The sequence below is a fragment of the Bradyrhizobium vignae genome (genome assembly GCF_900324035.1).
In the GTDB taxonomy this organism is placed as follows: Bacteria; Pseudomonadota; Alphaproteobacteria; order Rhizobiales; family Xanthobacteraceae; genus Bradyrhizobium; species Bradyrhizobium vignae.
In genome coordinates this window covers 5,305,091-5,420,433 of sequence record NZ_LS398110.1, presented here as the reverse complement: position 1 = coordinate 5,420,433, position 115,343 = coordinate 5,305,091, and the positions used below count along the sequence as shown (strand labels likewise).

At 64.5% G+C, this 115,343-nt stretch carries 97 protein-coding genes and 1 pseudogene (2 of these 98 running past the window's edge); 59 read left to right on the top strand and 39 right to left on the bottom strand.

Annotation, left to right across the window (positions count from 1 at the left end; all coding sequences use genetic code 11):
* The 5 genes in view from BRAD3257_RS26355 to BRAD3257_RS26335 are tightly spaced (at most 57 nt apart) and all read right to left on the bottom strand, a layout consistent with a single transcriptional unit that may run on beyond the window.
* Positions 1-487: the beginning of a bifunctional alpha/beta hydrolase/OsmC family protein gene (locus tag BRAD3257_RS26355; RefSeq protein WP_122404295.1), read on the bottom strand. Its footprint begins 737 nt before the window's first position; 487 of the gene's 1,224 nt are visible here — the first part of the coding sequence; its start codon is at positions 485-487; its stop codon lies beyond the left edge, outside the window.
* A 25-nt stretch (positions 488-512) separates the two neighbouring features.
* A complete protein-coding gene (locus BRAD3257_RS26350) occupies positions 513-1,172 on the bottom strand; it encodes a sulfite oxidase-like oxidoreductase (protein ID WP_122404294.1) in 660 nt (219 codons plus the stop codon).
* A 3-nt stretch (positions 1,173-1,175) separates the two neighbouring features.
* Positions 1,176-2,498 carry an MFS transporter gene (locus BRAD3257_RS26345; RefSeq protein ID WP_122404293.1) on the bottom strand — a complete coding sequence of 441 codons (1,323 nt, stop codon included), beginning with the start codon at positions 2,496-2,498 and terminating at the stop codon, positions 1,176-1,178.
* 32 nt (positions 2,499-2,530) lie between these two features.
* On the bottom strand, positions 2,531-3,754 hold the full coding sequence (locus BRAD3257_RS26340; protein WP_122404292.1) for a cytochrome P450: 1,224 nt from the start codon (positions 3,752-3,754) through the stop codon (positions 2,531-2,533).
* Positions 3,755-3,811: 57 nt separating this feature from the next.
* Positions 3,812-4,021: a ferredoxin gene (locus BRAD3257_RS26335; RefSeq protein ID WP_122404291.1), complete on the bottom strand. Its 210-nt coding sequence runs from the start codon at positions 4,019-4,021 to the stop codon at positions 3,812-3,814.
* 193 nt (positions 4,022-4,214) lie between these two features.
* On the opposite strand from BRAD3257_RS26335, the gene BRAD3257_RS26330 reads away from it, so the two are divergent.
* Positions 4,215-4,436 carry a DUF2958 domain-containing protein gene (locus tag BRAD3257_RS26330; RefSeq protein ID WP_160118843.1) on the top strand — a complete coding sequence of 74 codons (222 nt, stop codon included), beginning with the start codon at positions 4,215-4,217 and terminating at the stop codon, positions 4,434-4,436.
* 134 nt (positions 4,437-4,570) lie between these two features.
* Here BRAD3257_RS26330 and BRAD3257_RS26325 read toward each other — a convergent pair whose 3' ends face one another.
* The 3 genes and pseudogenes from BRAD3257_RS26325 to hglS all read right to left on the bottom strand — a co-directional run bounded on the left by BRAD3257_RS26325 (position 4,571) and on the right by hglS (position 8,120).
* Positions 4,571-5,101 (bottom strand): hypothetical protein, encoded by a 531-nt coding sequence (locus BRAD3257_RS26325; protein WP_145987025.1) that lies wholly within the window; start codon positions 5,099-5,101, stop codon positions 4,571-4,573.
* Between the two features lie 11 nt (positions 5,102-5,112).
* Complete coding sequence (amaB, locus tag BRAD3257_RS26320) at positions 5,113-6,675, bottom strand: L-piperidine-6-carboxylate dehydrogenase (protein ID WP_122404288.1); 1,563 nt, start codon at positions 6,673-6,675, stop codon at positions 5,113-5,115.
* A 36-nt stretch (positions 6,676-6,711) separates the two neighbouring features.
* Positions 6,712-8,120 (bottom strand): annotated as a pseudogene (gene hglS / locus BRAD3257_RS26315) (2-oxoadipate dioxygenase/decarboxylase HglS).
* Between the two features lie 384 nt (positions 8,121-8,504).
* On the opposite strand from hglS, the gene BRAD3257_RS26310 reads away from it, so the two are divergent.
* Entirely contained in the window at positions 8,505-10,274 is a 1,770-nt protein-coding gene (locus BRAD3257_RS26310; protein WP_160118842.1) for a tannase/feruloyl esterase family alpha/beta hydrolase, read from the top strand.
* An 863-nt stretch (positions 10,275-11,137) separates the two neighbouring features.
* Complete coding sequence (locus BRAD3257_RS26305; RefSeq protein WP_122404286.1) at positions 11,138-11,785, top strand: TetR/AcrR family transcriptional regulator; 648 nt, start codon at positions 11,138-11,140, stop codon at positions 11,783-11,785.
* Here BRAD3257_RS26305 and BRAD3257_RS26300 read toward each other — a convergent pair.
* The 4 genes from BRAD3257_RS26300 to BRAD3257_RS26285 all read right to left on the bottom strand — a co-directional run bounded on the left by BRAD3257_RS26300 (position 11,782) and on the right by BRAD3257_RS26285 (position 15,822).
* Positions 11,782-12,432, bottom strand: a complete 651-nt coding sequence (locus BRAD3257_RS26300) for an aspartate/glutamate racemase family protein (protein WP_122404285.1) — start codon at positions 12,430-12,432, stop codon at positions 11,782-11,784. The two genes, BRAD3257_RS26305 and BRAD3257_RS26300, sit on opposite strands and share 4 nt — an antisense overlap.
* Positions 12,433-12,573: 141 nt before the next feature.
* A complete protein-coding gene (locus BRAD3257_RS26295; protein ID WP_122404284.1) occupies positions 12,574-13,584 on the bottom strand; it encodes an amino acid ABC transporter substrate-binding protein in 1,011 nt (336 codons plus the stop codon).
* A gap of 12 nt (positions 13,585-13,596) precedes the next feature.
* Positions 13,597-14,946 carry an aspartate aminotransferase family protein gene (locus BRAD3257_RS26290; protein ID WP_122404283.1) on the bottom strand — a complete coding sequence of 450 codons (1,350 nt, stop codon included), beginning with the start codon at positions 14,944-14,946 and terminating at the stop codon, positions 13,597-13,599.
* A 3-nt stretch (positions 14,947-14,949) separates the two neighbouring features.
* Positions 14,950-15,822: a MurR/RpiR family transcriptional regulator gene (locus BRAD3257_RS26285; protein ID WP_122404282.1), complete on the bottom strand. Its 873-nt coding sequence runs from the start codon at positions 15,820-15,822 to the stop codon at positions 14,950-14,952.
* 88 nt (positions 15,823-15,910) lie between these two features.
* Here BRAD3257_RS26285 and BRAD3257_RS26280 point away from each other — a divergent pair, with 88 nt between their 5' ends.
* Together BRAD3257_RS26280 and BRAD3257_RS26275 are read left to right on the top strand one after the other, a co-directional pair.
* The gene (locus tag BRAD3257_RS26280; RefSeq protein ID WP_122406762.1) at positions 15,911-17,095 is read left to right on the top strand and encodes an amino acid ABC transporter permease; all 1,185 of its coding nucleotides are present in this window, start codon (positions 15,911-15,913) and stop codon (positions 17,093-17,095) included.
* Between the two features lie 2 nt (positions 17,096-17,097).
* On the top strand, positions 17,098-18,204 hold the full coding sequence (locus BRAD3257_RS26275) for an amino acid ABC transporter permease (RefSeq protein ID WP_122404281.1): 1,107 nt from the start codon (positions 17,098-17,100) through the stop codon (positions 18,202-18,204).
* 165 nt (positions 18,205-18,369) lie between these two features.
* Here BRAD3257_RS26275 and BRAD3257_RS26270 read toward each other — a convergent pair whose 3' ends face one another.
* The gene (locus BRAD3257_RS26270) at positions 18,370-19,788 is read right to left on the bottom strand and encodes an amidase (protein WP_122404280.1); all 1,419 of its coding nucleotides are present in this window, start codon (positions 19,786-19,788) and stop codon (positions 18,370-18,372) included.
* 149 nt (positions 19,789-19,937) lie between these two features.
* Positions 19,938-20,714, bottom strand: a complete 777-nt coding sequence (locus BRAD3257_RS26265) for an SDR family oxidoreductase (RefSeq protein WP_122404279.1) — start codon at positions 20,712-20,714, stop codon at positions 19,938-19,940.
* Between the two features lie 154 nt (positions 20,715-20,868).
* Here BRAD3257_RS26265 and BRAD3257_RS26260 point away from each other — a divergent pair, with 154 nt between their 5' ends.
* On the top strand, positions 20,869-21,942 hold the full coding sequence (locus tag BRAD3257_RS26260) for a tartrate dehydrogenase (RefSeq protein WP_122404278.1): 1,074 nt from the start codon (positions 20,869-20,871) through the stop codon (positions 21,940-21,942).
* A gap of 56 nt (positions 21,943-21,998) precedes the next feature.
* Here the strand turns inward: BRAD3257_RS26260 and BRAD3257_RS26255 are convergent, their stop codons facing one another.
* From BRAD3257_RS26255 to BRAD3257_RS26240, 4 genes are all read right to left on the bottom strand, one after another.
* Entirely contained in the window at positions 21,999-23,072 is a 1,074-nt protein-coding gene (locus BRAD3257_RS26255) for a malate/lactate/ureidoglycolate dehydrogenase (protein WP_122404277.1), read from the bottom strand.
* Positions 23,073-23,083: 11 nt separating this feature from the next.
* Entirely contained in the window at positions 23,084-23,995 is a 912-nt protein-coding gene (locus tag BRAD3257_RS26250; RefSeq protein WP_122404276.1) for an NAD(P)-dependent oxidoreductase, read from the bottom strand.
* A gap of 12 nt (positions 23,996-24,007) precedes the next feature.
* Positions 24,008-25,258 (bottom strand): Zn-dependent hydrolase, encoded by a 1,251-nt coding sequence (locus tag BRAD3257_RS26245; protein ID WP_122404275.1) that lies wholly within the window; start codon positions 25,256-25,258, stop codon positions 24,008-24,010.
* Positions 25,259-25,382: 124 nt separating this feature from the next.
* Positions 25,383-26,300 carry a LysR family transcriptional regulator gene (locus BRAD3257_RS26240; protein WP_122404274.1) on the bottom strand — a complete coding sequence of 306 codons (918 nt, stop codon included), beginning with the start codon at positions 26,298-26,300 and terminating at the stop codon, positions 25,383-25,385.
* Positions 26,301-26,420: 120 nt separating this feature from the next.
* Here BRAD3257_RS26240 and BRAD3257_RS26235 point away from each other — a divergent pair, with 120 nt between their 5' ends.
* From BRAD3257_RS26235 to BRAD3257_RS26210, 6 genes are all read left to right on the top strand, one after another.
* On the top strand, positions 26,421-27,236 hold the full coding sequence (locus BRAD3257_RS26235) for a putative hydro-lyase (protein WP_122404273.1): 816 nt from the start codon (positions 26,421-26,423) through the stop codon (positions 27,234-27,236).
* Positions 27,237-27,325: 89 nt separating this feature from the next.
* A complete protein-coding gene (locus tag BRAD3257_RS26230) occupies positions 27,326-28,570 on the top strand; it encodes an ABC transporter substrate-binding protein (RefSeq protein ID WP_162500370.1) in 1,245 nt (414 codons plus the stop codon).
* 186 nt (positions 28,571-28,756) lie between these two features.
* Positions 28,757-29,635 (top strand): branched-chain amino acid ABC transporter permease, encoded by an 879-nt coding sequence (locus BRAD3257_RS26225; RefSeq protein WP_122404271.1) that lies wholly within the window; start codon positions 28,757-28,759, stop codon positions 29,633-29,635.
* A complete protein-coding gene (locus BRAD3257_RS26220) occupies positions 29,635-30,618 on the top strand; it encodes a branched-chain amino acid ABC transporter permease (RefSeq protein WP_122404270.1) in 984 nt (327 codons plus the stop codon). Before BRAD3257_RS26225 ends, BRAD3257_RS26220 begins: the two co-directional genes overlap by 1 nt.
* A complete protein-coding gene (locus BRAD3257_RS26215) occupies positions 30,615-31,346 on the top strand; it encodes an ABC transporter ATP-binding protein (protein WP_122404269.1) in 732 nt (243 codons plus the stop codon). Before BRAD3257_RS26220 ends, BRAD3257_RS26215 begins: the two co-directional genes overlap by 4 nt.
* A complete protein-coding gene (locus BRAD3257_RS26210) occupies positions 31,330-32,034 on the top strand; it encodes an ABC transporter ATP-binding protein (RefSeq protein ID WP_122404268.1) in 705 nt (234 codons plus the stop codon). Before BRAD3257_RS26215 ends, BRAD3257_RS26210 begins: the two co-directional genes overlap by 17 nt.
* A gap of 234 nt (positions 32,035-32,268) precedes the next feature.
* Here the strand turns inward: BRAD3257_RS26210 and otnC are convergent, their stop codons facing one another.
* Entirely contained in the window at positions 32,269-32,943 is a 675-nt protein-coding gene (gene otnC / locus BRAD3257_RS26205; RefSeq protein WP_162500369.1) for a 3-oxo-tetronate 4-phosphate decarboxylase, read from the bottom strand.
* Between the two features lie 102 nt (positions 32,944-33,045).
* Between otnC and ltnD the strand changes: the two genes are divergently transcribed.
* From ltnD to BRAD3257_RS26170, 6 genes are all read left to right on the top strand, one after another.
* The gene (ltnD, locus tag BRAD3257_RS26200; protein ID WP_122404266.1) at positions 33,046-33,963 is read left to right on the top strand and encodes an L-threonate dehydrogenase; all 918 of its coding nucleotides are present in this window, start codon (positions 33,046-33,048) and stop codon (positions 33,961-33,963) included.
* A 15-nt stretch (positions 33,964-33,978) separates the two neighbouring features.
* A complete protein-coding gene (gene otnI, locus BRAD3257_RS26195) occupies positions 33,979-34,761 on the top strand; it encodes a 2-oxo-tetronate isomerase (protein WP_122404265.1) in 783 nt (260 codons plus the stop codon).
* The gene (otnK, locus tag BRAD3257_RS26190; RefSeq protein ID WP_122404264.1) at positions 34,758-36,032 is read left to right on the top strand and encodes a 3-oxo-tetronate kinase; all 1,275 of its coding nucleotides are present in this window, start codon (positions 34,758-34,760) and stop codon (positions 36,030-36,032) included. The genes otnI and otnK overlap by 4 nt, the downstream gene beginning before the upstream one ends.
* A 168-nt stretch (positions 36,033-36,200) precedes the next feature.
* Positions 36,201-37,892: a methyl-accepting chemotaxis protein gene (locus BRAD3257_RS26185; protein ID WP_122404263.1), complete on the top strand. Its 1,692-nt coding sequence runs from the start codon at positions 36,201-36,203 to the stop codon at positions 37,890-37,892.
* Between the two features lie 169 nt (positions 37,893-38,061).
* Positions 38,062-41,241 carry an efflux RND transporter permease subunit gene (locus tag BRAD3257_RS26175; RefSeq protein ID WP_122404262.1) on the top strand — a complete coding sequence of 1,060 codons (3,180 nt, stop codon included), beginning with the start codon at positions 38,062-38,064 and terminating at the stop codon, positions 41,239-41,241.
* Positions 41,228-42,430: an efflux RND transporter periplasmic adaptor subunit gene (locus BRAD3257_RS26170; RefSeq protein ID WP_122404261.1), complete on the top strand. Its 1,203-nt coding sequence runs from the start codon at positions 41,228-41,230 to the stop codon at positions 42,428-42,430. The genes BRAD3257_RS26175 and BRAD3257_RS26170 overlap by 14 nt, the downstream gene beginning before the upstream one ends.
* Positions 42,431-42,629: 199 nt before the next feature.
* Here the strand turns inward: BRAD3257_RS26170 and BRAD3257_RS26165 are convergent, their stop codons facing one another.
* Both BRAD3257_RS26165 and BRAD3257_RS26160 read right to left on the bottom strand, forming a co-directional pair.
* Positions 42,630-44,147 carry an acetyl-CoA acetyltransferase gene (locus tag BRAD3257_RS26165; protein ID WP_122404260.1) on the bottom strand — a complete coding sequence of 506 codons (1,518 nt, stop codon included), beginning with the start codon at positions 44,145-44,147 and terminating at the stop codon, positions 42,630-42,632.
* A 153-nt stretch (positions 44,148-44,300) separates the two neighbouring features.
* Positions 44,301-45,434 carry a nitronate monooxygenase gene (locus tag BRAD3257_RS26160; protein ID WP_122406761.1) on the bottom strand — a complete coding sequence of 378 codons (1,134 nt, stop codon included), beginning with the start codon at positions 45,432-45,434 and terminating at the stop codon, positions 44,301-44,303.
* A 255-nt stretch (positions 45,435-45,689) separates the two neighbouring features.
* On the opposite strand from BRAD3257_RS26160, the gene BRAD3257_RS26155 reads away from it, so the two are divergent.
* Together BRAD3257_RS26155 and yghU are read left to right on the top strand one after the other, a co-directional pair.
* On the top strand, positions 45,690-47,345 hold the full coding sequence (locus tag BRAD3257_RS26155; protein ID WP_122404259.1) for a flavin-containing monooxygenase: 1,656 nt from the start codon (positions 45,690-45,692) through the stop codon (positions 47,343-47,345).
* Positions 47,346-47,514: 169 nt separating this feature from the next.
* Positions 47,515-48,387: a glutathione-dependent disulfide-bond oxidoreductase gene (gene yghU / locus BRAD3257_RS26150; RefSeq protein WP_122404258.1), complete on the top strand. Its 873-nt coding sequence runs from the start codon at positions 47,515-47,517 to the stop codon at positions 48,385-48,387.
* A 114-nt stretch (positions 48,388-48,501) separates the two neighbouring features.
* Here the strand turns inward: yghU and BRAD3257_RS26145 are convergent, their stop codons facing one another.
* The 3 genes from BRAD3257_RS26145 to BRAD3257_RS26135 all read right to left on the bottom strand — a co-directional run bounded on the left by BRAD3257_RS26145 (position 48,502) and on the right by BRAD3257_RS26135 (position 51,345).
* Positions 48,502-49,779 (bottom strand): acyl-CoA dehydrogenase family protein, encoded by a 1,278-nt coding sequence (locus BRAD3257_RS26145; RefSeq protein ID WP_162500368.1) that lies wholly within the window; start codon positions 49,777-49,779, stop codon positions 48,502-48,504.
* Positions 49,780-50,074: 295 nt separating this feature from the next.
* Positions 50,075-50,455 (bottom strand): VOC family protein, encoded by a 381-nt coding sequence (locus BRAD3257_RS26140; protein WP_122404256.1) that lies wholly within the window; start codon positions 50,453-50,455, stop codon positions 50,075-50,077.
* A 110-nt stretch (positions 50,456-50,565) separates the two neighbouring features.
* On the bottom strand, positions 50,566-51,345 hold the full coding sequence (locus BRAD3257_RS26135) for an SDR family NAD(P)-dependent oxidoreductase (RefSeq protein ID WP_122404255.1): 780 nt from the start codon (positions 51,343-51,345) through the stop codon (positions 50,566-50,568).
* A 165-nt stretch (positions 51,346-51,510) separates the two neighbouring features.
* Here BRAD3257_RS26135 and BRAD3257_RS26130 point away from each other — a divergent pair, with 165 nt between their 5' ends.
* The 3 genes from BRAD3257_RS26130 to BRAD3257_RS26120 are packed head-to-tail and all read left to right on the top strand — an operon-like array spanning position 51,511 to position 53,663.
* The gene (locus BRAD3257_RS26130; protein WP_100230120.1) at positions 51,511-52,299 is read left to right on the top strand and encodes an enoyl-CoA hydratase/isomerase; all 789 of its coding nucleotides are present in this window, start codon (positions 51,511-51,513) and stop codon (positions 52,297-52,299) included.
* Positions 52,296-53,282 carry a phosphotransferase family protein gene (locus tag BRAD3257_RS26125; protein WP_122404254.1) on the top strand — a complete coding sequence of 329 codons (987 nt, stop codon included), beginning with the start codon at positions 52,296-52,298 and terminating at the stop codon, positions 53,280-53,282. The genes BRAD3257_RS26130 and BRAD3257_RS26125 overlap by 4 nt, the downstream gene beginning before the upstream one ends.
* Before the next feature lie 3 nt (positions 53,283-53,285).
* A complete protein-coding gene (locus tag BRAD3257_RS26120) occupies positions 53,286-53,663 on the top strand; it encodes a DUF6285 domain-containing protein (protein ID WP_122404253.1) in 378 nt (125 codons plus the stop codon).
* Positions 53,664-53,824: 161 nt separating this feature from the next.
* Here BRAD3257_RS26120 and BRAD3257_RS26115 read toward each other — a convergent pair whose 3' ends face one another.
* Positions 53,825-54,604, bottom strand: a complete 780-nt coding sequence (locus BRAD3257_RS26115; protein WP_122404252.1) for an enoyl-CoA hydratase-related protein — start codon at positions 54,602-54,604, stop codon at positions 53,825-53,827.
* 211 nt (positions 54,605-54,815) lie between these two features.
* Here BRAD3257_RS26115 and BRAD3257_RS26110 point away from each other — a divergent pair, with 211 nt between their 5' ends.
* Positions 54,816-56,090, top strand: a complete 1,275-nt coding sequence (locus BRAD3257_RS26110; protein WP_122404251.1) for an acyl-CoA dehydrogenase family protein — start codon at positions 54,816-54,818, stop codon at positions 56,088-56,090.
* Positions 56,091-56,165: 75 nt separating this feature from the next.
* Here the strand turns inward: BRAD3257_RS26110 and BRAD3257_RS26105 are convergent, their stop codons facing one another.
* Together BRAD3257_RS26105 and BRAD3257_RS26100 are read right to left on the bottom strand one after the other, a co-directional pair.
* Complete coding sequence (locus BRAD3257_RS26105; protein ID WP_122404250.1) at positions 56,166-57,743, bottom strand: fatty acid--CoA ligase; 1,578 nt, start codon at positions 57,741-57,743, stop codon at positions 56,166-56,168.
* A 277-nt stretch (positions 57,744-58,020) separates the two neighbouring features.
* Positions 58,021-58,893 (bottom strand): SDR family oxidoreductase, encoded by an 873-nt coding sequence (locus tag BRAD3257_RS26100; RefSeq protein ID WP_122404249.1) that lies wholly within the window; start codon positions 58,891-58,893, stop codon positions 58,021-58,023.
* Positions 58,894-58,997: 104 nt separating this feature from the next.
* On the opposite strand from BRAD3257_RS26100, the gene BRAD3257_RS26095 reads away from it, so the two are divergent.
* From BRAD3257_RS26095 to ppc, 8 genes are all read left to right on the top strand, one after another.
* A complete protein-coding gene (locus tag BRAD3257_RS26095) occupies positions 58,998-59,807 on the top strand; it encodes a crotonase/enoyl-CoA hydratase family protein (protein ID WP_122404248.1) in 810 nt (269 codons plus the stop codon).
* A gap of 115 nt (positions 59,808-59,922) precedes the next feature.
* Entirely contained in the window at positions 59,923-61,467 is a 1,545-nt protein-coding gene (locus tag BRAD3257_RS26090) for an acyl-CoA synthetase (protein ID WP_122404247.1), read from the top strand.
* Between the two features lie 230 nt (positions 61,468-61,697).
* Positions 61,698-62,102 (top strand): YccF domain-containing protein, encoded by a 405-nt coding sequence (locus tag BRAD3257_RS26085; RefSeq protein WP_122404246.1) that lies wholly within the window; start codon positions 61,698-61,700, stop codon positions 62,100-62,102.
* A gap of 310 nt (positions 62,103-62,412) precedes the next feature.
* Complete coding sequence (locus tag BRAD3257_RS40550) at positions 62,413-62,601, top strand: hypothetical protein (RefSeq protein WP_181956124.1); 189 nt, start codon at positions 62,413-62,415, stop codon at positions 62,599-62,601.
* A gap of 416 nt (positions 62,602-63,017) precedes the next feature.
* Entirely contained in the window at positions 63,018-63,236 is a 219-nt protein-coding gene (locus tag BRAD3257_RS39350) for a hypothetical protein (protein ID WP_129143533.1), read from the top strand.
* A gap of 220 nt (positions 63,237-63,456) precedes the next feature.
* Entirely contained in the window at positions 63,457-63,876 is a 420-nt protein-coding gene (locus BRAD3257_RS40545) for a hypothetical protein (protein ID WP_181956123.1), read from the top strand.
* A gap of 323 nt (positions 63,877-64,199) precedes the next feature.
* A complete protein-coding gene (locus tag BRAD3257_RS39790; protein WP_122404244.1) occupies positions 64,200-64,679 on the top strand; it encodes a hypothetical protein in 480 nt (159 codons plus the stop codon).
* A 567-nt stretch (positions 64,680-65,246) separates the two neighbouring features.
* On the top strand, positions 65,247-68,045 hold the full coding sequence (gene ppc / locus BRAD3257_RS26060) for a phosphoenolpyruvate carboxylase (protein ID WP_122404243.1): 2,799 nt from the start codon (positions 65,247-65,249) through the stop codon (positions 68,043-68,045).
* A gap of 131 nt (positions 68,046-68,176) precedes the next feature.
* Here ppc and BRAD3257_RS26055 read toward each other — a convergent pair whose 3' ends face one another.
* The 4 genes from BRAD3257_RS26055 to BRAD3257_RS26040 form a co-directional block, all read right to left on the bottom strand.
* Positions 68,177-69,289 carry an SMP-30/gluconolactonase/LRE family protein gene (locus BRAD3257_RS26055; protein ID WP_122404242.1) on the bottom strand — a complete coding sequence of 371 codons (1,113 nt, stop codon included), beginning with the start codon at positions 69,287-69,289 and terminating at the stop codon, positions 68,177-68,179.
* A gap of 116 nt (positions 69,290-69,405) precedes the next feature.
* Positions 69,406-70,320, bottom strand: coding sequence for an SDR family NAD(P)-dependent oxidoreductase (locus BRAD3257_RS26050; RefSeq protein ID WP_122404241.1), 915 nt, complete (start codon positions 70,318-70,320; stop codon positions 69,406-69,408).
* A 139-nt stretch (positions 70,321-70,459) separates the two neighbouring features.
* Positions 70,460-71,599, bottom strand: coding sequence for a thiolase C-terminal domain-containing protein (locus BRAD3257_RS26045; RefSeq protein ID WP_122404240.1), 1,140 nt, complete (start codon positions 71,597-71,599; stop codon positions 70,460-70,462).
* Positions 71,600-71,602: 3 nt separating this feature from the next.
* The gene (locus BRAD3257_RS26040; protein WP_122404239.1) at positions 71,603-72,016 is read right to left on the bottom strand and encodes a Zn-ribbon domain-containing OB-fold protein; all 414 of its coding nucleotides are present in this window, start codon (positions 72,014-72,016) and stop codon (positions 71,603-71,605) included.
* 175 nt (positions 72,017-72,191) lie between these two features.
* Between BRAD3257_RS26040 and BRAD3257_RS26035 the strand changes: the two genes are divergently transcribed.
* The 4 genes from BRAD3257_RS26035 (at position 72,192) to alkB (ending at position 75,782) form a co-directional block, all read left to right on the top strand.
* Positions 72,192-73,541 carry an amidase gene (locus BRAD3257_RS26035; RefSeq protein ID WP_122404238.1) on the top strand — a complete coding sequence of 450 codons (1,350 nt, stop codon included), beginning with the start codon at positions 72,192-72,194 and terminating at the stop codon, positions 73,539-73,541.
* Positions 73,534-74,220, top strand: coding sequence for a DUF2848 domain-containing protein (locus tag BRAD3257_RS26030; protein WP_122404237.1), 687 nt, complete (start codon positions 73,534-73,536; stop codon positions 74,218-74,220). The genes BRAD3257_RS26035 and BRAD3257_RS26030 overlap by 8 nt, the downstream gene beginning before the upstream one ends.
* Before the next feature lie 152 nt (positions 74,221-74,372).
* Complete coding sequence (locus tag BRAD3257_RS26025; RefSeq protein ID WP_122404236.1) at positions 74,373-75,119, top strand: 2OG-Fe(II) oxygenase; 747 nt, start codon at positions 74,373-74,375, stop codon at positions 75,117-75,119.
* 9 nt (positions 75,120-75,128) lie between these two features.
* A complete protein-coding gene (gene alkB / locus BRAD3257_RS26020; protein WP_122404235.1) occupies positions 75,129-75,782 on the top strand; it encodes a DNA oxidative demethylase AlkB in 654 nt (217 codons plus the stop codon).
* A 63-nt stretch (positions 75,783-75,845) separates the two neighbouring features.
* On the opposite strand, the gene BRAD3257_RS26015 is transcribed toward alkB, so the two are convergent.
* The 6 genes from BRAD3257_RS26015 to hpaH form a co-directional block, all read right to left on the bottom strand.
* Positions 75,846-77,474: a thiamine pyrophosphate-dependent enzyme gene (locus BRAD3257_RS26015; RefSeq protein WP_122404234.1), complete on the bottom strand. Its 1,629-nt coding sequence runs from the start codon at positions 77,472-77,474 to the stop codon at positions 75,846-75,848.
* Positions 77,475-77,499: 25 nt separating this feature from the next.
* On the bottom strand, positions 77,500-78,369 hold the full coding sequence (locus BRAD3257_RS26010; RefSeq protein ID WP_122404233.1) for a fumarylacetoacetate hydrolase family protein: 870 nt from the start codon (positions 78,367-78,369) through the stop codon (positions 77,500-77,502).
* Positions 78,369-79,352 carry a 3,4-dihydroxyphenylacetate 2,3-dioxygenase gene (gene hpaD / locus BRAD3257_RS26005; RefSeq protein WP_122404232.1) on the bottom strand — a complete coding sequence of 328 codons (984 nt, stop codon included), beginning with the start codon at positions 79,350-79,352 and terminating at the stop codon, positions 78,369-78,371. The genes BRAD3257_RS26010 and hpaD overlap by 1 nt, the downstream gene beginning before the upstream one ends.
* Before the next feature lie 140 nt (positions 79,353-79,492).
* On the bottom strand, positions 79,493-81,019 hold the full coding sequence (hpaE, locus tag BRAD3257_RS25995) for a 5-carboxymethyl-2-hydroxymuconate semialdehyde dehydrogenase (RefSeq protein WP_122404231.1): 1,527 nt from the start codon (positions 81,017-81,019) through the stop codon (positions 79,493-79,495).
* Complete coding sequence (locus BRAD3257_RS25990) at positions 81,012-81,410, bottom strand: 5-carboxymethyl-2-hydroxymuconate Delta-isomerase (protein ID WP_122404230.1); 399 nt, start codon at positions 81,408-81,410, stop codon at positions 81,012-81,014. Before BRAD3257_RS25990 ends, hpaE begins: the two co-directional genes overlap by 8 nt.
* A 31-nt stretch (positions 81,411-81,441) precedes the next feature.
* Positions 81,442-82,248, bottom strand: coding sequence for a 2-oxo-hept-4-ene-1,7-dioate hydratase (gene hpaH / locus BRAD3257_RS25985; RefSeq protein ID WP_122404229.1), 807 nt, complete (start codon positions 82,246-82,248; stop codon positions 81,442-81,444).
* Positions 82,249-82,359: 111 nt separating this feature from the next.
* Here hpaH and hpaR point away from each other — a divergent pair, with 111 nt between their 5' ends.
* The 14 genes from hpaR to BRAD3257_RS25910 all read left to right on the top strand — a co-directional run bounded on the left by hpaR (position 82,360) and on the right by BRAD3257_RS25910 (position 101,464).
* Positions 82,360-82,878 (top strand): homoprotocatechuate degradation operon regulator HpaR, encoded by a 519-nt coding sequence (hpaR, locus tag BRAD3257_RS25980; protein WP_122404228.1) that lies wholly within the window; start codon positions 82,360-82,362, stop codon positions 82,876-82,878.
* Between the two features lie 115 nt (positions 82,879-82,993).
* A complete protein-coding gene (locus tag BRAD3257_RS25975) occupies positions 82,994-83,770 on the top strand; it encodes an HpcH/HpaI aldolase family protein (protein WP_122404227.1) in 777 nt (258 codons plus the stop codon).
* Positions 83,771-83,936: 166 nt separating this feature from the next.
* Positions 83,937-85,460 carry a UxaA family hydrolase gene (locus BRAD3257_RS25970; RefSeq protein WP_122404226.1) on the top strand — a complete coding sequence of 508 codons (1,524 nt, stop codon included), beginning with the start codon at positions 83,937-83,939 and terminating at the stop codon, positions 85,458-85,460.
* A 165-nt stretch (positions 85,461-85,625) separates the two neighbouring features.
* On the top strand, positions 85,626-88,895 hold the full coding sequence (locus BRAD3257_RS25965) for a transglutaminase family protein (protein WP_122404225.1): 3,270 nt from the start codon (positions 85,626-85,628) through the stop codon (positions 88,893-88,895).
* Between the two features lie 27 nt (positions 88,896-88,922).
* Complete coding sequence (locus BRAD3257_RS25960; RefSeq protein ID WP_122404224.1) at positions 88,923-91,436, top strand: circularly permuted type 2 ATP-grasp protein; 2,514 nt, start codon at positions 88,923-88,925, stop codon at positions 91,434-91,436.
* Complete coding sequence (locus BRAD3257_RS25955; RefSeq protein WP_122404223.1) at positions 91,433-92,311, top strand: transglutaminase family protein; 879 nt, start codon at positions 91,433-91,435, stop codon at positions 92,309-92,311. The genes BRAD3257_RS25960 and BRAD3257_RS25955 overlap by 4 nt, the downstream gene beginning before the upstream one ends.
* A 215-nt stretch (positions 92,312-92,526) precedes the next feature.
* Complete coding sequence (locus tag BRAD3257_RS25945; protein WP_122404222.1) at positions 92,527-93,354, top strand: HD domain-containing protein; 828 nt, start codon at positions 92,527-92,529, stop codon at positions 93,352-93,354.
* Positions 93,355-93,374: 20 nt separating this feature from the next.
* Entirely contained in the window at positions 93,375-93,527 is a 153-nt protein-coding gene (locus BRAD3257_RS25940; RefSeq protein WP_244607687.1) for an ATP-binding protein, read from the top strand.
* Positions 93,528-93,753: 226 nt separating this feature from the next.
* Positions 93,754-94,380 carry a GTP cyclohydrolase I FolE gene (gene folE, locus BRAD3257_RS25935; RefSeq protein WP_122404221.1) on the top strand — a complete coding sequence of 209 codons (627 nt, stop codon included), beginning with the start codon at positions 93,754-93,756 and terminating at the stop codon, positions 94,378-94,380.
* Positions 94,381-94,407: 27 nt separating this feature from the next.
* Positions 94,408-95,931 (top strand): FAD-dependent oxidoreductase, encoded by a 1,524-nt coding sequence (locus BRAD3257_RS25930; RefSeq protein WP_122404220.1) that lies wholly within the window; start codon positions 94,408-94,410, stop codon positions 95,929-95,931.
* Between the two features lie 120 nt (positions 95,932-96,051).
* Positions 96,052-96,627, top strand: coding sequence for an HdeD family acid-resistance protein (locus BRAD3257_RS25925; RefSeq protein ID WP_122404219.1), 576 nt, complete (start codon positions 96,052-96,054; stop codon positions 96,625-96,627).
* Positions 96,628-96,816: 189 nt separating this feature from the next.
* Complete coding sequence (locus BRAD3257_RS25920) at positions 96,817-98,028, top strand: ABC transporter substrate-binding protein (protein ID WP_122404218.1); 1,212 nt, start codon at positions 96,817-96,819, stop codon at positions 98,026-98,028.
* Between the two features lie 160 nt (positions 98,029-98,188).
* The gene (locus BRAD3257_RS25915) at positions 98,189-99,418 is read left to right on the top strand and encodes an acyl-CoA dehydrogenase family protein (RefSeq protein WP_122404217.1); all 1,230 of its coding nucleotides are present in this window, start codon (positions 98,189-98,191) and stop codon (positions 99,416-99,418) included.
* Between the two features lie 354 nt (positions 99,419-99,772).
* Entirely contained in the window at positions 99,773-101,464 is a 1,692-nt protein-coding gene (locus tag BRAD3257_RS25910; RefSeq protein WP_122404216.1) for a methyl-accepting chemotaxis protein, read from the top strand.
* 384 nt (positions 101,465-101,848) lie between these two features.
* On the opposite strand, the gene BRAD3257_RS25905 is transcribed toward BRAD3257_RS25910, so the two are convergent.
* Entirely contained in the window at positions 101,849-103,588 is a 1,740-nt protein-coding gene (locus tag BRAD3257_RS25905) for a methyl-accepting chemotaxis protein (RefSeq protein WP_122404215.1), read from the bottom strand.
* Positions 103,589-103,811: 223 nt separating this feature from the next.
* Here BRAD3257_RS25905 and BRAD3257_RS25900 point away from each other — a divergent pair, with 223 nt between their 5' ends.
* The 4 genes from BRAD3257_RS25900 (at position 103,812) to BRAD3257_RS25885 (ending at position 110,300) form a co-directional block, all read left to right on the top strand.
* Positions 103,812-105,194: an ethanolamine ammonia-lyase subunit EutB gene (locus BRAD3257_RS25900; protein ID WP_122404214.1), complete on the top strand. Its 1,383-nt coding sequence runs from the start codon at positions 103,812-103,814 to the stop codon at positions 105,192-105,194.
* 158 nt (positions 105,195-105,352) lie between these two features.
* Positions 105,353-106,939: a B12-binding domain-containing radical SAM protein gene (locus BRAD3257_RS25895; protein ID WP_122404213.1), complete on the top strand. Its 1,587-nt coding sequence runs from the start codon at positions 105,353-105,355 to the stop codon at positions 106,937-106,939.
* A gap of 6 nt (positions 106,940-106,945) precedes the next feature.
* Complete coding sequence (gene eutC, locus BRAD3257_RS25890) at positions 106,946-107,758, top strand: ethanolamine ammonia-lyase subunit EutC (RefSeq protein WP_122404212.1); 813 nt, start codon at positions 106,946-106,948, stop codon at positions 107,756-107,758.
* Positions 107,759-107,933: 175 nt separating this feature from the next.
* Entirely contained in the window at positions 107,934-110,300 is a 2,367-nt protein-coding gene (locus tag BRAD3257_RS25885; RefSeq protein WP_122404211.1) for an efflux RND transporter permease subunit, read from the top strand.
* A 119-nt stretch (positions 110,301-110,419) separates the two neighbouring features.
* Here BRAD3257_RS25885 and BRAD3257_RS25880 read toward each other — a convergent pair whose 3' ends face one another.
* Positions 110,420-110,917, bottom strand: a complete 498-nt coding sequence (locus BRAD3257_RS25880; RefSeq protein WP_122404210.1) for a hypothetical protein — start codon at positions 110,915-110,917, stop codon at positions 110,420-110,422.
* 460 nt (positions 110,918-111,377) lie between these two features.
* On the opposite strand from BRAD3257_RS25880, the gene BRAD3257_RS25870 reads away from it, so the two are divergent.
* The 5 genes from BRAD3257_RS25870 to shc all read left to right on the top strand — a co-directional run.
* Positions 111,378-111,611 (top strand): hypothetical protein, encoded by a 234-nt coding sequence (locus BRAD3257_RS25870; RefSeq protein WP_122404209.1) that lies wholly within the window; start codon positions 111,378-111,380, stop codon positions 111,609-111,611.
* Between the two features lie 194 nt (positions 111,612-111,805).
* A complete protein-coding gene (hpnC, locus tag BRAD3257_RS25865; RefSeq protein ID WP_122404208.1) occupies positions 111,806-112,690 on the top strand; it encodes a squalene synthase HpnC in 885 nt (294 codons plus the stop codon).
* Positions 112,680-113,519 (top strand): presqualene diphosphate synthase HpnD, encoded by an 840-nt coding sequence (hpnD, locus tag BRAD3257_RS25860; protein WP_122404207.1) that lies wholly within the window; start codon positions 112,680-112,682, stop codon positions 113,517-113,519. The genes hpnC and hpnD overlap by 11 nt, the downstream gene beginning before the upstream one ends.
* Positions 113,519-114,775, top strand: a complete 1,257-nt coding sequence (gene hpnE / locus BRAD3257_RS25855) for a hydroxysqualene dehydroxylase HpnE (protein WP_122404206.1) — start codon at positions 113,519-113,521, stop codon at positions 114,773-114,775. The genes hpnD and hpnE overlap by 1 nt, the downstream gene beginning before the upstream one ends.
* Before the next feature lie 51 nt (positions 114,776-114,826).
* Positions 114,827-115,343: the 5' end (the start) of a squalene--hopene cyclase gene (shc, locus tag BRAD3257_RS25850; protein ID WP_122404205.1), read on the top strand. The gene runs 1,436 nt beyond the window's last position; 517 of the gene's 1,953 nt are visible here — the first part of the coding sequence; it begins with the start codon at positions 114,827-114,829; its stop codon lies off the right edge, out of view.

The following is a 115,343-nucleotide window of genomic DNA, read 5'->3' as shown; positions in this document are numbered from 1 at the left end:
GGCCCGCAAGCGACACTTCGATCTCGCCCTGCGTGCGGATGTTGTCGATATGCTCTTTGAACAGATTGGTGACGTGGGCGGGATCGGAGGGCGCCGCAATGGTCGCGACCGCCTTGGCTTCGGGAATTCGTCCTGCAGCCGCGAGGATCGCTGCGCCGCCGAGGCTGTGGCCGATCAGGATAGACGGCGCCCTGCGGGCACTGCGCAGATGATCGGCGGCCCGGACGAGATCGGCGACATTGGAGGAAAAGGTCGAATTGGCGAAATCGCCTTCGCTGGAGCCGAGACCGGTGAAGTCGAAGCGCAGCACCGCGATGCCCCTGGCCGCCAGTGCCACAGAAATCCGCTTGGCCGCCAGCGTGTCCTTGCCGCATGTGAAGCAGTGCGCGAACAGCGCGAAAGCTGCGGGCTCGCCGTCGGGCAGCTCCAGCGCGGCCGCGAGCTGATGGCCGCCTTCGCCGGTGAATTGAAAGCGCTCCGTCGGCATGGGCTTTCCCCGTTCTTGCTTGAACCTAATCCCCCGAGTAGCGCTGCTCGGCCCAGGGATCGCCGCGGTTATGATAGCCGCGGACTTCCCAGAAGCCCGGCGCATCCTCGGTCAGGAATTCGATGGCCTGCAGCCATTTCGCGCTCTTCCAGAAATACAGATGCGGCACGACCAGCCGCACGGGGCCGCCATGCTCCTCCGTGAGCGGCTGGCCCGACCAGCTGTGGGCGAGCAGCGCGTCCTCGGCGGCAAAGTCCTCCAGCGCGAGATTGGTGGTGTAACCGTCATAGGAATGCAGCACGACGAAGCGCGCATCCTCGCGCGGCTGGCAGGCCGCGAGCAGCTCACGCGTCGCGAGCCCCTCCCACTCATTGTCGTAGCGCGACCAGGTCGTCACGCAGTGGATATCGGAGGTGAAGCGGGCCTGTTTCTGCGCGGTGAATTCGTCGAAGGCCCAAAACACGGGACGCTCGACCGCGCCGTAGACGTCCAGCCGCCAACGTTCGCGCGACACCGGCGGCACGACGCCGAGATCAAGCACCGGCCAGTCTTTGGTCAGATGCTGGCCGGGCGGCAGCCGCTGATCGTCCGGGCGCGTAATCTTGCCGGTGAGGAACCGGCCCTCGCGCGCCCATCTCTCCTTGGTGCGCGTCAGCTTGCTGTCGGATGGCGTCTCGTCGGTCATGGCCTACTCGTGGCGATGCATTGCGGAGGCGTGTTTCGTGTCGCGCATGGTGGAATAGATGATCAGCGACAGGCAGATGATGCCGGCAAGATAGAAATAGAACCAGTCCTCGTGCCCGATGCTCTTGAAGTAGAGCGCGATCGCCGGCGCCGTGCCGCCGAAGATCGAGACCGTGATCGCATAGGGCAGGCCGACGCCGAGCGCGCGGACATTGGTGGGAAACAGCTCGGCCTTCACCACCGCGTTGATCGAGGTGTAGCCGGCGACGAACAGCCAGGCGCAGCAGATCAGGATGAAGGCCATGAAGGGCGACTTGGTCTCCTTCAGGGTCATCAGCAGCGGAACGGTCGCGAGCGTGCCGGCGATACCGAAGAAGATCAGCAGCGGCTTGCGGCCGATCTTGTCGGAGATCGCGCCGTAGATCGGCTGCAGGATGGTCGCGAAGATCAGCGAGCCGAAGATCACGAACGTGGTCTGATCCTCGGTCAGCCCGACCGAGAGCTTGACGAAGGTCTGCATGTAGGTGGTGAAGGTGTAGAACGCCGCGGTGCCGCCGGCGGTGAGGCCGACGACCAGCAAGAGCTCGCGCGGATAGCGCAGCAGATTGGTGATCGAGCCGGTCGGCTTCACCACCTTCTTGGCCTCCTCGAACGCCTCGGTCTCGTGCAGGCCGCGCCGCATCACCGCGGCGAAGATCGCGAGCCCCGCGCCGATCGCGAACGGGATGCGCCAACCCCAGGCCTTCAGCTCCTCCGGCGTCAGGAAGACCTTTTGCAGGAGCAGCAGCACGATAATCGCGGTGAGCTGGCCGCCGATCAGGGTGACGTACTGGAAGCTGGAATAGAAGCCGCGATGCTTGGGGTCGGCGACCTCGCTGAGATACGTGGCGCTGGCGCCGTATTCGCCGCCGAGGCTCAAGCCCTCGATGACACGGGCGAGGGCCAGGATGACAGGCGCGGCAAAGCCGATCGTGGCATAGGTCGGCGTCAGCGCGATGATCAGCGAGCCGAAGCACATGAAGACGACGGACAGCGTCAGGGAGATGCGCCGGCCGAAATGGTCGGCGAGATAGCCGAAGAACCAGCCGCCGAGGGGACGCATCAGGAAGGTCGCCGCGAACACCACGGCGGCGTTCAATTGCTGCACGACAGGATCGTTACCGGGGAAGAAGGCAGGGGCGAAGTAGAGCGCAAACGCCGTATAGGCGTAGAAATCGTACCATTCGACGAGGTTGCCGACGGAGCCGATGAAGATCGCCTTGATCCGCCGCTCGGCGTCGGCGACGTCAAAATGCTCAGAGGCCGGCTTGGTTGCTTGCACTGTCACGTCCGGCCTCTCCGTATCTCTGCTGGAGGGGCCTACATCGCCTTTCCGAGCAGAAATGGCAACTGGCGGGGGCCTCTCACCGTGCCCTGTGACCAGGTCACGGTGCCTGCCGGATCCAGCCGGAAGTCCGGAATCCGCTTCAGCCATTCCTCCAGCGCAACCTGCATTTCCATGCGCGCCAGGTTGGAACCAACACAACGGTGAATGCCGAGGCCGAAGGCTGCGTGGCGGTTCTCGCGGCGGTCGATCACGACTTTGTCAGCGTCCGGAAACATTTTGGGGTCGCGGTTCGCGGCCGGGAAGGACAGCAGCACCATGTTGCCCGGCTTGACCGGACAGCCTGAAATCGTCGTCTCCTTGACCACCTCGCGCGCCATCGTCACCGGGGAATAGGCGCGCAGCAGCTCCTCCACCGCGGTCGGGATCAGCCCGGGCTCGGCGATCAGCCGCTCGCGATCGGCGGGCGTTTTCGCAAGATGCCAGAGCGAGGAGCCGATCGCGCTCCAGGTGGTGTCGATGCCGGCGATCAGCAGCAGGCGCAACGACCCCAGCACGTGAGTGTCCTCGAGCGGATTGCCGTCCTTGTCCCTGGCATTCATCAGGTAGGAGATCAGGTCGTCGGTGGGCTTGTTCTTGCGCGCTTCGATGTGGCCGCTGAAATAGGCGCTCATTTCCTGCACGGCCTGGAGCAGCTTACTCTCATCCGTGATGCCGAGCTCCAGGATCATGTGGATCCAGTTGATGAAGAGCTCGCTGTCGCTCTCGGGAATGCCGAGCATGTGCGCGATCGCGCGCACCGGAATGTGCTTCGTGTAGCGCGCCGCAGCGTCCACGCTCTTCTCGGCAATGAAGTCGTCGATCAGCTCGTTGCAGATGGCGCGGACCCGCGGCTCGAGCTTCTTCATCGCGTCCGGCGTGAACGGCGGCAGCAGCAATTGCTTGGCCGGCTTGTGCACGGGCGGATCGGAGGTGATGGGCGGAGCGGCGTTCTTGCTGGTGATTTCCGGCCGCACGTCACGGACGATGATGCGGCGGGAGGAGAAATGCTCGGTATCGTTGGCGATCTCGCGCACCGCCTCATAGGTCGTCGGCAGGTAGCAGCCGAGGAAGCGTTGCGTGTGCACGACCGGACTCGCGGCGCGCAGCTCGTCCCAGATCGGGAACGGGTTCTCCGTCCATTGTGGATCGGTGTGGTCGAAATCATGGACCCAGTCGGTCACGGGCGCATGGGCGGCGGGCTGGTTGACGTCGGACATGGCAGGCAATCCCTTGGCTCGTGTTCGCTGAAAGCACGCGGGGCGGCCGCGGCCGCGCTACTCCTCGATCACATCAATCGCGATTTCCGGGCAGTTGGATTTCGCCAGCCAGGCCTTGTCCTCGAGCCCCGGCGGCACGGTGCCGTCGCCGGTTTCGTGCGCGTTGCCATATTCGTCCAGCTCGAAAAGTTCCGGCGCGAGTGCATTGCAGCGGGCATGGCCCTGGCATTTATCGGGATCGACGTGGACCTTCAATCGCTCTGCCATTGCGGCTCCCTTGGTCGTGCGCGCAGAGCCCGAAGGCGGCGCGTTTCCTCACCTGAATTCTATTTAAGTTATATCCTATTACATTCGCGATGGACTTCCCCTGTCAAGCGCAAACTTATAGCGGACAGTCTCGCAAATCGTGCGAAAACGTCACCAAATGTCGCGAAAGTTTCCAAACCCCGACGAGATCGACTTGGAACCTGTCGTCAAGCTGTTCAAGTCCTCGGTGCCGCCACCTGGTTGCTCACCGAGATTGATCCCGGACGATCACACCGTTGCCTGGGCCCTTCGCGATCTTGGCATAGGCTTCCCCGAGTTTGGCACCGTCAGCCTGACGGAGCTCGCAGCCTTTCGCGGGCAATCAGAGTCGGGATCGAACGCGATCTTCACGGGCACGCGGGCCGATCTCGGCTGATGTTCAAACCGCCAGTAAAGCGTTGGATCGAGCATCAGGTTTCCCGGTTTCCCCAACGGTCTTTCCCAGGCTCAATCACCCGTTGGTCCGCCAGTTGCAGCCGCAAGCTGGCGGACCTGTCCTTTAAAGATCTCTCAGGCGCCGGGCCGCTGTCCCAACCAGCCTGGGCTCGGCTCGCCTCTCACTTCGCCAAAGTAGATCGCAAAGGTTTGGCGCCACCTTTCGACCAAGGCTCGATTTTCCATGAAGCGTGGAAGCTCGGCGAAATTGGAGTTTGCATAGTCCCAAACCGGCTTCAGGCCGCCTTGCGGCTGCACGTCCGTGCGAACGGACCAGCCGTTATAGGCCTTGCGCTGGTTCTTCTCCGAGATCTGGCAATTCATGTACAGCTTGGCAGCAGCCTTGTGAGGTGCCTCCTTGAGGATCGCGGCTCGTTGCCCCCAAGCAAGGAATGGATGTCCGTCCGCGATGGCCCATTTCACCGGCGCGTTGGCCGGTGTCGTCAGCGATCCGGATCCGCCGAGACCGAGGATGATGATGATGTCCCGACCCCGGCGCTTCATCTCAGCGGCAAGCCCGCTGATCTTCAGGATCTCCGACACGCCGATCGACGAAAGGCGGCGGGAGGGGCGGAATAATGCCGAGCTGTGAAGAGGCGCGTTCATCTATCTTTTCTTTACGCCACGTCGAACTTGACGCCCTGCGCGAGCGGCAATGTGCGGCCGAAATTGATCGTATTGGTCGCGCGGCGCATGTAAGCCTTCCAGGCATCCGAGCCCGACTCGCGTCCACCGCCGGTTTCCTTCTCGCCTCCGAAGGCGCCGCCGATTTCGGCGCCGGATGGGCCGATATTGACATTGGCAATGCCGCAATCCGATCCGCGCGCCGACAGGAACGCTTCGGCCTCGCGAAGGTCGTTGGTGAAGATCGAGGACGAGAGTCCCTGCGGCACTGCGTTGTGCAGGTCGAGCACCGCATTGAAGTCGCGGTATTTGATCACGTAGAGAATGGGCGCGAAGGTTTCGTGCACGACCGGGCCAGTCTGTTCTGAAATCTCGACCAGCGCCGGGCGAACATAATACGCCTCATCGGCGCCGTCGGCGAAAACGCGCTCGCCGCCGAACACCTTGGCGCCCGCGGCGCGCGCCTCGCTCAGTGCCTTCTGCATCGAGGCGAAGGCTGCGGCGTCGATCAGCGGACCGACCAGGGTGCCGTCCTTGAGCGGGTCGCCAATGGTGACGGATTCATAGGCGCGCTTCAGTCGCGGCACGAACGTGTCATAGACGCTTTCGTGGACGAAGAGGCGTCGCAGCGTCGTGCAGCGCTGGCCTGCCGTGCCCATGGCGGCAAATGCGACGCCGCGCAGGGTCAGGTCGAGGTCAGCCGTCGGCGCGACAATTGCGGCGTTGTTGCCGCCGAGTTCGAGAATCGCGCGGGCAAAGCGTTTCGCGAGGCGCGGTCCGACGATACGCCCCATCGCCGTCGAGCCGGTTGCCGACACCAGCGGGACCTTGGCGTGATCGACAAGAATTTCGCCGATCTCGCGGCCGCCGAAGAGAACGGTGGACAGCGCGTCCGGCGCCTTGCCGCCTTCCGCCTTGAAGCGCGCGAGTGCGCGATCGAACAGTGCTTCCGTCGCAAGGGCCGTCAGCGGCGTCTTCTCGGACGGCTTCCAGACGATGCTGTTGCCGCAAATCAGCGCCAGCGCCGCGTTCCAGGACCATACGGCAACTGGGAAGTTGAACGCCGAGATGATCCCGGTGACGCCGAGCGGATGCCAGCTTTCCATCATCCGGTGGTCGCTGCGCTCCGTCGCGATGGTCAGGCCATAGAGCTGGCGCGACAGACCCACCGCGAAATCGCAGATATCGATCATCTCCTGGACCTCGCCGAGGCCCTCGGAGGCAATCTTGCCGGCCTCGATCGACACGAGCCTGCCGAGCGCCTGCTTGTTGGCGCGCAACTCCTCGCCGAGCAGGCGGACGAGCTCGCCGCGCTTCGGCGCTGGCACCAGTCGCCATTCGAGGAAGGCCGCATGCGCCTTGTCGATTGCCGCCTGTGCATCGGCGGCGCCGATCTCGTTGACATGGCCCGTGATCTCGCCGGTGATCGGCGATCGTGCGATCAGCTTGCCGCCGGTGTACCGGCTGCGCTTGACGCCGAGCGAGATCAGGAGCGCGTCTGCCTCGCCCGCCAGGGAATTGATGGCGCGAGTTGAAGTCTGGGTCGTGGTCGTCATGGCGGTTTTCTCTTGGACGTTTGAAAGGCGGTTCGATTAGGCCATCGCGTGGCGTGCGAGGTGCGGTGATCCGAGCTGGACCAGAGCTTGCTCCAGGGAATCCCTTTCCGCCCGCGCGTAAAGCTCCATCTCGTCGTAAACCTTGGCACCGAGGGCGGCTTCGAACGCAGTCCGGTTGGAACGCGCGGCGTAGTTCTGCTGCTGGTCGGCGCCGAGATTCGACTGGAAGATTCCTGCCGCGCTGACAGGGAGGAAATCCTCGTAGACGATCGGATCGTAGTGCAGAAAGCCCGCAGACACCAAATCCTCGAGGCTGGATGGCGGAGCGTGCCGCCTGCATGCCTCAATGCCTGCTTGCGTCGCCAAATAGCGGAAGAAGGCGAGCCCCTGCGCGCGAAGCTTCGACCATCGTCCGGAAACGCTTTGAATTGATCGGCCAATTCGGTATCGTAGTCGCGCGCGGTCGCGCCCGCCTGCCGCACGGAGGCGAGCAATCGGTCGTAGAGCTCGCGGCCTTTGGAAGTGAGAGCGGCACCGCGCTGCTCGATCTCACCGAAGCGGGCCGTATGCGTCCCGGCGACCTTTGTGGCGTTTGCCTGTCTGAACAGGATGGGCTCTTCGAGCGCCTTGAAGCTGGTCTGGCGCAGCAGGATCGGGCAGTCGCGGCGCGGCGGCCCTTCGATCACGGCCTTCGGCGCAATGCCGCGTCGTGGCACCCCGGCCTGGACGGCATCGATGTCCAGCGTGCGCGGTGTCAGATGGTTGATGTGAGGCCCTCTGAAGCTCACCACGTCGGCGATCAGCCGATGCGCGTCATGCAGCCGCTTGTAGACCTCGAGGCTCACTGTCGCTTCGCTATGCCAACGGAAGGTGTCGAGCGCTTCGCGCACGAACTCCTCCGCCTGCGCGACGGTCAGGTGACCTTCCGTCTCGAAAATGTTCACGAGCTCGAGTGCGCGCGGCGTAAAGATGCGGCGCTCACCAAGGATTCGCTCCGCCTGGGCGCGAAGGGTCTCATCCTCGATCAGGTCGAGGCGCAGCAGCGAGGTGAATACCCGGAACGGGTTGCGCCGGAGAGCGGCATCGTCGATCGGCCGAAAGGCCGTGGCATGGACGGGCACGCCGGCCACCGACAGGTCATAATAGCCGACCGGGTGCATGCCCATCACCGCAAAGACGCGACGCATGTCGAACAATTCGTCCGCCCGCCCGAGGCGAACGGCGCCGTGACGCTCGACGTTTAACCGCTCGAGTTCATCACTTCGCTCGAGGCTCGCACGAAGCTCCTCGTGCTGGCGCAACGTTTCGCGATTGGTGTCGTTGACGAGTTCCATCAGGGTGCCGTATTGCGGCACTTCGACCCGGTACATGTCCGACATGGCGCGGGAAAACAGAGTGCGGATCTCGTCCGCGTCCGCGCGCAGCGCTGGCATCAAAATCTCCATCGACGGCGGATCGGCCGTCCTCGTTGGCTAGATCCAGGGATCATGCAGTTTCATCATGATCCTGGCGATTAGACCTTGCCTATTCGGCTAGTTCAAACGATGTTTAATCAGAAGATCATTCTAAAACGGAATGAAGAGGGATGATCTGCGCGCGCCTTGACCAGACGGGCGCTGCGCGCACGCGGCGGCGCGCGAGACGGCGCTTGGGCGCCGCCGATGTCGCGGCCCGACTCGCCGCGCAGACCCGCGAGTCGCGGCCGCTGACGATTGTGGATTAAGGCGGCCGCGGGCTGCCAACAGAAAACAATAAGCGAGGGGAGAGAACCGATGCCGATCGCGCGAAGGAATTTATGGGCAATACTGCTGGTGGCTGCGACTTGCCAGATGACATCGGCATCCGCCGAGCCGCTGGCTTGTGACGACGGCATCAAGGCTGCCTTCCATCCCGACGAGATCACGACGGTGATCGCGGTCCGCCAAGTCAAGAAGGGTGAGGAGTTGTTGGCGCCCGATGCGCCGAAGCCGATCACGGCGGCAGCCGATCTTTGCCTCGTGAAGCTGCTGGTCGGTCCCGGCGTCACGGCTGAGAAAGACAAGACCGCGCCGTCTTATTCAGAAGGTATCGGCATCGAAGTCTGGCTGCCAACGCAGGGTAACTGGAATGAGCGCATCCGCAACTATGGCGGCGGCGGCTGGGTCGGCGGCGGCCATCGCTACCCCGACAAGATCGGCAGCAAGGTGCCGGCGATCGTCAATGCCAATATCGGATATGCCTCCGGAACAACGGATGCGGGCCAGCCCTGGTATCAGGACGGCTCGTTCGCCTTCCTCTCCGACGGCAAGGTCAACGTCGAGGGCCTGCGCGACTTCGCGGTGCGGGCGATGGTCGAGCAGGCGGTCAAGACCAAAGCGCTGGTCAATCTCTACTACGGCAAGGTGCCGAAATTCGTCTACTACGATGGACACTCGCAGGGCGGCCGCCAGGGCCTGAAGATCCTGCAGGAGTATCCCGAGCTCTATGACGGCTACATGATTGCGCAGCCTGCGCTGAACATCGCGAAGTTCGGCACCACCAGCCTCTATCCGCAGATCGTGATGAAGACCGAGCTGGGCTTCACAGCAATCAACAAGCCAGAGGCCGCCGCTTTCGCCGCCAAGGTCGAGGCCGCCAATAAGCGCGCTGTTGCGACCTGCGACAAGGCCGGCCTCGGCTTCCTGCTTGATCCCTTCGCCTGCGACTACAATCCCGCGCGTGACGCGGTGCTGCTTTGTGCGGGCGAAGCGGGCGACGGCGTCACCGGCAGCAATGGCGACACGGCGGCCTGCATGAGCGCGAAGGAAGCGGGTGCGCTCAATAAGATCTGGTACGGGGCGACCCGCGATGGCAGCGTCGATCCGGCTCAGACGGCGGAAGCCCGTAGCGGTAAAGCGCTCGGCGTGAAGCAGCTGTGGTGGACTTTTACCAAGGGCACGTCGATCTCGATGCAGATCACGAGCGCGTCGACTGACAATTTTGCGCTCGGCATGCAGGACGTCAGCTACGCCGCCGATGCCAGCGCGACGTCAGCCATTCCGATCACCAACACCTCGACCGCCAAGCGTAACCGCTGGCTCGAGCTCGACTATGCCGACCTCGCCGCTGGCGTCGACAAGAACGTCGCGCTGCAGCCCACGCTGTTCAGCAATCTGATCACTGACAAGACGGATCTCTCCAAGCTGCGCGATCTCGGCCGCAAGGTGATCGTGTGGAGCGGACTTGCGGATGATGCGATCCCGCCGGCCGGCAACGTCAACTATCACGAGCGCGTGCTTGCTGCGATGGGCGGCGATGCCGAGGTCTCAAAATTCATGCGGATGTATCTGGTGCCGGGGGTCGCGCATTCCTCGCAGGGTCGCTCGTACACCGTGACCGGCAAGAACGACGCCGTGCCGCTGCCGAAGCTGCCAGGCAACGCCAACCAAACGCCGACCCGCGACAAGGACCAGTTCTTCTCCGCATTGACCGATTGGGTCGAGAAGGGAGTCGCGCCGGGCGAGATCACGTTGACCTCGCGCGATGGCAGTGTGAGCTATCCAGTCTGCGTCTATCCCCAGCGGACGACGTGGGATGGCCACGGCCCGGCGACGCAGTCTTCTAGCTTCAGCTGCCGCTAGTCCCTGAAGCGTTGCCGGCACACAAACCTGATTGTTGCGATACCGGCCGAGGCGAGGGTCGCCGTCTTGGGCCCCATTTTGCAGGAGAAGCTATTTCCCCCTCGCGAATTGAACCTGCCCTGGGTCGATCATGGCGAGCTCAGCGTCATTGGTTGGGCAGCCGTTTGAAGCTTGCTGCAAATCGCGTCGTTTGAACGGGGAATGAGCACCGTCAAAACTAAGCTCTCACAAACAAAAGCGGGAGAGCCGGTTTTGGGTTAAGCATACGCTTTGAGACACCGAGGCAACTCGTCGGGTCCGGTGTGTGCTGGCTAACAATGCGCCGCCGTGGGCAGCCATGATCTAGATCGAGCTACGTTGGCGCGAGGGTGCTTCAACATATTTTGGGGAACGAGATGGCAGTGGTGGCGTGCGGGTATTCCGTCATCAGCGTCGTCCACACCGTATCGAGATCGCGCGCGACGACCAGCGGCAATCTCACATCGAGGAGGTCTTTGAACCCAGACTACCGGCTTTGGGCCGTTCAGTACGGACCGGTCACGGATAGTGTTCGACAGCTGCTGGAAGCGCATGCGCTGGCTCATGGCGTGCTGATCCTGACGGGTGCCGAAGAATTAGAAGATTCAGGGCAGCTTCCGCCGCGGCGAGCCGGATCGGGTTGAACGTGCAATCCCACATCGGAGCCGCGTATGGATACAGAATGAGAATCCTTTCGCACGTTTTGCTCGACTTGTCGCTTTATCCCGCACTTTTTGCTTGGTAAGTTTCGCAATCGAGGTTGGACCGGGGAAACTAAATGTCTGAAAGTGCTGCGATGATATTCTCGGTAATTGCCTGACGGACCATATAGGCTTCGCCTCAACATGCACTCAAAACTCGCCCGCAAGCCCGTGAAGACCTACCACCATGGCGATCTTCGCGATGCGTTGATCAAGGCTGCGCTGCACGAAGCAGAGCAGGGCGGCGCCGAGGCGATCAGCATCAAGGCGCTTGCAAAGAAGCTCGGTGTCTCGCAGCCGGCGCCATACCGGCATTTTGCCGACCGCGAGGCGCTGCTCGCGGCAGTCACCGCGGAGGCATTCCGGCAGCTCTCGGCGCTTCTGCGCGAGGCAATGGCAAAGCCGTCGAAGCAGTCGAAACTCTCGCGACTCGCGCAGGCGACGCTCGATTTCGGTCTGCGCCGAAATGGCATCTACCGATTGATGTTCGCTTCGCGCACGGTGTCCTGTGCGGCCAAGGGCAGCGAGCTGCACGAGGCGACACGGGAGACCTTTGCGCTCGTGATCGAAGCTTTGGAAGCGCCCGCTGTCGGCTACTTGCGTGAACGGCAGGCGCTCAAGATCTGGGCGGCGCTCCACGGTGTGGTGATGCTGGCCGAGCAGGGCTTGTTCACCGGCGAGGCGGCGCATGCCACGCGCGAGGAGCTGGTCGAGGATTTCGTCCACGAGACGAAGGCTGCGCTTGCGGTCGCGATCAAGGACGTCCAGCGTCGAAAAAGGGCTGGCGCTTAAGCCTTCGCCTTCAGCAGTCTCATCAGCTTGTCGACCGCGCTGTCCGGCGTCGTCACGACAGGGCGACCGGTTGCCTCCGCGACCAGCGGCGCCGTTGCCGCAATGCTGAACTGCGCCAGTGCGACGACGTCGCAATCGCGCAGCTCCCTTGAAGCCTCCGCAATCAGCCGGTCATGTGTGGCGCGGTCGCCGCGGTCGAGCGCAGCCAACGCGCCCTCGGCGAGTTTCGGAACGATTTGGACGGAGGTCGGAAATTCCGGCGGCATTGAGACCAGCGTCGGCGGAAAAGTCGAGAGCAGGCCGATGCGCTGGCCCATCGTCACCGCGCGCTCGATCATGGCCTCGTTCGGCTTGAGCACTGGCATCGATGCATGCGCGCGCGCCACCGCCTCGATGCAGGGGCCGAAAGCGGAGCAAGTGAACAAGATTCCATCCGCTCCCGTCGCCGCTGCGTAATCGCCGAGCGCGAGGAAGCGATCGGTCATGGTGTCGCTGAGCGAACCGTCGCGCGCCAGGTCCGCCGACAGGCTGTCATCGAGCAGGTTCATCAGCCGCGCCTCGGGCCACGCCTTTGCAAACGCCGCTTCGATCGGGGCGATGGAATGCTTGAGGGCGTGGATCAGGGCGATGCGAGGGGGCGTTGCCATTGAACGTGTCTACTGGTTCCGTGCCCCGGACGGAGCGCAATGCGCAGCACTGCGCTCCGGAGCCGGGGTCCATTGTCGCTGCTGGGTCCCGGCTCTGCGCAGGAGCGTTGCACTGCAGCGCGTCCGGGACACGATCAATATCTACTTGAACGGAATGGCGTACATCAGGCCGCCCTTGCTCCAGAGGCCATTGAGCCCGCGATCGAGCTTGAGCGGGCTCGCCTTGCCGACGTTGCGCTCATAGATCTCGCCGTAGTTGCCGGTGGCCTTGATCGCCGTGGCCAGCCATTTGTTGTCGAGCCCGAGTCGCGAGCCGAGGTCGCCCGAGGTGCCCAGCAGGCGCTGGATCGCCGGCGTCTGCGACTTCGTCATCTCCTCGACATTGGCCTGCGTGACCCCGAGCTCCTCGGCCTCGATCAGGCCGTAATGCAACCAGGTGATGATGTCGCTCCAGACTTCGTCACCGTTGCGGGTGAAGGGGCCGAGCGGCTCCTTGCTGATGGTCTGCGGCAGCACGACGTAGTCCGCCGGGTTCGGCGCCGCCGTCGTCACCGCGCCGGCGAGTGCGGAAGCGTCCTGGGTCATGGCATCGCAGCGGCCGCCGAAAAAGGTCTGGTACATGGTGTCGACGCGATCGAACACCAGCGGCTTCCAGTCGATGCCGTTGGCTCGGCCGTAATCGCCGAGCGTGACCTCGTGCGTGGTGCCTTGCGCGACGCAGACGGTGGCGCCCTTGAGGTCCTTCAGCTCCTTCACGCCGAGGTCCTTCTTCACGACAAAACCCTGGCCGTCGTAGAAGTTGATCGGGCCCTGGCGCAGGCCCAGCGTCACGCCGCGCAAGTAGGTCTGCGTCGAGTTGCGGTACAGCACGTCGATCTCGCCTGATTGCAGCGCGGTGAAGCGGTTCTGGGCCGTCAGCGAGACGTAGCGCACCTTGTTGGGGTCACCGAGCACGCCGGCGGCAAGCGCGCGGCAATAGTCGACGTCGAGACCCTTGTAGTTGCCTTGCGAGTCCGGCGCGGAGAAGCCGGCGAACCCGGCGCTGACGCCGCAGACCAGCGTGCCGCGGCTCTTCACCGTGTCGAGCGTCGCCGCCGACGCCATCACCGTTGATGCTGCGAGCACGCTCGCTGCGATAACCACTTTCCTCATACTACTCTCCCCTCAGTGATTGATGCTACGCAACACGTTATCGACGGCGGTGCCGAGCTTGTCGACGATCAGGTCGATCTCGTCGACTGATGCGATATAGGGCGGCGCCAGCAGCACGTGGTCGCCGCGCACACCGTCAACGGTGCCGCCGCCCGGATAGCAGCCGAGCCCGCCGGCGAAGGCTTCGGCCTTGATCTTCTGGTGCAGCTTGAGCGCTGGATCGAAGGAGGCGCGCGTCGCGCGATCGGCGACGAGCTCGATCGCCCAGAACAGGCCGCGGCCCCTGATGTCGCCGACATGGCGGTGATTGCCGAAACGTTCGGTCAGGCGCTGCTCGAGCTGCCGGCCGCGCTCCTTGACTTGATCGAGCAGACCGTCCTCGCGGATCACATCCTGCACCGCGAGCGCGGCCGCGCAGGCGAGGGGGTGCGCGAGATAAGTGTGGCCGTGCTGGAATGCGCCCGAGCCCGAACGGATGGTGTCGATGATCTTGCCGCTTGCGAGCATCGCACCGATCGGCTGATAGCCGCCGCCGAGCCCCTTTGCGATCGCCTGGATATCAGGCGCCACGCCCTCCTGCTCCCAGGCATGCGTCGTGCCGGTGCGGCCCATGCCGCACATCACCTCGTCGAGGATCAGCAGAGCGCCGTGGCGATCGCAGATCTCGCGCACGGCTTTGAAGTAGCCGTCCGGTGCGGTCACGGCGCCGGCGGTGGCGCCGACGACGGGCTCGGCGAGGAATGCCGCCACGGTGTCGGGGCCGAGCCGCTGAAACTCGGCTTCGAGCTCGGCGGCGAGCCGTGCGACGAACTGCGCATCCGACTCGCTCTCGCGCTTCTCGTGGTAGGCGAAGGCCGGCGTCACGTGACTGAAAGCGGTCGAGAGCAGCGGCGCATAGGGTGCGCGGCGCCAGGCATTGCCGCCGGCGGCGAGCGCGCCGAGCGTGTTGCCGTGATAGCTCTGCCGCCGGGCGATGAAGTGCTGCCGCTGCGGCTCGCCGCGCTCGATGAAATATTGCCGCGCCAGCTTGATGCTGGCTTCGATCGCCTCCGACCCGCCGCTGACGAAATAGGCGTAGGCGAGGCCGCCGGGCTCGTGTCCCACCAGCGTTTCGGCAAGTGCTTCTGCCGGCTCGGAGGAGAAGAAAGCAGTATGCGCATAGGCGAGAGTGGAGGCCTGCTTTGCCATCGCCGCGACCACGCGCGGATGCTGGTGGCCGAGGCAGGAGACCGCCGCCCCGCCGGAGGCGTCGATGATGCGGCGCCCGTCCTCGGCGAAGAGATAAACGCCTTCGCCGCCAATCGCCTTCGGCGGCGTCTCGCGTAGCGAGCGATGCAGCACGCGGCTGGTGCGAGTACTCATGGATCAACCTTTCTCCGAGACGTAAGTCGAGGCCGCGGCAAGCCGCGCCTCGGTATTCTCCAGACGTTTTTTGGCGGCCGTACCGCCGAGCGAGAACATCACCGCAGCGAGCGACTGGGCGATCGCGATGGCGCCGGTGAGGCTCGGGAAGAAGCCGGGCGATGAGGCTGCTTCGAACAGCAGCACGTGGTCGGCGCCCTCGGCCATCGGCGCTGCGAGACTGTCCGCAATCGCGATCAGCGTTGCGCCACTGCGATGAGCGGCTTGCGCGACGCGGACGCTCGCATGTGTGTAAGGCAGGAAGCCGATCACGATGACGGCTTCGCCGGGACGGAAGGCGCCGAGATCGAGATCGTCGGGACCGGATGCGCCGACGAGCTGCACCTGCTCGGGGCGGAACAGTCGCAGCTCGTAATTCAGGAGCTCCGCAACGCTGCGGCAGCTTCGATAACCTGCGATCCAGATCCGCTTGGCATCGTGCAGCGCGCGCGCCGCTTCTGCAATGAGTTGCGCTGGAATGCGCGGAAGGCCGGCGGCCTCGGCCTCGAGCTTGTCGATGACAAGTGCGACATCGGCGTTCGGCCCATGGCGACGGCCTTTTGTGCGCCCGGAGAAGGGAGCGGTCTGCGACGGCCGCCGTGCCTCGGTCAGCGCCGCACGCAGTTCGTCCCAGCCAGAATAGCCGATCGCCTTGGCAAGCCGCGTGAACGCGGCTGGATCGGCGCCGGCCTCTGCCGCGAGATCGCGCATTGAGCGGGTGGTGGCGTCATAGTCATTGGCCGCGACGAAGCGCCCGACCTCCTGCAGCCGCATCGGCAGCGATGGCAACGCGATGCGCAGTTCGCTCAAGGGCGAGGATTTCGCGGGCTCAGCCATGAAACATTTGTTGCATGAAACCGGGTTTGGTGCAACACTTGACGTGCGCCGCCGGAAATCGCTGCATTTTGAGAAGGATTTTTGTGCTGTGACTGCCGATCATCCCAGACCGCCGCCGCGCCGCCGCCTGTTCGCGCTTGGGCGGAACGAATTGAAGGGCCTGTTCTGGCAGGTCCTGGTGGTCGGCATCGCGGTCGCAGTGATCGTCTTCCTCTGGTCCAACACCGTCACCAATCTCTCGGCCCGGCGCATCACGACTGGCCTCGCCTTTCTCGGCCGCGAGGCCGGCATGCCCATTGCCGACAGCCTGCTCGCCTACAATCCGAGGGACACCTATTTCTGGGCGTTCGTCGTCGGCATCGCCAATACCTTGCGCGTCGCCGTGATCGGCATCGTCCTTGCGACGATCTTGGGCACGTTGATCGGGATCTCGCGGCTGTCGGCCAACTGGCTGCTGTCGCGGCTCGCCGCCGTCTATGTCGAAACGCTCCGCGACATCCCGCTGCTGCTTCAGCTCCTGTTTTGGTACGTGCTGATGCAGGCCTTGCCGGCTGCACGCGCCGCCTGGCGACCCGTCGAGGGCGTGTTCCTCTCGAATCGCGGCCTGATCCTGCCGGCGATCCCGTTCGGTCCGCCGCAACTCGCGGTGCTCGGCGCTGCGGTATTGGGTTGCGCGGTGTCCTATGTCATTCGGCGATGGCTGGTCGCGCAGCAGATGCGCGACGGAAGGCCGCGGCCGGCCTGGCCGTTTGCGCTCGGCCTCATCGTCGTGATGCCGGTGGCGGTCTCGCTCGCGCTCGGCGTGTCCTGGTCGATCGAATGGCCGCAGCTGCGCGGCTTCAACTTCGTTGGCGGGCTGACGCTCGCGCCGGAATATTTCGCGCTGCTGATCGCGCTCGTCACCTACACCTCGGCCTTCATCGCCGAGATCGTCCGCAGCGGCATCCAGTCGGTGCCGCGCGGCCAATGGGATGCCGCCAACGCGCTCGGCCTGCGTCGCAGCTTCATGCTGCGGCAGATCATCCTGCCGCAGGCGCTGCGCGTCATCGTGCCGCCGATGACGAGCCAGTACCTCAATCTGACCAAGAACTCCTCGCTGGCGGTCGCGATCGGATACCAGGACGTGGTCTCGATTGCCAACACCACGCTGAACCAGACCGGGCAGGCGATCGAAGCCATCGCCCTGATCATGGCGGTGTTCCTGACCATTAGCCTTTCGATCAGCTTCTTCATGAACTGGTACAATGCGCGCATCGCGCTGGTGGAGCGCTGATCATGACCGCAATCACGGAGATTCCGGACGCCCCGCGCGCCGCCCGCCGTCCGCAGATAGGCAATCCGGTGCTGCGCTGGCTGCGCACCAATCTGTTCTCCTCGATCCCGAACGGCATCATCACGGTCGTGCTGCTGGCGCTGCTCGCCAAGGGCATCTTCAGCTTCGTGCAATGGGGCATGGCGAACGCGGTCTGGCTGACGCCGCCGAACGATTCCAGCGCCTGCCGCGCAGTGCGTGGCGTCGGTGCCTGCTGGGCGATCATCCCCGAGAAATATCGCTTCATCCTGTTCGGCACCTATCCATTCGACGAGCAGTGGCGGCCGGCGCTATCAGTCGGGCTGTTCATCGTGCTGTACTACCTCTCGACCCGCCGCGCACTGTGGCGGCGCGAGCTTGTCTATCTCTGGATCGGTGCGCTGGCGCTGATCAGCGTGCTGATGTGGGGCGGCGTGCTCGGGCTGTCCTTCGTTTCGCAAGACCGCTGGGGCGGACTGCCGGTGACGCTGATCCTGGCGACGTTCGGTCTCGCCTTCGGCTTCCCGCTCGGCATCCTGGTCGCGCTCGGCCGTCGCTCGAAGCTGCCGGCCATCCGCTCGCTCAGCGTGCTCTATGTCGAGCTGATCCGCGGCGTGCCGCTGGTGAGCCTGCTGTTCATGGCGAGCGTGATGTTTCCGCTATTCATGCCCGCCGGATTCAACATCGACAAACTGCTGCGCGCGCAGATCGCGATCATCCTGTTCGCCGGCGCCTACCTCGCCGAAGTGATCCGCGGCGGGCTTCAAGCCGTGCCGCGCGGGCAATATGAAGCCGCCGACGCGCTGGGCCTGTCCTACTGGCGCAAGCACCGGCTCATCGTCCTGCCGCAAGCGATCCGCCACGTCATCCCGCCGCTCGTCAACACCTTCATCGCCTTCTTCAAGGACACCAGCCTCGTGCTGATCATCGGCATCTTCGATCTGCTGACGACGGCCAAGACCGCGATCATCGATCCGGCCTGGCAGCAGTTCTCGGTCGAGGTCTACGTCTTCGTCGCCGCGATCTACTTTGTCTTTTGCTTTGCGATGTCGCGCTACAGCCGGAGCCTGGAGGCAAGGAGCGGGAGATGAGGTCTCGTGTCCCGGACGAGGTGCAGCGCGCCAGCGCTGCGCCGGAGAGCCGGGACCCAGGAATTCACGGGAGCTCGCGGAGAGATGGGCCCCGGCTCTGCAGCGCACCGCACCGGACGATCCTTCGCACCGCCCGGGACGCTGCGCTGCGCCCGGAGCACGAGGTTACCGCTTCACCTTTGGATCAATCGGCGTCGTGGCGCGAAGGTCCAGAATATCCTCCAGCACCTTCGCGCCGGCGATCACCTGCGCGTCGGCGCGGGGGGCGCCGACCACCTGCACGCCGACGGGCAAGCCTGATGCCGTGAAGCCGCACGGCAGCGACAGCGACGGGCAGCAGGCCAGCGTGATGGCGTAGACGATGCCGAGCCACTCGATGTAGTTCTCGAACCTCTTGCCGGCGCATTCGGCGACATAGCGATGTTCGATCGGGAAGGGCGGCACGATCGTCGTCGGTGTCAGCAGCAGATCGTAGGTCTTGAAGAATTCGACCGCGCGCGCGGTCATACCGACGCGTTGCTCCTCGGCGCGCGCCAGCCGGTCGACCGTGAGCTTGAGGCCTTCCTCGATGTTCCAGATCACCTCAGGCTTGAGCAGGTCCCGCTTGGTGCGTAGCAGATTGGCCTTGCTGATCGCGAAATCGAAGGCGCGCAGCACGTGGAAGCATTCATGCGCCTCGCGCCAATCGGGATGCGCCTCCTCGACGATCGCGCCGGCTTCGGCAAAGCGTTCCGCCGCTTTGCGCGTAATCGCTTTCACTTCGGGATCGACCGGGGTGATGCCGAGATCGGGCGAATAGGCGATACGCTTCGGCTTCTTGCCTGCGCGCGCGGATGTCAGGAACGAGGTTGCGGGCGCCGGCAGTGACAGCGGATCGTCGGCGTAGTCGCCGCTCATGGCATCGAGCAGCAGCGCGAGGTCCTCGACGTTGCGCGCCATCGGGCCCTGCACGCCGAGATTGCGATCGATACCCGCCTTCGGCGTATGCGCGACGCGGCCGATGCTCGGCCGCATGCCGACGATGCCGCAGAAGCCAGCCGGGCTGCGCAAGGACCCGCCCATGTCGGAGCCCTGTGCCAGCCAGGCCATGCCGGTCGCAAGCGCCACCGCCGCGCCGCCGGACGATCCCGCTGCCGATTTCGTCGTATTCCAGGGATTGAGTGTCGCGCCGAACACCTCGTTGAAGGTGTTGGCGCCGGCGCCGAATTCCGGCGTGTTCGACTTGGCGTAGACGACGGCGCCGTTGGCCTCGAGGTTCTCGACCATGAGGTCGGATTTCGCGGGGATGTTGTCCTTGAAGATCGGCGAGCCCTGCGTGTTCAGTACGCCCGCGACGTCGGTCAGGTCCTTGATCGGCACCGGCAGGCCTGCGAGCAGCCCGCGCGCACCGGCCGGCTTCTGCATCAGCGTCTTCGCACTCTCGCGCGCGCGATCGAAGCACAGTATCGGCAGCGCGTTGACCTTGCCGTCAACCTCAGCGATGCGCTTCTCCAGTACATCCAGGAGCTCGAGCGGCGAGACGTCGCCGGAGCGCAGCTTGTCGACGACGGTGCAGGCGGTTTCGCGGATCAGGTCTTGAGACAACTATCTTACTCCTACCTCTGGATCGTCATTCCGGGGCGCCCGAAGGGCGAACCCGGAATCTCGAGGGTTCTCAGGTGCGCAACTGCGCACCATGGTTCGATGCTCTTGCATCGCCCCGGAACGACGGTGCCTAAATCATTTCGGGGCGATTAACCCCACCCCGCGCTGATGCCGCCGTCCACCGTGTAGATCACGCCCGACGTGTAGCCGGCGCGGTCCGACGCCAGGAACGCCATGAGGTCGCCGATCTCGCGCGCATGCGCGGGGCGGCCGAGCGGCAGGCTCTTTTGGAATTCTTTGTAGCGACTCTCGTCGCCGAATTGGTGCTTGGCCCGTGTCTTGAGCAGGGTGACGTGGCGGTCGGTGCCGACGGGCCCGGGATTGATGCCGACGACGCGGATGTTGTCGGCGAGGCTCTTGCCGCCGAGCGCACGTGTGAACGCCATCAGGGCCGCATTGCCGGCGCTGCCGCAGATGTAGTTTGCGTCGAATTTCTCGCCCGCTGCGCCGATGTCGTTGACGATGACGCCGCCGCCCTTCGCCTTCATCTGCGCATAGATATGCCGCGTGAGGTTGATGTAGCCGAACACCTTCAATTCCCAGGCGTGCCGCCAGGTCGCCTCGTCGATCTTGTCGATCGAGCCGCCGGGGATATCGCCGGCATTGTTGACGAGCACGTCGATGTCGGCAGCTTCTTTCGCCAGCCGCGCGACGTCCTCTTGCTTGCGCAGATCGACGATGCTCGTCGCGGCGTCGATCTGGTGCAATGCGCGCAAGCGGTCGGCCAGCGCGTTCAGCGCCTCACCGCTGCGGGCCGCCAGCAGGAGATGCGCGCCTTCCTCGGCGAACGCCTCGGCGGCGGCTGCGCCGATGCCCTTGGACGCGCCGGTGATCAGGACGCGCTTGCCACGCAGATGCAGATCCATGAGGGGTACTCGTTCGTGGGAACAGGATCAAATCAGTAGGCGCTTGGCCGCGCCATGGTCAAGATTGCAGTGCAGCGTTGCACTGCCGCCGCGTTTGGTCCATTGCAGTGCGGTCAAAACGCGGCGGCTGCCGGACCAACCAAGGACGTTCTCGATGAGCAAGAAGCAATACCGGATCGCAGTCATTCCTGGCGACGGCATCGGCAAGGAAGTGATGCCGGAAGGTCTGCGCGTTCTGGAGGCGGCCGCCAAGAAGCACGGCGTCTCCGTGCATTTCGACCATTTCGATTTCTCGTCCTACGACTACTACGAGAAGCACGGCCAGATGATGCCTGATGACTGGAAGGAGAAGATCGGCACGCACGATGCGATCTATTTCGGCGCGGTCGGCTGGCCGGCCAAGATTCCGGATCACGTCTCGCTGTGGGGCTCCTTGATCAAGTTCCGCCGCGAGTTCGACCAGTACGTGAATTTGCGTCCGGTGCGGCTGATGCCCGGCGTGCCGTCGCCGCTGGCGGGTCGCAAGCCCGGCGACATCGATTTCTGGGTGGTGCGCGAGAACACGGAAGGCGAATATTCCTCCGTCGGCGGCCGCATGTTCCCGGATACCGACCGCGAGTTCGTGACGCAGCAGACGGTCATGACCCGCACCGGCGTCGACCGTATCCTGAAGTTCGCCTTCGAGCTCGCGCAGTCGCGGCCGAAGAAGCACCTGACCTCGGCGACCAAGTCCAACGGCATCTCGATCACCATGCCCTATTGGGACGAGCGCGTGGAAGCGATGGCCAAGAAGTTTCCGGGCGTGAAGTGGGACAAGTACCACATCGACATTCTCACGGCGAATTTCGTGCTGCATCCGGACTGGTTCGACGTCGTGGTCGGCTCGAATCTGTTCGGCGACATCCTCTCCGACCTCGGCCCGGCCTGCACCGGCACCATCGGCATCGCACCGTCCGGCAACATCAATCCCGAGGGCGATTTCCCCTCGGTGTTCGAGCCTGTTCACGGCTCGGCGCCCGATATCGCGGGGCAGGGCATCGCCAACCCGATTGGCATGATCTGGTCCGGCGCGATGATGTTCGAGCATCTCGGCGAGAAGGAAGCCGGCAAATCGATCGTCGAGGCGATCGAGCGCACGCTGGCCGAACGCACGCTCCGCACCAAGGACCTCGGCGGCAATGCCGATACTACGGCGTGCGGCAAGGCGGTCGCGGATATGGTGGACTAAGTTGTTCTGGCGCGTTCACGCATCCAAGGCGGAACGCGCCAGCGTCCGACAGTTTATCACCCCACGATCTTCTCGATCGCCGCCTGATCCAGCCCGAACTTCTTCCCGGCTTCTAGAATCTCCTGCCAAGTGGTCGGATCGATCGGAATGCCTTCGGCAAGGCGCTTCGTCTTGGTCTCGCGCTCGGGATCGCCGGCGATCCTGACCTTGTCGACGCCGGGTGCGGGCGGCGAGCCGGTGTGCCAGGCGACGAAGCTCTCGACTTCGCGCGCGAGATTTTCGCCGGTGCCGAGCTTGCCCGGGTCGATGACGATCGAGAGCATGCCGTTGAGGACGTTGTACTTGCCGTCGGACGGACCCTTGACCACCTCTCCGCCGGAGAGGGCGCCGCCGAGGATTTCGCAGACCAACGCGAGGCCCGACCCCTTATGCTCGCCGAACGGCAGGATGGCGCCGTACGGGGGGATCACGGTGTAGCGCGGATTGACCGTGGGCTTGCCTTCATTGTCGATGATGGTGCCGGGCTCCAATTCGACGCCCTTGTTGTGGGCGACGCGGGTCTTGCCCTGCGCGATCCTGCTGGTGGCGAAGTCGAGCACGATGGGGTCCTTGCCCCTGCGCGGAATGCCGACGCAGAACGGGTTGGTGCCGTGGCGCGCATCGCTGCCGCCCCAGGGCGCCACGATCGGACGCGAGATCACGTTGACGAAATGGATCGACACCAGCCCGTGGTCGATGCACTGCTCGGCCCAGTGGCCGATGCGGCCGATGTGGTGCGAGTTGGAGAGGCCGACGAGACACACGCCGTTGCCCTTGGCGCGCTCGGCCGCCAGCTCCATCGCTTCATGGCCGATCACCTGGCCGTAGCCGGTGAGGCCGTCGAGGGTGAGGAGCGGACCGGTGTCGAGCACGATCTTGACGTGCTGGTTCACGGCGAGGCCGCCATTGGTGACGCTTTGGACATAGCGCGGGATCATGCCGACGCCGTGGGAGTCGTGTCCCTTCAGATTGGCCTCGACGAGGTTGGTGGACACGAGCTCGGCTTCGCGGTCCGAGGAGCCGCCGGCCTTGACGATGGCGCGGATGGCGTTGGTGAGCGGCTCTGGCTTGATGGTACGATAGTCGGCCATTGTTGTTGCTCTTATCCTTGCACGATGCGGCGGCAGTGGATCCAGGCCGCTTCAATCAGATTTTCGCTCGCTTCCGGCGTGCGGAATGCGGAATGCGCCGACAGCGTCACGTTCGGCAGCTTCGTCAGCGGATGATCGCCGGGCAACGGCTCGATGTTGAAGACATCGAGGCCGGCATGGCGGATGTGGCCGGATTTCAGCGCATCGATCATGGCGGCCTCGTCGACGATCGCGGCGCGGGCGGTGTTGACGAGGATGACACCGCGCTTCATCGCAAAGATTCTCTCGCGCGTGATCATGCCGCGGGTCTCATCGTTGAGCAGCAGATGCAGCGACACGACGTCGCTTCTGGCCAGCACCGTATCGAGATCGGTGAACTCGACCCCGGGATGGCTCTTGGGCGAGCGGTTCCAGGCGATCACCTTCATGCCTGAGCCGGACGCAATGCGCGCAACCTCGGCGGCGATACCGCCGAAGCCGATCAGGCCGAGGGTCTTGCCGGTGAGCTGCATGCCGTCCTCGCGCAGCCAGTTGCCGGCCCGCATCTCGCGGTCCATCATCGCGATGACGCGGGCCGAGGCCCACATCAGCGCGATCGCGGATTCGGCGACCGCCGTGTCGCCATAGCCCTTGATCAGATGGACGGAGATGCCGAGCTCGCTGAGCTCCTCCGGGTTCATGTAGCTGCGCGCGCCGGTGCCGAGGAACACGACGTGCTTCAAGCCGGTGCATTTCTTTGCCACCTCGGTTGGCAGCGCGGTGTGGTCGACGATGGCGATCTCGGCGCCATCGAGGATCTCAGGGTATTGCTCGGGCTTGATGTCGGGATCCCGGTTAATCCGGACCTTGGGATCATCAGGCTTGTTCAGCCGCTCCATGATCGCCGCGAGGGTTTCATTGGCGTCGACAAAAACTCCGCGCATGGTTCTCTCCGGTCAGGATGCGACGCCGGCGATCGCCAGCACGGTATGCATGAGGACGTTGGTGCCGGCGGCGCAGTCGCCCTGCGTGGCGTCCTCGAGCTCGTTGTGGCTGATGCCGTCCTTGCAGGGCACGAACACCATCGCCGCCGGCATGACGGTGTTGAGGTTGCAGGCGTCGTGGCCGGCACCGGAGGTGATGCGGCGGGAGGAATAGCCGAGCGTCTTCGCGGCGTTCTCGACTGCCGCAATCAGCTTCGGATCGAAATGCGTCGGCGCCTTGCGCCAGACCAGATCGATCTGGACCTCGACCTTGCGGCGTGCGGCGATGTCGGCAATCGCGGCGCGCAAATCGCGATCGAGCGCGTCCATGATGGCGCCATCCGCGCTGCGGCAGTCCATGGTGAAGGCGATCTCGCCGGGAATGACGTTGCGCGATGGGTTTGCGATCACGGCTTCGCCGATGGTGCCGACTGCGTTCGGTCCGTGCTTCTTCGCGATGGACTCCATCGCCAGTACGATCTCCGACAAGGTCGCCAGCGCATCGCGTCGCAGCAGCATCGGGGTCGAACCCGCATGGCTCTCGAAGCCGGAGATCTTGCCGTCATACCACAATACGCCCTGACCGGAATCGACCACGCCGATGGTCTTGCCCTCCGCTTCCAGAATTGGACCCTGCTCGATGTGCAATTCGACGAAGCAGCCGAGCTTCTGGAAGCCGACCGGCTTGTCGCCGCGATAACCGATGCTGTCGAGCGCCTGGCCGACGGTCGTGCCTTCGGCGTCCTTGCGCGACAAAATGTCGTCGGTGGTGAAGTCGCCGACATAGGCGGCAGAGGCCATCATCGCAGGTGCGAAGCGCGAGCCTTCCTCGTTGGTCCAGTTGACGACGCAGATCGGCGCCTCGGTCTCGATGCCGGCATCGTTCAGCGTGCGGATTACCTCCAGCGCGCCGAGCGTTCCCAAAATGCCGTCATACTTGCCGCCGGTCGGCTGGGTGTCGAGATGCGAGCCGATACCGACCGGCGGCTTCGACATGTCGCGTCCCTTGCGCAGGCCGAATATCGAGCCGAGCGCGTCGACGTGGACCTCCAGGCCGGCATCCTCGCAGGCCTTGCGGAACCAGTCGCGCACCTGTTTGTCTTCGCTGCTGAGCGTCAGCCGCCGCACACCGCCCTTGGCGGTCGCGCCGAATTGAGCAGTCTCGTGGATGGAGCCCCACAGGCGGGCGGAATCGATTTGCAGATTGGTGGCGGCTCGGCTCATGCGGTCAGTCCATTTTGGCTGTCGTTCGGGAGCGGCTCGAAGAGCCGAACCCGGAATCTCGAGATTCCGGGTTCGATGCTGTCGCATCGGCCCGGAATGACGTTGAAGGTTGTCCGGCGCTTGTTCAATGACGCGCCAGCGCGGGCGCGTCAACCGCGAGGCTGCTCTGCGCAATCTGCCGTGCGAGTTCGGCAACGCGCTCCACGGCGACGACGTCGGGCGAGGCGAGCCAGCTCGCGGTGAAGGTCAGCGGCGCGATCGCAAGATCGGTGTCGAGCAGTTGCAGCCGCCCGTCGGCAAGCTCGTTCTCGACGATGGCGTCGGGGATTACGGCGATACCGAGTCCCTCGACCGCCATATGGATGACCGTCGCCAGTGAGGCGGAGGCATGCAGGCGGATCGGCGGCAGCTCCGGGCGGTCGAACACCTCGCGCACGACTTCGTAAGGCTTGGTCTTGCGCGGGAACGTGATGATCGGAAACCGCGCAAGCTCCGCCGGCGTCACCGGCCCCTTGCCGAGCCCGAGCGAGGGGCTGGCGAGGAAGCCGATCGGATAATCGGCGAGCACGCGATTGTGCACACCGGAGGCGGACAACGGCCCCACCACGAAAGCGAGCTCGATCTCCTGCGCGAGCAGGCGCGCGGTCAGGTTCGGCGTGATGTCGACTTCGATCTCCAGCGACAGGTTCGGGTAGACCTCGTTCACGCTCTTCACGAGCCGCGGCAGCCAGGTGTGCACGATGGTCTCGGCGACGCCGAGCCGCATCACCCCGCGCATCGCCGAGCGGTCGCCGATCTCCGCCATCATCTGCGCGCGCAGGCCGATCAGCTTCTCCGCATAGACCATCATTTGCCGGCCGCTCGGCGTCGGCGAGGCGATGCGATGATCGCGGTTCAGGAGCTTCACGCCCATCTCGCGTTCGAGCTGGGCGATGCGCTGGGAGATCGCCGGCTGGGTGGTGTTGAGCCTTTGCGCGGCGCCACGAAAGCTGCCGAGCTTCACAACCCATAGGAACGTCTCGATCGACCTGAAGTCCAGCATTGGAAGGATTTTCCTAGTCGATAAATCAGATTTATCGAGATTGATTAGAAACGACGATTAGACTTTATAGCACGCTTGGTGTTGGCTTGTCTTTGTCGAGTTTATAGGCAGGTCGATCACATGACTGTTTTGGTGGCAGCGCAGCAAACTGAAACGCCCGACGCCCTTCCGAGCCGTAAGGCTCGGCTCGCCTACCGCGCGGGGCTGGTCGCCTCCACCGCCGGCGTCGCCCCCGGATACGTTCAGGGCAATCTGGCGATCCTGCCGGCGGAATATGCCGGCGCCTTTCACCGCTTCTGCCAGCTCAATCCGAAGCCGTGCCCGATCATCGGCATGTCCGACGTCGGCAGTCCTTTCATCCCGTCGCTCGGCGCCGATCTCGACATCCGCACCGACGTTCCCCGCTACCGCGTCTGGCGTGACGGCGAAGTCGTTGACGAGCCGACCGATGTGTCCAAGTATTGGCGCGACGATCTCGTGACCTTCGTGCTCGGTTGCTCCTTCTCGTTCGAGGAGGCGCTGCTGGAGGAGGGCATGCGGATCCGCCACATCGAGAAGAACGTGCGCGTGCCGATGTATCGCACCAACATCGCCTGTGGTGAGGCGGGACCGTTCGCCGGTCCCATGGTTGTGTCGATGCGTCCTTTCAAGCCGGCGGATGCGATCCGCGCGGTGCAGATCACCTCACGCTATCCCGCCGTGCACGGCGCGCCCGTGCATCTCGGCCATCCGCATCTGATCGGTATCAAGGACATTGCGAAGCCCGACTACGGCGATCCGGTGCCCGTCGCGGATGACGAGATCCCGGTGTTCTGGGCCTGTGGCGTGACGCCGCAATCGGTGATCAACGCCGCGAAGCTCCCATTCGCGATCACGCATTCGCCCGGCTTGATGCTGGTGACGGATCTCAAGAACAGGGCCATGGCCGTGATTTAGTGGGCAGCGTTTGCCGCTTCTTCAGGCTTTACCGAATCCATCAATCGCTTCATTCGATCGGCCGAAATTCAGTAACAGGGGACATTGCCATGACGATCACTCGCCGCGACGTGTTGTTGGGAGCCACCGCCACTGCCGCTCTGGTGCCGCTGGCAGCGCGCGCACAGACCTCGGAAGTCGTGATCGGCGTGATCTATCCGTTCTCCGGCGGCAGCGCGCAGCAGGGCGTCGACGCGCAGAAGGCCTATGAGACTGCGCTCGAGGTCATCAACAAGGACACTGATTTCGACCTGCCGCTGGCCAAGGGCGAGGGCCTGCCGGGTCTCGGCGGTGCGAAGATCCGTCTCGTGTTCGCCGACCACCAGGCCGATCCGCAGAAGGGCCGCGCCGAGGCCGAGCGCCTGATCACGCAAGAGAAGGTCTGCGCCATCATCGGCACCTATCAGAGCGCGGTGGCCGTCACCGTCAGCCAGATCTGCGAACGCTATCAGGTCCCGTTCGTTTCCGCCGACAACTCCTCGCCGAGCCTGCATCGCCGCGGCCTGAAATATTACTTCCGCGCTGCGCCGCATGACGAGATGTACTCGGCCGCGATGTTCGACTTCTTCGACGCCATGAAGAAGAAGGGCGCCAAGATCGAGACGCTGTCGTTGTTCCACGAGGACACCATCTTCGGCACCGATTCCGGCAATGCCCAGACCAAGATCGCCGGTGAGCGCGGCTACAAGATCGTCACCGACATCAAGTATCGCACCAACTCGCCCTCGCTCTCGGCCGAGGTGCAGCAGCTCAAGACCGCCAATGCGGACGTGCTGATGCCCTCGAGCTACACCACCGACGGCATCCTCTTGGTCAAGACCATGGCCGAGCTCGGCTACAAGCCGAATGCAATCGTGGCGCAGGACGCCGGCTTCTCCGAGAAGGCGCTCTATGATGCCGTCGGCGACAAGCTCGAAGGCGTGATCTCGCGTGGCACCTTCTCGCTCGACCTCGCGCAGAAGCGCCCGATGGTCGGCAAGATCAACGAGATGTTCAAGGCGCGCTCGGGCAAGGATTTCAACGACCTCACCTCGCGCCAGTTCATGGGCCTGATCATTCTCGCCGACGCCATCAGCCGCGCCAAGTCGACCGACGGCGAGAAGATCCGCGATGCGCTGGCGGCGACCGACATTCCGGGCGAGCAGACCATCATGCCCTGGAAGCGCGTCAAGTTCGACGAGATGGGCCAGAACAACGACGCCGACCCGGTGCTGCTGCAATATGTCGGCGGCAAGTTCGTCACCATCTTCCCGCCGCAAGCCGCGATCGCGGAGGCGATCTGGCCGATGAAGTAGGTGTTGGGGGGCAAGCATTTGGCAGTTTAGCCAATAGAGCTGCCTCACCGCACGTCATTGCGAGCGAAGCGAAGCAATCCAGAAATGGATCCACGGAGACAGTCTGGATTGCTTCGTCGCAAGGCCTCCTCGCAATGAGGAGGAGGTAGTTTCCGCGCTTATCCAGTCATTTGTGGGGGACGACTTTTGACAGCCCAAGCCATTATCCAAAGTCTCGCGAGCGGCCTTCTTATGGGCCTGCTCTATGGACTGATCGCGGTCGGCCTTGCGCTGATCTTCGGCCTGATGGACGTCGTGAACTTCGCCCATGGCGAGTTCCTGATGATCGCGATGTATGCGAGCTTCTTCCTGTTCGCATTCTTTGCCATCGATCCCTTGCTGTCGGCGCCGCTGGTCGCCGCGGCGCTCTTCGTGTTCGGGGCAGTGGTCTACCTGCTCGTTGTACGCTTCGCCATGCGGGCCAAGGCCAATGCCGGCATGGTGCAGATCTTCTCCACCTTCGGCCTCGCCATCGTGATGCGGGGCCTCGCGCAATTCTTCTTCACGCCGGACTATCGCAGCATTCCGCAGTCCTGGCTCGGCGGCAAGACGGTGTCGATCGCGGGCATCTTCCTGCCGGAGCCGCAGCTGATCGGCGCGCTGGTCTCGATTCTCGCCTTTGCCGGCCTCTACTTCTTCATCAATCGCACCGATTTCGGCCGCGCGCTGGAGGCGACGCGTGAGGATCCCGGCGCCGTCGCCCTCGTCGGCATCGACAAGAACCGCGTGTTCGCGCTCGGCTGGGGCTTGGGTGCCGCACTGGTCGGTCTCGCCGGCGCGATCATGGCGGTGTTCTTCTACATCTATCCCGACGTCGGCGCGTCCTTCGCCCTGATCGCCTATGTCACGGTGGCGCTCGGCGGCTTCGGCAGCGTGTTCGGCGCCTTCGCCGGTGGCATCATCGTCGGCCTCGTCGAGGCGGTTACGGCCCTGGTGCTGCCGCCATCGCTGAAGTCGGTCGGCATCTACGCCGTCTATCTCCTGGTCGTGTTCATTCGGCCGCGTGGCCTGTTCGGATCGATGTGATGGACAAGAATTTCGCTGCGCGGCGCCGCCGCGACCTCATCATCGCCGCGGTTCTGGCCGGGCTCGCGGCGCTGGCGCCGCTGTTCATCAAGGACGTCTACGTCCAGAACATCCTGATCCTGACCTTGATGTATGCGGCGCTGTCGCAGAGCTGGAACATCCTGTCCGGCTATTGCGGCCAGATCTCGCTGGGTCACGCGCTCTATTTCGGCATCGGCGCCTACACCACCGAGCTCTTGTTCACCAAGTTCGGCGTGCTGCCCTGGTTCGGCATGCTCGGCGGCGGCGTGATCGCCGCACTCATCGCGATGGGACTCGGCTATCCCTTCTTCCGCCTGCGCGGCCATTACTTCGTGATCGCGACCATCGTCATTGCCGAAATTGGCCTGCTGCTGTTCCAGAACTGGGAGTGGGCGGGAGCCGCGATGGGCATCACCATTCCGATCCGCGGCGACAGCTGGCTGAAATTCCAGTTCCTGCGCACCAAGCTGCCATACTTCTATTTCGCGCTGGCGCTCTGCTGCCTCGCCTGGTTCGTCACCTGGTGGCTGGAGGACTCCAAATGGGGCTTCTGGTGGCGCGCAGTGAAGGACAATCCGGAGGCGGCCGAGAGCCTCGGCGTCGTCGTGTTCAACTCCAAGATGGGCGCGGCCGCCGTTTCCGCCTTCCTGGTCGCGATCGGCGGGGCCTTCTATGCGCAGTTCCTCGCCTATATCGATCCTGAAAGCGTGATGGGCTTCCAGTTCTCGCTGCTGATGGCGCTGCCGGCCGTGCTCGGCGGCATCGGCACCCTCTGGGGGCCGGTGCTTGGCGCCGCCATCCTGATCCCGATGACGGAGCTGACGCGCTCCTATATCGGCGGCTCCGGTCGCGGCGTCGATCTCATCGTCTATGGTGCGCTGATCGTAGCGATCTCGCTGGCGTTGCCGCGAGGCTTGGTGAGCCTGTTCTCCCGTGCAAAACCGAAGGGAGCCACGCGATGACCGCACTCCTGGAAACCCGCGGCGTCTGGCAGCGCTTCGGCGGCCTGGTCGCCAACAGCGACGTCTCGATCTCGGTCGGCCGCGGCGAAATCGTCGGCCTAATCGGTCCGAACGGTGCCGGCAAGTCGACGCTGTTCAACCTCATCGCCGGCGTGCTGCCGCCGACCCAAGGCTCGATCTGGTTCGACGGTGAGGATGTCACCCACATGCCGGCGGCCGAGCGCTGCCAGCGCGGAGTGGGCCGCACCTTCCAGGTGGTCAAGAGTTTTGAGACCATGACCGTCGTCGACAACGTCATCGTCGGTGCGCTCGTGCGCAATACCGTGATGCGCGAAGCCCGTCGCAAGGCGCATGAGGTGCTCGAGTTCACCGGACTTGCCGGGCGCGCGGACGTGCTCGCGAGCGACCTCGTGCCGGCCGAGAAGCGCCGCCTCGAAGTCGCGCGCGCGCTCGCGACCGAGCCAAAGCTGCTGCTGCTCGACGAAGTCCTCACCGGTCTGACGCCGACCGAGGCGCAGACCGGCGTCGCGCTGGTGCGCAAAGTGCGCGATGCCGGCATCACCGTCTTGATGGTCGAGCATGTGATGGAGATCGTGATGCCCTTGGTCGACCGCGCCATCGTGCTCGACCTCGGCAAGGTGCTGGTCGAGGGCAAGCCTGCCGACGTGGTCCGCGATCCCAAGGTGATCAGCGCATATCTGGGAGATCGTCATGCTGTCGGTGCGTGAAGTCACGACGGCCTATCAGGGCCTGGTCGCGATCTCCGCGGTCTCGATCGAGGTCGAGAAGGGCGAGATCGTCTGCGTCGCCGGCGCCAACGGCGCGGGCAAGTCGACGCTGCTGAAATCCATCGCCGGCGCCGAACGTCCGCGTTCTGGCACGGTGACGTTCGACGGCAAGCGCCTCGAGGGGATGGCACAGCATCACATCACCGCAACGGGCATCGCCTATGTGCCGGAAAACCGCCGCCTGTTCCCGCGCCTGTCCGTGCGCGACAATCTTCGCCTCGGCAGCTATCTCTATCGCAGCGAAGCCGACCGCGAGGGGCCGCTCGATCTCGTCTTCAACCTGTTTCCGCGCCTCTCCGAGCGCCTGGAGCAGCGCGCCGAGACGCTAAGCGGCGGCGAGCAGCAGATGCTCGCCATCGGCCGCGCGCTGATGACGCGCCCGCGGCTCTTGATGCTGGACGAGCCGTCGCAGGGCATCATGCCGAAGCTGGTCGACGAGATCTTCCAGGCGGTGAAGCGCATCCGCGACGCCGGCATGACCGTGCTGATCGTCGAGCAGCGCATGGCCGAATGCCTCGAGATTGCCGACCGCGCCTACATCCTGCAGACCGGCCGCGTGCTGATGCAGGGCCCGTCCGCGGAGATCAAGGGCAATCCGGATGTGAGAAAGGCGTATCTGGGGCTGTAACCACAAGCGCGCTGCCGTAGCCCTGATGAGCGTAGCGATATCCGGGACGGGCGGTCCCACATGTCGCTGCGCTCATGCGGGCTACGATGATCGCCACAATCTCAGTCATTGCGAGCGTAGCGAAGCAATCCAGAATCCCTCCGCGGAAAGACTCTGGATTTCTTCGCGGAGCCTGTCATCGGGCCGCGCTTCGCGCGGACCCGTTGGCTCGCAATGACGAGCAGGGAGCCGGGCTCAATGCCCGTGCCCATGCTCGGGCAGCGTCACCCCGAACACCTTCACCAGATCCTTCACCTGCTCCGGCGACAAGTACCGCGGGTTCATCCCGCGCAGCAGCAGGTACAGCTTCGCCGTCTCCTCCAGTTCCTCCGTGGCGAACACCGCAGCCTCCAGCGTGTCGCCGGCGACGACCGGGCCGTGATTGGCGAGCAGCACGGATGAATATCTCCCGGCGAGACCCTTGATCGCATCCGCAACGGCCGGGTCGCCCGGGCGGTAATAGGGCACGAGGGCGGTGGCGCCGCATTTCATCAGGTAATAGGCCGTCATCGGCGGCAGCGCGGCACGCGGGTCGATCTCGGGCAGCATCGAAAGCGCGACCGAATGGGTGGAGTGCAGATGCACGATCGCCCGCGCAGTCCCGCGCGTGTCGTAGAGCGCCGTGTGCAGCGGAACTTCCTTGGTCGGCGCATCGCCCGAGACCAGCTGACCTCGGCTATCCAGCCGCGACAGCTTCGCAGGTTCGAGGAAGCCGAGCGAGGCGTTGGTCGGCGTCACCAGCCAGCCGCCATCGTCCAACCTGACGCTGATATTGCCGGAGGAGCCCGGCGTCAGCCCGCGCTCGAACAGGGACCGCCCGAAGCGGCAGATATCCTCGCGCAGCAATGTCTCGTTGCTCATGGCCGTCATGCCTGCTTGTCTCACGCTTTGGCAGCGCGGCCAAGCCGTGATATTCGGTTGCCAGGCTGCCGCAAAGGGCGGCTATTCGGGAAACGTTCAAGGGTCAGTTGCATGTCCGCCTCCACGTCACAAAATCAGCGTATCGCCGTCGTCGGGCTCGGCTCGATGGGTTTTGGCATGGCGACCTCGCTGAAGCGCGCCGGCCATGCCGTGACCGGCTGCGACGTCTCGGCGGATGCCGTCGCGCGCTTCGTGAAGGATGGCGGCGCGGGCGCCAGGACCCCGGCCGAAGCGGCCAAGGAGGCCGATATCGTCGTCAGCGTCGTCGTCAATGCGGCGCAGACTGAGGCGATCCTGTTCGGCAAGGATGGTGCCGCCGAGACCATGCCGAAGGACAGTGTCTTCATATCCTCCGCCACCATGGATCCCGACGTGGCGCGGCGCCTCGCCAAGCAGTTGGAGGCGACCGGCCGGCACTATCTGGATGCGCCGATCTCGGGCGGGGCCCAGCGCGCCGCGCAAGGCGAGTTGACGATTCTCGCCTCCGGTAGCTCCGCCGCTTTTGCCAAGGCGCGGCCCGCGCTTGATGCCATGGCGGCAAAGCTGTACGAGCTCGGCGATGCCGCCGGACAGGGCGCGGCGTTCAAGATGATCAACCAGCTTCTCGCCGGCGTCCACATTGCTGCCGCCAGCGAAGCCATGGCCTTTGCGGCCAAGCAGGGCCTCGACATCCGCAAGGTCTATGAGGTGATCACGGCATCCGCCGGCAATTCCTGGATGTTCGAGAACCGCATGCCGCATGTGCTGGACGGCGATTACACACCGCGAAGCGCGGTGGAGATCTTCGTCAAGGACCTTGGCATCATTCAGGACATGGCGCGCAGCGCCAGATTCCCGGTGCCGGTCTCTGCCGCAGCGCTCCAGATGTTCCTGATGACATCAGCCGCCGGCATGGGCCGCGACGACGATGCGTCGGTCGCGCGTATGTATGCGCAGGTCACCGGCGTCAAGCTGCCCGGCGACAAGTAAGCAAGAGGATCTGCAATGCCGCGTTTCGCCGCCAATCTCTCGATGATGTTCACCGAGGTGCCGTTCCTCGACCGCTTCGATGCCGCCGCGCAAGCGGGCTTCACTGCCGTCGAGTTCCTCTTTCCTTACGAGCATCCGGCCGAGGTGGTCGGCGAGCGGCTGCGGCGCAACGGCCTGACGCAGGCGCTGTTCAACTTGCCGCCCGGCGACTGGAACGCCGGCGAGAAGGGTTTTGCGGCGCTCCCGGCGCGATTCAATGATCTCAAGGCGAGCCTGGAGACGGCGCTGCCTTATGCCAAGGCGACCGGCGTCAAGCGGCTGCACCTGATGGCCGGCATCGCCAACCGCGGCGAGCGCGTCGCGATCGAGGCCTTCTACAAATCGGTGGCATGGACCGCGGAATTCTTCGCGCCGCACGGCATCGACGTCGTGATCGAGCCGATCAATGCGCGCAACGTGCCCGGCTACTTCCTCAACGATTTCGGCTTCGCACGTGATCTGATCCAGGAGCTGAGGCTCGCGAACCTGAAACTCCAGTTCGACATTTATCACTGCCAGATCATCCATGGCGACGTCACCATGCGGCTGCGCGAGATGATGCCGATCATCGGCCACATCCAGATTGCCAGCGTTCCCTCGCGCAACGAGCCTGACGGCGAGGAGTTGAACTATCCGTTCCTGTTCGAAGAGCTCGACCGGCTCGGCTATGCCGGCTTCGTCGGCTGCGAATACAATCCGCGCGGCAAGACCACCGACGGCCTCGCCTGGTTCAAGCCTTATGCTGGAGTGAAGTCGTGACACTTGCGTTGGGCTGCATCGCCGACGACTATACCGGCGCCTCCGACCTCGCCAATACGCTGACGCGCGCTGGCTTGCGCACCGTGCAGACCATCGGCGTGCCTGCCGACGATCTCGCGCTGCCCGAGGTCGACGCCGTCGTGGTGTCGCTGAAGAGCCGCTCGATCGAGGCGGGCCTTGCCGTGTCGCGCTCGCGTGCGGCGGAGGCGTGGCTGCGCGGCCGCGGCGCGGGCCACGTCTTGTTCAAGATTTGCTCGACCTTCGATTCCACCGATGCCGGCAATATCGGTCCCGTCATGGACGCGCTGCGCGCCGATTGCGGCGAGGGTGCCGTTCTGGTGACGCCGGCCTTCCCGGAGACCGGCCGTACCGTCTACCAGGGCAACCTCTTCGTCGGCGCCGTGCCGCTCAACGAGAGCCCGCTGAAGGACCATCCGCTCAACCCGATGCGCGATTCCAATCTGGTGCGCGTGCTGGCGCGTCAGAGCAGGACGCAGATCGGCCTCGTCGATCTCGCCACCGTCACGCGCGGGGCGGATGCCGTGCGGGCGCGACTGGCCGAGCTGGCGGGCAAGGGCATCGGCGCTGCGATCATCGACGCCGTGTTCGATCGCGACCTCGAGACCATCGGCCTTGTCGCCGCCGGACATCGGCTCTCGGTCGGTGCCTCCGGCATCGGCCTTGGGCTCGCGCGCGCGTTGGTGTCGACGGGCAAGGTCAAGTCGGCGTCACCGAGCGGCGAAACCGGCGCTGCGGTCGGCGGGCTGGCGGCCTGCCTTGCCGGAAGCTGCTCGCAGGCGACCCTTCAGCAGATCACCAACGCCGAGCGCATCATGCCGGTGCTTCATCTCGATCCAGACCGCATCATTATGGGGGCAGGCGAAGTGCAGCGCGCGCTGGACTGGGCAAGACCACGACTGGGCGAGGGTCCGGTGCTGATCGCATCGAGCTCGACACCCGATCAGGTCACCGCGCTGCAAGCGCGCCACGGTCGCGACGCCGCCGGCCATGCGATCGAGCAGGCCATGGCCGATATCGCAGAAAACCTCGTCAAATCAGGCGTGCGGCGACTGATCGTTGCCGGCGGCGAGACGTCCGGAGCCGTTGTCGATCGGTTGAAGATTCCCGGATTTCTCGTGGGAGTGGAAATTGCGGCAGGCGTTCCGGTGCTGCGCGCGGTCGGCGCCGAAAGCGACATGCTGCTCGCTCTGAAGTCCGGAAATTTCGGCGGCGGAGAGTTTTTCTCCGATGCGCTTATGCTCATGCGCTGAGCACAGTGCATTCTTTGCTGCCTGTTCATTTCATTGAGCTCCGTACTCGTACGGAGTCGCAGTTAACATTTGCGCAGGTGCTCTGGTGTTGGATGTCGGTGCCGCTCCTTTTAGTTGATTCGTAAAGTTTCCGGACGCGCCACCGCGTCAGCACAAAGAGACCCGATTATGCTCGCCACCATTTCCATCCGCGCCAAGATTATCAGTGTCGTGGCGTTCCTGCTGGTCGTGATGGCCGGCATGGGGCTGCTCGCCGTCATGAAGATGCGGACGATCAACGCCAACACCGTCGATATCACCACGAACTGGATGCCCAGCGTCCGCGTGATCGGCGACCTCCGTGCCGGCGTCATCACCTACCGCAACGTGATCCGCGAGCACATGCTGGCGGAGACACTGGAGGAAAAGCTTGCGGCCGAGAAAACCCTGGCAACAGTGGTCGAGGCGAACACGAAGTTCCGCAAGTCTTATGAGGGTATGATCGCCTCGCCCGAAGAGAGAGCACTGTACAGCGAGTGGTCGAAAAAGTGGGAAGAGTACAAGAATGGCACCCAGGAAGTCATGGCGCTGTCGCGCCGGGATGCCAACAAGATCCCGCACGACGCGCACGAGCTGGACAGCAAGACAGTCAACAAGATCGGGCTTGAGGCCGATGCCATCCTGGCCAAGGATATCGAGCTCAACACCAAGGGCGGTGATCAGGCCGCTGCGGATGCCGCCGATACCTTCTATTACGCCTTCATGCTGGTTGCGATCATCCTGGGCGCCGCCGTCATCTCCGGCATCAGTGTCGGCTTCTACCTCGTCCGCGACGTCTCCAGCGGCATCAATTCCATCATCCAGCCGATGCAAGCGCTCGGCAAGGGCGACCTTTCCGCCGAAGTCCCGCATCGCGGCGAGAAGACCGAGATCGGCGCCATGGCCGACGTGCTCCAGATCTTCAAGGAGGCGCTGATCGCCAAGAAGGCCGCGGACGAAGCCGCCGCGGCCGATGCCGAGGCCAAGATCGAGCGCGGCCGCCGCGTCGACAACATCACGCGCGAATTCGAAACGATGATCGGGGAGATCGTCCAGACCGTGTCGTCGGCCTCGAGCCAGTTAGAGGCCTCCGCCTCGACCCTGACTGCGACCGCCGACCGCTCGCAGCGGCTTGCGACCACGGTTGCCGGTGCTTCGGAGGAAGCCTCGACCAACGTGCAATCGGTGGCCTCGGCCACGGAGGAGATGGCGTCGTCGGTCGGCGAGATCAGCCGTCAGGTGCAGGAATCGGCGCGGATGGCGGGCGATGCCGTCGGCCAGGCGCGTGCCACCACCGAGCGCGTCAGCGAACTCTCCAAAGCCGCCTCGCGCATCGGGGATGTCGTCGAGCTGATCAACACCATCGCCGGCCAGACCAATCTCCTGGCGCTGAATGCCACCATCGAGGCGGCGCGCGCGGGCGAAGCCGGTCGCGGCTTCGCTGTCGTCGCCTCCGAGGTGAAGGCGCTAGCCGAGCAGACCGCGAAGGCGACCGGCGAAATCGGCCAGCAGATTTCCGGCATCCAGGCGGCGACCAACGACTCGGTCGGTGCGATCAGGGAGATTTCCTCGACCATCGAACGTCTGTCGGAGATCTCGTCGGCGATCGCGGCGGCGGTGGAAGAGCAGGGCGCGGCGACGCAGGAGATCGCCCGCAACGTGCAGCAGGCCGCGCAGGGCACCCAGCAGGTGTCGTCCAACATCACCGACGTTCAGCGCGGTGCGACCGAGACCGGCACAGCCTCCTCGCAGGTGCTGTCGGCGGCCCAGATGCTGTCGAACGATTCGAACCGGCTCAAGACCGAGGTCGGCAAGTTCCTCGCCAACGTCCGTGCGGCGTAGGACGCGCAGCTGCATGGCTGCGATGTAGATTCCGCAGTGCGGTAGCAGGGAAGTGAATGCGTGAAAGCCGCCGGAGGTTAGCGTTTCCGGCGGTGCTCAGGTAAAGGGGACGGAGGATCCCCGTGGGGGCGGATTCCGTATCCCTGCCTGACCTGGAATTTCCTGGCGCATGATTGCTCTGGTCCGTATTGCCCTGAGCCGGCCTTATACGTTCGTCGTGCTGGCGCTGCTGCTGCTGATCATCGGACCGCTCGCGGCGCTGCGGACCCCGACCGACATCTTCCCGGACATCCGCATTCCCGTGATCGGCGTGGTCTGGCAGTATACCGGGCTGCCGCCGGATCAGATGTCAGGCCGCATCACCACGCCCTTCCAGCGCGCACTGACGACCACCGTCAACGACATCGAGCACATCACGGCCAACTCCTACAACGGTTTTGGCATCATCAAGATCTTCTTCCAACCTAACGTCGACATCCGCACCGCCAACGCGCAGGTGACCGCGATTTCGCAGACGCTGCTCAAGCAGATGCCGCCGGGTGCGACGCCGCCCTTGATCCTGAACTACTCGGCTTCTACCGTACCGATCATCCAGGTGGCGTTGTCAGGTGAGGGGCTCACCGAGCAAAACCTCGCCGACATCGGCATCAACCAGCTTCGCACCCCGCTGGTCACCGTGCCTGGCGCTGCGATTCCCTATCCATTCGGCGGCAAGCAGCGCCAGGTCCAGATCGACCTCGATCCGACCGCGCTCCAGGCCCGCGGCCTGTCCGGCCAGGACGTCGCCAATGCGCTTGCCGCGCAAAACCTGATCACGCCGGTCGGCACCCAGAAGATCGGCCAGTTCGAATACAACATCCAGCTCAATAACTCGCCGCTTCGGATCGACGAGCTCGGCAACCTGCCGATCAAGACCGTCAACGGCGCCATGGTCTATGTGCGCGACGTCGCCACCGTGCGTGACGGCAATCCGCCGCAGACCAACATCGTCCATGTCGACGGCAACCGCTCGGTGCTGATGATGGTGCTGAAGGCGGGCGCGACCTCGACGCTCGATATCATCGCCGGCATCAAGCAGAAGGTCATCGACGTCAAGGATCAGTTGCCCGACGCGCTCAGAATCGGCTTCATCGGCGACCAGTCGGTGTTCGTCCGTGGCGCGATCGAGGGCGTCGCCTTCGAGGGCGTGATCGCGGCGCTGCTGACCAGCGTCATGATCCTGTTGTTCCTCGGTAGCTGGCGCTCGACCATCATCATCGCGGTCTCGATCCCGCTCTCGGTGTTGGGCGCCATCATCATGCTGTCGGCGATCGGCGAGACGCTGAACATCATGACGCTCGGCGGCCTCGCGCTTGCGGTCGGCATCCTCGTCGACGACGCCACCGTCACCATAGAGAACATCAACTACCATCTGGAGCAGGGCAAGCCGGTCGAGCAGTCGATCCTCGACGGCGCCAACCAGATCGTGACGCCGGCGTTCGTGTCGCTGCTCTGCATCTGCATCGTGTTCGTGCCGATGTTCTTCCTGACCGGCGTCGCGCGCTTCCTGTTCGTGCCGATGGCTGAAGCGGTGATGTTCGCGATGATCTGGTCGTTCATCCTGTCGCGCACTTTGGTGCCGACCATGGCGAACTACCTCCTGCAGGCGCATGTCCATCACGAGGGCGCTCCGCCGAAGTCGCGCAATCCTTTTGTCTGGTTCCAGCGCGGTTTCGAGGCACGGTTCGAGCGCGTCCGCGGCTTCTATCGCGGGCTGCTGGGCCTTGCACTGGCGCATCGCGCGGTGTTCGCGATCGGCTTCGTCTGCGTGGTCGGCGCGTCCTTCGCGCTGGTGCCGTTCCTCGGCCGGAATTTCTTTCCCGCGGTCGATGCCGGCAACATCCTGATGCATGTCCGCACGCAAGTGGGCACCCGCGTCGAGGAGACCGCCAATCAGCTCGCCGACGTGCAGAAAGCAGTCCGCAAGCTGATCCCCGGCGAGATCGAGACCATGACCGACAATATCGGCATGCCGATCTCCGGCATCAACATGACCTACAACAACACCGGCGTGATCGGCCCGCAGGACGGTGACATCCAGATCAAGCTGAAGGAAGGCCACAAGCCGACCGAAGAGCACGTCAAGGTGCTGCGTGAGCAATTGCCGCGGCTGTTCCCCGGCGTCAGCTTCGCGTTCCTGCCGGCCGACATCGTCAGCCAGATCCTGAATTTCGGCGCGCCGGCGCCGATCGACCTGCAAATCCGCGGCGCCAATCTCAGTGCCAACTTCGCCTATGCCAACAACCTGCTGGCCAAGGTCCGCAAGATTCCGGGCGTCGCCGATGCGCGCATCCAGCAGTCGCCGAACAATCCGACCTTCAACATCGATGTCGATCGCACCCGCGCGCAATATGTCGGCCTGACCGAGCGCGACGTCACCAACAGCCTCGTGGTCAATCTCGCCGGCTCCTCGCAGGTGGCGCCGACCTACTACCTCAATCCTGATAACGGCGTGTCCTACTCGATCGTGATGCAGACGCCGCAATACCAGATCGACTCGCTCAGTGCGCTGCAGACGCTGCCGATCACGGCTGCCGGCAATGCGCAGTCGCCGATCCTCGGCGGCATCGCCGACATCAAGCGTTCGACCTCGAGCGCGGTGGTGTCGCAATACGACATCCAGTCGATGGTGCAGATCTTTGCCACGACCTCGGGCCGCGACCTCGGCGCGGTCGCCGCCGACATCCGAAAAGTGATCGCCGACACCGCCAAGGAGGTTCCGAAGGGCTCGTCCGTGGTGCTGCTCGGCCAGGTGCAGACCATGAACAGCGCCTTCACCGGACTCTTGTTCGGCCTGCTCGGGGCCGTCGTGCTGATCTATCTCCTGATCGTCGTGAACTTCCAGTCGTGGTCCGATCCGTTCGTGATCATCACCGCGCTGCCGGCCGCGCTCGCCGGCATCGTCTGGATGCTGTTCACGACGGAGACCACCCTGTCGGTTCCGGCGCTCACCGGCGCGATCATGTGCATGGGCGTTGCCACCGCCAATAGCGTGCTCGTGATCTCCTTCGCGCGTGAGCGCTACGAGGAGCTCGGCGATCCCATCGCCGCCGCGCTCGAAGCCGGCTTCGTCCGGTTCCGCCCCGTCCTGATGACCGCGCTCGCCATGATCATCGGCATGGCGCCGATGGCGCTGGGGCTCGGCGAAGGCGGCGAGCAGAATGCGCCGCTCGGCCGCGCCGTGATCGGCGGCCTGATCTTTGCAACCTTCGCCACGCTGATGTTCGTTCCCGTGGTGTTCAGCATGGTCCACAAGAAACAAGGCGTCAAAGCCGCCGCCGCATTGGAGACTCCGCATGTCCCCCACTGAACCCCGCTCGGCGGTGTCGCACCGGAAACTGGGCATCTTCGGCGTGATGGCGTTGATTGCGGCGGGCCTTGTCGTCGGCACCGGCATCAGGGCCCGCGAGGAGCAGGGCATCAAGCTGAAAGAATGGACTGACGACCAGGCCGTTCCGAGCGTGGCGGTGACGCTGCCCAGCGCCAAGGACCTCAACGCCACCATCGATCTGCCGGGCCGATTGGAAGCCTACTACCGCGCGCCGATCTTCGCGCGCGTCTCGGGCTATCTGAAGAGCTGGAGTGCCGACATCGGTGCCCGTGTCAAAGCCGGCCAGGTGATTGCCGAGATCGAGGCGCCCGATCTCGATCAGCAGCTGCTGCAGGCGCGCGCCGACCTCGCCAGCCAGCAGGCCAGCGCCAGGTTGTCGGAGGCAACGCTCAACCGGCGCAAGACGCTGGTCGCCTCCAACTTCGTCTCGGCGCAGGAGATCGACGAACGCACCGCCGACCTCTCCAACAAGAAGGCGGCCGTCAATTCGGGGCAAGCCAATGTCGAGCGGCTGGAAGCGCTCGCCGGCTACAAGAAGATCACCGCGCCGTTCGACGGTGTCGTCACCGCGCGCGACACCGACGTCGGCGCGCTGATCAATGCCGGCGGCGGTTCGGGGCCGGCGATGTTCGTGATATCAGACATCACCAAGCTGCGCGTCTACGTCAACGTGCCCCAGAACTACGTGCCTGCGATCAAGATCGGCGCCAAGGCCACCATCACGCTGCCGGAATATCCAAACCGGACCTTCCAGGCGACGGTGGAGGCCTCCTCGCAGGCCGTCGATGTCGCCTCCGGCACCACGCGCATGCAGCTCGGGCTCGACAATTCCTCAGGCGAGCTGATGCCTGGCGGCTATGCCAGTGTGAAGCTGAACCTGCAGCATGACGCCGCGCCGCTCAGCATTCCCGCCAGCGCCCTGATCTTCAACGGCAGCGGCCTGCGTGTGGCCACCGTCGGCGCGGACGACAAGGTGCGGTTCAAAACGGTGGCGATCGCCCGCGATCTCGGCCGCGAGATCGAGCTGGCCTCGGGGATTACCGCGGATGACCGCGTCATCACCGCTCCGCCGGATGGCTTGTCGGATGGCGATCCGGTTCGCGTCGTTGGCGCCGGCGCCAAGGGCAAGCCGGCGACCGCGTCCGAGAAGCAGCCGCCGCGGAGCTAAGGCATGATCCGGAAAAGTGCGAAGCGGTTTTCCGGAAAGATCATGCGTAAACAACAAGCTAAAGCGCGATGACGATTCATCCAAATCTCATCGCGCTTTAGGTCAGTCCAGTGCCCGGGACGCAGCGCAGCATGAAATGATGCGCTGCTGCGCCGGGACCCATCTCTCTCCCAGCGGTACACGTTGCTGTCTGAGTCAGCTACGCCACCCGCCACTCCGGCACGCCATCCGCAGCCATCGCTACCTCACCGAGCGAGCCCACCGGCGTGCGATCCATGTCGAGCAGATGCGCCAGCGTCGCACTATCGCTCGCCGGAATCCGCGCCAGCGTACGCCGATCATCGGTCGTGCGCAGCATCACCACGCCATGCTCGACATCGCCGCCGCGGCCGTAGAGCACGGTAAAGCTCTCGACTTTGCCCTTGCCTGAGGCCTCCGTGACGAACTCCGGCACCGCGTGCTTGTTGCGGTCCGCTTCGCCTTGCACGCTCGTCTCCTGCGCCAGAGTCTCGCGGGGCGCCGTCTTCGACACCACCAGCGCGTGATGCTTGGTGACGAAGCCGCCCTGGCCGTAGAGCAGGCCGAGTCTTGCGCCACCGCGCACACGCCGCACCATCGCGCAGGCCGCATGCGTCATGTAGGTGTTGAGCGGAGCGCCAAAGAAGGTGAGGCCGCCGGTCACGGTCGGCTGCACGTCGGCAGAAAGGCCCAGCGTCCGCCGCGCCATCTTGGGTACGCACGGAAAGCAGCTGTAGAGCTCGATCGCGTCGAATTTCCTGCCGTCGCCGCCGGCGATGTCCATCACGCTTCTGAGCACCGCGTTCTGCGGATGGCTCTCGTAAAACTGGTCGCGCAACAGATAATCGCGCGGCTCTTCCGCCGAGGCGCCGCCGAGCGGATAGACCAGCTTATCTTGCGCGATACCGAGTGCCCGCGCCTTGGCAAGGCTCGTGAGCAGCAGGGCACCACCCATGTTGACGCTGGGATTGGCGACCATCAGCTTGTTATAGGGCCACGCGATCAGGCGGTTGTCGGCGGTCGGGGTCGTGATCTCCTCGGGCACATAGCGCCGCTTCAGCCAGGCATTGGGATTTTGTGCGGCGGCTTCCGAATAGCGCGACCACAGCGTGCCGGACTCCGCCATCGCCTCGCGCGGCGTCTGGCCCCAATGCGCAGCGGAGGCCGCCTCGTAGAAGGGATAGACCGTGACCGGGCGGAACACGCCGAGCTTCACCGCCAGCGGCTTCTGGAACGCCGCGCCGCGCTTGGGCTCCTCGACATCATGGGCGAACGGCGTCCATGGCAGCTTGACGCCGGCGCGCTCCGCCTTGGTCGCGGTCGACTGCGCCTCCGCGCCGCACACTGCGGCGACGCCGCATTCCCCGCGCGCGATGCGCTTGGACGCTTCGTGGACGTAGCGGACCGGACTCTCGCCGCCGACCGGGCCGTAATAGCAATGCGCGGGCGAGATGCCGAAGCGCTGCGCCAGGAGCTTCTCCGGATCGCGATAGCGCCAGCTCAGGAAGTTGACGACGTCGAGCGACTGCACCTCGCCGAGCAGCTTTGCGCCGGCATCAGCCTCGGCGCGCCGCAGTGCCTGTTCGAGCAGATCGAGCGGCTCGAGACCATCGGTGATCTCTTTCGGGCGGTCGACGATCTCGCCAATGCCGACGATGACGGGGATGCGGTCTTCGGAGATGGGGTTCTTGTCAGTCATAATCTCGATTCACGACGTTAGTTGCTTCGTCAATTGCGAGGAGCCCGCGACAAAATTGCGAAGCAATTCTGCGCTGGCGACGAAGCAATCCAGAAATGGATCCGCGGAGGCAGTCTGGATTGCTTCGCTGCCCTCGCAATGACGATGCAGTGACTACTGCGCCACCAGCGCATTCATGTGCTCGACGGCTTCGGCGAACTCTTCCTTGAACTCCTGCACCACGGCACCCGCCGATTTCACGCTGTCGATCAGGCCGACGCCCTGGCCGACGAAATAGCTGACGAGATCGCGCGCCTTGGCGTTGCCGCTCGCGGCGGCTCGGTCGATGGAATGGAAGGCGTCGCGGCTGATGATGCTCTGCAGCGGCATCGGCAGCGCGCCCGGGCTGTCCGGCGCGCGGTCCCAGGCATCGGTCCAGACCGAGCGGAGCTGCCGTGCCGGCTTGCCGGTGCGGCCCTTGGAGCGGACGGCGTCGCGGGAGGACGCCGCGATCATCTTCTCGCGGAAAATCTCCGTGGTCTCGGCCTCGACGGTGGCAAGCCACACCGAGCCGGTCCAGACGCCGGCCGCGCCCATCGCCATGCAGGCCGCCATCTGCCGTCCCGTCATGACGCCGCCGGCCGCCAGCACCGGCACGTCGCGAATGGGCTTGATGGCCTTGATCACCTCCGGCACCAGCACCATGGTTGAGACCTCGCCGCAATGGCCGCCGGCCTCGGTGCCCTGCACCACGAGGATGTCGACGCCGGCCGCGACCTGGCGCAGCGCGTGCTCCTTGGCGCCGACCAGCGCCGCGACGGGGACGCCGCGCGTCTTGCCCATTTCGATCATCGCCTTCGGCGGCACGCCCAGCGCATTGGCGATCAGCCGGATCGGATGATTGAAGGAGACCTCCAGCAGCTGAAGCGCGGTCTTCGCATCGAACGGTTGCGGCTGGTTGTCCGTGACGTCGGTGGTGGTCAGTTCGATGTCGTACTTCTTCAGGAGATTTCGCGTGTAATCGCGGTGCTCTTGCGGCACGCGCGTTTCCAGTCTCTTCCAGGTGACGTCCTTCTCACCCGCGGTCGAGATGTTTTCGGGGATCAGCACATCGATGCCATAAGGCTTGCCATCGACGTGATCGTCGATCCACCTCAGCTCGCGCTCGAGCGTATCAGGCGTGTGCACGGTCGCGCCGAGCACGCCGAAGCCGCCGGCGCGGCTGACGGCGGCGACGACATCGCGGCAATGGCTGAAGGCGAGCAGTGGGAATTCGATACCCAGCATGTCGCAGATCGGCGATTTCATGGTTCTCTCCCGGCAGCAGCCTTCCGCGTTGCTGTTGTTGCTTTGCTTGCGAAGGCCCCGCGACGCTAGCCCATCGTCGCCCGCGATGCCAATCCGGATTTGGCGGCGCATCTTGCGTACAGGCGCCACGAAGCGGATGAGCCATTCCGCTCTACAAAATAAGCAGCCCAGAGCCTGCCGATTTGCCTCTTGCGCTTTCGAGGACGAAAGCAAATGCTGGCGTACAACAACAGAAAAATCAGGGAGCGCCAATCAATGTCGTCAGCGCAATCGAACCCCGCCCGCGCCGCCGAGGCCTACGATGTGGTCGTCGTCGGCGCCGGCTTTGCCGGCATGTACATGCTGCATCGCTTGCGCGGGCTCGGCTTCTCCGCACGCATATACGAGCAGGGCGGCGGCGTCGGCGGCACCTGGTATTGGAACCGCTATCCCGGCGCGCGCTGCGACGTCGAGAGCATGCAATATTCCTACTCGTTCTCCGAAGAGCTCCAGCAGGAATGGGACTGGAGCGAACGCTACGCGCCGCAACCGGAGATCCTGAAATACGCCAATCACGTCGCCGATCGCTTCGATCTGCGTCGCGACATCCAGTTCAACACCCGGGTCGAGCGCGCTGTGTTCGACGAACGCGCGGAGCGCTGGTCGGTGACGATCTCCGACGGAAAGACCGTTCAAGCGCAGTTCGTCGTGCTTGCCACGGGCTGCCTTTCGAATGCACGCAAGCCCGACATCAGGGGGCTCGAAGATTTCAAGGGGCCCGTCTACCACACCGGCAACTGGCCGCATGAAGAGGTCGACTTCACGGGCCTGCGCGTCGGCCTGATCGGCACGGGATCATCGGGCATCCAGTCGGCACCCGTCATCGCCGAGCAGGCGAAGCATCTCACCGTGTTCCAGCGTACAGCCAATTTCTCCGTTCCGGCCCGCAACGCCGCGCTGACCGCTGAGGAACGCAGCGCGTTCCGCAGGAACTATCCCGAAATCCGTCGCTTCGCCCGCGTGGTCGCCCGCAATGGCATCTATGCCGCGCAGCCGGATCGTGGCGCGCTCGATGACGACGACGATGTCAGGCGCGCAAAGTATTCGGCGCGCTGGGAGCGCGGCGGGCTCACCTTCATGTACGCCTATAACAATCTCGCCCTCGACCGGGCCGCGAACGACACCGCGGCGGATTTCGTGCGCGGCAAGATCGCCGAGATCGTGAAGGACCCTGAGACCGCAAAGCTGCTTCAGCCGAACAGCCATCCGATCGGCACCAAGCGCATCTGCGTCGACACCGACTATTTCGCAACCTTCAACCGTTCCAACGTCTCGCTGGTCGACATCAAGATCAATCCGATTCAAGAGATCACCGCAAACGCCGTGCGCGTCGCGGGGAAGGACCACGAGGTCGATGCGCTGGTGCTTGCGACGGGGTTCGACGCGATGACCGGCTCCGTCGCCAGGATCGACATTTTGGGTCGTGGCGGGCAGACGCTGAAGCAGAAATGGGCGGGAGGTCCAAAGACCTATCTCGGCCTGATGAGCGCGGGCTTTCCGAACCTCTTCATCATCACTGGCCCGGGCAGCCCCTCGGTCCTGTCGAACATGATCGTGTCGATCGAGCAGCATGTCGACTGGATCGCAGACGGCCTCGTCCACATGCGCAAGCAGCGCCTCGCGACGATGGAGGCGGGCAGGGAAGCCGAGGAGAGATGGGTGGCGCATGTCAACGAGATCGCCCACGGCACGCTCTATCCGCAGGCCAATTCCTGGTACATGGGGGCCAACGTCCCCGGCAAGCCGCGCATCTTCATGCCCTATATCGGCGGCGTCGGCGTTTACCGGCGGATCTGCGAGGAGGTCGCCGCGAAGGGATATGAAGGATTTGTGATGAAGCACGAGGAGCAGCCGCAAGCCGCGGCGTCCTAGGTGGCGCCGTCATTCCGGGCTCGCCCTGCGGGTGCCCCGAAATGAGATGGGGGAGGGGTGCCATGACAAAACGTGGAGTTGGCCCATCCGACAATGCATTTCGGCGCCCTTGTCATCGGCCGTTCGCGGGCTAATTAATGCAGGCGCATCTTTCCGCCGGAGCCCTTGCATGACTGACACCCCTTACGTGCCGCCCAAAGTCTGGACCTGGAACAAGGAGAATGGCGGGCAGTTCGCCAACATCAACCGGCCCATTGCCGGCCCCACCCATGACAAGGAGCTGCCGGTCGGCAAGCATCCCCTCCAGCTCTATTCGCTGGCGACGCCGAACGGGGTGAAGGTGACCGTGATGCTGGAGGAACTCCTGGCGCTCGGCCACAAGGGGGCCGAGTACGACGCTTGGCTGATCAGGATCGGCAACGGCGAACAGTTCGGCAGCGGCTTCGTCGACATCAATCCGAATTCCAAGATTCCAGCGCTGATGGATCGTTCCGGCCCCGAGCCGATCCGTGTGTTCGAGTCCGGCTCGATCCTCCTCTACCTCGCCGAGAAGTTCGGCGCCTTCCTGCCGAAGGACATCAAGACCCGCGCCGAGGCGATGTCCTGGCTGTTCTGGCAGATGGGCAGCGCGCCCTATCTCGGCGGCGGTTTCGGCCATTTCTACGCCTATGCGCCGACCAAGATCGAATATGCCATCGACCGTTTCGCGATGGAAACCAAGCGCCAGCTCGACGTGCTCGACCGGCGCCTTGCCGACAACGAATATCTCGCGGGCAAGGAGTACACCATCGCCGACATGGCGGTGTGGCCCTGGTATGGCGCGCTCGCCAAGGGGCTGGTCTATGGCGCCGGCGAATTCCTCTCGGTACAGGACTACAAGAACGTGCAGCGCTGGACCGACCAGATCGCCAAGCGTCCGGCGGTGAAGCGCGGCCGCATGGTCAACCGCATCTCCGGCGACCCCGCCAGCCAGCTCCATGAGCGTCACGACGCATCCGATTTCGAGACCAAGACGCAGGACAAGCTCGCGCCCGCGATGTAGTTCGAACGGTGTAAGGTGGGCAAAGCGAAAGCGTGCCCACCACTTCTTGCGAGGTCACGGTGGTGGGCACGGCGCGAAGAGCGCGCCTTTGCCCACTCTACGGCACCTCGTGACTCACGCCATGCTCAGCTCGTGGCGTCCGACCACCATCCAGTGCACCTCGTCCGGACCGTCGGCGAAGCGCAGGTGCCGCACGTCCTGGTACATCTCCGCGAGCGGGGTCCAGTGCGAGATGCCGGTGGCGCCGTGCATCTGGATCGCCTGGTCGATGATCTTGCAGGCGCGCTCCGGCACCATGGCCTTGACCATGGAGACCCAGACGCGAGCCTCCTTGTTGCCGAGCACGTCCATCGCCTTCGCCGCCTTCAGCACCATCAGCCGCATCGCCTCGATCTCGCAGCGCGCCTGCGCGATGATCTGCATGTTGCCGCCGAGATGGGCGATCTTCTTGCCGAAGGCTTCGCGGGTGAGGCCTCGCTGCACCATGAGGTCGAGCGCCTTCTCGGCCTTGCCGATGGTGCGCATGCAGTGATGGATACGTCCCGGGCCGAGGCGGAGCTGCGAGATCTCGAAGCCGCGGCCTTCGCCGAGCAGGATGTTCTCCTTCGGGACGCGCACATTGTTGAAGCGCATGTGCATGTGGCCGCGCGGGGCATGATCCTGGCCGAACACGTACATGGGGCCGAGCACCTCGACGCCGGGCGTGTCGCGCGGCACCAGGATCTGCGACTGCTGCTTGCTCGGCGGCGCGTCCGGATTGGTCTTCACCATCACGATGAGGATCTTGCAGCGGGGATCGCCGAGACCCGAGATGTAGTACTTCTCGCCGTTGATGACCCATTCGTCGCCGACGAGCTTCGCGGTGGTCGAGATGTTCTTGGCGTCGGAGGAAGCGACGTTCGGCTCGGTCATGACATAGGCCGAGCGGATTTCGCCGTTGAGCAGCGGCTTCAGCCACTTCTCCTTCTGCTCCTCGGTGCCGACGCGCTCCAGCACCTCCATGTTGCCGGTGTCGGGCGCCGAGCAGTTCATGGTCTCCGATGCCAGCGGGCTCTTGCCGAGCTCGGCGGCAATGTAGGCGTAATCGAGATTCTTCAAGCCCTGGCCGGTCTCGTCATCGGGCAGGAAGAAGTTCCAGAGGCCTTCCTGCTTGGCCTTGTTCTTGGCCTTCTCCAGCACCTCGAGCTGCTTCGGCGTAAAACTCCAGCGATCCTCCTTGCCTTCGCCCGCCTTGGCGAACTCGATCGACATCGGCTCGACGGTGTCGCGGATGAACTTCTTGACGTGGTCATAGAGCGGCCGGACCTGGTCCGACATCCTGAGGTCGTTGAGTTCGTCGCCGGGATTGAGCGTGTAATTGGTGGTGCGGGGAATGTAGGTGTGTTTTGTCATTGTTCCTCCCGGGGACGCTGAGATCGTTCTGGGCGCAAGAATAGTCGCAGCGCTGCCAAAGTGCGAGCGCGCATTTTGCGCGCAAGCCATGCCATGCGATGGAATATCGCGAGGACGTTTGAAATGTTGTTTGAATGGGGCGGCGTAGGGAAGCGGCAGGTCCGCGCCTCACTCTCCGCTGTCATCGCCCGACTTGATCGGGCGATCCAGTACTCCGAAACGGCAGCGATTGAACCGAGAAGCTGCGGCGTACTGGATTCCCCGCCTCCGCGGGGAATGACGGCATCCTGAGCGATCAGTTCGCCATCCGATGCATCGCGCAGATCTTGTTGCCGTCGAGGTCGCGCAAGTAAGCGAGATAGAGCTTCACTCCGGAGCCCTCCCGGATGCCGGGCGGATTTTCGATCGGCGTTCCACCAGCGGCGACGCCCGCGGCGTGCCATCTGTCGACCTGCTCAGGCGAATTGGCGGCAAAGCCGATGGTGCCGCCGTTGGCGCAGGTCGCTGGCTCGCCATTGATCGGCTTCGACACCGAGAACACGCCGGTCTTGGTGATATAGAAAATGCGATGGCCGTCGACCTTGGCTGGCCGCACCTCGAGCGTGCCCAGCAGTTGGTCGTAGAACGCCTTGGCTTTGTCGAGGTCGTTGGTGCCGACCATGATGTGCGAGAACATTTGCCCATTCCCTCAGTGTTGTAGCCCGGATGGAGCGCAGCGAAATCCGGGTCTTGCCTCACGGTTACGCCGGTCCCGGATTGCGCTGCGCTCCATCCGGGCTACGAAAATCAAAACGCCGTATAGCCGCCGTCGATCACGAACGTATCCGCCGTGTGATACGACGACGCCTTGCTCATCAGATACACCGCGATGCCGCCGAAATCGGAGGCTTCGCCGAAGCGCCGCATCGGAATCCGCGGCATCACGTTGGCGACGAACTTGTCGTTGGCCATGAGCCCTGCGGTCATGTCACTCTTGATCCAGCCTGGCAGGATCGCATTGGCGGTGACGCCGTAACGCGCCAGCTCGACCCCGAGTGCGCGCACCAGCGCGTTGATGGCGGCCTTGGTCGCGGCATAATGCTCGTTGCGCGCCGTGCCGAAGATCGAGGCGAGGCTCGAGGTCGCGACCAGCCGGCCGAAGGGATCGCCTGCATTGGCGCGATCGGTCATGTGTTTCGCCGCGGCCTGGAACGCGTGGAACACGCCATCGAGATTGGTCGCGAACATCGTGCGCCATTCCTCCTCGGTGCGCTCGATGAAGGCGCGCCGGCCGCCGCCACCGATGCCAGCATTGGCGAAGCAGCCGTCGACGCGGCCGTAGGTGTCGAGCGTCGCCTTCATCGCCGCATTGACCGAGGCCGGATCGGTGACGTCGCAGACGCGGGTGTCGACCTTGCCGGCAAGGTCGGCCAGGCTCGCGGCGGCACTCTTGTTCTTGTCGGGATTGCGGCCCCAGATCGAGACGTTGCAACCCTGGGTCGCAAGCGCCTGCGCGATGCCGAGCCCGATGCCGCCGTTGCCGCCGGTGATCACGGCGACGCGGCCGGAGAGGTCGAAAATGGTCATGGCGCGTTTCCTTTTTTTGGTCTGCGGCCCGTCAGCCGCTGCGCGCAAGATTGCTTGCTATGCTCTGATCACCATGGACAAGACCGCGACAAAAATCAAATATGCACTCCGGCAAAAACTAATTCCGGTCTGCGAAACATCGCGGCCGCAACTGACGAGGAAACAATGCAGTTCAAACACGTCACGCTCGATTTCGATGGCTCGGTCGCGATCCTCAAGCTCGACCATCAGGAGGTGATGAACGCGGTCTCCGTGGATATGCTGGGAGGTCTCGCCGAAGCGCTCGACGCGATCGAAGAGAAGAAGGACGAGGTGCGCTGCGTCGTCTTGACCGGCGCGGGCCGCGCGTTCTGCACCGGCGCGAATCTTCAAGGCCGCAACAACCAGTCGAAGAAGACCAAGGCCGGCCTGACGCTCGAGACGGGTTTTCACCCCTTCCTGCGCCGCATCCGCAACCTGCACTGCCCGATCGTCACCGCGGTCAACGGCCCGGCTGCCGGCGCCGGCATGAGTTTCGCGCTGCTCGGCGACATGATTTTGTGCGCGCGTTCCTCCTACTTCCTGCAAGCCTTCCGCCGCATCGGCCTCGTGCCGGACTGCGGCTCGACCTGGCTCCTGCCGCGTCTCGTCGGCCGCGCGCGCTCGATCGAATTGTCGCTGATGGGCGAGCGGCTGCCGGCCGAGAAGGCGCTGGAGTGGGGCCTCGTCAACCGCGTCTATGACGACGGCGTGCTGATGGAGGAGGCGATGAAGCTCGCACGCGAACTCGCCAGCGGCCCCACGGTCGCGCTGTCACTGATCCGCAAGCTCTATTGGGACAGCCCGGAAAACTCATTCGAGGATCAGCTCAATCTCGAATTCCAGTGCCAGCTCCGCGCCGGCGACACCCAGGATTTCCGCGAGGGCGTCGGCGCGTTCCTGGAGAAGCGTCCCGCGCAGTTCAAGGGCAAATGATCGAGGCGGAGCTCTCGCGCAGCGTCGCGCGCTGGTGCCCGGGCGCGACCGGCGTCACAGGCGCCGCAAAACTGTCCGGCGGCGCGAGCCAGGAGACCTGGCGCTTCGACATCGTGCATCCCGATGGTCCGATCGGTGCGATCCTGCGCCGCTCGCCGAAGGGCTATGGCGCCGCACCGACGCGTGCAGCGGGCCTTGGTGCTGAAGCGCAGCTGATGCAGCTCGCCTATGAGGCCGGCGTGCCGTCCCCGCGCGTGATGCATGTGCTCACGCCGGAGGACGAGCTCGGCACCGGCTTCATCATGCAGCGTGTCGAGGGCGAGACCATCGCGCGCAAGATTCTTCGCGATGAGGAGTACGCGGCGGCGCGGCCGCTTCTCGCGCGGCAGATCGGCGGCATTCTCGCTGGCCTCCACAGGCTGCCGCAAGACGAATTGCCTGCGCTGCGCAGCCGGGGGGCGACACAGGAGATCGGCGAGTTCGAGCGCGACTATCGTAGCCTGAACTGGCCCAAGCCCGTGTTCGAGCTGGCACTGCGCTGGCTGCGCGACCACGATCCCGGTCCCGCGGCCGAGACCACGCTGGTGCACGGCGATTTCCGCAACGGCAATCTCATCATCGGCTCGGACGGCGTTCGCGCGGTGCTCGACTGGGAGCTCGCTCATCTCGGCGATCCCATGGAGGATCTCGGCTGGGTCTGCGTCAATTCCTGGCGCTTTGGCGAGATCGACAAGCCGGTCGGTGGGTTTGGCACGCGCGAGGAATTGTTCGCGGGCTATGAGGCCGCAGGCCGCAAGGTCGATCCGGCGCGCGTAAAATTCTGGGAAGTGATGGGGACGCTGCGCTGGGGCATCATGTGCGGCGGCATGATGCAACGGTTTCGCGAAGGGCCGGACCATTCCATGGAGCGCGCCATGATCGGCCGCCGCGCCTCGGAGACCGAGATCGATCTGTTGCGGCTCTTGGCGCCGCGCGGGAGCTGACGCATGCAGGATGAACCGACGCCCATCGAGCTGACGAAAGCAGTCGCCGATTTCCTCCGGAGCGACATCACGCCGCTGATTTCCGGCCACCAGGCCTTCAAGCTGCGCGTCGCCATCAACATCCTCGAGCTCGTCACGCGGCAGCTGACGCGGGAGAAGGAGAGCGACGCTGCGGAGGTGGAGCGCCTGCGTACGCTGCTTGGCATCGACGGCTCGGTCACCGAGCTCAACCGCGCGCTCGCCGAGCGCATCGCCCAAGGCGAGGTTGATCTGACAACGCCCGGTCTCGCCGAGCATCTGTGGGCGACCACGATGGACAAGCTCGCCGTCGATCAGCCGAATTATGCGTCCTACAAGCGGGAGCTGTCTCGAGGCGGGTAGGCGGCGCCTCAACCTCCGCCGTCATCGCCCGCGAGGGCCGGCGATCCAGTATTCCAGAGACCGCAGCGAGATACGGAGAAGCCGCGGCGCACTGGATGCCCCGGTCAAGCCGGGGCATGACACAGATGGTGTCGGGCGTCTCATCGTGAGGAGCGGAGCCGCTACTTCCCGACCCATTTCGGCGGCCGCTTCTCCGCAAACGCTTTCGGACCCTCGATATAGTCCTGCGAGGCCACCATTGCCTTGACCGCCGGATACTCCCGCTGCTCGGCGATCGCCTGCTCCAGCGACACGCCAAGCCCACGCTGGATGGCCTGCTTCGAGGCCCGGATCGACATCGGCGAGTTCTTGGCGATCATCTCGGCCCAGCGCAGCGCGGCGTTGAGCGCCTCGCCCTGTGGCACCACCTCATTGACGAAGCCGAGCTCAAGACCTTCCTTTGCGCTGACATGGCGCGCGGTGAGGATCATGCCCATGGCGCGCTTGAGGCCGATCTGCCGCGGCAGACGGTGCAGGCCGCCGGCGAGTGCGGCGAGGCCGACGCGCGGCTCGGGCAGCGCGAAGGTTGCGTTCTCCGCGGCGATGATGAGGTCGCAGGCCAGTGCGATCTCGAAACCGCCGCCCATGGCAACGCCGTTCACTGCGGCGATGATCGGCTTGTCGCAGTCGAAGCGCGAGGTGAGGCCGGCAAAGCCGCCCTTGTCCCAGCCGCGCTTGCCGCCGGCGGCCTGCCATTTCAGATCGTTGCCGGCGCAGAACGCCTTGTCGCCGCTGCCCGTGACGATCGCGATCCACTGCTCGGGATCGGCGGAGAAATCGTCGAACACTTTTTGCAGCTCGAAATGCGCATCGGTATGCAGCGCGTTGTAGACCTCGGGCCGCGACAGCGTCACGATCGTGATCGGTCCCTTGCGTTCCACCTTGGAAAAGTTCAGCTCCATCGCGCGGCTCCCGCATTTTCTTGTGAAGGAATATCGGCGTCATACTAGCGCGCGTCGCCGCTCGAGCACCATCGAATTGCGTAGGTGCGCCTTGCGCCGCCGGCACGTCTCGGCTCGCTTGACTTGGCGAGGCTCTTCTCACCTTAATCATGCGAAGCAAAGACGCGCCTAGCGCCTCAACGCAAAACGAAAATCAATCCGGGAGAGAACCGTGGATTTCTCATTGCCTGCCGATCTCGTCGCTTATCTCGGAGAGCTCGACCGTTTCATCGAACGCGAGATCAAGCCGCTGGAGAAGGCCGAGGACAACATCCGCTTTTTCGATCATCGCCGCGAATGGGCGCGCACGGATTTCGAGAATGGCGGTCTGCCGCGGCATGAATGGGAAGCGCTGCTGCGCAAGGCCAAGGATCTCGCCGACGCCGCCGGCCATCTGCGGTTCCCGGTGCCGAAGCAATATGGTGGGAAGGACGGCTCCAACCTCTGGATGGCCGTGATCCGCGAGCATTTTGCCGCAAAGGGCCTCGGCCTGCACAACGATCTCCAGAACGAGCACTCGATCGTCGGTAACTTCCCCGTCGTCACCATGCTCGACCGTTACGGCCGCGACGACCAGAAGGCGATGATCGACGGTTCGATCAGGGGCAAGTACCGCATCACCTTTGGCCTCACCGAGCCGCATCACGGCTCGGACGCCACCCACATGGAGACGCGCGCGGTGCCGGCCACGCGCGACAACGTCAAGGGCTGGATCATCAACGGCGAGAAGATGTGGACCACCGGCATGCACGTCGCCACCCATTGTGCGCTGTTCGCGCGCACCGGCGGCAATGACGGCGATGCCCGCGGCATCACCTGCTTCCTGGTGCCGGCCAAGAGCCCCGGTGTGAAGGTCGAGGAATACATGTGGACCTTCAACATGCCGACCGACCATCCGCGCGTCAGTTTCACCGATGTGTTCGTGCCCGAGGATGCGCTGTTCGGCGAGGTCGGCCGCGGCCTCTCCTTGGCGCAATGTTTCGTGCACCAGAACCGCATCCGCCAGGCCGCGAGCTCGCTGGGAGCGGCCGTCTACTGCATCAACGAGAGTGTGAAATACGCCCGAGAACGAAAACCGTTCGGCAAGGCGCTCGCGGAAAACCAGGCGATCCAGTTCCCGTTGGTCGAGCTCGCCACCCAAGCCGAGATGCTGCGCCTGTTGATCCGCAAGACCGCTTGGGAGATGGACCAGCTCACCGAGGAGCAGATCGAGCGCACGCTCTCCGACCGCGTCTCGATGTGCAACTACTGGGCAAACCGCCTCTGCTGCGAATCCGCCGACCGGGCGATGCAGGTCCATGGCGGCATGGGCTACTCACGCCACAAGCCGTTCGAGCACGTCTACCGCCATCACCGCCGCTATCGCATCACCGAGGGCAGCGAGGAGATCCAGATGCGGAAAGTGGCGGGTTTCTTGTTCGGCTATATGGGGCCGGGGAAGCATTAGCGTCATTGCGAGCGCAGCGAAGCATCCAGAAATGTTGCCTCGGAGGGACTTGGGATTGCTTCGCTCGCAGCGGGGCTAATTCACCCGTCGATCCTTCCCCGCCCAATACGGCTCGCGCAACTGCCGCCGCAAAATCTTGCCGCTCGGATTGCGCGGCAGCGCCGGCAGGAACTCAACGCTCTTCGGCGTCTTGTAGCCGGCGATGCGCGTCCGGGTGAAATTGATGATGTCGGTGGCAGTCGCCTGTTTGCCGGGCTTCATCACCACGACGGCCTTCACCGCTTCGCCCCATTTGTCGTCGGGCACGCCGATCACGGCAGCTTCCGCGATATCAGGATGATCGCACAGCGCGCTCTCGACCTCGGCGGGGTAGATGTTCTCGCCGCCGGAGATGATCATGTCCTTGATGCGGTCGTGGATGTAGAGGTAGCCGTCCTCGTCCATGTAGCCGGCATCGCCCGTGCGCAACCACCCGTCACTGCGCAGCGTCGCAGCGGTGGCCTCCGGCAAATTCCAGTAGCCGACCATATTGGAGCCCGAGCGCGTCGCGATCTCGCCGACCTGGCGCGGCGGCAGCGGCTTGCCGTCGGCGTCCAGAATCGCGATCTCGACGCCCGGCAGGGCCTTGCCGGCCGAGCGCATCCGCTCCAGCCCCTCGACATGGTCCTCAGGCGGCAGCGCGACGATGGTGCCGGTCGTCTCGGTCATGCCGTACAGCTGCACGAAGTCGCATTTGAACACCTCGATGCACTCCTTCAGCAGCGCCGCCGGGATCGGCGAGGCGCCGTACAGCATGTATTTCAGCCGCGAGAAGTCCATCGTCTTGGCCCGCGGCTGCCGCACCACGAACTGCATCGCCGCCGGCACCATGAACAGTTTTGTGATGCCCGACTGCTCGAAGAAATCCAAAACCTTGGTGGGGTCGAACTCGCGCGCGATCACGCCGCGGGCGCCGTGATAGAGCCCCATCACGCCCCAGCCTGAGCCGCCGATGTGGAAGATCGGCATCGCTACCAGCGAGACGTCGTCGGTCGACCACCGGTTCCACTCCGGCTTGTCCTCGGCATTGCCTGTCTGCATGAGGTTGAGGAAGTTCGCGTGGCTCAGCATCGCGCCTTTCGGCTTGCCTGTGGTGCCCGAGGTGTAGAGCTGGATCGCGATGTCCTTCGTGTCGATCGGCACTTTTGGATCGTCGCCGCTCTGTGCATCGCGCCACGCCGTAAAATCCCGCCACTCCGGCGCGCCGCCCTCGGTGGTGATGACGGTGCGCACGCCCGGTATCTGATCCCTGATCTGGCGAACCTGTGTGATGAACTCCGGCCCGACGAACAGCACTGGCGCCTTGCAATCCGAAACGATGAAAGCGACCTCGGGCCCCGCGAGCCGCCAGTTCACCGGCGCCATCACCACACCGGCCTTGATCGCGCCCAACAGCAGCTCGAAATAGAGATCGCTGTTCTTGCCGAGATAGGCGACGCGATCACCCTTCTTCAAGCCCATTGCAATCAGCGCGTTGGCAACCTTGTTCGTTTTGATGTCGAACTCGGCAAAGCTGGTGAGGCGGCCCTCGAACTCGTAGGCGATGGCATCGCCGCGGCTGTTGGCGCGCTCACGCACCATGTCGGCGAGGTCAGCCAGTTTCTGTGTGGACATGTTTCTCCCGTGACGTTTTGCTTTTATTGCGGGGGAGTTTGGCGGCATCTGTGGGTGAAGACAAGGTGGGGAGCCCCGCGGTCGTCCCGGACAAGCGCAGCGAAGCGGAGCGCAATCCGGGAGCCATAGCCCCTAAACGCAATTTGGCGAAGACTGGTCATTGCCAATCTTCGCCAAGCTAACTTCTGTGGTTATGGGTCCCTGCGTTCGCGGGGATGACAGGTGAGGGTGGCGTGAGGGGGCGTCAGCTCCTCACGCCTTCATTCGGGCGACACAACTAGCCCCGCTTCGCCCGGTCCTTTTCGTTCTGCGCCATGATGCTCTCGCGCGCGGTCTTCCAGTCCTCGTCGCTCCAGTCGCGCAGCTGGTAGAAATTGCCGCCCATGGCCAGCGCCTGGGCGCCGTCCATGGCGATGGTCTCGCCGTTGATCCAGTTGCAGCCGCCTGAGATCAGGAACACCGCGAGGTTCTGCAATTCCTCCATGGTGCCGACGCGGCCCATCGGGTTCATCGCCTTGGTGCGCGCGCCGGCCTCGTCACCCGGCTTGATGCGTTTGCTCATGCCCTCGGTCGGGATCTCGCCGGGGGCAATCGTGTTGAGGCGGATGCCGTAGCGGCCCCATTCGGTCGCCAGCGACATCGTCATGGCGTGGATCGCCGACTTGCTCATCGCTGACGGCACCACATAAGGCGAGCCGTTGCGCACCCAGGTCACGGTGATCGACACGACGTTGCCCGGCTGCTTCAAGGCGATCCAGCGCTTGCCGACCGCATGCGTCACATAGAACGTGCCGTGCATGACGATATTGGCGACCGCGTCGAACCCGCGCGGCGAGAGCTCCTCGGTGCGGGAGATGAAGTTGCCGGCGGCGTTGTTGATGAGGTCGGTGAGGGGGCCATCGCGGAAGATGGTCTCGATCATCTCCTCGACCGCGAGCGCATTGCGGATGTCGACGCCGTGGCTGGTGACGCGGCCGCCATAGAGATCCATCAGCTCGGTCGCGGTCTCGTCGCACACGATCTTGCGTCGGCCGCAGATGTGCACCTCGGCGCCGAGCTGGAGGAAGCGCGCCGCCATCGACTTGCCGAGACCGGTGCCGCCGCCGGTCACGAGAATGCGCCGGCCGGCCAGAAGATTTTCCTTGAACATGGCTGTTTCCCCCGTAGGGATTGTCAGTTAATTGGTCGATTGACTAAATCCGGCCTCCAGCGTCCTGTAAAGCGGCACTGAACAAGAACAGGGAGAATTCGTCCATGGAAGATCGCGTCTCGATCTCGATCTCGGAAGGCGTCGCCGACGTGCGACTGGTGCGCAGCGACAAGATGAATGCGCTGGATCAGCCGATGTTCGAGGCCCTCGTTGCCGCAACCGACCGACTTTCCAGGGAAAAAAGTGTCCGCGTCGTCGTGCTCTCAGGTGAAGGCCGCGCCTTCTGCGCCGGGCTCGACATGGGGCGTTTCGCCGCCATGAAGGAGAAAGGCGGCGATGGAATTCCGGGTGGCGAAAATCGGGATCTCACGGTGCGCACGCATGGCAAGGCGAATTTTCCGCAGCAGGCAGTGTGGGGTTGGCGCCAGCTTCCGGTGCCGGTCATCGCGGCGGTGCACGGCGTTGCCTTCGGCGGCGGCTTCCAGCTCTCGCTCGGCGCCGACATGCGCTTCCTGGCGCCCGATGCGCGGATGTCGATCATGGAGATCAAATGGGGTCTCGTCCCTGACATGGCGGGCACGCCGATCCTGGCCTCACTGGTGCGCGACGACGTCTTGCGCGACCTCACCTACACGGGCCGCATCTTCTCCGCCCAGGAGGCGATGACGTATGGGCTCGCCACGCGCATCTGCGATGACCCGCGCGCCGCGGCGCTGGAGACCGCGCGCGAGATCGCCGGCAAGAGCCCCGATGCGATCCGTGCGGCCAAGCGGTTGCTGAACAATCTCTTGGTCGATCCGGGCCCGGCGCTGCTCGCCGAGTCCGTCGAGCAGCAGAAGCTGATCGGCAGCCCCAACCAGACCGAAGCGGTGCGCGCCAACCTGGAAAAGCGTGCGCCGAAGTTCGCGGATTAGCCCTTGTCGTTCCGGGATGGTCCGAAGGACCAGACCTCGGGTGCGCAATTGCGCACCAGAGTTCGGCTCTCCGAGCCGCCCCGGAATGACCAACACAACAACAAAGAAAAACAAAATGAGCGAAACGTCCCCATTCCTCGGCATCGTCTCCGGCGACCGCCGCCGTTCCCATGCCGAAGTCGCCGATCGCGCCGACCGCATCGCGAGCGGCCTTGCCAAAATCGGCGTCAAGCAAGGCGATTGCGTCTGCATGCTGATGCGCAACGACATCGCCTTCCTCGAAGCCGCCTACGCCGCGATGCGCCTGGGCGCCTACGGCGTGCCGATCAACTGGCACTTCAAGCCGGAGGAGATCAATTACATCTTGAACGACACCGGCACGTCCGTGCTGATCGGGCACGCCGACATGCTGCACGCGCTGCGCGATGCGATCCCGCGCGGCGTCACCGTGCTCAGCGTGCCGACGCCGCCGGAGATCCGCTCCAACTACAAGATCGATCCGGCTCATCTGGCGACGCCTAGCTTCGCGATCGATTTCGAATCCTGGCTCGCGCAGCAGCAGCCCTATGACGGCCCGGTCGTGCCGCAGCCCATGAACATGATCTACACCTCGGGCACGACAGGCCATCCCAAGGGCGTCCGGCGGAAGGCGCCGACGCCGGAGCAGCAGGCCGCCGGCGAGCGCATGCGCGCGATGATCTATGGACTGAAGCCCGGGGCCCGCGCGCTGCTGCCGGGCCCGCTCTATCATTCCGCGCCGAACTCGTTCGGCATCCGCGCCGGCAAGCTCGGCGGGGTACTGGTGCTGATGCCGCGGTTCGAGGCGGAAGAATTTCTGCAAGCGATCGAGCGATACAAAATCGACACCATCTTCATGGTGCCGACCATGTTCATCCGCCTGATGAAACTGCCGGAGGCAGTCCGCAACAAGTACGACGTCTCGTCGCTGCGCCACGTCATCCATGCCGCCGCGCCGTGCCCGGCCGACGTCAAGCGGGCCATGATCGAGTGGTGGGGACCGGTGATCTACGAATTCTACGGCTCGACCGAGTCCAGTGCCGTGACGTTTGCGACCTCCGAGGACGCGCTGAAGAAGCCCGGCACGGTCGGCAAGATATCGCCCGGCGCCGAGCTCCGCTTCATCGGCGAGGACGGCCGCGTGCTCGGCGTGGGTGAGATCGGCGAGATCTATTCCCGCATGGCGGAGCTGGCCGACTTCACCTATCACAACAAGCCGGAGAAGCGCGCCGAGATCGACCGCGACGGCTTCATCACCTCCGGCGATGTCGGCTATATCGACGAAGACGGCTACGTCTTCATCTGCGACCGCAAGCGCGACATGGTGATCTCGGGCGGCGTCAACATCTATCCGGCGGAGATCGAGTCCGTGCTGCACGCGGTATCAGGCGTGCATGATTGCGCGGTGTTCGGCATCCCCGACGCCGAATTCGGCGAGGCGCTGATGGCGGTGGTCGAGCCGCAAGCCGGCGTCACGCTCGATGAAGCCGAGGTTCGCGCCGCGCTGAAGGCGCATCTCGCCGACTACAAGGTGCCCAAGCACATCGAGATCCGCACCGAGCTGCCGCGCGAAGACTCCGGCAAGATCTTCAAGCGCCGCCTGCGCGATCCCTATTGGGAGCGGGCGGGACGGAAGATCTGAGGTGATGCCGTAAGGGTGGGCACGCGCGTCCGCCGTCGCTCGAAGAGCGAAGGCGGACGCGCGTGCCCACCAAATTCGCTGACGGAGACAGATCGTGGGCACGTCGCAAGGGCCCCTTTGCCTACGAGACTTCGCTCCATCCGGATCTACGTCTTGCGGGCATTGAAGCGTCTTAGCAGGGACAGATTTCGATCCTATATAGATGGCGTCATCCACCTCCGGATCATGTCATGACCCCCGTCTCCATCCTCCTCAACATCGTCTGGATCCTCATCGGAGGCGCCTGGATGGCGTTTGGCTGGCTGATCGCCGCGATCATCATGGCCATCACCATCATCGGCCTGCCCTGGGCGCGGGCGGCCTTCAACATCGCGGTCTACACGCTGCTGCCGTTCGGTTCAAAGGCGGTCAGCCGCTACGAGGTCACGGGTGTCGAGGATATCGGCACCGGCCCGCTCGGGGTGATCGGCAACATCATCTGGTTCATGCTGGCCGGCTGGTGGCTGGCGCTCGGCCACCTCGTGACCGCACTGGTGCTCGCTGTCACGATCATCGGCATCCCCTTCGCCTGGGCCCATCTGAAGCTTGCAGGCATCGCGCTCTGGCCGATCGGCAAGGTGATCGTGCCGGCATAGGCCCGTGACCGTGAACGTCGGCTTTCGACGGCAGAGCGGAAGTCGCGCGGTTTGGCCATCATTGACGGCTTGTGGACCCATGCCGGTCGTCGCCTGTCCGTCCGACACGTCGTTTTCGGGCTGCTCGTCTCGCGCATCTCACGTACATGACAGGAAGAAAGTTAACCACTTTGATTTAACCTAATTTAATATTGAAGACATTAAATCGTATAAAGTGCCACGATACCCGAGCAAGCTTTTGGGGCAGGGCGTTGCGGGCGCACGTGCCCTGGTGGCCCAAGCTCGTTCTATCGGAATGGAGCTGGCTGGCATGGATCGAGAAGACCTTGACGCGATGTCCATCGATGAGTTGTGGGCGCTTCACACTGAGGTCGATCAGATCCTCGCTGCGAGGCTCCTTGCGGAAAAGCGCGAACTCGAAAAGCGGCTCGATCAGCTCGGCCAAGGAGCAAAAGCAAACCCGAACGAACCGGCAAAGAACTCCCCGGCGAAGCACTAGAATGCGAAAGCCGGTTTCTGGCGGGAACCGGGGTTCTGTTATATTTAGTGATTGAAATGAATTAACGTAATTTAATTAATTCGGAGCTCGATGGGGGTTTAATTGCAGCAACCGTGAGGGGCTCGATGTCCTCATCCGAACACAAATACCGGCGCGAGTTTTTGAAGACCTGCGGAAAATTCGCGGCCGTAACTCCTCCTGCCGTAACCATGCTGCTTTCGAGATCAAACTCGGTCGCGGCGTGTGGCGGGGAGGGCGCGGGGGCCCATAAACACTATCATCACAAACGCGGTGAAGATTAGCTGAGGGTCGCCGACCGGGGCGCGGCCTTACTGCTCATCTCTTCTCGCGACGAAATCGGTGGAGAACCTTCGGAGGTTCGAACCCTCGGTACGTCGCCACGCGGAGGACCGGCCATGAGTGGTCTCCATCATCTCCAGACTTCCCCGGCGGCCCTGGCCCGGGCCGATCTTCTCAAGTCGGCCAAGGTGCCGGCGGGCAATCCCTGGGTGGATGCCGCTGCCGCTCTTCTTCGTCACCGTTTCGAAGCGCTCGCTTCTCAGCTCGCCGAACTGGAAGCGCTTCGCGAACGAGTGCTTGAGGCTGAGCAGAAGCTCGACCCGAGTTTCACCTGATGAAAAGCTAGGTCGGGCAACAGCAAGCACCGCTAGCTTGATGAACTCGGCCCCGTTCCGCTTCTGGGCCTCTGAAGAGTGCTGCCGCGCCAAAGAAATAGGGCGCCATTGGAGGCAGATATGCTCAGATCGGTGATCAAGTCTACTGTCATAGCAGCGTTGTTGATCACCTTGATTAACCCGCCGGTCATCACCCAGGCCTTTGGCCACGGGAGCGGTGGTGGCGGTGGTGGTGGTGGCGGCGGTGGTGGTGGTGGTGGTGGCGGCAGCGGTGGTGGTGGCGGCAGCGGTGGTGGTGGCGGCAGCGGTGGTGGCGGCGGCGGCGGTGGTGCCGGTGGCGCTGGAGCTGGAGGTGGAGCTGGCAGCGGTGGTGCCGGTGGCGCCGGAGCTGGCGGCAGTGGTGCCGGTGGCGCGGGAGGCGCTGGAGCTGGCGGCAGTGGTGCCGGTGGCGCGGGAGGTGCTGGAGCTGGCGGCGGTGGTGCAGGAAGCGCTGGTGGTGCCGGCAGCGGTGGTGGGGGTGACGCTGGTGGTGCTGGATCCGCGAACGGCGGTGCCGGTGGCGGTTATGGCGGGGGCCATGATTATGCTGGTGCATCCAGCTTGCCCTACTCGAGCCGGCTGGGCACGAACATGCAGATGATCCAAAGAAGCAATGCTTGGCCTCGCGGTGGTTGGGTTCGTGGCGATACTTTTTTTTATGGGTTCCGCGAACGCGCGCCCCGGCTGCGGTGGGATATGTGGAGGTACGCAGCGCCCTCATCTGATCTCCACAGGCTTCACAAGGCTCAGCGAACAAGGATCAAGCCGCACGAAATGCGGAAGATATCGTCGGACCAGAAATCTGTGCAATCGTTCGGGGCGCGAACCTCAGTGGACGCCCATCGCCGAGGGCGCGATGATGCGACAGCTGCCAGCGGACCGGTAAATCGCTCGCGGGTCGAAGTTCAGGCAGCGCCGCCATCCGTGATCGAGCGTCAGGAAGAGCAAAGGACTGGCGCGGCGCCGGTAGATGTCCCGGCGGATGTAGTTAAGGTCACATCGCCACCCGCGATCGAGCGCAAAAGCGAGGAAACGATCGGCACGGCACTCGTAGACGCGGATGTCGCTCAAGTCAGCCCGCCATCCATCATCGAACATCACGACGCGTCGATAACGAGGTCACTCGAAGGGCTGGTCATGATGATGGCACTCGTGGCACTTGGTTTTGTCCCATTGCTCATTCGCCATAGGTATGCCCAACGCGTGTTAGCCTATGCTGCGACGCGTCGCTCCGAAGCACAAGTTGGCGATGCTCGCCCCGTCTACTTACTTTGTCCACCGCGGATCGAGGCCGATCCAGATCTCGTATCCAATCTGGAAGCCTCCGTGAAAAACGTTCTCGACACAATCAAGGAGGCGGAGGCCGAGATCGCTCTCTCGCGACAGCTCCGAAGACCCTCGTGAAGCCGAGACCCTCGCTTTGTCAGTACACCACGTGCAGGGAAAAGAGCGCGCCATAAGCCGTAAAACCATTGCGCAGGGAAGGCCGGGAGCCCGGCATCACCTGTGGTCAACACGCGTGCGTTTCTCGCGTGCGGACCCTGGGTGCCAGCCGGCGCCCGGCCTTCCCTGCGCCCTTTCTTCTCGATGAGGGCGAAACGGTCAGCAGAGCTCGGGCGGAGCGCGCCGCGAGACCGCGAAGACATGCTTGTTGAAAGACTGATTGTTTTCTTGTGCCCCGGACGCAGCGCAGCGCGCCCCCGGCGATGCAAGGCATCGTCCGGTGCGGCGTGATGCACTGCAGAGCCGGGGCCCAGAATGCGGCGATGTGCTCTTCGGCTCCTGGTCCCGGCTCTGCGCCGCAACGCCCGCAACGCCAAGGGCGTTGCAGCGCGTCCGGGACGCGAGCCTCGCCGGCAGTGTGCACCGCCCCCAACTTCACCTTGCACTGCGGTAGAAAAATAGCGCACACTCCTCCCGACCGGGGAGCCGAGCCAGCTCTTCAAGAGAGCGCTTGAAGGGGAGCGAGCCATGTCCCTCCAGACCGTACCATCCGACCCCACTGAGCATCGCCCCAATCGCCCTGAGGACGTCCAGGCGATGGAGGCCGATGCGCGGCTGCGGGACGACATCCGCCTGCTCGGGCGCATCCTCGGCGACACCGTCCGCGACCAGGAAGGGGCCGACGTATTCGACCTGGTCGAGCGTATCAGGCAGACCTCGATCCGTTTTCACCGCGATGAGGACCGGCTCGCCCGCCGCGAGCTCGAGCAGATTCTCGATAGCATGTCGATCTCCGAGACGGTGCGGATCGTCCGTGCCTTCAGCTATTTCTCGCACCTTGCCAACATCGCCGAGGACCAGAACAACATTCGCCAGATGCGCGCGCGCAGCGCCGCCAGGAGTGGCGGCTCCGGCGTGCTGGCGGAAACGCTCGCCCATGCCAGGGACGCCGGCATCGGCCCTGACCAGCTGCGCAACTTCTTCAAGACCGCGCTGGTCAGCCCGGTGCTGACCGCGCACCCGACTGAGGTCCGCCGCAAGAGCACCATGGACCGCGAGATGGAGATCGCAGCCCTGCTCGACCGCCGCGAGCGGGTCGCCATGACAGCGGAGGAGGCCGACGCCAGCGACGAGCAGCTCCGCCGCGAGGTGCTGACGCTGTGGCAGACCAATCTCTTGCGCCGGACCAAGCTCACCGTGCTCGATGAGGTCGCCAACGGCCTGTCGTTCTACGACTACACTTTCCTGCGCGAGGTGCCACGCCTGATCAACGCGCTGGAGGACCGGCTGGACGAGCGCGGCGAACAGGCTGCGAGCGAGCTCGCCTCGTTCCTGCGCATGGGCAGCTGGATCGGCGGCGACCGCGACGGCAATCCCTTCGTCACCGCCGACGTGATGCGCGGCACGCTGCGGCTGCAGTCGAGCCGGGTGATGCAGTTCTATCTGAACGAGTTGCACGTGCTCGGCTCGGAGCTGTCGATCGCGGCGCATCTCGCCGACGTCTCCGAGGAGCTGCGCACCTTGGCGGAGCGCTCGCCGGACACCTCGCCGCACCGGAGCGGCGAGCCTTATCGCCTTGCGGTTTCCGGCATCTATGCGCGCCTGACCGCGACGGCCGAAAAGCTCGAGGTCGAGATCACGCGCCGGCCGGTCGGCAAAGCGGCGCCATACGAGAGTGTCAGGGAGCTGCAGGCCGATCTCGACGTGCTGCATCGCTCGCTGATCTCCAACAACGCGCGCGTTATCGCCCGCGGCCGGTTGCGGCATTTGCGGCGCGCGGTGGACTGCTTCGGCTTCCATCTGGCGCGGCTCGACATCCGCCAGAACTCGGCAGTGCACGAGCGCACCATTGCCGAGCTGATGGACGCCGCCAACCCCGGCATGTCCTATCTCGCGCTCGGCGAGGACGCGCGCATCTCGCTGCTCACCAATGAATTGCGCTCGACGCGCGCGCTGGTGTCGCCCTTCGTCAAGTACAGCGACGAGACCATGGGCGAGCTCAACGTCTTCCATGCCGCCGCGGAAGCGCATGCGAAATTCGGCTCGGATGCCATTCCCCAATGCATCATCTCGATGTGCAAGGGCATGTCCGACATGCTCGAGGTCGCCGTGCTCCTGAAGGAAGTGGGCCTGGTCCATCCTTCAGGGCGCAGCGCCATCAACATCGTGCCGCTGTTCGAGACCATCGAGGATCTGCAGGCCTCGAGCGGCATCATGGACCGCATGCTGTCGCTGCACGATTACCGCCGCCTCGTCGACAGCCGCGGCAGCGTGCAGGAGGTGATGCTCGGCTATTCCGACTCGAACAAGGACGGCGGCTTCGTAACTTCGGGCTGGGAGCTCTACAAGGCCGAGATCGGCCTCGTCGAGGTATTCGAGCGCCATCATGTGCGGCTGCGTCTCTTCCATGGCCGCGGCGGCTCGGTCGGCCGAGGCGGTGGGCCGAGCTATGACGCCATCATCGCGCAGCCGGGCGGCGCCGTGAACGGCCAGATCCGCATCACCGAGCAGGGCGAAATCATCTCGTCGAAATATTCCAACGCCGAGGTCGGACGCAACAATCTGGAGATCCTCGCCGCGGCAACGCTCGAAGCAAGTCTGCTGCATCCGCGCCAGAGCGCGCCTCGCCGCGAATACCTGACTGCGATGGATGAATTGTCGAACCTCGCCTTCAAGGCCTATCGCGGCCTCGTCTACGAGACCGAGGGCTTTGTCGATTACTTCTGGGCTTCCACGGTCATCAACGAGATCGCAACGCTGAACATCGGCAGCCGCCCGGCCTCGCGCAAGAAGACCCGCGCGATCGAGGATCTGCGCGCGATCCCGTGGGTGTTCTCCTGGGCGCAATGCCGCCTGATGCTGCCGGGCTGGTACGGCTTCGGCAGCGCCGTGGAGCAGTGGATTGCGGAGCATCCCGACAAGGGCATGCCGTTCCTGAAAGAACTCTACACGGAATGGCCGTTCTTCCGCATGCTGCTCTCGAACATGGACATGGTGCTGGCGAAGAGCTCGATCGCGATCGCCTCGCGCTATGCCGAGCTCGTGCCGGACGAAGCCTTGCGCGAGAAGATCTTCGGCCGCATCCGCCGCGAGTGGCATTCCTGCATCGAGACGCTGCTCGACATCATGGGGCAGGACCGCTTGCTGCAAGGCAATCCGCTGCTGGAGCGCTCGGTGCGGCACCGTTTCCCCTATCTCGATCCGCTCAACCACGTGCAGGTCGAGCTCTTGAAAGAGCACCGCGCGCAGAATCCCGACGAGCAGGTGCTGCGCGGGATTCAGCTGACGATCAACGGAATCTCGGCGGGGTTGCGGAATACGGGGTAGGGCGAGGCAGCCCGCCACACCCTCGCTCGTCATGGCCGGGCTTGACCCGGCCATCCACGTGCCTCTGCAACCACGGGACAGGCATGGATGCCCGGGTCAAGCCCGGGCATGACGAACAGAGTGCCGGGCATTCAACAGAAATGCGCCCCCTGCGTCTCCACATAGACCGCATAGAGCGACTGGCTCGCGGTCATGAACAGGCGGTTGCGCTTCTTGCCGCCGAAGCAGACATTGGCGCAGGTCTCCGGCAGCAGGATCTGGCCGATGCGCGCGCCGTCGTTCGGCGCGAACACCTGCACGCCGTCGTAGCCCGGCCCGACCCAGCCCGCGCCGACCCAGATGTTGCCTTCGGTGTCGACGCGCAATCCGTCCGGGAAGCCCGACTTGCCCTCGAGCTTCATGTCGATCAGCTTCTTCGGGTTCGACAGCTTCGTCCCGTCGATGTCGTAGGACCATACCACATTCTCGGCCTGCGGATAATGCGTGATGCCGGTGTCGCAGACATAGAGCTTCTTGTAGTCGTGGGAGAAGGCGATGCCGTTCGGCTTGAACGGCTCGTCCGCGACTTTCGCCAGTTGGCCAGTTTGCGTGTCGAGGCGATAGACGGCTTCCTTCTGGTGTGGCTGAACCGAGCCTGTGTTGGCGAGCTTGCCCTCGTAGATGCTGATCGCGCCGTAGCCGGGATCGGTGAACCAGATTGCTTTGTCGTTGGGATGCACGACCATGTCGTTCGGGCCGTTGAGCGGCTTGCCGTTTGCCTGCTCGGCCAGCGCTGTCACCGAACCGTCATGCTCGTAGCGGACAAGGCGGGTGCGCTCGGCACTGATCTGACGTCCCTCGGTGTCGAATGAATTGCCGTTGGCCTCGTTCGACGGCTTGTGGAACTGCTCGGAGATGTGGCCGTCGTCGTCGAGATAGCGCAGCTGCCGGTTGGCCGGGATGTCGCTCCAGACGAGATATTGGCCTTGCGCGTTCCACGCCGGCCCCTCCGCCCAGAGGCAGCCGGTATAGAGCCGCTTGATCGCGGTGTTGCCGACCTTGGCCTTGAAGCGTTTGGGGTCGATGACGACGATGTCTCGGTCGGGATAGCGCTGCGGCTCGGCGTTGGCCCCGAAGTCGCGGGCGTCGGCGTTGGAGGCGAGCAAGGTCGATGCAGCGAGTGTCGCCGCACCTTGCAGCAGGGTGCGGCGGTCGAGACCGCTGCTGGCCGTTGTGTCGTTGGGGTTGGTCAGTATTCTTGTCATGGTTTCCTCCCAAAGTTTCGTTGGGAGGACACCATTCGCCCGCATTCAGGCGTAAACCGGGGCGATCTCCGGCCGAGACAACCGAAGATCGCAGGGCAGGAATGCCGGAAATGCGGCTAGACGGGATCCCAAGTAAAGATGTCGGCGGAGCGGTCGAGCTTGTAGAACGAGCCCTTCAGCGCCGGCATGCCGTGTTCCGCGATGGATTGCGGCGTCCAGCCTTCGCTCCGCTGCACCGAGCGGATCGGGCGGTTCTGGCTGAACAGGAAGATCTCGTTCATGCGCACGCCGAAGATCTGGCCGGTGACGTCCTTGGCGGAATCGCCGAGCAGATAGCCGCAGAGCGGCGCGATCTTCTCCGGTCCCATCTGCTTGATCTTCTCGACCCGCGCCTTCTCCGCCTCGGTCTCGGTCGGGATGGTGCCGATCATGCGCGTCCAGGCGAATGGCGAGACGCAGTTGGAGCGGACGTTGAAGCGGCCCATGTCGAGCGCGATCGACTTCGACAGCCCCACGATGCCGAGCTTGGCCGCGGCGTAATTCGCTTGTCCAAAGTTGCCGATCAGGCCGGAGGTCGAGGTGAAATGCACGAAGGAGCCCGACTCCTGCTCGCGGAAGATCCGCGCCGCAGCGTGGCTGACGTAGAACGAGCCCATCAGGTGCACCTTGATGACGGCCTCGAACGCTTCCACGCTCATCTTGTGGAAGATCATGTCGCGCAGGATGCCGGCATTGTTGACGACGCCGTCGAGCCGGCCGAAATGATCGGTCGCGGTCTTCACGATCTTGCTGGCGGGGATCGCTTCCGCGACGCTTTCGAAATTGGCGACCGCGCTGCCGCCGCGCTTCTTGATCTCCTCGACCACTTCCTCGGCGGGCGCGGCGTTCGAGCCGGCGCCGTCGGCGGCCCCGCCGGGATCGTTGACCACGACCTTGGCGCCTTCGGCAGCACACAGCAGCGCGATCTCGCGCCCGATGCCGCGGCCTGCGCCGGTGACGATGATGACCTTGTCTTGCAGTGATTTCGTCATGCTAGCCTCTCTATGTTGCCGTCGCGGCCGCAGCTAACCAAGCTCGTCATGCGCGGGCGTGACCCGCGCATCCATCTTCAGAAGAGGATGGATTGCCGGGTCAAGCCCGGCAATGACGAGCAAATGTTGTCCGAGCCGCTTACCTCTCGTTCGTGAACACGATCGTGCCTGATGCCGCGAACATGCCGCCGACGCCATGGCACACCGAAATCTTCGCATTCGGCACCTGCGCCGGTGCTATCCCGCGCATCTGGCGCACGCTCTCCTGAAGCGCGTACATGCCGTACATGCCGGAATGCATGTAGCTCAAACCGCCGCCATTGGTGTTGAGGGGCAGTTTCCCGCCCGGCCGCGTGTTGCCGTCGGCGATGAACTTCCCGGTCTCCTCGTACGGCATGAAGCCGAGATCGCCGAGGCCGAACAGCGGCAGATGCGCAAAGGCATCGTAGATCATGAGGTGATCGACGTCCTTGTGTGTGATGCCGGCCTCCTTGAAGGCCAGCGGGCCCGCAACTTTGAACGCGCGCGAGGAGTTGAACGTCTCCATCTGGCTGACCATCGGCGTTTCCACGCTCTCGCCCGTGCCCATGATGTAGACGGGCTTCGTTGGAAAATCCCTGGCACGGTCGGCCGAGGTCAGGATCAGCGCGCCGCCGCCGTCGGTGACGAGGCAGCATTGCAGCAGCCGGAACGGATAGGCGATCATACGCGAGTTGAGCACATCGGCGACCGTGATCGGGTCCTTCATCATCGCGCGCGGATTCTTCGCCGCCCATTCCCGCTGCACCACCGCCACCGAAGCAAGCTGCTCATGCGTGATGCCGTAGGTCTTCATGAAGCGCAGCACGGGAATTGGGAACATGCTCGGCGGGCCGTAGACGCCATAGGGCGCTTCGAACTGGCCCTGCAGGCTGTCTGCGGGAATCGAGCGCGGCAGCTTGCCGATCATCGACTTGCCGCTCTCGGCATGGGTGATCAGCACCGTCTTGCACAGGCCCGCCTCGATCGCCGCCGCCGCATGGCGGACGTGCAGCATGAAAGAGCAGCCGCCGACCGAGGTGCCGTCCACCCAGGTCGGCTTGATGCCGAGATAGTGGCAGACCTGCTGCGGTGTTTCGACCGCGGTGGCAAAGCCGTCGATGTCGGACAGCTTCAGCCCGGCGTCGGCAATGGCATTGAGCGCCGCATCCGCATGGAGCTGGAGCTGCGAGGCGTTGGGGATGACACCGAGCTCGGTCGTCTCGGCCGCGCCGACGACGGCAACCTGGTTCCTGCGCATGACTTACCCCTTCACCGGACGGAACACGGGGAGGGTGATCTTGTCGTCGAGTGCCTCGAAAGCGACCTCGAGCTTCATGTCGAGCTCGAGTGCCTCAGGCGTCTGCGGGCAATCGATGATGTTGCTCATCATCCGCGGGCCTTCGTCGAGTTCGACCACCGCGATGGCGTAAGGCGGCGTGAAGCCCGGCGCGGCGGGGCGATGGTTGATCACGTAGCTGTAGAGGAAGCCCTTGCCGCTCGCCTTGAAGATGCTGACCTTGCGCGAGGCGCAGGAGGGGCAGAACGGGCGCGGCGGGAAGTAGACATGCGCGCAGGCATCGCAGCGCTGCAGGCGCAATTCGCCGGCTTTCGTGCCGTCCCAGAAATGCTGGGTCTCCGGCGTCGGTTTCGGTCGCGCGCGCTGCGGTTCGGCCATTCGGAACGCCCTCCCAAGGGCAGGCTTCACGCCCGCCTGTTTCGATCTTGATGCGACAATCGACCATCGTGCGTCAACGGTCCAGCAATGCGCATGCATGCCATCATGCGCACAATGCTTGTGTCGAACCGAGCCAGCGGTATAGATTGCGCGCGAAATATTCCGTGAGACAGACATGCCCGATTTTCCGACACTGGCGAAGCTCGCCGAAGACCTCGAAAGCGGCCGCACCACCGCCCGCAAGCTGGTCGAGGCATGCCTCGCCAAGATCGCCGACCCCGCCGGTGAGGGCCGCCGCACCTTCATCCATGTCGATAAGGACGCGGCGCTGACCACCGCCGATGCCATGGATGCCCTGCGCAAGGTCAAGGCGGCGCCGTCGCGCTATGCCGGCATCCCGATCTCGATCAAGGACCTCTTCGACATCAAGGGCCAGGTGACGCGCGCCGGCTCCCGCGCGCTCGACGATTCCCCGGCGGCCGAGCAGGACGCGGCCACGGTATCGCGGCTGCGCAAGGCCGGCTTCGTGCTGATCGGCCGCACCAACATGACCGAGTTCGCCTATTCCGGCATCGGTATCAATCCGCATTACGGCACGCCGAAGGGCGCCTGGAACCGGGCCGAAGGTCACGTGCCCGGCGGCTCCTCCTCCGGCGCGGCGGTCTCCGTGCTCGACGGCATGGCGCATGGCGCGCTCGGTACCGACACCGGCGGCTCCTGCCGCATTCCAGCCGCCTTCAACGGCATCGTCGGTTACAAGCCGACGCAGCGGCGCGTGCCGCTCGATGGCACCGTGCCGCTGTCGTTCTCGCTCGACAGCATCGGGCCGCTGGCGCGATCGGTCAGCTGCTGTGCCATACTCGATGCCGTGCTCGCGAACGAGCCCATCGTCGCGCTGAAGCCGCGGCCCGTAAAGGGCATGCGGCTGGCGGTGCCCACCACGATCGCGCTCGATGATCTCGATGCGGAGGTCTCCGAGACCTTTGAGCGCGCGCTGAAGACGCTTGCCGACCATGGCGCCGCCATCGAGCGCATCGAGATGTCCGAATTCCACGACATCGGCCCGATGAACGCCAAGGGCGGCTTCGCTGCCTCCGAGAGCTATGCCTGGCACCGCTATCTCATCACGTCCAAGGGCGACGTCTACGATCCTCGCGTGTCGGTGCGCATCATGCGCGGCGAGGCGCAGAGCGCGGCCGACTACATCGATCTCCTCAACGAGCGCCGCTCGCTGATCGCGCGCGTCAATGCGCGCATTGCGCCCTATGACGCTCTGGTGCTGCCGACCACCGCCAACACGCCGCCGAAGATTTCCGATCTCGCCGACGACAAGGCCTTCACCACTCAGAACCTGCGCGCGCTGCGCAATTGCACCCTGATCAACATGATCGACGGCTGCGCCATCTCGCTGCCCTGTCATCGCGCGGGCGACGTCCCGGTCGGCCTGATGCTGGCGGGCGCGGGCGGCTCGGATCGCCGTATCTTTGAACTTGCCGCCGGCATGGAGGCCGTCATTCGTGTTTGACCTCACTTTCACCATCGACGCCCAGGACACCACCACGCCGCTGACCTTGGCGATCGACCAGATGGTCATCGCCGGCTGGACCGGCCGCGATCCGGTCGCGCGCGACAAGCACATCGCCGAGCTACAGGAGATGGGCATCGCCCCGCCGGCCTCCACGCCGATCTACTACCGCGCCTCGGCGCGGCGGCTGACCCAGGAAGACCGCATCGAATGCAGCGGCGGCGATTCCAGCGGCGAGGTCGAGTTCGTGCTGATCGGCTGGCAGGGCCGCATCTTCGTCGGCTGCGGCTCCGATCACACCGACCGCAAGGTCGAGGCCTATAGCGTCACGGTCTCCAAGCAGATGTGCGACAAGCCGATCGCCTCGACGCTGTGGGAGCTCGAGGACGTCATCGGTCATTGGGACAAGATGATCCTGCGCTCCTACGCCACGATCAAAGGCGAGCGCGTGCTCTACCAAGAGGGCACGCTGGATGCGATGCTCCCGGTCGCCGACCTCATCGCGCGCGGCTTTGATGGCGGGAAGCTGCCCGATGGCTGCGCCATGTTCGGCGGCACCTTCGCCGCCAAAGGCGGCATCCGCCCTGCCGACCGCTTCGATTTCGAGATTGAAGATCCCGTGCTGAAGCGCACGATCAAGCACGGCTACGACGTGGTGACGCTGCCGGTGAGGGGCTGATCTCTCCCCGCCGTCGTTGCGAGCGAAGCAATGCAGGCTGGTTCCGAGCAGGGACTCTAGATTGCTTCGTCGCAAGGGCTCCTCGCAATGGCGGGGGATAGTCATCGGAAATCGGGTGGCCGTGGGGGCGTCGTATTGCGAGAGTCGCAGCCATGACAGCAACCGCACGCAAATCGTCCCATTCTCCCTCCATTGACCTCGCCGGGCAGATCGACGCACTGGATTGGCCGCAAATCACCGCGGAGCTCGACTCCCAAGGCTGCGCCGTCCTGAAGAACCTGCTGACGTCGGACCTATGCCGCGCCATGGCCGAACTCTATCCGGACGATACGCACTTCCGCAGCCGCATCGTCATGAGCAGCCACGGCTTCGGTCGCGGCGAGTACAAATATTTCTCCTATCCGCTGCCCGAGCTGATCGCGCAGCTGCGCCCGGCGCTCTATGCGCATCTCCAATCCGTCCCCAATCGCTGGAACGAGGCGATGGGGATCGACATCCGCTATCCCACAGCGCATGCGGCATTCCTGAAGCGCTGTCACGAGGCAGGGCAGGCGCGGCCGACGCCGCTGCTGCTGCAATATGAGGCTGGCGACTACAACTGCCTGCACCAGGACCTCTATGGTGAGCACGTGTTCCCGCTCCAGGTCGCGATCCTGCTCTCGGAGCCCGGACGCGATTTCACCGGTGGCGAGTTCGTGCTGACCGAGCAGCGCCCGCGCATGCAGTCCCGCGTCGAGGTGGTGCCGCTCGCGCAGGGTGATGCGGTCGCCTTCGCTGTGCATCACCGCCCGGTGCAGGGGACACGCGGCACCTACCGCGTTAATCTCCGCCATGGCGTCAGCCGTATCAGGTCCGGCCGTCGCCACACGCTGGGTGTGATCTTCCACGATGCCAAATGAGCGCTGCGATTGACGGGTGATCTGTTCGACAATGTCGCCGAGGCGCAGCGCTCACGCGAGCAGATCGCGGACGGTGCCGTGCTGCTGCGCGGCTTCGTCAAGCCGATCGAGAGCGAGCTGGTCGATGCGGTGCGGGCCATCGTCGCGCAATCGCCGTTCCGCCGGATGACCACGCCCGGCGGCTATCAGATGTCGGTGGCGATGACCAATTGCGGCGAGCGCGGCTGGATCACCGATCACACCGGCTATCGTTACGATCCCATCGATCCGCGCACCGGCGCGCCTTGGCCGGCGATGCCGCCGGTGTTTTGCGATCTCGCCCGCCGCGCGGCGGAGCAGGGCGGCTTTGCCGGCTTTGCGCCCGATGCCTGCCTCGTCAATCGCTACGAGCCCGGCACGCGGCTGTCGTTGCATCAGGACAAGGACGAGCTGGATTATTCCGCGCCGATCGTCTCGGTCTCGCTCGGCCTGCCCGCGACCTTCCTGTTCGGCGGCCTCGCGCGCGCCGACAAGCCGCGCCGCTTCCGACTAGTTCATGGCGATGTCGTGGTCTGGGGCGGGGCCTGCAGGCTCGCCTATCACGGCGTCGCGCCGCTCGCCGATGGCGAGCATCCGCTGCTGGGAAGGAAGCGGATCAATCTGACATTTCGCAGGACGCGCTAGGGACCCGTCGTTCCGGTGGCGCGCGCTAGCGCGAACTATGGTGCGCATCGCCCCGGAACGACACTAAGGCTTCGGCGGATGAATGAACGCCCACGGGCTCACCTCCGAATCCCTGGTCACCTCGACCGAGATCAGATACGGCCCGCCATGGCTGAGCGCCTTCTCCATCGCCGCCTTGAACTGATCGGGCGCGGTCACGCGTGCTGCGGCCACGCCAAAGGACTCCGCGAGCTTGACGAAATCCGGATTGACGAGGTCCGACGCCACCACGCGGCCGTCGAAGCGTTCGCGCTGGTCGCGTCGGACATTGCCATAGGCGTTGTTGTTGAACACGAGCGTCACCACGCCGATGTTGAACTGCACGGCGGTGGCAAGCTCCTGCACGCCGAACATGAAGCCGCCGTCGCCGGTGATCGCCACCACCGGCTTGTCGGGGTTGGCGACCTTGGCGCCGAGGGCGGTCGGAAAGCCCGAGCCGAGCGTGCCCTGGTAGCCCGAGGTGATGAAGGTGCGCGGCTGGTACACCGGGAAGCCGTACCAGGAGGCGAAGCCGACCTGCGACAGTTCATCGGTGACGATCGCGTTGTGCGGCAGCACCTCGCGCAGGATGTCGAGATAGGCCATCTGCGGCTGGATGCGCTGGATCTCTGATTGCGCCGCCGCAGTGGCTTCGCGGATGTCTCCGCGCCGGCCGCGGCCCTTGGCATAGCCGACCTTCTTCACGGCGGCGACGAGATCGGCGGTGCCGGCCTTCGCATCGGCGACAATCCCGACATCGGCGGCGAGCCGGCGCATCTCGGCCGGATCGATGTCGATACGAATGGATTTCAGGCCGCTCGGTTGACAGGGCCAGCGGAAACCGGATGCCGGCAGCTCCGCGCGCGTGCCGATCGCGATCATCAAATCGGTTGTCGGCCACAATCTGTAGGCCGCCGCCATGGTAAGGCCGAGCTCGTGCGCGTTGGAGACGATGCCGCGGCCGCTGCGGAAGGCGACCACGGGCGCATCGATCATCTCGGCAAGCTCGAGGATCTCCTCGCGCGCGTCGATCGCGCCGCTGCCGACGAAGATCATCGGCGACTTGCCCGCCTTGATGAGCGCGGCCGCCTGCTTGATCGTATCAGGATCGGGTTGCGGCGCGGGCAGCGGCTCCAGCACCTGGGCAGCTGCCGTATTCGCGCGCTGGGTGAAAACGTCCCAGGGCATCTCGACCGAGGCGGGACCGCGCCGTCCCGACATCATCTCCTGGAACGCGCGCGCGACGACCGTCGGCGCGTTGCCGGGAGATTCGATGCGCTCGGCCCATTTCACATAGGTGCGCAAGGTCGCGAGCTGGTCCGGCATCTCGTGCAGATGGCCGCGGCCCTTGCCCAGGAACGGCGTCGGCACCTGGCCGGTGACGCACAGCACCGGCTCGTTGCAGCCGAACGCGGTGAGCAGAGCCGCGCTGGCATTGAGCACGCCGGGGCCTGGCACCACGCTGAACACGCCGGGTCGGCCGCTCGAGCGCGCATAGCCGAATGCCATGTAGCCGCAGGCCTGCTCATGCCGCGCGCCGATCACCTTGAGCTGGGCCTGATGAAACGCGTCGAACAGGCCGTAGACTTGCGCGCCAGGCAGGCCGAACACGGTGTCGACGCCATGGGCGACGAGCCCGCTTACGATCGCTTCGCCGCCGGTGAGGGTGGTCATTGCACTATTCCACTTTGGTTGTTGGTCAGGCTTCGTCGATGATGCCGTTGCGTAGAGCGCCGATGCCCTCGGCCGCGATCTCGACGACGTCGCCGGGCTTCAGGTATCGCGGCGGATCGAACCGCGCGCCCGCTCCGGTCGGCGTGCCCGTGACGATGATATCGCCGGGGACGAGGGTTGCGAAGGTCGAGATATAGTTCATGAGATAGCGGAACGGAAACATCAACCGGCTGGTGCGATCGTCCTGCCTGAGCTCGCCGTTGACATGCGTGGTGAGACGAATGTCCGCAATCTGCGATTCCGATGTGTAGGGCACGAGCCACGGGCCGAGACTGCCGCTGGAGTCAAAGTTCTTGCCCTGGGTGACGTTGAACTTGGCATGACGCAGCCAGTCGCGCACCGAGCCCTCGTTGCACAGCGTCAGCGCCGCGATGTGGTCGAGCGCGGCGCTTTCTGGAATGTGCCGGCCCTGCTTGCCGATCACCAGCACGATCTCGCCCTCATAGTCGAGCTGCGCGGAAGCACGCGGGCGGACCAGCGGCGTGTCGTGGCCGACGAAGGAGCGTGGGCTCCGCATGAACATGCTGGGATATTTCGGCGCGTCCTGGCCGTCCCTGTATTCGGCGTTACGGTCGGGATAGTTGACGCCGATGCAGATGATCTTTTCCGGCGCGGGCACCGGCGGCAGCCAGGTGATGTCGGCGAGCGCGTGATCGGGCGTGCGGCCGGTGGCCTCCTCGGCGAGGCTCACGAGCTTGCCGGCCGCGATCACCTCGCGCAGGGTCGGATAGTCCTTAGCGTAACGCGCCGACAGATCGATGATGCCGCCGTCCACGACGGCACCATAGCGGGTTGCACCCTTGACGGAATAGGTGGCGAGGCGGGGGAGTATCATCAATCCGCCACCAGCACGTCGGCCACGAATCTCGGCTCGCGCACTGCCTGGCCCGTAAAGGGCGAGCCTTGCTCGAACCAGGAGCGCGGGGCAGGCGCGCCCCACAGCGTCTGGCGGCGCGGATCGCGCAACGACCAGCGCAGCGGCTCATGGTCGTGATCGCCGGTGAAATAATCGCTGGTGTAGAGCTCGAGGCGGTGGCCGTCGGGGTCGCGGACATAGAGGAAGAACGCGTTCGAGATGCCGTGACGTCCCGGGCCGCGCTCGATGTTCTTCACGAACCCTTGCGAGGCCATGACGTCGCAGAGATGAATGATGTTCATCGCCGTCGGCGTCCAATAGGCGAAATGGTGCAGCCGCGGGCCCTTGCCGTTGGTGATGGCAAAATCGTGGACATTGCCTTTGCGATGCATCCAGGCCGCGGCGATGCGCCCGTTCGGGCCGTCCTCCTCGGCATATTCGGTGAGGCGGAAGCCGAGCCGGGCGTAGAACTCCATCGTGTCCTGCACTTCGGCAGCGAACACGTTGAAATGGTCGAGCCGTTGCGGATGGCAACCCCGGTAGAGGTCGTAGCGGCGCAGCAAATGCGGTCGGCGATCCATCGATGCATAGAGCTCGATCTGGAAGCCGAAGGGATCGGTGAACTGCAGCGTGCGGCCCTGGAACGGCTGATCGGCGAAGGCGTAGCTGAGGCCGTGCTCGGACAGGAACGCGGCCGCCTTGTCGAGATCTTTGTCGTTGCCGACCTTGAAGCCGAGCCTGTTGCAGGCGGGCACGGCTGCCTTGCGCAGCACCAGCGAATGATGCTGATGCTCCTCGGCGGCGCGCAGGTACACGACCTTGTCGTCGGCGTCCTCGACATGCAGGCCGACGGTGGTCTCGTAGAACGAGCGACTCAGCTTCAGGTCGGTGACGTCCAGCACGACGTGGCTGGAGCGGATGATGTTGAACGGTGGCTCGAAGACGTGTTGCGGTACGGGCATGTACGTTTCCCCTCGTCCTGTCATTCCGGGGCGGTCCGCAGGACCGAACTATGGTGCGCAATTGCGCACCTGAGAATCTCGAGGTTCCGGGTTCTCCGGGCCGCGCTTGCGCGGTCCCGTCACCCCGGAACGACGAAGCGTTAAATTCCCAGCTTCTGAATCTTGTGCGTGCCCCGCGCCAGCGAGACGTGCTTGGTTTCCATGTAGAAGTCGAATGAATAGTCGCCGCCGTCGCGGCCGATGCCGGAGGCCTTCATGCCGCCGAACGGCGTCGGCAGATGGCGGACGTTCTCCGAGTTCAGCCAGATCATGCCGGCCTCGAGCGCATCCGCAACGCGCAGCGCGCGGCCCATGTCGTTGGTCCAGACATAGCCGGTGAGGCCATAACGGATGTCATTGGCGATCTCGACGGCGTCCTTTTCGTCCTTGAACGGCAATACCGTGAGGAACGGGCCAAACACCTCCTCCTGCGCCACGCGCATCTTGCCGTGCGCGCCGGTCACCAGCGTCGGCTCGACATAGTGTCCGCCGCCCGGGCCGTCATAGGCCTTGCCGCCGACCGCGATGGTCGCGCCGTCCTGGCGTGCGACGTCGAAATAGGAGCAGACTTTTGCGAGGTGGCGCTCGTGGATCAGCGGCCCGATCTCGGTGGCGGGATCGAGGGGATGGCCGATCCTGAGCGCCTTCACGCGCGCGGTCAGCTTCTCCACGAACTTCTCCGCGATGCTCTGCTGGATCAGCAGGCGGCTTGATGAGGTGCAGCGCTCGCCGTTGAGCGAGTAGATCATGAACACGACGGCATCGAGCGCGCGGTCGAGATCGGCATCGTCGAACACGATCACGGGGTTCTTGCCGCCGAGCTCGAAATGCACCCGCTTCAGCGTGGGCGCGCCCTGAACCATGATCGCCGAGCCGGTCGCGCTCTCGCCGACGAAGCCGATCGCCTTGATGGCGGGATGCTCGGTCAGAGCCTTGCCGGCCTCTTCGCCAAAGCCGTGCACGGTGTTGAGAACGCCGGCTTCCTTCACGAGCCTCGCCAGAATGGAGGCCGTCACCGGCGACCACTCGGCCGGCTTGTGCACGACAGTGCAGCCGGCGGCCAGCGCCGGGGCGATCTTCCAGGTCGAGAGCATGAACGGCGTGTTCCACGGCGTGATCACGCCGACGGGGCCGATCGGCACGCGGGTCGAGATGTTCCAGTGCTCGTCGCTCGGCGTGTTGAGGCCGTCGCGCACTTCGGCGCATTTGTCGGCGAAGAAGCGAAAGTTCTCTGCGGCGCGGATCGCGGCCTTGGCCATGAAGCGATAGGCCTGTCCGGTGTCGATGCATTCGAGCACGGCGATGTCTTCGGCATTGTCCTCGATCGCATCGGCCACCCGATGCAGCAGCTTGCGCCGCATCGCAGGCCCCATGTCGCGCCAGGACTTGAAGGCGATCGCCGCGGCCGTTGCTGCCGCGTCGACATCCTCCGCATTGCCACGCGCGACGCTGGCGAGCACGGCGCCATCGACCGGCGATTTGGTCTCGAATGTCTCGCCCGAGATCGAGGCGACGGTCTTGCCGTCAATCGTGTGGCCGATGCCATCAGCGCGCAGCGTCTTCAGCAGCGGCGCGACGCGGTCGCGGTTGGCCTGAAATACGTCGGCTTTCGGCGTGGGCTTATCCATGGGCAGCCTCTACTTTCAGGGCGTCGTGGATGTTGTTGCGCTTCCAGCTCGTATCCTTGTCGTTGATCTGCATGTCGAACGATAGGGCGAACTTGCTGGCGGCGAAAACGGGATCGAGATGTCTTGAGAGCGCCTGGAAGACCTGCTCGCCGGCCTTCTGGCGCGTGGGAAGGTCGCGGCCCTCGCCGATGCGCAGCACCATGTCGAGAAAGCCGTAATCCTGCCGCGCGTCGGCGATCGCATAATGCTCGCACTTCACGGCGCGGACGCGGATGCCGCCGAGCGGGAAGATGCCGGTCTCGACCGCCGCCTTGCGCACCACTTCGCAGACCGCGCCGATGTCGAGACGGCCATCGAGATTGGCCGAATATTCGATGGTGAAATGCGGCATCGCGGTTTCACTCCCTGTCTTCTTGTCCGCCTTAAGCGAAGTAGCAGCTCACCGAGCCGTAGGCGCCATAGTCGGCTTGAATTGTGTCGCCCTTGCGGGTCTCGATCGGACGGATGAAGGAGCCGGCGAGCACGACCTGACCGGGCTCCAGCGCAAGGCCGAGCGGCGCGATCTTGTTCGCAAGCCACGCCACGGCTGTCGCAGGATGATTGAGCACGCCGGCGGCAAGGCCGGTTTCTTCCAGCTGGCCGTTCTTGAAGCAGAGCGCCCCGATCCAGCGCAAATCGGCGTCGAGCGGACGGATCGGCCGTCCGCCGAGCACGATGCCGGCATTCGCCGCATTGTCGGCGATGGTGTCGAAGATTTTTCGCGTGGCTTTGGTCCTGGGATCGACGCGCTCGATTCGCGTGTCCAGGATCTCCAGCGCCGGCACGACGAAGTCGGTGGCGTTGAGCACGTCGAACAGCGTGCACGCAGGACCGGTGAGGCGCTTGCTCATGACGAAAGCGAGTTCAGCCTCGACGCGCGTCGCGATGAAGCGCTCGGTCGGAACGAGGCCGCCATCGGCGAAGAACATGTCGTCGAGCAGCACGCCGGAATCCGGCTCGTCGATATTGAGCGCGCTCTGCATCGCCTTCGAGGTCAGGCCGATCTTGTGGCCCTTGACGATGCGCCCCTCCGCGATCTTGACGTCGACCCAGGCCTTCTGAATCGCGTAGGCATTGGCAATGGTGATGTCAGGGAAATCCTGCGAGAGCTGGCGAATCTGCGAACGGGTCTTCTCCGCCTGGTGCAGACGCCTCGCGCAGACCTGGATATCGTCGTTGGAAAGCGCCATTCGTCATCATACAAATCGTGGTGCCCGGAGATACTTAACATGTTAAATGAATGCGTCAAACGGAATCTCGGGTTGTTGCACTGCAAACGTTTTGCAGTCTGAAAGGGCGTCATGAGCAAGAGACCGGCTGACCCCGCCAACGGAAGCGTGCCTGCCGCGCGCCAGGTGCCGATGCGCGACTTCTCGCGCTCGCTACCGATGTCGCTGCTGCGGGCGCGCGAGGCGGTGATGCGGCAGTTCCGGCCCTCGCTGCGCGAGCACGGCCTGACCGAGCAGCAATGGCGTATCCTGCGGGCGTTGGCGGCCATCGAGGCTGTCGAGGTCACGGAACTCGCGCGTACGGCCTTCCTGCTCGGGCCGAGTCTGTCGCGCATCCTGCGCGACCTCGAGGCGCGCAACCTGATCGAGCGCAAGACGGCGAAGGCGGACCAGCGTCGCAGCATGGTCTCGATCTCGAAGGAGGGCGTGAAGCTGATGGCCGCGGTGGCACCGACGTCGGAAGCGATCTATGCCGAGATTACGCGGCGCTTTGGCGCACGTAAGCTCGCCGAATTGCAGGAGATGCTCGGCGAGCTCGAGCACAGCCTCGCCGGGCTCCGAAGCGCGGATGATACCCTCGCGGAGGGATGAGCCCAGATATGCGTGCGTGCGCGGTCAGAGCCATGGACATTCACGCTTTTTTTCGCTCAAAGTGCGGCCCAATGCGATCCGCGGCGAGTGAGAGCAACAGGGAAGGAAAGGCAACGTGGCGAACAAAGTCAAAGAGATCTGGAAGTCGGGCAAGGCCGTGGTCAACGCGTGGCTGGCAATTCCCTCCGGCTTCTCGGCGGAGATGATCGCGCAATGCGGCTTCGACAGCGTCACCGTCGACATGCAGCATGGCGTGCAGGACTATCTGTCGATGGTGCAGTGCTTCCAGGCCATGGACAAGCATCCCGTGACCCCGATGGTTCGCGTGCCCTGGAACGAGCCCGGCATCATCGGCAAGGTGCTGGATGGCGGCGCCTATGGCGTGATCTGCCCGATGGTCAACACGCCGCAGGAAGCCCGGAACCTGGTCTCCTATGCGAAATATCCGCCGAAGGGCGTGCGCTCCAACGGTCCGATCCGCGCCGGCATGTACGGCACTGCGGGCTCCTACCAGAAGACGGCCAATGACGAGATCGTGCTGCTGCCGATGATGGAGACCAGGACCGCGGTCGAGAACATGGAAGCGATCCTCGACGTCGAGGGCATCGACGGCGTCTATATCGGCCCGTCCGACCTCGGCTTCTCCTACGGCCTCGAGCCCAAGCTCGACCGCAGCGAGCCCGAGATCCTCGCGATCTACGAGAAGATCGTCAAGGAATGCGGCAAGCGCGGCCTCAACCCGGGCATCCATTGCAGCGGCGCCGAAGGCGCTGCGCGCGCCATCAACATGGGCTTCAAGCTGGTGACGCTGTCCAACGAAGTCGGCCTGATGACGACCTATGCCAAGATGCAGGTCAACGCGACCCGCAAGGATTCCGGCGGCAAGGCCTGATGCTCTCGCGTCCCGGACGCGATGCAGCGCGTAGCGCTGTTTCGCAGAGCCGGGACCTGGAAGCCAATGAAGCACATGACGTAAGCCTGGGCCCCGGATCAACAGCGCACCGCTATCGCGCTGCGCAGCGTCCGGGGCACGATAGTTTCGATACAGGAGACCACCCATGACCATCAGCCCCGTCATCCGCCTGCATCCCGATGATGGCGTGGTGATCGCGCGCGCGAGCCTGCCGCCGGGAACATTGGTCGCAGACGGCGTGACCACGGTCGATCGCATTCCCTCCGGCCACAAGGTCGCGATCAAGCCGATCGCAACGGGCGAGCCGGTCAAGCGCTACGGCCAGATCATCGGCTTTGCCACCCAGGCCATCGCGCCCGGCCAGCACGTGCACACCCAGAACTGCGGCATGGGCGACTTCGCCAAGGACTACGCCTATTGCGCCGACGTCAAGCCGACGCCGAATTTCGACCTGCCGGCGACGTTCGAAGGCATCCGCCGCGCGGACGGCCGCGTCGCCACGCGCAACTATATCGGCATCCTCACCTCGGTGAATTGCAGCGCGCATGTCGCAAGCCTCGTCGCCGACGTCTTCAAGAAGAATCCCTTCACCGGCGACAATCCGCTGGCCGACTTCCCCAATGTCGACGGCGTGGTCGCGCTGACCCACAAGACCGGCTGCGGCATGACGCAGAACGAGCCGCTCGCGCTGCTCCGCCGCACCCTCGGCGGCTACGCGCGGCACGTCAATTTCTCCCATGTCATCGTGCTCGGCCTCGGCTGCGAGGTGAACCAGATCGGTGGCCTCATGGAAGAGCAGAAGCTCGCCGGCCGCTTGCGTGCGATGGACATCCAGGAGGTCGGCGGTACCCGCAAGACGGTCGAAGCAGGCATCGCCTTCGTGCGCGAGGCGCTCACTGACGCCAACAAGGTCAAGCGCGAAACCGTGCCCGCGAGCGAATTGACCGTGGCGCTGCAATGCGGCGGCTCGGACGGCTATTCCGGAGTATCAGCCAATCCTGCGCTCGGCGCTGCCAGCGATCTCGTGGTGCGTCACGGCGGCACCGTGATCCTGTCGGAGACGCCGGAGACCTACGGCGCCGAGCATCTGCTCGCGCGCCGCGCGATCAGCCGCGAGGTCGGCGAGAAGCTGGTCGATCTCATGCGCTGGTGGGACGAATATACCGCGCGCGAAGGCGCCGAGATGAACGCCAATCCGAGCCCCGGCAACAAGGCCGGCGGCCTCACCACCATTCTGGAGAAGTCGCTCGGCGCGATGGCGAAGGCCGGCACCACCAATCTCGTCGAGGTGCTGCGCTACGCCGAGCCCGTCACCAAGAAGGGGTTCGTCTTCATGGACACGCCCGGTTACGATCCCGTGGCTGCGACCGGCCAGGTCGCCGGCGGCGCCAACCTCGTCTGCTTCACCACCGGCCGCGGCAGCGTGTTCGGCTGCAAGCCGGCACCCTCGATCAAGCTCGCCACCAACACGCCCATGTACAAGCGCATGGAAGAGGACATGGACGTCAATTGCGGCACCATCCTCGAAGGCGAGGAGAGCGTCGAACAATGCGGCCAGCGCATCTTCGATCTCATCCTCAAGACTGCCTCGGGCCAGCCGACCAAGAGCGAGAGCTTTGATTTCGGCGGCGCCGAGTTCGCGCCATGGGTGCTGGGTGCGACGATGTAAGAAAGTGAATGGCGAATAGGGAGTGACGAATAGGACGGGCAAGCTTATTCGCTATTCGCCACTCACCATCCGCCCGTGCCGTAGGCACCCTCTGCCCGTTGTTAGTGCTTGATCACGCTGACCTCAGGTGTTCTGCTCAAAAAAGCTGCTGGAGCACCGCACCCCGTGTCGATTTACGTCGCGCTACACCACGTCACGCACTACAAGTACGACCGCCCCATCGACCTTGGCCCGCAGACCATCCGCCTGCGGCCGGCGCCGCACACGCGCACGCCGATCCTGAGCTATTCGCTCAAGGTCACGCCCGCCAACCATTTCGTGAACTGGCAGCAGGACCCGCAAGGCAACTGGCTTGCACGCTACGTCTTTCCGGAGAAGACCACCGAGCTGAAATTCGAGGTCGACTTCACGGCGCAGATGACCGTGGTCAACCCGTTCGATTTCTTCGTCGAGCCCTACGCCGACAGTTTTCCGTTCGAGTATCCGAAGGACCTGAAAACGGAGCTCGCGCCTTATCTCGAGACCATCAAGCCCGATCGCCTGTTCGCCAAATTTCTCGACTCGATCCCGCACGAGGCCCCGAACACCGTCAACTTCCTGGTCGAGCTCAATCGCGAACTCCAGAAGAAGATCCGCTACATCATCCGCATGGAGCCGGGCGTTCAGACGCCGGAGGAGACGCTTGCCTCCGGCGCAGGATCGTGCCGCGACTCCGCCTGGCTGCTGATCCAGACCTTGCGCCATCTCGGTCTCGCCGCCCGCTTCGTCTCCGGCTATCTGGTCCAGATCCGTCCCGACATCGATCCGATCGAGGGCCCGCCCGAAGTCGAGAACGATTTTACCGATCTGCACGCCTGGGCCGAGGTCTATCTGCCCGGCGCGGGCTGGATCGGATTCGACGCGACCTCCGGCATGCTTGCGGGCGAGGGGCACATCCCGGTGGCCGCCACGCCGCATTATCGCTCGGCCGCGCCGATCTCCGGCGGCGCCGGCTTTGCCGAGGTCGAGTTCTCCTTCGATATGCGCGTCAAGCGCATCCGCGAGGCGCCGCGCATCACAAAGCCGTTCTCCGACGAATCCTGGGCGCGGCTCAACGACCTCGGCGAGCAGGTCGACGGCGATCTCGCCGCGCAGGACGTACGGCTCACCATGGGCGGCGAGCCGACCTTCGTCTCGGTCGACGATCTCGAGGCGGGTGAGTGGAATACCGAAGCCGTCGGCCCGACCAAGCGCACGCTCGCCGACGATCTGATCCGCCGCCTGCGCACGCGCTTTGCGCCCGGCGGCCTTTTGCATTACGGCCAGGGCAAATGGTATCCGGGCGAGAGCCTGCCGCGCTGGGCCTTCGGCCTCTACTGGCGCAAGGACGGCGTGCCGATCTGGAAGAACGCCGATCTCATCGCGAAGATCGCGAACCCGCGGCGGCCCGAGGTCAGGGACGCCGAGGCCTTCATGGAAGGCACCGCCGCGCGGCTCGGGGTCGATCTCGGCTACATCATGCCGGCCTATGAGGACCCGGCCTATTGGCTGATGAAGGAGGCCGAGCTTCCGGTCAATGTCGATCCCACCGATTCCAAATTGTCCGATCCCGAAGCGCGCGCACGCATGGCGCGCGTGTTCGACCAGGGCCTGACCACGCCGCGCGGTTTCGTGCTGCCGATCCAGCGCTGGAATGCGCCGCCGCGCTGGCGCAGCGAGCGCTGGCCGCTCCGGCGCAATCATCTGTTCCTGACGCCGGGGGATTCTCCACTCGGCCTGCGCCTGCCGATGGGCTCGCTCGGCTACGTCCCGCCGAACCAATATCCCTACGTCGTTGAACAGGATCCGACGGAGCCGCGCGGCAAGCTGCCGGTGTTCACCCGCATGGCGCGCCCGCCATCGCCGCCGCGCACCGCCCCCGAGCATCTCAACACGTCCATTCCCGTGCGCACCGCCATGGCAGTGGAAATCCGCGACGGCGTGATCTGTGCCTTCATGCCGCCGGTCGAGCGCATCGAGGATTATCTCGAGCTTGTCTCGGCACTGGAAGACACCGCCGAGGAGATGCAGCTTCCCGTTCACGTCGAAGGCTATCCGCCGCCGTTCGATCCGCGCATCGAGGTGATCAAGGTGACGCCCGATCCTGGTGTCATCGAGATCAACATCCAGCCGGCCAGGAGCTGGCGCGATGCGGTCGAGATCACCTCCGGCCTCTATGAGGACGCGGCGAAGGTCCGCCTCGGCGCCAACCGCTTCCTGGTCGACGGCCGCCACACCGGCACCGGCGGCGGCAATCACGTCGTGGTCGGCGGCTCGAGCCCACAGGATTCGCCGTTCCTGCGCCGGCCTGATCTGCTGAAGAGCCTCGTGCTGTACTGGCAGCGGCATCCGTCGCTGTCCTATTTCTTCTCCGGCCTCTTCATCGGCCCGACCAGCCAGGCGCCGCGCATCGACGAGGCCCGCCACGACAGCATCTACGAGCTCGAGATCGCGCTCTCGCACGTGCCGCCGCCCGGTTACCAAACGCCGCTGTGGCTGGTGGACCGGCTGTTCCGGCATCTGCTCGTCGACATCACCGGCAATACCCACCGCGCCGAAATCTGCATCGACAAGCTCTATTCGCCGGAGGGGCCTACGGGGCGGCTCGGTCTCGTCGAATTCCGCGCGCTCGAAATGCCGCCGGATCCGCGCATGTCGCTGGCACAGCAGCTCCTGATCCGCGCGCTGATCGCAAAATTCTGGCGCGAGCCGCTGGCCGGCAAGTTCGTGCGCTGGGGCACCGCGCTGCACGACCGCTTCATGCTGCCGCATTTCATCTGGGAAGATTTTCAGGAGATGCTCACCGAGCTGAAGCAGTTCGGCTATCCGTTCGAGCCGGAATGGTATCTGGCCCAGCTCGAATTCCGCTTTCCCGCCTTCGGCCGGGTCCATCATGGCGGCGTGACGCTGGAATTGCGGCAAGCGCTCGAGCCCTGGCACGTGCTCGGCGAGGAGGGCTCGGCCGGCGGCACGGTGCGCTATGTCGACTCGTCGGTCGAGCGGCTCCAGGTCAAGGCCGAGGGCTTCGTCGAGGGCCGCCACATCGTCACCTGCAACGGCCGCCGCCTGCCGATGACCCCGACAGGACGCTCGGGAGAAGCCGTGGCCGGCGTCCGCTTCAAGGCTTGGCAGCCGGCTTCCGGCCTGCACCCGACCATCCCCGTCCACGCGCCCCTGACCTTCGACCTGATCGACACCTGGAACGGCCGCTCGCTCGGCGGCTGCGTCTACCATGTCGCCCATCCGGGCGGGCGCAACTACGACACCAAACCGGTCAACACCTACGAGGCCGAGGCGCGGCGGCTGGCGCGCTTCCAGGACCACGGCCACACCCCGGGTCCGATGCAGCCGCCGCCCGAGGAACGCACAAATGAGTTTCCGCTGACCCTCGACTTGCGGACGCCGCTCCTGCAATGAGTATGATGCGGGGGCAGTGAGAGGCGCATGGGCGAGGGCGTAGCCGAAGACAACGATCAGGCGGGTAGGGCCCAGGCCCAGCAGCGGATCGCGCAATGGGTCCGCGACTACACCCGCTTGCCCGGCATTCCCGACGAGTTCCTTGGGCCCGATGGTGCGCCGCGCGCGGTCTGGAGCCGCTTCTTCGATGCCTTCGGCGCGCTGGCGCCCGACGAGATCGAGCGGCGCTTCGGCATGGCCGATCGTCATCTCCGCGAGGCCGGCGTCACCTACCGCGCGCCCGGCGACAGCGCCGATCGGCCCTGGTCGATCAGCCATCTGCCGCTTTTGATCGACGAGGCCGACTGGCAGCAGCTTTGCGCCGGCATCACCCAGCGCGCCGAGCTGCTCGAGCGCGTGCTGCGCGATATCTATGGCGAGGGCCGGCTCGTCACCGAAGGCGCGCTGCCCGCGGCCGCGATCGCCGGCAGCCCCGAATATCTCCGTCCCGTATGCGGCGTGCCGCCGCCGGGCGGGCGCTATCTCTCGATCTATGCCGCCGACGTCGGCCGTGGCCCCGACGGCCGCTGGTGGGTGCTCGGCGACCGCACCCAGGCGCCCTCGGGTGCGGGCTACGCGCTGGAGAACCGCCTGGTGCTCTCGCGCGCCTTCTCCGACCTCTATAAGTCGATGAACGTGCCGCGTGTCGCGCCCTTCTTCGAGTCGTTCCGCGACTCGCTACGTGCGCGGGCCGACCGCGACGAGCCGCGGATCGGCGTGCTCACCCCCGGCAGCTTCAGCGAGACCTATTTCGAGCATGCGACACTGGCGCGCTATCTCGGCTTCCTGCTGGTCGAGGGCGACGATCTCGCGGTCAGCGACAACCGCGTCCACATCCGCACCGTCGCCGGGCTCAAGCGGTTGGATGTGCTGTTGCGCCGGATCGATTCCAACTCGCTCGACCCGCTCGAGCTAGATGCCTCCTCGCGGCTGGGCGTGCCTGGCCTGATCGATGTGCTGCGCAAGGATGGCGTCGTCGTCGCCAACATGCCTGGCTCGGGCGTGCTGGAGGCGCGGGCGCTGCTCGGTTTCCTGCCGGCGCTGAGCCGCCGACTGCTCGGCGAAGAGCTGAAGATGCCGCACATCGCGACCTGGTGGTGCGGCCAGCGCGCTGCGCGCGACGAGGTGCTGGCAAGGCTCGACGAGGTTGCGATCGAAGGGGCCTATTGGCGCGGCGTGCCCGGTTTCGACAGCAATGGTCCGGTGCTTGCGAGCGAGCTGGATGCCGCCGAGCGCCAGCGGCTGGTCGATGCGATTACAGCGCGCGGCATGGACTATGTCGGCCAGGAGGTGGTGCGGCTCTCGACCATGCCGGTGTGGGAGCATGGGCAGATCACGCCGCGTCCTTTCGTGTTGCGGGTGTTCGCCGCCGCAACCCCGGACGGCTGGGCCATCATGCCAGGCGGATTCTGCCGGATCGCCGAGCAGCCGGACGCACGCGCGGTGTCCATGGGCGATGGCGCGCGCGCCGCCGACGTCTGGGTCGTCTCCGACAAGCAGGTCTCGACCGCGACGCTGCTACCCGCGACCGACAAGGTGCGCATCCGCCGCATCGCCGGCGTGCTGCCGAGCCGCGCTGCCGACAATCTGTTCTGGCTCGGCCGCTACCTCGAGCGCGCCGAGGCGACGCTGCGGCTGGTGCGCGCTTTGGGCTCGCCGAGCGGGCCCAACAAGGGCACCGCGGCCTCGGTGCAATCGGCCGAACGCATCCAGCGCATGCTGGTGGCCTGGGGCGCGGTCTCGCAAACCTCTCGCACCGCGCCCGGGCGCATCGTCGCAGAAGGGTTGCAAAGTCCCGACCGTTTCGGCTCGGCGCTGTCGCTGGTGCGCGCGGCCCAGCGCACCGCGACTTCCTTGCGCGAGCGGCTGTCGCCCGATGCCTGGCAGGTCATCACCGAGATGGCCGAGCGTCTCGCTTATGAAGTGGAGGACGACGACAGCGTACTGCGCGCGGCCGAGCTGACCTTGCAGGAGCTTGCGAGCTTCGCAGGCCTTGCCCAGGAGAACATGAACCGCGCCGCGGGCTGGCGTTTCCTCGACATCGGTCGCCGCGTCGAGCGCGCCATCAACACCACGCGCTTTACCCGTCAGTTCGCCTATGACGAGGCCGGCGACGAGGATCTCGACATTCTGCTGACGCTGGTGGATTGCCAGATCACCTACCGCTCGCGTTATCTGCTGGCGCCGATCCTGGCACCGGTGCGCGACCTCGCCGTGCTCGATCCCTACAATCCGCGGTCGGTGGCCTTCCAGGTGACCACGCTGAACGAGCACATCGCCGCGCTGCCGAGCCTGAAGGAGCACGGCCTGATCGAGAAGCCGCAGCGCCTCGCGGTAGCGATGCAGGCGATGCTCGCGACCGCGGAGGCCGAAAAGCTCGAGGTCAAGACCCTGTTCGCCCTGGAGCAGGATCTGCTCAGCCTCGCCGACGCGGTCGGGCAGCACTACTTTCCGCACGGTCCCAATGCCAGCCGGCCGGAAAAGCTGACGGGGCTGGCGTGATCTACGACATCCGTCACGTCACCACCTACGAGTACGAGAATCCCGTCAGCTTCGCCCGCTGCACGCTGCGACTGGAGCCCAGAAGCGGCGGCGACCAGGATTTGATCTCGCACGATGTCGAGATCCATCCACGCCCGGCCGAGCGCAACGTGCGGCGCGACTTCTTCGGCACGCTGACCGAGAGCGTGGTGATCGAAGCCGCGCATCGCAACTTGCGGATCGATTCACGTTCCCGTGTATCTGTCTCGCGACAGCCGCCGGCGCGTGATGCCGCGAGCCCACCATGGGAGACCATTCGCGACGTTGCCTTCGAGGCGACGAGCCTCGGACCGTCCTCGCCGGTCGGCTATGTCTTTGCGAGCCCGCTGGTGCCGGTGCTGCGCCCGGTCAGCGCCTATGCGGCGGAAAGTTTTCCGCCCGGCGCGGGTGTCCTCAAAGGCGCGGTCGATCTCATGCATCGCATTCGCAACCAGTTTCGCTACGACCCCAAGGCTACTGTGATCTCGACGCCGCTCAATGAGGTCTTCGACAAGCGCCACGGGGTCTGCCAGGACTTTGCCCATGTGATGATCGCAGGGCTGCGCGGGCTCGGTCTTCCGGCCGCCTATGTCAGCGGCTACCTGCGTACCGCTCCGCCGCCCGGCCAGCCGCGCCTGCAAGGTGCCGACGCCACCCACGCCTGGGTGTCGCTCTGGTGCGGGGCGGAGCTCGGCTGGATCGATTTCGATCCGACCAACGATCTCCTGGTCGCCAATGACCATATCGTGCTCGCGGTCGGGCGCGACTTTTCCGACGTCTCGCCGGTCGACGGCGTCATCGTCGGCTCGCCTAAACAGAAGCTCGGCGTCGCCGTCGACGTGCTGCAGGTAGAATAACCGCAATCTTGCGATCTGGACACCGGCGCCTCTAGGGTGTATCGCGCCATCGTTGCAACCGCGCTATGGCGGAGCGCAACTGCAACATCTTTCCGGATTTCCGCCCCAGGATTTGGCCAAGCGGCCCAAGATGGGCTATGCTGGCTCTTGCATCGAGGACGAGAGGAAATGTCGGGGATTGGCGTGAAACACCACCGACAATCGGGGCCGCACCCATGATGACGTTACCGAGATTGGCGGCGGAAACCCTGGAGAAGATGCTGGGCTCGTTCATGCGTCGCCGGTACGATGAGACGTCTGCAAGTATCGTCGAGAGCGCCACCCGCACCGCGATGGAATGCATCGGTAACAGCGATGCGCTCTATCATAACATCGAGCATACGATGCTGGTGACGCTGGCTGCCCAGGCGATCCTCAAGGGCCGAAGTCTTCATACGCATCTGTCGGCCGAAGATTACGTCCACGTCCTGATCGCCTGCCTCGCCCACGACATCGGCTATGTGCGAGGCCTGTTCGAGGAGGACGATTGCGATGGATTCGTGATCGATGCGGCCGACACCAAGATCTCCCTGCCGCGCGGCGCATCTGATGCCAGCTTGATGATGTATCACGTCGATCGGTCGAAGCTTTATGTGACGCGGCGGCTGCGACATATTCCCGGACTCGACCCGGACCGCATTGCCCGCGCTATCGAGGGTACGCGCTTTCCGGCCCGCGAGGGCCAGGACTATGACGAGGATGCCTCGATCCTGCGCGCGGCCGACTTCATCGGCCAGCTCGGCGATCCCAACTATCTGCGCAAGGCCAACGCGCTCTATTACGAATTCGAGGAGGTCGGCATCAATCGTCAGCTCGGCTACGATTCGCCGGCCGATATCGTGAACCGCTATCCGCAATTCTATTGGAACAGCGTCGCACCGCACATCCAGACCGAGATCGGTTATCTCAACAAGACCGAGATCGGCCGGCAATGGATCGCCAACCTCTACAGCAACGTCTTCCGCGCCGAACGCGACATCTCGCTGTCCGGTCCGCAGAAATAGCGGCGCGTTTTATCGGGCCGGTGGCGCCCAAGCCCGGCGATCCCGATCAGTACGAGGGCACCGGGATCGGCCTTTCGATCGCATCGCGCATCGTGCAACGCCACGGCGGACGCATCTGGGCCACTGCCGAGGTCGGCAAGGGCGCAGCATTCTATTTCGGCATTCCCGACTGAACTGCGCTCGAGCCGCCGCATTCGATTTGATTTGCGTCGACGTTGGTGCGGCGGCGGCTGCTCTGGCTGTCGCCCCGAAATGGCTGTGCTATCATGACGCCGTGCCCCCGGGCTTCGCATGCCCGCGGTATCCGATTTTTCCTCATCTCGGGAACCTTTTCCGATCGGAGCCGTCCAAGCTGAAGGACCGCTGCTGGATGCGGCCCGTCGGAAGAGGAGGCTGTTGATGAAGTCACAAGCGCGCAAGCTTGAGCGTGTCGCGGTCGCGCAGGCGCCGAGCGATCGGCCTGAGAGGTATGAGGTCGAGCAGGCGGTCCGGACCATGATCCGCTGGGCCGGCGACGATCCCGAGCGCGACGGCCTGCGCGACACGCCGGATCGGGTTGCGCGCGCCTTCGAGGAATATTTTACCGGTTATGCGCAGGATCCAACCGAAATCCTGCAAAAGACCTTCGAGGAGATCGAAGGCTATGACGAAATGATCGTCCTGCGCGGCGTTCGCTTCGAAAGCCATTGCGAGCACCATATCGCGCCGATCGTCGGCCGTGCCTGGGTCGCCTATATCCCGCAAGGGCGCGTGGTCGGCATCAGCAAGCTTGCGCGCGTGGTCGACATCTACGCCAAACGGCTCCAGATCCAGGAGAAGATGACTGCGCAGATCGCCAACACGATCAACGACGTGCTGAAGCCTCAAGGGGTCGGCGTCATCATCAAGGCGACGCATCATTGCATGACGACGCGCGGTGCGCACAAGCCCGGGACCGATCTCGTCACCAGCCGCATGTTAGGGGTGTTCCGCGATAATGCGCTGACCCGCCAGGAACTGCTGGGCCTGGCCAACTCGGACGATTGATCCGTGACAGCGCGAGGAGACGACGCCATGACCGAGGACAACAAGCCGCGTGGGCCCGACCTGACCAGGGGCGTGTCGCTGACGGAGTTCAAGGACGGTAAATTGCTTGGTCATGTCGGCGAGGAGGATGTCCTGCTCGTTCAGGCCGGCAGCGAGATTTTTGCGATCGAGCCGGCTTGCAGCCATTACCACGGGCCGCTCGCGGAGGGGCTCGTGGTCGGCGAGACCATCCGCTGTCCCTGGCATCATGCCTGCTTCTCCTTGCGCTCGGGCGAGGCCACCCGTCCGCCGGCGCTGAATCGGCTTGCGCTATGGGACGTCGCGCGCGACGGCGACAGGATCGTCGTTCAGCGCAAGCGCGAGGCACCCAGGCCGTCAACGGCTCATCGCAGCGCGCCGACGCCGGAAAAATTCGTCATCGTCGGCGGCGGTGCGGCCGGCTTCGCGGCAGCGGCGACGCTCCGGCGCGAAGGCTTTGCCGGTGCCATCACCATGCTCAGCAATGACGGCGCGATGCCGGTCGATCGGCCGAACCTCTCCAAGGATTATCTCGCCGGCAGCGCGCCGGAGGACTGGCTGCCGTTACGGTCCGAGGATTACTATCGGGACACCGGCATCGATCTCAGACTCAACACGAATGTCTCTGCGGTCGATCCAAAATCTCGCAGCGTCACGCTGGGCAATGGCGACAGGCTGCCATTCGACCGTCTGCTGCTTGCGACCGGGGCCGAGCCGGTGAAGCTCCAGATTCCTGGCGTCGACCAGCCCCATGTCCACACCTTGCGATCCGTTGCCGACAGCCGCGCAATCATCACGGCGGCAGGCAGCGCGAAACGCGCGCTCGTGATCGGCGCCAGCTTCATCGGCCTCGAGGTCGCGGCTTCCTTGCGCGCGCGCAAGCTGGAAGTCCATGTGGTCGCGCCGGAAGAACGGCCGATGCAGAAGCTGCTCGGCGCCGAGATAGGCGACTTCGTCCGGTCGCTGCATGAAGAGAATGGCGTTGTTTTCCACTTGAAGGATACGGTCGAAAAGCTCGACGGCAAGCGCGCGACGCTGAAGAGCGGGGCTGTCGTTGAGGTTGACCTCGTCGTGGTCGGCATTGGCGTCAAGCCGCGCCTCGCGCTGGCCGAACAGGCGGGCCTCGCCGCCGATCGCGGCGTGAGCGTGAGCGAATATCTGGAAACCAGCGTCGCCGGCATCTTCGCGGCCGGCGACATCGCACGCTGGCCCGATCCGCATTCCCGGCAAACCATTCGTGTCGAGCATTGGGTGGTGGCGGAACGGCAGGGTCAGACCGCGGCGCGCAACATGCTCGGCAAGCGCGAGCGCTTCGACGCGGTGCCCTTCTTCTGGTCCCAGCACTACGACGTGCCGATCAATTATGTCGGCCACGCCGAGAGCTTCGACGACATCGCGATCGACGGCAGCATTTCCGGCAAAGACTGTCTGCTGAAGTACCGCAAGGCCGGCCGGGTGCTGGCGGTCGCTTCAATTTACCGCGATCTCGACAATCTCAAGGCCGAGCTCGAAATGGAGCGGTCGCGCGCCTGACGCACCGCATTCGATCTTGATTTGTGTCAATGCTGCTGCCGGTGCAGGTGCTCTGCTGGCTGTCGCCCCGGTACGGTGCGTGCTATTCTGGCGCGTACCCGCGGGCTAGGAGTGACCGCCATGACCAGTGCTTCCGACACGTCTCGTAATCCAAGCCTTGGCTCGGGCATCGCGACGCTGCATGCGAAATGGGGCTGGATCGTCGCGCTCGGCGTGATCTATCTCATTGCCGGATTCGTCGCGCTTGGCAGCATGGTGATGGCGACGGTGGCGAGCGTGATCGTGGTCGGCGCGATGATGATCGTCGCAGGCGCTACCGAGATCATCGGCGCGTTTCAGATGAAGAGCTGGGGCAAGGCCCTGATCTGGGCTCTCCTCGGCGTGCTCTACGTGATCGCGGGCTTCCTGACCTTCGAGAATCCGCTGTTCGCGGCCGTCCTGCTGACTCTATTTCTCGGCGCCTCGCTGATCGCCTCGGGCGCGGTCAGGCTGTTTCTCGCCTTCAGCATGAAGCGCGAGAGCCCGTGGGTCTGGGTCGCGCTGTCGGCCGTGATCACGCTGCTGCTCGGGCTGGTCATTCTGGCGCGCTGGCCGGTGAACAGCGTCTATATCCTCGGCCTGTTCCTCGGCATCGATCTGATCATGGCCGGTGCTGGCTGGATCAGCCTCGGCTTCAGCCTGAAGCGGCGCGGCTAGGCGAACTGGGCGCGAAGACCTCTGACCACCTCTCCCCGATGGGGAGAGGTGAACCCTGGACTCATGAGCGAACGTATCAGCAACTCGACGCAAGACCATCTTGCTGAACTCCGCTGATCTGGCGCGCTGACAAAAGCAGCACGCCGCGCGTGCGCCTCGCCGCGCGGCGATCATCATCGGGGAGACACCATGAGAGCCGCTTTGGCCCTGGCCGCAGCTTTGGCTGCCGCCTGCCTGTCCACGCCTGCACCTGCGCAAAAATCCTATGGTCCCGGCGTCAGCGACACCGAGATCAAGATCGGCAACACCATGCCCTATAGCGGCCCGGCCTCGCCGCTCAGCATCACCGGCCGGGTGATCGCGGCCTATTTCGACGAGGTCAACGAGAAGGGCGGCGTCAATGGCCGCAAGCTCAATCTGATCTCGCTGGACGACGCCTTCTCGCCGCCGAAGACCATGGAAGCCGCGCGTCGGTTGGTCGAGGGCGACGGCGTCGCCTTCATCTTCGCGACCATGGGCACTGCGCCGAGCTCGGCGATCGCGAAATATCTCAACAGCAACAAGGTGCCGCAGATCTTCCTGATCAGCTCGGCCTCGAAGTGGAACGATCCCGCCAACATGCCGTGGTCGATGGCGCTGCCCTGGGCGCCGAACTACACCAGCGAGGCCGCGATCGACGTCGCCTATGCCCGCGCCAAGAACCCGAATGCGCGCTTTGCGGTGCTCTATCAGAACGACGATGCAGGCAAGGAATATCTTCGCGGCGTCAGGGAGGCGCTCGGCGCCGATGCGGACAAGGCGATCGCGATGGCCTCGAGCTTCGAGGTCGCCGATCCCACCGTCGATTCCCAGGTGCTGACGCTCGCCAGCACCAAGGCCGACGTCTTCATGATCTACTCGGTGACGCCACGCGCCTGCGCGCAAGCCATCCGCAAGGCACATGAAGTCGGCTGGCAACCGACGCGCTTCCTCGCCTCCGGCTGTGCCAACAAAGCTACCGTGATGGTGCCGGCCGGGCTCGAGGCCGGCAAGGGCGTGCTGTCGCTCGGCTCGCTCAAGCCCTTCGTCGAGCAGTCGAAGGACGATCCGGCGATGACCGCCTATATCGAGTTTATGAAGAAGCGCCTGCCGAATGCCGACGTCAACAACGTCGCGGGCCTCTACGGCTACACCGTCGCCGAGGCGCTGGTGGTGCTGCTGAAGCAGTGCAAGGACAATCTGACGCGCGAGAACATCATGGCGCAGGCCGCCAATTTGAAGAACGTGCCGCTGTCGCTATTGATGCCCGGCATCACCCTCAATACCACGCCGCAGGATTTCCGCCCGATCAAGGACGGCTATATGCTGCAGTTCGACGGCAACGACTGGGTCGTGGCGAGCGAGCTGTTGCGCGGCACGTAAGGGGCGAGGCCGGCGGCCGCTTCGGAGACACCGATGCCTGCCCAACGTCATGGCCGGGCCTGTCCCGGCCATCCACGCCTTGCGACACGGCACGAAGAACGTGGATGCCCGGGACAGGCCCGGGCATGACGACGTCAAACGCTGCGAACAGGAGACCCCAATGCACTTTCAACATTCCGCCCGTTCGCTGGAGCTGCAGGAGCGCGTCCGCCAGTTCATGCGGGCGCATGTCGAGCCGGTCGAGGATCTCTATTACGAGCAGGTCAAGCCGGAGGCCGCGCGCTACAGGACGCCGCCTGTGCTGCAGGATTTGAAGCGGCTGGCGCGCGAGCAGGGGCTCTGGAACCTGTTCCTGTCAGGCAAGCACGGCCAGGACCTCAACAACACTGGCCTCTCCAACCTTGAATATGCGCCGGTGAAGGAGATCATGGGCCGCATTCTCTGGGCACCCGAAGTTTTCAACTGCTCGGCCCCTGACGTCGGCAACATGGAGGTGCTGGCGAATTACGGCACCAAAGCGCAACAAGAGCGCTGGCTGACGCCGCTGCTGGAGGGGCGCATCCGCTCCGGCTTCTCGATGACCGAGCCGCAGGTTGCCTCCAGCGATGCCACCAACATCCAGTGTGAGATCCGGCGCGACGGCGGCGACTACGTCATCAACGGTCGCAAGTGGTTCACATCAGGCGCGATGAACGAGGATTGCGAGATCCTGATCGTGATGGGCAAGACCGCGCCCGACCATCCCGATCGCCATCGCCAGCAATCCATGATCCTGGTGCCCAAGAACACGCCCGGTGTGCGCATCGTCCGCGACATGCTCACCTACGGCTATGACGACGCCCCGGTCGGCCACCCCGAGATCGTCTACGACAACGTCCGCGTGCCCGCAGAGAACATCCTGCTCGGCGAGGGCCGCGGCTTCGAGATCGCGCAGGGCCGGCTCGGCCCCGGCCGCATCCACCATTGCATGCGGTTGATCGGCTGCGCCCAGCGCGCGCTGGAATTGATGTGCCAGCGATCGGTTGCGCGCGTCGCCTTCGGCAAGCCGCTGGCCGAGCAGGGCTCTGTGCGCGAGGACATCGCAAACTCCTTCTGCGAGATCGCGCAGGCGCGGCTGTTGACGCTGCAAGCCGCCGACAAGATGGACCGCGAAGGCAACAAGGCCGCCCGCGACCTCATCGCTGCCGCGAAGATCGTGGTGCCCAGCATGGCCGCCCGCGTCATCGACCGCGCCATCCAGATCCACGGCGCCGCCGGCGTCTCGCAGGACACGTTCCTCGCCCGCGCCTATGTCTACGCCCGCTTCATCCGCATCGGCGACGGCCCGGACCAGGTGCATTTGGCGGCGGTCGGGAAGGAGCTGATCAGGCGGGGCGGGGTGATGGGGTAGTGGGGCCGGGCTTCCCTGCGCCTGCATTCGCTCGATGTCCGCTTATGGTTGCGAAGCAGACCAATCAGCCAATGCGGCACTTGTACCGGTGCGAATTGAAGAAGTTCGCACCAGTGGGAAAAGTCAGCCTCGGCAAAACAGGTCGATCACGCACATTCACGCAAAAGTTGCTTGCCGTTTGGCGAGGAGTGTCACGAAGTAAGAAACGGTTAAGGCAAAATCGATACAACTTTAGCACGAATGGGGCACGGGGCTGACGGAAATTTGGTCCTGGTCCGGGGAGGGATACGACCGCCCGTCAGATGCATTGGGTCCCGGAGGTCATCAATTTTTGATGTTTTTCAGGGGCCTGTCATGTTTTCCAACATCTCGATACGAACGAAGATTACCGCGGTCGTTTCCGGCCTCTTGCTGGCTCTGATCGGCACCGGCGTTTTCGCCGTCTGGAATATGCAGGTGATCAACGCAGCGGTCGTCGACATCCGGAGCAATTGGCTTCCGAGCGTCCGCGTGATCGGCGAGTTGCGCGCTACCACCATTACTTACCGCAACGCGGTGCGGCAGCATCTTTTGTTCGACCGTGCGCAGGACAAGGCGGATCTTGATAAGCGCATCGAGACAATCGCCGAAAGGATGGCGCAGAACATTGCGGACTACAAGAAGCTCATCTCCAGTCCGCAGGAGCGTGCACTCTTTGATGAATGGAGCGGCCTCTGGAACGATTACATGAAGGGCGCTCAGGAGGTGCTGATTCTGTCGCGTGCTGCGGCTGGTCGTTTTCCTCAAGAGGCCAACGATCTCAACAGCAGAAACGTGAATCCCATTGGTCTCGACGCGGATAAGGTCCTGGCGAGTGCTATTGATCTCAACAACAAGGGCGCGGACGCTGCGGGAGCCGAAGCCGCAATCGCCTACATTAGCGCGGTCAAGACCCTCGTGGCGACAGTGACGATCGCCGGACTCCTCGGCGCCCTCGTTGCCTTTTTCGTGATGAGAACCGTATCGCAAGGCATCAACGCAATCGTCTCGCCGATGCGGGCCCTCAGCGCCGGCGATCTATCCGCAGAAGTAACCCATCAAGGCGAGCGCACCGAGATCGGCCAGATGGCCGATGCGCTGCAGGTGTTCAAGGAGGCGCTGATCGCCAAGAAGGATGCAGAGGAGGCGCGAGCCGAGCAGGAGCACCAACAGGCCGAGCTCCGGAGGCGCGAGATGCACCGCCTTGCCGACGCATTCGAAGGTGCGGTGGGCGAAATCGTTCAGACGGTCTCCTCTGCGTCCAGCCAGCTCGAGGCATCGGCGGGCACGCTGAGGGCGACGGCCGAGCGTACCCAAGATGTAGTGGCCGGCGTCGCTGCCGCCTCCGAGGAAGCGACGACCAATGTCCAGTCGGTGGCGTCCGCGTCCGAAGAATTGGCGGCATCGGTGGGAGAAGTCGGCCGCCAGGTACAGGAATCCTCGCGCATCGCGGATGAGGCCGTGCGACAGGCCGAGATCACGAACGAACAGATCGAGCGTCTCGCGCAGGCAGCCGCACGAATTGGCGACGTAGTCGATCTCATCAACAGCATTGCCGGCCAAACCAATCTCCTGGCGCTCAACGCGACGATCGAGGCGGCGCGTGCAGGTGATGCCGGTCGCGGCTTCGCGGTCGTGGCGAGCGAGGTCAAGGCCTTGGCCGAACAGACGGCGAAGGCCACTCAAGAGATCGGCCAGCAGGTCGGAAGCATGCAGGCGGCCACCGAAAAATCGGTCGCAGCCATCACTGATATCAGCGGCACCATTTCCAGAATGTCAGAAATCGCAACGGCCGTCGCTGCCGCGGTGGAGCAGCAGGGCGCGGCGACGCACGAGATCGCTCGCAACATCCAGCAGGCGGCCCAAGGCACCGGCGGCGTCAGCGCCGGAGTCGCCAACGTGCAACGCGGCGCAGCCGAAACGGGCAGCGCGTCGGCTCAGCTTCTGTCATCCGCCGGGCTGTTGTCGCGCGACTCGACACGTCTCAGGGAGGAGGTCGCGCATTTCCTGCGCACCGTTCGCGCCTGATCGGTTCTCGGTGAAGAACCAGATTCAGCTCCAGCGGCTTGGCAGTTCCGGGGGGCATCCTGAGCTGCCGACCGGCTCGTCAGGCTTGGCCCATCGCCGACTTGCCGAGGCTAAACGGTCGCTTCAGGTTTTGGCGGCAGAGCCGACGAGACGCGGCCACTTTGGCAAGACTTGCGCGCCCCCGATCACCATGGCGAACAGGGCCGTACAGCGCGTGTTTCCATGATGACATGATGCCGGTGTTTTGCCCGACGAGTCAAAATCTATTTCGTAGAATCAGTAGACATGCGAGTGCGTCGCTAAGCCATTGAAAAACCTGTGCTGGCCTACTGTGCATGGGGTTGTTTTTCAAGTTTTTGTTTGACGCGGCCCGCTTGGCGGCCGCTATCCCGACTTGGCGATGCGGCCGTCCGTGGCTCCCGAGCGCAGGTTCTGGAAGAACGTCTCGACTTCCCGCGATAGCGTGTCCGCCGTCGCGGTCAGGCTGCTCGCCGCCGTCAGCACGGAGGCTGCCGCCGTGTCGGTCTCGCCGATAGCATCGCGCAGCGAGGTGATGTTCGCCACGAGCGTCTCGTTCCCCTGCGCAGCGCTTTGCGCGTTGGAGGAGATCTCGCGCGTGGCGGCGTCCTGCTGGTCGACGGCGCCGGCGATCGCCGAGGTGACCTCGTTGATCTCGCGGACCGCGCCGCCGATCTCGCGCACGGCGTCGACCGCATTGCGCGTGGAGGCCTGGATCATCGAGACGTTCTCGCTGATTTCGGCCGTGGCCTTGGCGGTCTGGCCCGCGAGCGCCTTCACTTCATGAGCGACCACGGCAAAGCCGCGGCCGGCATCGCCGGCGCGCGCGGCCTCGATGGTGGCATTCAGCGCGAGCAGATTGGTCTGCTCGGCGATCGCCTGGATCAGGTTGAGCACGCCGTCGATGCGTTGCGTGGCCGCGGCGAGGCTCTCGATCTCGGAGATCGACTTCTCGGTGCGCTGGCCGGTCTGCTCGACCGCACCGGCCGATTGCCGCACCTGGCGCCCGATCTCTTCCACCGAGGCCGACAGCTCCTCGGCGGCGCTCGCGACCGCCGAGACGTTGTGTGAGGCCTGCTCGGTGGCGTTCGCCGCGGTGCCGGCGCGGCTGCTCGCATCCGCAGTGACACGCGTGATGGTCTGTGCGGTCTCGCGCATGACCTGCGCGTTGTCGCTGAGGCCGTGCATGATGGCGCCGATCACCCCGCGGAATTCCTCGACCGATCGTTCGATGTGGCGGGCGCGCTCCTCGCGCGCGGCTGCGTCTTGCGACACTTGCGAGGCGAGGTTGCGGTTTCGGCCCATGGCCTCCTGGAACACCTGGATCGCGCGGGCCAGGGCGCCGATCTCGTCGGCGCGGTCCGAGTGCGGCACCACGACGTTTTCGGCACCGTCGGCGACCTGCTTGATGGTGGCGGTGATCGAGGCGAGCGGCCGGGCGATCGAGCGGGCGATGATGACGATGCCGATCACGACGAGGGCGAGCGCCAGGCCGCCGAGGCAGGTCAGCAAGAACGACAATTCGCGATTGGTTTCGGTCTGCTGCGCGATCTGCCTGGCGCGCTCGGCATAGACCTTGGACAGCGCCTCGAGATCCTTGTTCAGGGCCGAGCGCACGCTGCGATTGGCGTCATTGTCGCCCCATTCGCGGCCCGCGGCCGCATTGATCTCGACGCCGCGGCGCACCAGCTCCTTGCGGAACTCGACGAACTGCTCGATGCGCTTCTTGAAGGTTGCAAACTGCTCGGCATCGTCGGCTTTGACGATGGTCTCCCAGCGCTTCACGACGTCGAGGATCTGGGCATTGAACTTGAGCAGGCCCTCGCCGTACTTCTGCACCAGCGACGGCTCGGTCGACATGTAGACGCCGCGCGATTCCATCACGACCGCATAGACCAGCGAGTTGACGCGCTCGACGTTGAGCGCGGCGGCGTTCGCCGTCTCGATCGCGCTGATCAGCTCGGCGCTGCGGCGGCTGTTGTAGTCGGACAGCATCGCGATCGCCGCCGTCAGCAGCGCGAACAGCGCGAAGATCGCGTAGAGCTTGGTGGCAAGCGTGAAACGGCCTGCCAGGGCGGTGGCATTCCCAGATCGGTCAATTGTCATGGTGTTCGAGGGCCCGGATGAGCTTGAGGCGGGAGATGAGCGCGGTCGTGTAAAATTGATGCAAAACTATGCAGAACGAAGATGGACGCGACGTTAATGCGTCCGTCGGCTGCCTTCGTCTTAGGTCGAACGAAACGTAAGATATCTCAGCGTCTTGATCCGAAGGTATAGTTTCACGATAGTCCTGGAGTCGGCCATTGGCCGATGAACCCCGGAGACACCCTTGGTCTACCGCCATACCATCGACGCCACGAGCTACGCGTTTCCGGATCTGCGCGACCTGCTCGCCAAGGCAACGCCGCCGCGTTCCGGCGACCGGCTGGCCGGGGTTGCCGCCGACACCGCCGCGCAGATGATCGCGGCGCGGATGGCGCTTGCGGATGTGCCGCTCGGCCAGTTCCTGCAGGAAGCTGTCGTCCCCTATGAGCTTGACGAAGTCACCCGCCTCGTCATCGACAGCCATGACGCCAAGGCCTTCGCGCCGGTGGCCTCGCTGACGGTCGGAGCTTTCCGCGACTGGCTGCTGTCGGACGCCGCAACGCCCGAGGTGCTGCGCAAGCTGGCAGGCGGCATCACGCCGGAAATGGCGGCCGCGGTGTCAAAGCTGATGCGCAACCAGGATCTGATCCTGGCGGCGCGGAAATGCGAGGTCACCACCGCCTTCCGCAACACCATCGGGCTAAAGGGACGGATGAGCACGCGGCTGCAGCCCAATCATCCGTTCGACGACGCCAGAGGCATCACCGCCTCGATCCTCGACGGCATCCTGCTGGGAGCCGGCGATGCCTGTATCGGCATCAATCCCGCGAGCGACGATCCCACCGTCATTGCGCAATTGCTGCGGCTGCTCGACGAGATCATCGCGCGGCTGAAGATCCCGACGCAAGGCTGCGTGCTGACCCATGTCACGACGACGCTGTCGCTGATCGGGCAGGGCGCCCCGGTCGACCTCGTCTTCCAGTCGGTCGCCGGCACGGAGGCCGCCAACCGCAGTTTCGGCATCGATCTCGCGCTTCTGAAAGAGGCGAAGCAGGCCGGACTGTCGCTGCGGCGCGGCACCGTCGGGCAGAACGTGATGTATTTCGAGACCGGCCAGGGCTCGGCGCTCTCGGCGGGCGCCCATCACGGCGTCGATCAGCAGACTTGCGAGGCGCGCGCCTATGCGGTTGCTCGCGCCTTTGATCCGCTGCTCGTCAACAGCGTGGTCGGCTTCATCGGACCGGAATATCTCTATGACGGCAAGGAAATCATCCGGGCGGGACTTGAGGATCATTTCTGTGGCAAGCTGCTCGGCCTGCCGCTCGGGGTCGACATCTGCTACACCAACCATGCCGAGGCGGACCAGGACGACATGGACAATCTCCTGACGCTGCTCGCCGCCGCCGGCGTCACCTTCGTCATGGGCGTCCCCGGCGCAGACGATGTCATGCTGAACTACCAGTCGACGTCTTTTCACGACGCACTCTATGTCCGCGACGTCTTCGGTTTGCGCCGCGCGCCGGAATTCGACGACTGGCTGGCGGGCTCGGGCATTGCAGGCGCCGATTTCCGTCTTGCCGGCGATGCAGGCCTGCTGCCCGATTTTGCCTCGCGGCTGATCGCATGAGGCGGCGGCAGGTGCCAGCTCTCCCTGCCTAGGAAACCATCGGCGCCTTCCGGAATTATGCTTGCGCCACAATATTGAGAAATTCCGGCGACAGCGTTAGCCTATGTGCATGGCTGGCAATTGTCGCACCATCGGTCGAGCGTGGCGGGGGAGCTTTGATGCGAGCTGAAAGCAACGGAACGTCCCGGCGGATTCTCTGTGTATTTCCACGCTACACCTCGTCCTTCGGTACATTCGAGTATTCCTATCCCCTGACCGATGGCGTCCGCGCCTTCATGCCGCCGCAGGGGCTGTTGCTGATCTCCGCCTATCTGCCGCAGGACTGGCAGGTCAAATTCGTCGACGAGAATCTGCGCCGCACGACGAAGGAGGAGTTCGAATGGGCGGAAGCCGTCTTCGTCAGCGGCATGCACATCCAGCGCCAGCAGATGAACGACATCTGCCGCCGCGCCCATGAATTCGATCTCCCGGTCGCGCTCGGCGGTCCCTCCGTCAGCGCCTGCCCCGACTATTATCCGTCGTTCGACTATCTGCATGTCGGCGAGCTCGGCGACGCCACCAACCAGCTGATCGAGATTCTGTCGCGCGATACCTCGCGTCCTGACGAACAGGTGGTCCTCACCACCAAGGACCGGGTGCCGATGACGGAATTCCCGATCCCCGCTTACGAACTCGCCGACGTGAAGAAATACTTTCTCGGCAGCATCCAGTATTCCAGCGGCTGTCCCTATCAGTGTGAGTTCTGCGACATCCCGGGCCTCTACGGCCGCAATCCGCGGATCAAGACACCGGAGCAGATCATCGCCGAGCTCGATCGGCTGCGCGAATGCGGCATGACCGACACGATCTATTTCGTGGACGACAATTTCATCGGCAACCGCAAGGCGGCGATGGACCTGCTGCCGCATCTGATCGAATGGCAGAAGAAAACCGGCTACGTGGTGCGGCTCGCCTGCGAGGCGACGCTCAACATCGCCAAGCGGCCCGAGATCCTCGAGAAGATGCGCGAGGCCTATTTCATCACCATCTTCTGCGGCATCGAGACGCCGGATCCGGATGCATTGCATGCGATGCACAAGGACCACAACATGATGGTCCCGATCCTGGAGGGCGTGCGCACCATCAACTCCTACGGCATGGAGGTGGTCTCGGGCATCATCATGGGGCTCGACACCGACAAGCCGAACACCTCGGACGCACTGCTCGCCTTCGTCGAGGAGTCCCGGATTCCGCTGCTCACCATCAACCTGCTCCAGGCGCTGCCGAAGACGCCGCTGTGGGACCGGCTGGAGCGCGAGGGACGATTGGTCGATGACGAGGGTCGCGATTCCAACGTCGAATTCCTGCTGCCCTATGACGAGGTCGTCTCGTCCTGGAAGCATTGCATGGAGGTCGCCTACGCGCCCGAGAAGGTCTATGCGCGCTATCAGCATCAGTGCGATTACACCTATGCCAACCGACTCAAGGTGCCAGTGGCACCGGAGATGAAGACTTGGCCCAACATCAAGCGCGGCCTCGTCATGCTGCGCAACATTTTCTGGAAGGTCGGCGTGCTTGGCGATTACAAGCGCGTGTTCTGGAAGTTCGCGCTGGGACGCATCAAGCGCGGCGATCTCGAAGGCTTGATCGGCTGCGCCACGATCGCGCATCACCTCATCACCTTCGCGCGCGCGGCCTCGAGCGGCAAGCAGAACGCTTCGAATTATTCGATCCGGCTGCGCGAGGCCGCCGTTCCCGCCGAATGATGCGACATGTCTGATCCGGTCCCGCTGCGTCGTCCGACGCTGGATTTGCGGGCGTTCACGCCCGCGCGCGTTGCGCTGGGCCGCAGCGGCGCGAGCATGCCGACACGTGCGCTGCTTGATTTCACGCTGGACCATGCCCGCGCGCGCGATGCCGTGCATGCCGCCTTCGATACGCCGCGTCTGGTCGCCGATCTCGGCGCGCTCGGACTTGCCGTGACCGAAGTGAGGAGCCGAGCGGTCGATCGCAGCGACTATCTGCGGCGGCCGGATCTGGGACGACAGCTTGAGCCCGGCTCGGCGCAGCTTCTGGCACGAAGCACCTCCGCGCCGTGCCAGCTCGCGCTTGTGATCGGAGACGGCCTGTCCGCGGCGGCGGTCCACAGCCATGCTGCGACGGTGGTGGGGCGCCTGTTGCCATTGTTTGCGGAGCGAGATGCTGTCGCAATCGGCCATGTCGTCGTCGCCTCAGGCGCCCGGGTCGCGCTCGGCGACGAGATCGGCGCGATCCTCGGTGCGCGCATGGTCGTGATGCTGATCGGCGAACGGCCCGGCCTGTCGGCACCCGACAGTCTTGGCGCCTATCTGACTTTCGCACCGAAGCCCGGCCGCACCGATGCCGAGCGCAATTGCGTGTCGAACATCCATCATGCCGGGTTGAGCTGTGACGAGGCCGCCCTCAAGATCGCCTGGCTCGTCCGGGAGGGCTTGGCCAGAGAGGTGACCGGCGTGGCGCTGAAGGACGAAAGTGGCGACCGCCCCCCGCCTCGACTTGGCGCGGCTTCGGCTGAAGGAACGGAATCGGGGGCCAAAATGTCCTGATCTTGATCGGTTTGGCCGACCTGCGCCTGCTTGCGAGACCATGGCGGGACCTGCTAAACCCCGTGCGGCGATTTTCCGCGCATTTTCAAGGGCCTCCCATCCGTATGGCGTTTTCAGGCCGTTCGCGGGGCGCAATAAGCTCACAAACCGAGCCGATTTAGGAACTGGACAAAGCATGCTCGAAAAGCACAGCGAGAATGAGGTTCATGTCGACAAGGTCGAGCAGGGACCTGCGTCCTCGATCGCCTTCGGGCTGGAGCGGCTCGGGCTGGTCGCCGTCCGGGCGCCGATTGTCTCCTGCATCGTCCTGCTTGCCCTGATCGTCGGCGCGGTGTTCGGCATCCAGCGCATCAAGATCGATGATTCGCTGTCGCAGCTATTCCGCTCCAACACCCGCGAATTCCGCCAATACGAAGAGGTGACCAAGAAGTTCCCGGCCGAGGAGTTCGACGTCCTTGTCGTGGTCGAGGGCAAGACCCTGCTGGAGCGGAACAATCTGGAGAAGCTGCGCGACTTCGTCACCGACCTGCAACTGGTCGAGGGCACGCGTGGCCTCGTTTCGCTGTTCTCGGCACGCCAGGCGCCGGCCCCGGGCAAGCTGCCAGCGGCGCTGTTCCCGGCCGAGCTGCCGGAGGGCGCGGCCTATGACAAGTTCATCGAGACCGTCAAGAACAACGAGATCATCCGCGGCAAGCTGCTGTCAGAGGACGGCACGCTGGCGCTGATCGTGCTCTCGCTCGATCCGGAAGTCGTCGGCTCCAACAAGCTGACCAAGACCGTCGGCGACATCCGCGGGCTGATCAAGGAGGATCTCAGCGACACCGGGCTCAACGTGCAGCTCTCGGGCGTGCCGGTGATGCAGCTCGAGATCCGCAATGCTGTCGAGCGTGACGGGCTGACCTACAACATCCTCGGCATCCTCGCCGGCTGTGTCATCGCCATCATCTTCTTCCGCAAGATCTCGTTCATGGTCGCAGCGGCGTTCCCGCCGATGATCGCGATCCTGCTGGCTCTCGGCGCGCTCGGCTGGGCCAATTTCAATCTGAACATGTTCCTGAACGTGATGACGCCGCTCATCATGGTCATCAGCTTCTCCGACTCGATGCAGCTCACCTTCGCTGCGCGCGACCGGCTGATTGCAGGCCAGGACAAGTTCACCGCGTTCAAGAACGCGGTGCTGGTGGTCGGCCCGGCCTGCGTGCTGACGCACGGCACCGCGGGCATTTCCTTCATCGCGCTGCAATTCTCCGACTCCGATTTGATCCGCAAGTTCGGCGAAGCCGGGCTCGCCGCCACCATCATCGCGCTGGTCGCCGTGCTGTCGCTTGTGCCGGTGTTCGGCGTGCTGTTCGTGCGCAACGAGAAGGTCTTTGCGGTCAAGTTCCAGGGCGCCGATGCCGGCGTCCAGGCGCTGCGCAATTTCTGCTATTGGATCGCGGTGCGCATGGTCGGCCGTCCCGGCCTGTTCAGCCTGATCGCGGTGCTGTTCGTCGGTGGCCTCGGCGTCATCTATGCCAATCTGGAGCCGCGCTACCGGCTCGCCGATCAGGTGCCGGACAAGCGCCAGGCGGTTGCCGCCAGCGACCGGTTGGATGCCAAGCTCACCGGCGCAAATCCCATCAACGTGCTGATCGTGTTCCCGAAGGGTGAATCGCTGTATTCGCCGGAGACGCTGCAGACCATCGCCGACGTGCACGCGACCGTGGAGAAGGCGGCCGGCGTCGGCAACGTCTGGTCGCTCGAGACCCTGCGCCGCTGGCTCGCGGAAAAGGCCGGAAGCACCGACGTCGCCACGTTGAAGGAATACGTCAACGTCATTCCCGAGCATCTGGTGCGGCGTTTCATCGACGCCGAGCAGGATGCCGTCGTTGTCGCCGGCCGCGTGCCGGACAAGGATTCGAGCCAGCTCCTGCCGATCGTGGACAAGCTCGACACCGAGCTCGACGCCGTCCGCAAGAAGCACCCCGGCTACGAGGTCGCGGTGACCGGCCTTGCCGCCATCGCGGCGCGCAATTCGGCCAACATGATCGAGAAGCTGAATCGCGGCCTCACCGTCGAATTCGCGCTGGTCGCGATCTTCATCGGCCTCGCCTTCCGCTCCTGGGTGGTGATGCTCGCCTGCATCCTGCCCGGCATCTTCCCGGTCGTGATGTCGGGAACGGTGCTATGGGCGATGGGCGAGGGGCTGCAATTCGCCAGCGTCGTCGCACTCACCGTCTCGTTCGGTTTGGGCCTCAGCGCCACCATCCACTTCCTCAACCGCCTGAGACTCGAGAGCAAGCCGGGCGTCGGCTCGGCTCTCGCGGTGGAGCGGGCGACCGTGCTGGTGGGACCTGCGCTGATCCTGACCACGGTGGTGCTGGCCTGCGGCCTCGTCGTCACCGTGTTCTCCGATCTGCCGTCGCTGCGGCTGTTCGGCTGGCTCAGCGCCTTCTCGATGGTCATGGCGCTCGTCGCCGACCTTTTCATCCTCAGGCCGACGGCGATGTGGCTGATCAACCTGCACGGCAAGCTGCAGGGCACGGACAAGCCGGCGATCTGAGCGGCATCGTGGCGCTTTGGTCCGTGCACCACTGGAGGAGGCGCAGCGAGTGCTCCAGCAAAAAGCGCCCGGCTCGCGAGAGAGCCGAGGGCTTTGTTGTTCTTGAACGGAAACGGGCTCTATCCCTTCGTCATCGTGATGTTGACGCCGCGGATCTCGCCCTTGGAAGAGATCTGCACGGTCTGCTTGGTGCCGTTGGTGCGCAGCGACAGATTGGCTGCAAAGCCGTTGGCCTCGACGAATACGTCGATCTGGCCGCCGCCGGCCGTGCCCTGGAGATTGCCGAAGATGTTGCGGCTCGCCTCGCTCCAATTGCCGGAGATGCGGTCGCCCTGGCTCGTCACGTCGCTGGTGAGGTCGAACTTGTAGCTGTCGGAGGCGCAGTGCAGGGCCTGCTTGAGGTTGAGACCGCTGCCCGCGACCTTGTAGTCGGCCTTGCAGCGGATGCGCTCGGTGGACCCGTCGGACAGCGAGACCGTGCCGGTGCCGGTCCACGCGCCGTCGAAGCCGGCAAACGGCCCGGACGATTGAGCATGGCTCGCCGAAACCGAGAAGAGCAGCGCAGCCCCAACGCCGGCCGCAGTGATTGCCAGTCCAGATCGCCCAAAGAATCTCATCACAAATATCCCGTTTTGGAACGACGTCCGTTCAAGATCGAAGACGTCTCGCCACATCGAAAGTTTAGTGTTCCGAGCCTGTGCCAGGTTCAACGTGCCCTCACCCGAGATGGCGGTTCACCGGGCCCGGGAAGGGGGCGAGGACCATCCGATTTACCTTGTTCCGGGGTGTTTCTGGCCAAAACCACGGGGCGGAGAGATGCAGCTCTGCAACAGCCGTGCAGCAAAATGCGGTCTCTCTGAATTATGATGTAGTATCAACCCCTTACATCTGCCAATGAAGGCGCGGGGAAGACCTGATTTGGTGGGTGCGGCGCCAATTTGGCCGCATTTGCCAGTGCTTGTGCCTTCTCTCGGCCGCACCTCCTGCGGCGACTTGCCATCAGAACAATCCGCTCCGGTTGTCCGCCCTGTGCAGCCCGGGATCGGTGCGATTCTGCCGTCAGAATGAAGGAATACAATGCGTAAGCTTCTCGTCGCTCTCACCCTGCTGTCGGCATCCCTCTCGACGGCTGCGCTCGCCCAGCAAGGGCGCGGCACGGAGGCCGAGCAGAAGGCCTGCACCCGCGATGTGCAGAAGTTCTGCCGTCCGGTCATCGATCAGGGCGATTTCACCATCCTGGCCTGCCTCAAGGAGAACCGGGCCAAGATCTCGCAGGCCTGCGACCAGGTGCTGAAGAACCACAACCAGTAAGCTCGGCCGCTGGCCCACACCAAGGCGGCCCCGGCGCCGCCTTTTCGGCCGCGGTCCGCAGAGGGCAGCCATCGAGCGGCAGGATTGGTTTTGCGGCCGTCTTCCCCTATATGGGGGCCGCGGCGGCATCGCCGGCGTGAGCCCGCGCGAGCGAAAAAGCCGTTCCTGTCCAAACGATTGTAAACCAGCCCTCGATGACATCTGCGAGCGAATTGCGATCCGGCAAGGGTGACCGCGACGAGAATTTTCCCGTCGCGTCCTGGATCATTCATCCGCGTCATCGCGCCCTGATCCTGGCCTATTACAATTTCGTCCGTACCGCCGACGACATCGCCGACCATGCGACACTGCCGGCCGACCAGAAGCTCGCTTATCTCGACCTGCTCGAGACGGAACTCCTCGGCGGGGGCGACACCCAGGCCGAGGCGGTCACCCTGCGCCGTGCGTTGGCCGAGCGCGGCATGGCGCCGCGCCATGCGCTCGACGTGCTCATCGCCTTCCGCATGGACGTGACCAAGCTGCGCTACGAGACGTGGGACGAAGTCATCCACTATTGCCGATATTCTGCGATGCCGGTCGGCCGCTTCATGCTCGACGTTCACGGCGAGAGCACCTCGACCTGGGCCGCGTCGGACGCGCTCTGCGCAGGCCTGCAGATCAACAATCACCTGCAGGATTGCGGCAAGGATTTCCGCGAGCTCAACCGCGTCTATCTGCCGCGCGATGCGCTGGCAGCACACGGTGCCTCGGTCGAGCAGCTTGGCCTCGCTCAATCGCCGCCGGCGATGCTGGCCTGCCTGCACGGGCTCGCCGCGCGCAACGAAGCGCTGCTCGACGAGGGCAGGTCGTTAGCTGCGGAGATCCGGGATTTCCGCCTCGGCGTCGACGTTTCCGTCATCCAGGCCTATGCCGACCGGATCGTGCGCCTGCTCAGGGTGCGCGATCCCCTGCGCGAGCGCGTGCATCTGAACAAGTTCGAGCTTCTCACCTTCAGCCTCGCCGGCATGATCGGCGAAGTCGGCCGCCGCGCGATCGGACGCAAGGCCGTTTCCAGACCGGGGACTGCACATGACGCTTGAGGCGACCACGCCCGGCGCCAATTACGGCTCGACCGCATCCGGCAGCTCGTTCTATGCCGCGATGCGCATCCTGCCGCGTGACCAGCGCGAAGCGATGTTCCAGATCTACAGCTTCTGCCGCCAGGTCGACGACATCGCCGATTCCGACGGCCCGCGCGAACAGCGGCTCGCAGCGCTTCAGGAATGGCGCAACGACATCGACGCGCTCTACCAGGGCCATCCGCCGCCGCGGCTGAAGGACTACGTCGCCTCGGTGAAGACCTTCGGCCTCAAGCGCGAGGATTTCCTGGCCATCGTCGACGGCATGGAGATGGACGTGCCGCAGGACATCCGCGCGCCCGACATGGCCACGCTGGATCTCTACTGCGACCGTGTCGCCAGCGCCGTGGGACGGCTGTCGGTGCGGGTGTTCGGCATCCCCGAGGAAGACGGCATCCTGCTCGCGCACCATCTCGGCCGCGCGCTTCAGCTCACCAACATCCTGCGCGACATCGACGAGGATGCCGGTCTCGGCCGGCTCTATCTGCCGCGCGAGGCGCTGCTGCATGCCGGTATCACCTCCAATGATCCGAACCGCGTGATCGCCGAGCGCGCGCTGCCGAAGGTCTGTCTGCCGCTGGCGCAGCGCGCGAAATCGCATTTCGAGAAGTCGGACGAGATCATGAATCGCAACAAGCGCCGCGCCGTGCGCGCGCCGCGGATCATGTCGAAATACTATCATTCCATTCTGGACCTCCTGATCGCGCGCGGCTTCGCCGCGCCGCGCGAGCCGGTGCGTGTGTCGAAGATCACACGCATCCTGATCCTGCTCCGTTACGCTTTCATCTGATGCAAAACACAGCTCACATCATCGGCGCTGGAATGTCCGGCCTCTCCGCCGCCGTGCGGCTCGCCAATGCCGGCTTCAAGGTCGCCGTGCACGAGGCGACGCACCAGGCCGGCGGCCGCTGCCGGTCCTATTTCGACGGCGCCACCAATCTCACCATCGACAACGGCAATCATCTGGTGCTGTCGGGCAACAGCCATGTGCGCGCCTATGCGCGCGCGATCGGCACCGAGGCCGGCCTCGTCGGCCCCGAGCGCGCGCAGTTTCCCTTCGTCGACATCAAGACGGGGCAGCGTTGGCAGATCGACCTCGGCGATGGCCGGCTGCCGACCTGGGTGCTCGACGAAAGCCGCCGCGTGCCCGACACCGGCCTCACCGATTATCTCAAGCTGGCGCCGCTGCTCTGGGCGTCGGAGGAGACGCTGGTTGGCAAGTCCATTCCAACCGAGGGCATCCTCTACCAGCGCCTGGTGCAGCCGCTGCTGCTGGCGGCGCTCAACGTCGATCCGCCCGAGGGCTCGGCGGGGCTTGCTGGCGCGATCGTGCGCGAGACGCTGCTCGCGGGCGGGCAGGCCTGCCGTCCGCTGATCGCGCGTGACGGCCTCAGCGCCGTCTTGATCGAGCCCGCCGTGAAGTTTTTGCAGGAGCGGGGCCACACCGTTCAGCTCGGCCACGAGCTGCGTTCGTTCGCCAACACCGGCGGCAAGGTGGCTGCACTGAATTTCGGCGGCGAGGACGTGATCCAGCTCGGTGCCGGTGACGTCATCGTGATGGCGGTGCCGCCGCGCGCGGCCTCCAGCCTGCTGCCGGGCCTGAAGACGCCGACCGAATTCCGCGCCATCGTGAATGCGCATTTCCGCATCACACCGCCGCCGGGCTCGGCGCCGATCCTCGGCGTGATCGGCGGCGTCGTGGAATGGCTGTTCGCGTTCCCGAACCGTCTCTCGGTGACCATCAGCAATGGCGACCGTCTCGTCGACGTGCCGCGCGAGGAGCTCGCGCAGGCGATCTGGAACGATGTCTGCGCGGCGGGCGGCGTTTCCGGCGAGCTGCCTCCCTGGCAGATCGTGCGCGAGCGCCGTGCGACTTTCGCCGCGACGCCGGCGCAGAATGCCCTGCGTCCCGGGCCGGTCACTGCGCTGAAGAACCTGTTCCTTGCGGGTGATTGGACTGCTACGGGATTGCCTGCAACCATCGAGGGATCAGTTCGGTCCGGTGATCGCGCCGCCGATCTGGTTCTCGCTGCACAGCGGCCCTGACGGGCAATGTCCCGGCCAACCTTCAATCGACTATCGGAGCAATCGAGCGATATGGATTCCGTGAACGCGACCAGCCGCGAAGCTTTGGAATCGAGCATTGCGTCGGCGACGCAGGGCGTCCTCGACTTCCAGCAGGCGGACGGCCATTGGGTATTCGAGCTCGAGGCCGACTGCACGATTCCGGCCGAGTACATCCTGCTGCGCCACTATCTCGGAGAGCCGGTCGACGCCGTGCTCGAGGCCAAGATCGGCAATTACCTGCGCCGCGTGCAGGGCGCCCATGGTGGCTGGCCGCTGGTGCACGATGGTGAGTTCGACATGAGCGCCAGCGTGAAGGCCTACTTCGCGCTCAAGATGATCGGCGACTCCGTCGACGCACCGCACATGGTGCGGGCGCGCGAGGCCATTCATGCCCGTGGCGGCGCGATTCATAGCAACGTCTTCACGCGCTTCCTGCTCGCGACGTTCGGCGTCGTGACCTGGCGCGCCGTGCCGGTGCTGCCGGTCGAGATCGTGCTGCTGCCGTTCTGGTCGCCGTTCCATCTCAACAAGATCTCCTACTGGGCGC

Coding starts and splice junctions, on each gene's coding strand:
- BRAD3257_RS26350 (WP_122404294.1), bottom strand. CDS start 1,172: ATGACCGACGAGACGCCATCCGACAGCAAGCTGACGCGCACCAAGGAG.
- BRAD3257_RS26340 (WP_122404292.1), bottom strand. CDS start 3,754: ATGTCCGACGTCAACCAGCCCGCCGCCCATGCGCCCGTGACCGACTGG.
- BRAD3257_RS26335 (WP_122404291.1), bottom strand. CDS start 4,021: ATGGCAGAGCGATTGAAGGTCCACGTCGATCCCGATAAATGCCAGGGC.
- BRAD3257_RS26325 (WP_145987025.1), bottom strand. CDS start 5,101: ATGAACGCGCCTCTTCACAGCTCGGCATTATTCCGCCCCTCCCGCCGC.
- amaB (WP_122404288.1), bottom strand. CDS start 6,675: ATGACGACCACGACCCAGACTTCAACTCGCGCCATCAATTCCCTGGCG.
- BRAD3257_RS26310 (WP_160118842.1), top strand. CDS start 8,505: ATGACATCGGCATCCGCCGAGCCGCTGGCTTGTGACGACGGCATCAAG.
- BRAD3257_RS26305 (WP_122404286.1), top strand. CDS start 11,138: ATGCACTCAAAACTCGCCCGCAAGCCCGTGAAGACCTACCACCATGGC.
- BRAD3257_RS26300 (WP_122404285.1), bottom strand. CDS start 12,432: ATGGCAACGCCCCCTCGCATCGCCCTGATCCACGCCCTCAAGCATTCC.
- BRAD3257_RS26295 (WP_122404284.1), bottom strand. CDS start 13,584: ATGAGGAAAGTGGTTATCGCAGCGAGCGTGCTCGCAGCATCAACGGTG.
- BRAD3257_RS26290 (WP_122404283.1), bottom strand. CDS start 14,946: ATGAGTACTCGCACCAGCCGCGTGCTGCATCGCTCGCTACGCGAGACG.
- BRAD3257_RS26285 (WP_122404282.1), bottom strand. CDS start 15,822: ATGGCTGAGCCCGCGAAATCCTCGCCCTTGAGCGAACTGCGCATCGCG.
- BRAD3257_RS26275 (WP_122404281.1), top strand. CDS start 17,098: ATGACCGCAATCACGGAGATTCCGGACGCCCCGCGCGCCGCCCGCCGT.
- BRAD3257_RS26265 (WP_122404279.1), bottom strand. CDS start 20,714: ATGGATCTGCATCTGCGTGGCAAGCGCGTCCTGATCACCGGCGCGTCC.
- BRAD3257_RS26260 (WP_122404278.1), top strand. CDS start 20,869: ATGAGCAAGAAGCAATACCGGATCGCAGTCATTCCTGGCGACGGCATC.
- BRAD3257_RS26255 (WP_122404277.1), bottom strand. CDS start 23,072: ATGGCCGACTATCGTACCATCAAGCCAGAGCCGCTCACCAACGCCATC.
- BRAD3257_RS26250 (WP_122404276.1), bottom strand. CDS start 23,995: ATGCGCGGAGTTTTTGTCGACGCCAATGAAACCCTCGCGGCGATCATG.
- BRAD3257_RS26245 (WP_122404275.1), bottom strand. CDS start 25,258: ATGAGCCGAGCCGCCACCAATCTGCAAATCGATTCCGCCCGCCTGTGG.
- BRAD3257_RS26240 (WP_122404274.1), bottom strand. CDS start 26,300: ATGCTGGACTTCAGGTCGATCGAGACGTTCCTATGGGTTGTGAAGCTC.
- BRAD3257_RS26235 (WP_122404273.1), top strand. CDS start 26,421: ATGACTGTTTTGGTGGCAGCGCAGCAAACTGAAACGCCCGACGCCCTT.
- BRAD3257_RS26230 (WP_162500370.1), top strand. CDS start 27,326: ATGACGATCACTCGCCGCGACGTGTTGTTGGGAGCCACCGCCACTGCC.
- BRAD3257_RS26220 (WP_122404270.1), top strand. CDS start 29,635: ATGGACAAGAATTTCGCTGCGCGGCGCCGCCGCGACCTCATCATCGCC.
- BRAD3257_RS26215 (WP_122404269.1), top strand. CDS start 30,615: ATGACCGCACTCCTGGAAACCCGCGGCGTCTGGCAGCGCTTCGGCGGC.
- BRAD3257_RS26210 (WP_122404268.1), top strand. CDS start 31,330: ATGCTGTCGGTGCGTGAAGTCACGACGGCCTATCAGGGCCTGGTCGCG.
- otnC (WP_162500369.1), bottom strand. CDS start 32,943: ATGACGGCCATGAGCAACGAGACATTGCTGCGCGAGGATATCTGCCGC.
- ltnD (WP_122404266.1), top strand. CDS start 33,046: ATGTCCGCCTCCACGTCACAAAATCAGCGTATCGCCGTCGTCGGGCTC.
- otnI (WP_122404265.1), top strand. CDS start 33,979: ATGCCGCGTTTCGCCGCCAATCTCTCGATGATGTTCACCGAGGTGCCG.
- BRAD3257_RS26185 (WP_122404263.1), top strand. CDS start 36,201: ATGCTCGCCACCATTTCCATCCGCGCCAAGATTATCAGTGTCGTGGCG.
- BRAD3257_RS26175 (WP_122404262.1), top strand. CDS start 38,062: ATGATTGCTCTGGTCCGTATTGCCCTGAGCCGGCCTTATACGTTCGTC.
- BRAD3257_RS26170 (WP_122404261.1), top strand. CDS start 41,228: ATGTCCCCCACTGAACCCCGCTCGGCGGTGTCGCACCGGAAACTGGGC.
- BRAD3257_RS26165 (WP_122404260.1), bottom strand. CDS start 44,147: ATGACTGACAAGAACCCCATCTCCGAAGACCGCATCCCCGTCATCGTC.
- BRAD3257_RS26160 (WP_122406761.1), bottom strand. CDS start 45,434: ATGAAATCGCCGATCTGCGACATGCTGGGTATCGAATTCCCACTGCTC.
- BRAD3257_RS26155 (WP_122404259.1), top strand. CDS start 45,690: ATGTCGTCAGCGCAATCGAACCCCGCCCGCGCCGCCGAGGCCTACGAT.
- yghU (WP_122404258.1), top strand. CDS start 47,515: ATGACTGACACCCCTTACGTGCCGCCCAAAGTCTGGACCTGGAACAAG.
- BRAD3257_RS26145 (WP_162500368.1), bottom strand. CDS start 49,779: ATGACAAAACACACCTACATTCCCCGCACCACCAATTACACGCTCAAT.
- BRAD3257_RS26140 (WP_122404256.1), bottom strand. CDS start 50,455: ATGTTCTCGCACATCATGGTCGGCACCAACGACCTCGACAAAGCCAAG.
- BRAD3257_RS26135 (WP_122404255.1), bottom strand. CDS start 51,345: ATGACCATTTTCGACCTCTCCGGCCGCGTCGCCGTGATCACCGGCGGC.
- BRAD3257_RS26130 (WP_100230120.1), top strand. CDS start 51,511: ATGCAGTTCAAACACGTCACGCTCGATTTCGATGGCTCGGTCGCGATC.
- BRAD3257_RS26125 (WP_122404254.1), top strand. CDS start 52,296: ATGATCGAGGCGGAGCTCTCGCGCAGCGTCGCGCGCTGGTGCCCGGGC.
- BRAD3257_RS26120 (WP_122404253.1), top strand. CDS start 53,286: ATGCAGGATGAACCGACGCCCATCGAGCTGACGAAAGCAGTCGCCGAT.
- BRAD3257_RS26115 (WP_122404252.1), bottom strand. CDS start 54,604: ATGGAGCTGAACTTTTCCAAGGTGGAACGCAAGGGACCGATCACGATC.
- BRAD3257_RS26105 (WP_122404250.1), bottom strand. CDS start 57,743: ATGTCCACACAGAAACTGGCTGACCTCGCCGACATGGTGCGTGAGCGC.
- BRAD3257_RS26100 (WP_122404249.1), bottom strand. CDS start 58,893: ATGTTCAAGGAAAATCTTCTGGCCGGCCGGCGCATTCTCGTGACCGGC.
- BRAD3257_RS26095 (WP_122404248.1), top strand. CDS start 58,998: ATGGAAGATCGCGTCTCGATCTCGATCTCGGAAGGCGTCGCCGACGTG.
- BRAD3257_RS26090 (WP_122404247.1), top strand. CDS start 59,923: ATGAGCGAAACGTCCCCATTCCTCGGCATCGTCTCCGGCGACCGCCGC.
- BRAD3257_RS26085 (WP_122404246.1), top strand. CDS start 61,698: ATGACCCCCGTCTCCATCCTCCTCAACATCGTCTGGATCCTCATCGGA.
- BRAD3257_RS40550 (WP_181956124.1), top strand. CDS start 62,413: ATGGATCGAGAAGACCTTGACGCGATGTCCATCGATGAGTTGTGGGCG.
- BRAD3257_RS39350 (WP_129143533.1), top strand. CDS start 63,018: ATGAGTGGTCTCCATCATCTCCAGACTTCCCCGGCGGCCCTGGCCCGG.
- ppc (WP_122404243.1), top strand. CDS start 65,247: ATGTCCCTCCAGACCGTACCATCCGACCCCACTGAGCATCGCCCCAAT.
- BRAD3257_RS26055 (WP_122404242.1), bottom strand. CDS start 69,289: ATGACAAGAATACTGACCAACCCCAACGACACAACGGCCAGCAGCGGT.
- BRAD3257_RS26050 (WP_122404241.1), bottom strand. CDS start 70,320: ATGACGAAATCACTGCAAGACAAGGTCATCATCGTCACCGGCGCAGGC.
- BRAD3257_RS26045 (WP_122404240.1), bottom strand. CDS start 71,599: ATGCGCAGGAACCAGGTTGCCGTCGTCGGCGCGGCCGAGACGACCGAG.
- BRAD3257_RS26040 (WP_122404239.1), bottom strand. CDS start 72,016: ATGGCCGAACCGCAGCGCGCGCGACCGAAACCGACGCCGGAGACCCAG.
- BRAD3257_RS26035 (WP_122404238.1), top strand. CDS start 72,192: ATGCCCGATTTTCCGACACTGGCGAAGCTCGCCGAAGACCTCGAAAGC.
- BRAD3257_RS26025 (WP_122404236.1), top strand. CDS start 74,373: ATGACAGCAACCGCACGCAAATCGTCCCATTCTCCCTCCATTGACCTC.
- BRAD3257_RS26015 (WP_122404234.1), bottom strand. CDS start 77,474: ATGACCACCCTCACCGGCGGCGAAGCGATCGTAAGCGGGCTCGTCGCC.
- BRAD3257_RS26010 (WP_122404233.1), bottom strand. CDS start 78,369: ATGATACTCCCCCGCCTCGCCACCTATTCCGTCAAGGGTGCAACCCGC.
- hpaD (WP_122404232.1), bottom strand. CDS start 79,352: ATGCCCGTACCGCAACACGTCTTCGAGCCACCGTTCAACATCATCCGC.
- hpaE (WP_122404231.1), bottom strand. CDS start 81,019: ATGGATAAGCCCACGCCGAAAGCCGACGTATTTCAGGCCAACCGCGAC.
- BRAD3257_RS25990 (WP_122404230.1), bottom strand. CDS start 81,410: ATGCCGCATTTCACCATCGAATATTCGGCCAATCTCGATGGCCGTCTC.
- hpaH (WP_122404229.1), bottom strand. CDS start 82,248: ATGGCGCTTTCCAACGACGATATCCAGGTCTGCGCGAGGCGTCTGCAC.
- hpaR (WP_122404228.1), top strand. CDS start 82,360: ATGAGCAAGAGACCGGCTGACCCCGCCAACGGAAGCGTGCCTGCCGCG.
- BRAD3257_RS25970 (WP_122404226.1), top strand. CDS start 83,937: ATGACCATCAGCCCCGTCATCCGCCTGCATCCCGATGATGGCGTGGTG.
- BRAD3257_RS25960 (WP_122404224.1), top strand. CDS start 88,923: ATGGGCGAGGGCGTAGCCGAAGACAACGATCAGGCGGGTAGGGCCCAG.
- BRAD3257_RS25945 (WP_122404222.1), top strand. CDS start 92,527: ATGATGACGTTACCGAGATTGGCGGCGGAAACCCTGGAGAAGATGCTG.
- folE (WP_122404221.1), top strand. CDS start 93,754: ATGAAGTCACAAGCGCGCAAGCTTGAGCGTGTCGCGGTCGCGCAGGCG.
- BRAD3257_RS25930 (WP_122404220.1), top strand. CDS start 94,408: ATGACCGAGGACAACAAGCCGCGTGGGCCCGACCTGACCAGGGGCGTG.
- BRAD3257_RS25925 (WP_122404219.1), top strand. CDS start 96,052: ATGACCAGTGCTTCCGACACGTCTCGTAATCCAAGCCTTGGCTCGGGC.
- BRAD3257_RS25920 (WP_122404218.1), top strand. CDS start 96,817: ATGAGAGCCGCTTTGGCCCTGGCCGCAGCTTTGGCTGCCGCCTGCCTG.
- BRAD3257_RS25915 (WP_122404217.1), top strand. CDS start 98,189: ATGCACTTTCAACATTCCGCCCGTTCGCTGGAGCTGCAGGAGCGCGTC.
- BRAD3257_RS25910 (WP_122404216.1), top strand. CDS start 99,773: ATGTTTTCCAACATCTCGATACGAACGAAGATTACCGCGGTCGTTTCC.
- BRAD3257_RS25905 (WP_122404215.1), bottom strand. CDS start 103,588: ATGACAATTGACCGATCTGGGAATGCCACCGCCCTGGCAGGCCGTTTC.
- BRAD3257_RS25895 (WP_122404213.1), top strand. CDS start 105,353: ATGCGAGCTGAAAGCAACGGAACGTCCCGGCGGATTCTCTGTGTATTT.
- eutC (WP_122404212.1), top strand. CDS start 106,946: ATGTCTGATCCGGTCCCGCTGCGTCGTCCGACGCTGGATTTGCGGGCG.
- BRAD3257_RS25885 (WP_122404211.1), top strand. CDS start 107,934: ATGCTCGAAAAGCACAGCGAGAATGAGGTTCATGTCGACAAGGTCGAG.
- BRAD3257_RS25880 (WP_122404210.1), bottom strand. CDS start 110,917: ATGAGATTCTTTGGGCGATCTGGACTGGCAATCACTGCGGCCGGCGTT.
- BRAD3257_RS25870 (WP_122404209.1), top strand. CDS start 111,378: ATGCGTAAGCTTCTCGTCGCTCTCACCCTGCTGTCGGCATCCCTCTCG.
- hpnC (WP_122404208.1), top strand. CDS start 111,806: ATGACATCTGCGAGCGAATTGCGATCCGGCAAGGGTGACCGCGACGAG.
- hpnD (WP_122404207.1), top strand. CDS start 112,680: ATGACGCTTGAGGCGACCACGCCCGGCGCCAATTACGGCTCGACCGCA.
- hpnE (WP_122404206.1), top strand. CDS start 113,519: ATGCAAAACACAGCTCACATCATCGGCGCTGGAATGTCCGGCCTCTCC.